We start from the raw sequence: 110,814 nt of genomic DNA on the forward strand, positions 1-110,814 counted from the left end.
CTCCGCGCCGAGAAAGGCGAGAGCGGCGAGCGCCACCATGAAGCCTGCAAAGAAACTGCGCATCTCACGCTCCCGCGCCTGGCCGGTTCGTCCGGTCGATCACCGGGATCGACGGTGGCGGCGCCTTCCGGCTCCGCGCCGAGGGTTCATCGTGCCGCAGCACATGACGCGAACCGGCGCGGCGTTCAAGCCGCTCGTTTGAGAGCCCATGTTAGCGTGGCTTCCGGCGCGGCAAAAGCCGCCGTGCCACGCCGGGGCGAGAAACCGCCATGACACCCGGCCGTAAGAAAGGCGGCGATCCCGCCTCAGGCGGCGCGCATGGCGGCGCGGGCCTCCCAGGCGAGCGCGTGTTCCAGGATCGTTTCGAGATTGGAGAAGCGCGGCTGCCAGGCGAGCGTCTTCAGGATGCGGCGCGGATCGGCGACGAGGCTGACGATATCGTCGGCCCGGCGGGCGCGGGCGCGCACATCGAGCACTTTGCCGGCGATCCTCTGCACCGCGTCGATCACTTCGAGCACGCTGTGGCCCTGGCCGTAGCCGCAATTGACGGTGAGGCTGTCGCCGCCGGCCCGGAGATGAGCGAGGGCGGCGAGATGCGCATCGGCGGCGTCGGCGACATGCACGTAATCGCGAATGCCGGTGCCGTCGGGCGTGTCGTAATCGGTGCCGAAGACGGGCACGTATTCGCGCCGGCCGAGGGCCGCTTCGAGCACGATCTTGACGAGATCGGTGGCGCCGACGATCGCATGGCCGACGCGGCCCGACGGATCGGCGCCGGCGATGTGGCCGGTGCGCAGGCTGACGCTCTTGAGGCCGTAGGAGGCGCCGGCCTCAGCGAGCATGCGCTCCGCCGAGGCCTTGAAGACCGCATAGGGCGTCAGCGGCTCGAGCGGCGCGGTCTCCGGGACCGGATTGTCGGCCGGGTGGCCGTAGACGGCGGTCGAGGAGGACAGGACGATGTGCTCGACGCCGTTCGCGACCGCGGCGGCGATCAATTCGCGCGTCTTGATCGAGTGGTTCAGATAATAGCCGAGCGGGTCGGCGACGGAATCGACGACGACGAGGGCGCCGGCGAGATGCAGGACGGCATCGACGCGGCGGGTGCGCATGAGGTGGTTGAGGAGAAGCCGGTCGCCGACATCGCCGATGACGAGTTCGGCGCCTCGGGGTACGGCCCATTCATAGCCTGTGGACAGGTTGTCGAGGACGACGACATTCTCGCCCTCGTCGCGAAGCGCGAGCACGAGCTGGCTGCCCAGATAACCGGCGCCCCCCGTTACCAGAACGCTCATGCGCGCCCGTCCCCTTTCTTCTGGCCTTCACTTTTTGCGGGCGTCGCCTAGGTTTTGAGCCAACGCGCGCCGCCCCGACCCGCCTGGACTCGTGCGGGACGCTTACTCTAAACGGGTGTCGCGCTTGTCCGTACCTCAAGAGGTTCCCGTGGTTAACCGGATCAGAAAAGCCGTCCTGCCTGTCGCAGGCCTCGGCACACGATTTCTTCCCGCTACCAAAGCCGTGCCGAAGGAGATGCTGACGATCGTCGACCGGCCGGTGCTGCAATATGTGGTCGACGAGGCGAAGGCCGCCGGCATCGAGCATTTCGTCTTCGTCACCGGGCGAGGCAAGGGCGTCATCGAAGACCATTTCGACATTCAGCCGGAGCTCGAAGACACGCTGAAGGCGCGCGGCAAGACCGCCGAGCTCGACGTGTTGAAGGCCGAACTGCCGCCGGCGGGCGGGACGAGCTTTACCCGCCAGCAGGCCCCGCTCGGCCTCGGCCATGCGATCTGGTGCGCGCGCGAGATCGTCGGCGACGAGCCGTTTGCCGTGCTTCTGCCCGACATGCTGATGCGCTCCGAGCCCGGCTGTCTGGCACAGATGATGACGGCCTACGAGAAACACGGCGGCAACGTCATCGCGCTCGAAGAGACGGTGCCGGAACAGGTGCACAAATACGGCATCGTGGCGCTCGGCGAGGACGACGATGTCGGCGTCGAAATCACCGGCATGGTGGAGAAGCCGAAGAAGGAAGAGGCGCCTTCGACCTTCTACATTTCCGGCCGCTACATCCTGCAGCCGGAGATCTTCAAGCTTCTGGAGACGACGAAGCCCGGCGCCGGCGGCGAGATCCAGTTGACCGACGGCATGAAAGCCTTGTCCGAGAAGCAGCGTTTCACCGGCGTGCGCTTCCGCGGCGTGACCTTCGATTGCGGCGCGAAATCCGGCTTCCTTGCCGCCAATGTCGCCTATGCGCTCGACCGCGAGGACATCGCGGACGATTTCAAGGCGGAGCTGAAGAAGCTCGGCAAGGATTGGCTGAAGGGCCTCGTCGGCTAGTTTCGCCGATCAAGGCGGCGCCGTCCTATGGCGCCGACGTATAAGGGGGGCCGTCCAAGGGATGCGGAAAGGTCGGAGGCGATCGCGTCTCCGATCCGACCTCGCGCCCGTCGCGCCACGCTTCATCAGCGCGAGGGACCTCTCGCCCTGGGAGAGGACGGGTGCTTCAAGCCGGGGGACAAACGAGGGGCGGGGACCGGACGGGCGCGATGCGGATTCCCAGAACCACGATGGAGCAATGGGCCGTCCTGCAGGCCGTCGTCGAGAGCGGCGGCTTCGCCCAGGCCGCGGAACGGCTCAACCGCAGCCAGTCCTCGGTCAGCTATGCCGTCAGCCGCCTGCAGGAGCGCCTCGGCGTCGCGCTCTTTGAGATCGAAGGCCGCAAGGCCCGGCTGACACCGGCCGGGCGAAGCCTGTTGGCGGAGGCCAATCCGCTGATCGACGATCTCACCCGGCTGGAGGATCGCGCCCGGTCGCTCGGCAGCGAGGAGAGCCAAGTGCGGCTTCGCGTGGACAGCATCTTTCCCCGTCAGAGGTTGTTCGGCGCGCTGCAGGTGTTTGCCGAGCACCATCCGCATGTGGAGGTGGCGCTGCGCGAGAGTGTGCGCGTGCCCGAGCCGGATCGGGCCTCCGACGATTTCGATCTCGCCATCTCGCTCTGGCAGCCGGGACGAGCCGATCAGCATCCGCTCATCGACATCCCGATGCTGGCCGTGGCCGATCCCGGGCATCCGCTGGTGCAAAGGGCGGGCGGTGCGATCACGCCGGCGACGCTGGCGCGCCATCTGCGTGTGGCCATCAGCGGTGACGGTGCGGTCATGGCGAGCGAGGGGCTGTCGCCCTCCGATGGCCGCACCTGGGACGTGAACAGCCTGGAAGCCGGTGTGGAGGCAGTTCTCAGCGGTTTGTGCTGGGGCTGGCTGCCCGAACATCTCGTTGTCGCGCATCTGGCGGCGCGACGCCTGGTGGAGCTCGATCTCGTCAGCGGCAGCCGGAGGGTCATCCCGCTCGCGCTGAGCTGGGCCGACGAGACGCGGGCCGGCAAGGCGGCCCGGGCACTGGGCCGCCTGTTGCTCGACGGGCCGGATCAGGTCCGGCTGGCATAGCCTTCGGGCAATTCCTCAGGCGCCACCGCGACGACGGTTTCGTCGTCGACCGCGCAGGTCTCCAGGAACGTCACTTTGGCGAATTCGTCGATGACGAGCTTCGGATAGGTCGGGCCGGCGTCGCGGAAGGCGCGCATCTCGTCGAGATGCTCGTTCTGGAAGCACACCGTCTTCTTCGGATCCTGGGCGATCCATTGGGGGAAGAAGATGACGCCATGGAGCTGGCGCTCGGCAAAGTTCACCGACACGCTGACGGAGGTGCCGGTCGGCTCGTCCCAGGACACCTTGATCACGTCGTCGGAGAGACGCGCCAGATGCACCTTCTGATCGCGCACCCAGCGACCGCCGACCATGCCGCTGTGGATGCGGTAGTCGATGGTGTCGGCGTTCTTGATGTACATCTCGTACTGCCAGCCATTGTCATAGGTGTAGATGAAATGGCGGCCGAGGAACGGCTTCAGTTCCTCGGGTCTGGTGGAGGAGTAGTCTTCGCTCATAGCTGAAATCCCGTTGCTGTTACGGGAGGGAGGTAGGTCCGTGAAATCCGAATAAAAAGTTCGAAATTCGCGGCGATATGATCGGAAAATCCGATGGGTCGGGTTTTGCTAGGTCGTGGGGCGGGATAGGCGCGGATGCCGGGCATGAAGGGGTGGTGCGTTTCAAGGTCAGAGCCGCTGCCCGCCCGGCCATCGAAGACACCCCTCCCCTGGCCCCTCCCCGCAAGGGGGAGGGGAAGAGGCCGTGTCATGGGCTTCTTCCGTCAATCCTTAGAGTCTGACGCTCAATTCTGGCCCTAAATTCTGGCCCCGGAGTCGGGTGCGAGATTCTGGGGCGCCTTGGACCCTAGCGCTTCAGACGGAGGCGGACGGAGACGGTGTTGGTTTCGACCGTGTCGCCGGGATCGAGGATCTTGCGCTCGTAGGTGTAGCGGCCGACGAGGGCGGCGTAGCGGTTGAGGTCGTAGACGAGGCCGCCGAATGCGGTCCAGGTCGTCTCCGTGAGGTCGACACCGTGGTAATCGCGGTAATCGAGGCCGAGGCCAGCCTCCGCGAAGAGATTGTGGCGCATGCGCCGTTCGAGCGTCAGATCGGCGGAATGGATGACGGAGCCAGACGCGCCCTCGATCGTCGTTCCCTCCGTCGTCGTGGCGATGTCGAGGCGGACATTGGTGAGGCGGCGGGGCGACCATAAGAGTGCGGCCGTCGCGAGCGGCGCGTTAAGATCCTCAAAACGCGGGTCGTCGTAGTTTTCGTGGCGATAGCCGACGCCGATCTCGCCGGCGAGTTTCGGCGACAGATTGACGATGACGCCGCCGGTCAGTTCGCCCCAGCGGCTGTCGCGGCGATAGCCGGCGGCATCCGTGCTCTCGTCGTAGCGGGTGGTGCCGAGACGCGCCTCCACGAAGGGCTCGAGCGCCGGCGAGATGAGATAGCTCGCGCGCCCGGTCAGCGCATAATCGTTGTTGTTGCGGTCTTCCTGGCTGATCGTGGCGCCGGAGGCCGTGGTGACGTCTTCGTAGGTTTCGCGCTCGAAGGAGCCGCGCAACGACATGCCGAGACGGTTGAAGCGCTGGGTGACGCCGAGAGCGGCGTTGTAATTCTGTTCGGCCGGACGTTCGACGGCGGCTGACGGCGTGTCGGGATCGGTGAAGGATTCCAGCGTGTAGAGGTAGCCCGCCTCGACGTTCACTTCCGTGTCGGAGCTGATGTCGTAGCGGCCGGTGAATTTCGCCTCCGCCTCGCGGTCGTCGTTGGCATGGTCGTCGTAGAAGCTCGCCGTGCCGCGGAGATCGAGTTCGACGGCGTGACGGTCCCAGTCGGATTGCAGATTGAGGGTGGGGGCGACGAGGCCGCCCGCCTCCCAGGATTGCTGTTCGTCGCCGTCCGGATTGTCGGAGGCGATGGCGCCCAGATCGAGCGTCGGGCGCAGGACGAAGGTGCCGAGGCGCACGCCGACCTGCGCATAGGGATCTTCCGCCTCTTCCTCCTCCACGACGCGGCGGATGAGACGGCGGCCGTCGAGCTGCGGTTTTGGCGTGGCGCGGCGCTGGCGCGGTTCCGGCTGAGGCGGGGACGGGGGCCCGGCCAGCGGAGGGCCTATCGGTTCGTCCGGCCTCGGCCCGAATGGGGGCGGGCCGATGGGCGCGTCGGGCGTGGGATAGGGCTGGCCGGGCGGCGGCGGGGGTGCGGCTCTCGCTCTCCGTCCGGTCGCGTCGTCCGTGTCGCCGTTATTTGCTTCGCCGCTATCCTGAAACAGCGTGTCCTCGTCGGCCGCATCGCTGCCGCGCAAGGTGAAGTCGGTGGGGGCTGAGGTTTCCTGGGCGCGCGCGGAGTTCGCCTGCACGATGAGAAGTGCGGGAACCAGGACGCCGATCCGTGCGGCGGAAGCAATGATGGCCGGCAGGCGCACGCGCATAGGCTTTCCCGTCCCGCGACGCGCGAGACATGCCTGCCAAGCGGTAAACGCTTATAGTTAACGCAAGGTTTGCGCGGGCCAGCCGCGGGTCAGCCGGGAGGCCAGCCGGAGGTCGCGCCGGGGGCTAGTCGTGGTTGAGCGGGGCTTCGGGTTCGACCAGCAGAAGCGCGCCGTCGGCGCCGACGATGCGGATGCGCGCGCCTGCCGGGGTGTCGGGGCCGCTCACCCGCCAGACGCTGTCGTCGATGCGGATGCGGCCGGAGCCTTCCGCGATCGGCTCGGTGAGCGTGAAGGTGCGGCCGTGGAGACGGGCGGTGCGCAGGTTGAGATGCGGATCGCTCGACGGCGCGTCGCGATAGCCGAAGAAGCGGCGGCCGGCGAGCGCGGCGACCACCGACAGAACGGCAAAGCCCAGGATCTGCATCTGCCACGGCCAGGAGACGGTGACGGCGCTCACCCCGATGATGAGCGCGGCGACGCCGAACCACAGGAAGAAGAAGCCGGGGGCGAGAACCTCCACACCGAGAAGCACGAGCCCGAGGATCCACCAGGTCCAGCCGCCGAGGCTTTCAATCGCGGCTTGGATCATGAGATGTCACCGGACGGCTCCGGCCGCTGGCCGGTGAAGGGCACGCTGCCGCTGCTGCTGGTGCTGGCGCCGCTGCGGCCCGCCCGCACCGGACGCTCGTCCTTGTCGGCAAAGGCTTCGCGGGCGATTTCGGTGATGCCGCCGAGCGCCCCGATGACGGAAGAGGCCTCGACCGGCATCAGGAACGTCTTCTGGTTGGGCGAGGTGGCGAATGCCTTCAGCGCGCCGACATATTCCTGGGCGACGAAATAGTTGATCGCCTGCACGTCGCCCTTGGAGATGGCTTCCGAAACATAGGCGGTCGCCTTCGCCTCGGCCTCCGCCTCGCGCTCGCGCGCTTCGGAATCGCGGAAGGCGGCTTCGCGCCGGCCCTCGGCCTGGAGAATGAGCGACTGCTTTTCGCCCTCCGCCTTCAGAATGGCGGCCTCGCGCAGCCCCTGTGCCGTCAGGATCGAGGCGCGCTTTTCGCGCTCCGCCATCATCTGACGGTTCATGGAATCGATGAGATTGCGCGGCGGATCGATGTCCTTGATCTCGATGCGGGTGATTTTCACGCCCCAGGGGCCGGCGGCCGCATCGACCACCTTCAGAAGCTTTTCGTTGATCTCGTCGCGGTTGGAGAGGAGCTGATCGAGATCCATCGAACCCATGACGGAGCGGATGTTGGTCATCGTCAGATTGACGATGGCGTTTTCCAGGAAGTTCACCTCATAGGCGGCGCGCGGCGCATCCATGACCTGGAAGAAGGTGATGCCGTTGACCGTCACCGTGGCGTTGTCGCGGGTGATGACCTCCTGGCTCGGCACGTCGAGCACCGTCTCCATCATGTTCATCTTGGCGCCGACGCGGTCGATGAAGGGCACGATGATGTTGAGGCCGGGCGACAGCGTCCGGGTGTAACGGCCGAAGCGCTCGATCGTGTAATTGTGGCCCTGCGGGACCGTCTTGACGCTCGCGAAGAGAACGAGCGCGATCAAGACGACAAGGCCGATGACGACGATATCAAATCCACCGAGCATGGGTGTTACTTCTCCTTGGGCCTGCCGCGAGGCCGTCTTCCTCTACATGGGAATCGCGTGCCTGCAGCGCCAATCTTTGTGGGCAATCTTGCCGGCCAAGGGCGGTAGCAGATTTCCGTTAATCGAACACGTCGGGGATGATCACATCGCCGAGATGCGGCCGAACAGGCAAGGTCGCGCTCTTCCGGTGCGCTCTTCGATGGGGGTGGGCAGGACGATGGCTGCGATCGTCTCGGAGGTTGCGGCCGGGGCGCGGTGGTTCAGCCGATCGCGGGCTTGAGTTCGGCAATATGCCGGCATATATACGGCACATTGCCGCTTGCTGAAAGAGGTGCCGCATGTCGATCGTCGTGGAGGAAGTCGCGCGCAAGCTTGGCGGCTCGTCCGTTCTCGGCAGTGCCGTGCGCACGCAAGCGGAATTGGCGGTGGCGGTGCGAAACCGGCTCCCCCTGGCGGCCTTGAAGGGCCTGGCAGAGGCGGGCCTGAGCGAGCAGGAAATCGAGCGATTCGTTCTTCCGCAGCGCACGAGACGCCATCGCAGCGAGAAGCGGCAGCCTTTGACCGTGGAGGAATCCGACCGCGCCGTGCGGCTTCTCCGTATTCAGACCGTCGCCGAAGACACGTTTGGGGACAAGGAAAAGGCCAATCTCTGGCTCCGGCGTCCCCTGGCCGAGCTCCATGGCGACATGCCGCTCGTCGTCGCGCAGACGGAGGCCGGCGCGCGGGTGATCGAAACGATCCTTGGCAAGATCGCATGGGGTGCGGCCGCGTAATGCTGCTGTGGCGCCTGTCGGGCGAGCGGTACGCAGAAACCTTCGACGGCGGATACGGTCTCTTCTTCGACGGCCGCTGGAACACGGTCGGACACGCGGTGACCTATTGCGCCACGTCTCCGTCGCTCTGCGTCCTGGAAAAGCTCGTCCATATCGAAGATCCGGCGCTCCTGCCGAACCTGGTGATGGTTCGCTACGAGGCGCCCGATGACATGGCGGTGGAGACGGTGGAGCTCCCCGAGATGCCGCCCGACTGGCGCCGGCAGGAGAGCTTTACGCAGCAACGCGGCAATGCCTGGCACAATTCCGCCTCGGCCCCGCTCCTGAAAGTGCCCTCAGCGATCGTGCCGATCGAGGGCTCGCCGGACGTGAACATTCTCGTCAACCATCGGCATCCCGAGGCCGCGGAGATCAGGGTGATCGGCTTTGAGCCGTTCGTGCTCGACGTGCGGCTGTTCTGAAGCCGCGATGGGCGCTGCGTCGGACTGGCCGCGCGCTTGCGGAAACGCCGCTTGTTCGCGCGTCCCCGAACGCGTGACGTGATCGTGCTGCCCACTCTCTGGTCGCCCGAGCGGCGCGGGATTTTCTAAAGCCAGCCCTGCAGTTCGCGCATCACGACGGTCTTGATGACGTGCATGCCGTGCTTGGAATCGTTGAGGCAGGGGATGTGGCTGAAGTTTTCGCCGCCATGCTCCTCGAACGTCTCGCCGACGCCGATGGCGATCTCTTCGAGCGTCTCCAGGCAGTCGGAGACGAAGCCCGGATTCATGATGGCGAGCGATTTCACGCCTTCGCTCGCAAGCCTGGCCGTCGTCTCGTCGGTGTAGGGCTGCAGCCATTCCTCCGGGCCGAAGCGCGACTGGAAGGTGGTCAGAAGCCGGTCTTTCGGCCAGCCGAGACGGTCCGCCAGGAGCCGCGTCGTCTTGTGGCAATGGCAGTGATAGGGATCGCCCTTCTCGAAATAGGATTTCGGCAGGCCGTGATAGGAGGCGATGACGACCTCCGGCGTGAAGTCGAGCCCGGCGATGTGCTCTTCGACCGACTGGGCGAGGGCGTCGATATAAGCGGGCTCGTCATGCCAGGGCGGCGCCGTGCGGATCGCCGGCTGCCAGCGCATCTCCTTCAAGGCATCGAAGGTCTTGTCGTTCACCGTCGCCGTCGTCGTGGCGCTGTATTGCGGGTAGAGAGGAACGATCAGAACCTTCTCGCAGCCCTTTTCCTGCAGCGCGTTCAGCTTTTCGGCGATCGTCGGATTGCCGTAGCGCATCGCCCAATCGACCTCGATGCGCTCTTCGGCGGCGAAATCGGCGGCGAGTTTTTCGCCCTGGCTGCGGGTGAAGGTGCGCAGCGGCGATTCATTGCGCTCCTTGTTCCAGATCGTGGCATAGGCCTCGCCGCTCTTTTGCGGGCGGGTCGACAGAACCATACCGTTGAGGATCGGCCACCACAAAAGACGCGGCGTTTCGATGACGCGGCGATCGGACAGGAATTCCTTCAGATAACGGCGCATCGGCCAGTAATCCGTGCCGTCGGGCGTGCCGAGATTGACGAGCAGGACACCAATGCGCCCGGCCCGCACGGGCGGATGATCCGACGGAAGGACCATGTCCTTCATGTCATTGCGTCTGGAATCGGAAAAACTGGAAAAAATGGGCCGGTCCAGCACTACGGCTTCCCTCGTTCTGGCATCAGGGCCAAGATAAGACTCTACGGCGCACCTTCCACCTGTCTGCGCATGGCGTCACCGAGTTGTGCAAGATAGGTCGTAGCACAAGCGGAGCCAATGGAGCATTGGGTCGAAGCACGCATAATCCTGGAAACTCTGTAAAGTGATTGTCCGAACAGAGGAATGAAGCCATGGCTTCAACGCTGCGGTGGTTTGCCGCGTTCGTCATTGCGGTCTCGCTCGCGCCCTCTTTTGCGGCGGCCGAGGACGTCTCCGTCACCTTTCTTCTCGTCAACGATGCCGACCAGATGGCCGGTTCCGATGATGTGCGCGGCGGCTATGCCCGCATCGGCGCCGTGGTGGCGCGCGAACGTGCCGAACGCGATCACGTCATCTTCGCGCATGCAGGCGATGCGATTTCGCCCTCGCTGATGGCGGGCTTCGACGAGGGGGCGCATATCATCACGCTCCTCAACATCATCAAGCCGGACGTCTTCGTGCCGGGAAACCACGAATACGATTTCGGACCTGCGGTCTTTGCGCGGCGCATGGGCGAGGCGGAGTTTCCCGTGCTCGCCGCCAATCTCCGCGATCAGGACGGCAAGAGGATCGGCGCGATCGCCGATACGCGCATGATCGAGGCGGAGGGCGTGAAGATCGGCATCGTCGGCCTCACGGCGGAGGATTCCTATCAGAAGTCGAGCCCCGGCACGCTGAAAATCGCCCCGGCGCTTGCGACCGGCGAAGACGCTGCCGAGGCTTTGCGCGCCAAGGGGGCGGATTTCCTCGTCGCCGTCGCGCATGCCGGCCGCGAGGTCGACCGCGCGCTCATCCAAAGCCGCGCCTTCGATCTCATCCTCTCCGGCGACGATCATGATCTGATGATCTTCTTCGACGGCAAGACCGCGATGGCGGAATCGAAGGAGCAGGGCGAGTACGTCATCGCCGTCGATGTGCGCATGGGGATCGAGGAGAAAGGCGGCGCGCGCAGGCTTTCGTGGTGGCCGGAATTTCGTCCGATCGATACGGCGGGCGTCATCGGCGACAGCGCCGTGCAGGCGAAGATCGACGAGTTTCAGGCCGATCTTTCCAAGGAGCTCGATGTCGGGGTCGGGACCACCAAGACCACGCTCGACAGCCGCCGCGCCACCTTGCGCACCGGAGAGGCCGCGATCGGCAATCTCGTCGCCGATGCGATGCGGGCCGGCACCGCGGCCGATGTCGCGATCACCAATGGCGGCGGCATTCGTGGCAACCGGATCTATGAGCCGGGTGCCACGATCACGCGGCGCGATATCCTGACGGAGCTGCCTTTCGGCAATGTCACGGTGAAGCTCGAGATCTCCGGCGCGGCGATCCGGGAGGCGCTCGAACACGGATTTGGCGATGTGGAAAATGCGAGCGGCCGCTTCCCGCAGATTTCCGGCATGCGCGTGACGGTCGATCTCAAAAAGCCCGCGGGTGAACGCGTCGAGGCCGTGGAGATCGACGGCAAGCCGCTCGATCCGGGCGCGGTCTATACGCTCGCCACCAACGATTTCATGGCGGACGGCGGCGACGGCTATGTGGCGCTGACGAAGGGGCACGCCCTGATCAACGGGCGCGACGGCCGGCTGATCGCCAACGACGTCATGGCCTTCGTGCGGTCCGCGCGCGAGGTGGCACCTCGGCCGGAGGGCCGGATCACGTTCCTGGAACACGATGCGGCCCGGGAAGGCGATGCGGCTCTCGAAGACGATGCGGGGCGTGCGGTCAAAGATTAGGGCACCGAACGGCCCGCCATGCGGAAGTCCGCTTGACACCCTCCGGGGGCACACCCTAAATGCGCGTCGCTTGCGACCGTTTTCGGTTCGCGGCGGGGCCGTAGCTCAGATGGGAGAGCGCTGCAATCGCACTGCAGAGGTCAGGGGTTCGATTCCCCTCGGCTCCACCAATTTTCTTCCCATGTTTTCGTCGTTTTTCGCCTCCTGGCGCGGGTCTTTCGCAAGACCTTTTGCGTGCCGTTTCGCACAGTTGGCGCCGGCCGTGAGGGTGGGGTGAGGAAGAAGCCCACCAGCATGAAAGCGCTCGAAGAGCTCGGGCGGGTGCGGTTGTCGGCGAATTTCTTCCTGCGCGACTTTCTCTATTCGGAAATCTCCGGCTTCTACGGCCTGCCGAACGTGCCCGACGATCCCGATCTGATGATCGCGGCGGGGCGGCGGCTCTGCGAGGAGCTTCTCGAACCGATCGAGGCGACGTTCGGGCGGATCGCCATCCGCTCGGCCTATCGGGCGCCGGAGCTCAACGCCTTCGGCAACGAGAACAAGCTCAATTGCGCGCGCAACGAGACGAGTTATGCCGGGCATATCTGGGACCGGCGCGGGCCTCAAGGCGAGATGGGGGCGACGGCCTGCATCGTCATCCCGTGGTTTGCCGACCTTTATGCCGACGGGGCCGACTGGCGCGCCATGGCGTGGTGGGTGCACGACCATCTGCCCTATTCGGCGATGGAATTCTTTCCGAAACTCGCGGCCTTCAACCTGACCTGGTCTGAGCGGCCGGCGCGCACGATCTCGAGCTACATTCCGCCGAGAGGCTATCTGACGCGGCCCGGCATGGACAATCACGAAGGCCGTCACGGGGAATGGTACGAGGGGTTTCCGCCGCTGAAGATGCCGGGATAGGGCCCGCTTGCGGCGGAGGGCATGTGCGAACATGCCTGCATGTCTGAAAACGAATGCGCCCGGGGCCATGCCCCGGGCGGTGCTTTTTGGAGGCGCTGAGGCCTATTGCTGCTGCGGTAGGGCGTAGGCGACGAGGGCGTCGCCGATCGGCGTTTCCATGAAGTGGTGGCCGCCCGCCATGATGACGAGATATTGCCGGCCGTTCGCCTCATAGGTCATCGGCGTCGCCTGGCCGCCTGCCGGCAGCACGTCGCTCCACAAGGTCTCGCCCGTCTCCATATCGATGGCGCGGATGAGATTGTCGGTCGCCGCGGCGACGAAGATGACGCCGCCGGCGGTCACCACCGAGCCGCCATTGTTGGGCGTGCCGATGGTGATCGGCAGCATGGAGGGGATGCCGAAAGGCCCGTTGGTGCGCGCTTCGCCGAACGGGCGGTCCCAGAGGGTCTTGCCCGTCTCCATGTCGATGGCGCGGATGCCGCCATAGGGCGGCTCCTTGCACAGGAGGCCGGTGAAGGGCAGGCGCCAGCCGGCATTGACGTTGATGGCGTAGGGCGTGCCGGCCTGCGGATCGCCGGCGCCTTCCGCACCGCCGATGGCGCCGCGCTGCTGGCCGCGGGGCGCCCAGCCTTTGCGCTCGGCCTCGGCACGCGGCACGAGGCGGTTGTAGTTCGGCATGTCGTTGTAATTGGCGACGATGACGCCACGCGAGGGATCGACGGCGATGCCGCCCCAATCGGTGCCGCCATTGTAGCCCGGATATTCGATCCAGTGCTGGTCGGAGGTCGGCGCCGTGTAGAAGCCCTCATAGGAGGAGCGGCGGAACTGGATCCGGCACACCATCTGGTCGATCGGCGACATGCCCCACATGGAGGCTTCCGTCAGCTCCGGCTTGCGGAGCGTGTGATAGAGCGAGAAGGGCTGGGTCGGCGAGCGCTGGTCCGGCTCGACGCCGCCGGTCGGCACGGGGCGCTCTTCGACGCCGGTGATCGGCTCGCCTGTCTCGCGGTTGAGGACGTACATGTCGCCCTGTTTGGAGGGGAGAATGAGCGCCGGCACGGTGCCCTCGCCGACGGGGAAATCGACGAGCGTCGCCTGCGCGCCGAGATCGTAATCCCACACATCCTTATGCACGGTCTGGAAATGCCAGGCCGGCTTGCCGGTCTCGACATCGATGGCGACGAGGGAGGTCGAATATTCGTTCTCCGCATCGGAGCGGGCGCCCGACCAGTAATCGACGGCGGAATTGCCCATCGGCAGATAGACGAGGCCGAGCTCTTCGTCGCCGCTCGCCGTCGTCCACATATTCGGCGTGCCGCGGGTGTAGGTCTCGCCCTCCGGCGGCTGGCCGGTGATCTCCGGCTGCGTCATGTCCCAGGCCCAGCGCTGCTCGCCGGTGACGGCATCGAAGCCCTGGATGACGCCCGAGGGGGCGGAGCGTTTCTGGCCGTCGAGCACCTGGTGGCCGGTGACGATGACCCCGCGCACGATGGTGGGGGCGGAGGTCATGGAGACCATGCCGGGGACGACCTCGCCCATGCCGCGCTTGAAATCGACGGAGCCGTTGTCGCCGAAATCGGAGCAGGGCTCGCCGGTCTCGGCATCGACGGCGACGAGGCGGCCGTCGAGCGTGCCTTCGATGACGCGCGTCGGGCAGACCTGATCGGGCGTGGCGTCAGGCACCTCGAAATAGGTCACGCCGCGGCAGGCCGCGGTGTAGGGGATCCAATCGTCGGACACCTTCGGATCGTAGCGCCAGCGCTCCTTGCCGGTTTCCGGATCGACGGCGATCATGATGTTCATCGCCGAGCAGAGATAGAGCGTGTCGCCGACCTTGAGCGGCGTCGTCTCGGCGCCGTATTTGCCTTTGGCGAGCTCGCTGTCGGGGAGATCGCCCGTGTGGTAGACCCAGGCGCGCTTCAGTTTGCCGACATTGTCGCGGGTGATTTCGGCAAGCGGGGAATAGCGTCGCGCCGAATAGGTGCCGCCATAGGCCGGCCAGTCGCTGCCGACCTCCTTGAGCGAAGGGTCGCTCATGGCGAGATGCCCGGCCGCCGGCAGCGGGCCCTCGACCTTCGGGGCGTTGACGGTGGCGATATAGACACCGCCGCCCACCATCAGGACGAGGACCGCGGCGATGCCGGCGAAGGCCGAGCGCCAGGAATAATCCCACGGCGCGAGCGGCGGCATCGCGGCAATGACGAGGACGAGAAGCACGGTCGGCGCCACGACGCGGGGCACGAGCGCCCAGCCGTGGAGGCCGACTTCCCAATAGGCCCAGAGAAGCGTGGCGAAAAACACGAGGATGTAGAGCCAGGCACCGCTGGCGCGGCCCGCCATGATCAAGATGCCGGACGCCAGGAGGCCGAGGCCGGCGAGAACGTAATAGAACGAGCCGCCGAGGCTTGCGAGCCAGCCGCCGCCGCCGACCAGAACGAGCCCGATGAGAGCCAGAACGAGGCCGAGTAGCCGGGCGAGCCAAAGGCCCACCGTGTTTCTGTTTTCGGATTGTGTGTTCAACGCACGCCCCCTTTTTGTCTTGCTGCCGACAGGGTGCCGGCTCCGTTCGGCCGGGTGCCGAGCTTTGCGCTTCTGGCGCCGGCCGTGCGAGCGATGTGGCGAATGGTAGCGCGGGACGGGCCCTTCGCCAGGGTCGCGTGTGCATCATTGATGTGAAAGGCCGATGAGGCCCGGCTCTGGATGGGGGCTTTCGAGAGGCGGCCCTCGACACGGGGCTCGACAAGTGGCTCTCGACACGGGGCCTCGACACGGGGGCCTCGACAAGGGGCTGGCGGTCGGGCAAGGGCGGCGGCATCGGATTTCAGGAGCGCGGCGTGACGAACGAGGGGATGGAGCGGGTGGCGAGCAGCGCCGGGACAGGTGGTGATGCGCCGAGCCGCGCGGATTTGGCCCGACACGTCACGCTCGTCACCGTCGCCTACAATTCGGCCGAGGCGCTGCGCTGGCAGGGCGCGCATTCGGCACGGCTTCCGGGCCTCGTCGTCGACAACGGCAGCTCGGACGCCACACAGGCGGCGGCCAGGGAGCGGGGCCTCGGCATTCTGGCGTTCGAGGTGAATTGCGGTTTCGGCCGCGGCGTGATGGCCGGGCTTGCCGCCGTCACGACCGAATTCGCGCTCGTCATCAATCCGGATGCGGCGATGTCGGAGGATGCCGTCGCGGCGCTTCTTGCCGCGGCGGAGCGCTATCCGGACTGCGCGCTCTTCGTGCCGCGCATCGTCAACGAGACGGGCAAGGTGTTCTTTCGGGTCGATTCGGCGCTGGAACGGCGCCAGAAGCACCGCCGTCCGCCCGACGGCGACGCCTGCATCGCGATGCTGTCGGGGGCGGTGATGCTCGTCCGGGTGGCGCCGTTCCTCGCCTTCGGCGGTTTCGATCCGGCGATCTTTCTCTATTTCGAAGACGACGAGCTCGCCTTCCGCTACCGGGCGGCGCGGCGCCCGATCATCTATGTGGCCGAGGCGGAGGCGGTGCATCTCGGCAACCGGTCGTCCGGGCCTTCCGCCCGCCCGGCCGCGAAATCGAACCGCGTCAAAGACATCTCTTTCGGCTGGTCGCACGCCTATGTGATGGAGAAAATCGGGCAAGGTGCGGGGCGGGGGAGCCGGGCGCTCGCCGTTCTGCGGCTGGCAGGCAGCATGGCGGTGTGCCTCGTCAGCGGGCGCTTCGGAAAACTGCGGCGGGAGGCCTACCGGCTCGAAGGTTTCGTGAGGCGGCTGCAGGGGCGGCCGGCGCCGTTTCTGCCGCCGGGCGAGCCGGGATGCGTGGCGCTCGACCTTCCTCACGCAATGGTGTCGGAAGAAAGTTAGACGGCAAACCGGATCTCCGCGCACTGTCGCAGAAATTGTGAGGTCCGTGCCCCGATCGCCTCGGCGCGGGTGCGACCCCATTGCGTCTTATTTTAGCTTATTTGTACAGATTAAAGACAAGCGGCGAAGATATGCGCTCTTTGCTGGCATCGGCGTAGCGCCCAGAGCGTCACTGTTTATCCCCCAAGCATTTTCAACCGTCGGTGATTTCTTATTGCTGGAATTCCCCGGCAAGTTTTATGATTGAGTCGGCAATGGACGAAATGCACATATTGGTGCAATGTGATGCGGTGTTTGCGGGGGTCGGCACAGATCGCGGTGCGCAATGACGCGGCCGCGAGAATACTGGGTGAGGGCGACAGATCTGTCGCGATTAGATGAGACTTACGTGCCGGTTACTGCGTCCAACGGGGAATTGCCGTCGGACGCCGAAGCGTTTACCCAAATCTATCGAAGCAGAGGCCACAGGGGGAGTCGAATGCGCGCCAGACGAGAGGAAACCAACGGGCAACGCGGTTCCAGGAGCCAATATGCTCTGGCCAATCAGATTCTGGACATCGTGCGAGATCGGCGGCTCGAAGAAGGCGATCGCCTGGCGGAGGTGGCGCTGGCAACCCAGCTCGGCGTGTCGCGCACGCCGGTGCGGGCGGCGCTCTCTCTCCTCGCCCAGGAAGAGATCGTGCGGGCGCGCCCGAACCAGGGATATGTCCTCCTCAAGGGCTGGACGGCCCTGAAGAGCACGATCCTGGCGGCGCCGAGCAGCAGCGACGACGAGCTCTATCTCGACCTCATTCGCGAGCGTCTGCAGGGGGATATTCCCAACACCGTCACCCAGACGATGCTGCTCGACCGCTTCAAGACGAGCCGGGCCGTGCTGTTGCGCACGCTGTCGCGCATGGCCGAAGAAGGCATCGTGACCAAGAACAAGGGGCGCGGCTGGACGTTTCAGCCGGCGATCGACACCTCGGTGGCGATGCGCAACAGCTACGATTTCCGCATCATGGTGGAGCCCGCCGCTTTGATGCTGGAGACGTTCGAGATCGACATGGTGGCGCTCGACCGCGCCCGCGCCCGGCATCTTTGGCTCCTGGAACAGGGCGAGATGCTGGCGCCGAGCAGCCTGGAATTGTTCGCCATCGACGCGCAGTTCCACGAGATGATGGCGGGCTTCTCCAACAACAGCTTCTTCGTGCAGGCGATCCAGCACCAGAACCGGATGCGGCGGCTTCTGGAATATCAAGGCATTCAGCCGGTTCAACGAATCGTGACCTGGGTGAAGGAGCACATGGAGATCATGGATGCGCTGTGCGCCAACGACCGGGAGCTCGCGGCGCAGCGGATGCGGGCGCATCTGGAAAACGCCTATGTGTCGACGATGAAACTGACCGCGGAGGCCCAGAAAGCCGCCGCTGCGCGCTCCAAGGCGAAGGCCCGCGAGCGGCAGAACGCCCCGAGGCGGCGCGAGCGGAACGACGTCTCGGCGGAGAGCGATATCGCCGGATAAGGGGCGCGCGCTCGCCGTCCGGCGCCCTTTTCACTGACCCTGCGGAACGCGCGACAAAAGCGCGTTTCGAGCAGCCTGGAGCGGAACCAGCCTCCGACTGCCGTGTTTCCTGCCACCGAATGCACTGACGCGCTTGAAGAAATCGGCGCGTCACCGAGGAGGAAGGATACGGTGTTGGTCCAAGACACACTGCTTTACAAACTCTCGCAGGCCGGCAAGGCCCAGCGCGTTTTCGTGGCGGCGAAATTGCGCGAGATCGATCTGCATCCGGGCCAGGACGGCGTCCTGATGCTGCTCAAGGAAAAGGGCGCCATGTGCCTCTCCGATGTCGGGCTGCTGCTCGCCATCCAGCCGCCGACGGTGACGAAGATGACGGTGCGGCTGGAACGCAACGGCTATATCCGCCGGCGGACTGCCCCGCAGGATCAGCGCAAATGCATGATCGAACTCACCGAGAAGGGTGAGGAGAAGGTCGCCGAGATCGAGGCGCTGTGGCAGCGCGCCGACGCGGATGTGATGCAGTCGGTGTCGCCGATGATGCGGGCGTTCCTCGACGAAGCGCTTGCCGATCTGGAGGCGAGCCTCTACCGCAAGGCCGGGCGCTGGAAGGCGCCGAGCAATCCGGTCCGCAAGACCGCCGCTTCGGCGTCCGGGGCTGCGGTCAACGGCGGCGCAGAGGCGGTTTCCGCACGGTAGGCGGCCGTTTGACAGCGGACCGGCGGTCGAGCAACATCGCGCGACGAAGCGCTGGTTCAAGGCAGTTGAGATGATCAGACCGCGAACTCAATTCGGCGGCAAACCCATGGTATCTTCGCCCCCCGTCGCGCAGGACGACACCAATCTGCAAAGGCAGCTCGCGAAGCTCGGCGAGGAAGTCCTGGCGGAGGACGTGCCGGAGCGCCTGCTTCAGGCGCTTACGGGGGGCAGCGCAGACGCCGGAAGAGGTATCTGTCGCGGCCGCTGGCGACGGGGCGGGGACTTCTGCCGACTATTCTCCGTTCAGAACGACGAAACGCGAGGATTGAGCCGAGCGGCTTTCAGGGGCGCGTGAACCGGTTCGGCGGCCGGTTTCTGCGGCCGGTTCGGCATTTGAGGGCTCGCCTTGCGGCCGCGCCCCGCGAGAGCGGCACGGGAATCTGTCCGCAGCTCAGCATCTGACATCGGCGAGCGAGGGCGGCGCGCGGCCGCTCTTTCACGCCACCCAGAGACCCTGCTTTCCCCACCAGAGGGCCTGCGGCTCACGCGCGTTGAGCCCTATCCGTCTTTGTTGTGCGTTCCGGTTTCGGCGCTGCGGGGCTCCCCGGCGGCGGTCCCGTCCTCACTGCCTTGCCCCAGGAACTCGGTGAGGCGGGCGCGGGCGCGCGAGACGCGCGAGCGCACCGTGCCGATCGGAATATCGAGCATCTCGCCCGCTTCCTCGTAGCCGACGCCTTCGACCGCCGTCAAAAGCAGGATCTCGCGATGCTCCGGCGAGAGGTGGGCAAAGGCATGGCGCACCTCCTGGAGAGCCACGGCGGATTCCTGGCCGGGCTTGCTGTGAGTGCTCGCCTCATGCGTCAGGTCCTCTTCGACCCGTCGCCGATTGGCGCTCTTGCGCAGATCGTTCTTGTAGATGTTGCGCAGGATGGTGAAGAGCCAGGCTTTCAGATTGGTGCCGTCTTCATAGCGCCCCAAAGAGGCGACCGCGCGCACCAGGCACTCCTGCACGAGGTCGTCCGCCCATTCCGGATTTTGGACGAGATACCTCGCAAAGCGGCGCAGATGCGGGATCAGCTCGGCGATCTCGCGACGGACTTTGTCTTTCCGGTCGTCACCGGTCGTCATGGCACCGTTTGCCTGCTCTCTTCCCCAATGCCCGGTTTCGCGCAAGAATCACCCGCGGCGGCGAAGCCTGCCATATTTTGTCGGGGTTTCACGTCTAAGGTAATTAGGCGGCTACGCGCTTTTGGCGCCTCGAGGCGCGTTTGGATACTAAGTTCGCTCAGGTTAATGTGGTCGCGCCAGCATTCGTCTAGGTTGATCCTTCGGGTTTCGGCCGGATTGGGCGGCTTTCATCCGGATCGGGGGAGATTATGAACACGCAGGTTTCCGACGACGTGAAACAAGCGGTGGCTCGTCTTCGCCGCTACGCCTTCTGCCTGTTCGGCTCGCTGCCGCAGGCCGACGAGGTGATCGAACGCTGTCTGCGCCGGTTCGATCCGGCGCGCCTCGACGGGCACGGCGATCCGCTCATCATCCTTTTCCGCCATTTCCATGAGGTCGGCGCGTCCGAGATCTCGCCGATGTGGGTCAGCAACGGCCGTGCCATCGGACAGGAAGTGCTGCATGGCGGTCTTTTGCGTCTGCCGCAGAAAGAACGCGAAGCCGTTGCCCTGAAAGCCGTGTGCGGCTTTCGGGCGGAGGACGTGGCGACGATCCTCGGCATCAGCCCGGACCGGGCGCGGCATCTCGTCGACGACGGCTACCGGATGCTCGCTTCGCCGACCTTGTCGGCGCTGATCATCGAGGACGAGCCGCTTCTTGCCAACGACATCTCCGGCATCGTTTCGGGCATGGGCATCGAGGTCATCGGCACGGCCAGCAAAGAGAGCGAGGCTGTTTTCAAGGCGGCGGAAAAGCGGCCGCATCTCATCCTCGCCGATGTCCGCCTCGCCGAGGGCAACGGGCTCAACGCCGTCAGCACCATCCGCCGCTTCCATGAAGCGCGGGTCATGTATCTGACGGCCTTTCCGAGCGAAGTGCTGCGCTCCGTCGGGGAGCGGGATGCCCTGATCGTGCGCAAGCCGTTCGAGCGGGTCGCCGTCGAAGCCGCCGTGCGCCAGCTCGCCGGCTTTGAGATGGTGTCCTGACTCCGCGCTCATAGAGCGGCGCTTTCATAGAGGGGGCGCTTCCATAGAGGGGGGCGCGGGCGTTCGGCTCGGTCGCCCGCCATCTGGTTCCGGGCTCCGGTCGATCCGGTCGATGCATCGCGGCCTCTCACATCGACGGCCTCTCACATGGATGCGAAGCTCTCGAGCGGGCTCGACATCAACAGGCGCACGATTTCGACGAGCGCTCTCTGGTCGATCGGTTTCGGCAGATAGGGGGCATCGGCCAAGTCCGGCTCCAGAAGATCCTGCGGGCGATAGGCGCTGGCGATGACATAGGGCACGCCCTTGCGGCGGAGGTCGCGCGCCACTTCGGTCGAAATCTCGTCCTGCAGATTGAGGTCGAGGAGGGCGAGCGAGAAACTGCGCTCCGCCACCATGCGGCGCGCCTCCGCGACATCGGCGGCGAGGCCCACGACCGGCCAGCCCGCCGCTTCCACCGCCTCCTGCATGACGGAGGCGAGGAGGGGGGAATCCTCCACGATCAGGATCGAGCCTTTCGGCAAAGCGGGTTCGGCGCCGTTCCTGCCGTTTTGACGGCCGCGTGCGGCCGCCGGCAAATCGTGCCGCGGCGCCTCCTTCATCTGCGGAATGCGGAAGGTGCACAGAACACCCTGGGGACGAAATTCCAGACGCACCTTTTCGCGCAGCTCCGTCTCCATCATGGAGCGGATGACGAAAGTGCCGAAGCCCTCGTTGGCGGGCGGCTGCAGGGCCTCCGGGGCGGTCTCGTCCCATGAGAACAGATGGCCGTTGCGCAGGTCGTCGCGTTCCCAGCTGATCTTGAGATGGCCTCCCGGCGCCGAGAGCGCTCCGAAGCGGGCGGCATTGGCGGCGAGTTCGTGCAGGCTCAAGGCGAGGCTCTGTGTCAGCCGCGGCGGCAGCATCACATCCGGACCGTCGATTTCGAGGCGGACATTGGCGCGGCCGCCGGCGGCTCTCAAGGCGCCTTCGACGAGGTCGCGCAACAGCGCGCCGTTCCAGCCGGAGCGGCTCAGGAGTTCATGCGCATCCGCGAGCGCCTGAATGCGGCCCCGCAGGGAGCGGATGAAGGAATCGATGGAATGCGTCTCGCTGCGGCTTTGCGTGGCGATGGCGCTGATATTGGCGAGCATGTTCTTCACGCGGTGGTCGAGCTCGGCGAGAAGCACCGTCTGGCGCCGCTGCACCTCGAGGAGCTCGCTCACATCGGAGGCGAAGCCGAAGAGGCGGCTCGGACGCCCTTCCTTGTCGAAGACGAGATAGGCGCGGTCCCAGACGTCGATCCAACGGCCGTCCGCGTGGCGGACGCGATAGGTCGCCTCAAAACTGTCGCGCTCGCCTTTTTGCAGCTCGGCGTCGAGGGCACGCAGCCTGTCGCGGTCGTCGGGATGGACGCGTTCGATCCACCAGGGCAGGAAGGAGGTGCCGCCATGGCTTTCTCCGACAAGCCTTTCCAGGCCTTCGCTCGCCGTTACCTGGCCCGTCGTCATGTCGCGCTGGTAGACGACGCCCGCCACGGCGCGCAGCGAAAGGCGGTACCGGGCGGCGTTGTCGGCAAGCTCGGCCTGCGCCTTCTTGGTGGCGCTGATGTCGTAATTGACGCCATAGGCGCGCGTGCCCTGGTCGCTGCGATGGCATTCGGCGGCCGAGGCGAGCCACCGGATTTCGCCGTCGGAGCGGGTGATGCGGAACTCGATCGATAACGGCCGGCCCTCCTCGATGAGAGCTTTCAGCTCGCGCGAGACGCGCTCGCGATCGGCGGGATGGACGAAGGCGAGGGCCTCCTCATGGGTGAGCGGGCCGCTTCGTTCCTGAACGCCGAAGATGTCGAAGGTGGTCTCGTCCCAATAGGAGAGGCCCTCTTCCTTGTGCCAGACCCAGGTGCCGATATGGGCGCTGTCGAGCGCCAGACGCAGGCGCCGTTCCTGCGCCTGCAATTTGGTTTCGGCGCGCTGCCGCTCGATCGCCACAGCGAGAATGTTTGCGACGGCCTGCACGAAGCCGATGTCCTCGGCGACGAAGCGCTCGGTCTCGCAGGCATGCACGCCGAGCGCGCCCCAGGGGTTGTCCTTCTTGCCGATGAGGACGGTCACGCCGCTCTTGACGCCGTGTTCGAGAAAAATGTCGCTCTGGTCGAAGCGGGATTCGTGGCCGATGTCGCTGGTGACGACGGGCTGTCCGGAGCTGAGAGCGAAGGAGGCCTTGGAGCCCGTGCGCGCGCTGACGAGATGCGTTCCGACGAGGCCCGTCCGCCAGCCCGAGCCGGCGGTCAGAAGGAAGTTCTCGCCATCGGGAAGAAGCCGCAGAATGGCGGTGTAGTCGCAGCCGAGCGCCTTGCCGACACCGGAGACCGCCTCGCCCAACAGATCGTCGAGCGGAGCGCCGGCGAGCGCGCGATTGCCGAGCGCGGCGACGATCGCCTGCTGCTCTTCGCGGCGCAACAGGCGGGCCCGGGCATTGTCTTCCTCTGCGGCGGAGGCACTCCCGCCCGCGCCCAAAGCCGCGAGCTGCGCCTTCAGTTCGGCGTTCTCCCGCTTCAGCTCTTCAAGACGATCCGCCGCCGGCGATCTCAGGTTTTTTTTGTGCATTCCCAACCGCTTCTGACGGCGGAGCATCCGCTGTCTTCTTGCGGTGAACGGCTGATCCCCGTCCTGGGTTGCGGTGGGCCGGCGGAGATCTTCGCCGGCCCGGAATTTTTGGCTGTTTGCCGGGGCCTCAGCCTCCGAGGCTTTCCTTGACCACCGGCAGGCCATCCTCGCCGGAGAAGGTTTTTACGCCCTCAAGCCATGTGTCGAGGGTGTCGGGATGGGCTTCGAGCCATTCCTTGGCGGCCGTCCGGCCTTCCTTGTTGTCGTTGAGGATCGCGCCCATGATTTCGTTTTCCATCGGCAGCGTGAACTTCAGGTTCTTCAGGAACTGGCCGACATTCGGGCATTCGTCGAGATAGCCTTCGCGGACATTCGTATAGATCGTGGCGCCGCCGTAATCGGGGCCGAAGACATCATCGCCGCCGGAGAGATATTTCATCTCGTAATTGGCGTTCATCGGATGCGGCTCCCAGCCGAGGAAGACGATGGGCTCGTCGCGTTTCACCGCGCGGCCGACCTGGGCGAGCATGCCCTGCTCGGAGGATTCCACGAGCTCGAAATCGCCAAGGCCGAACTGATCGTCCTCGATCATGCCGAGGATGAGACGGTTGCCGTCATTGCCGGGTTCGATGCCATAGATCTTGCCGTCGAGCTCGTCCTTGAACCTGGCGATGTCGTCGAAGCTCTTCAGGCCTTTGTCGTAGGTGTAGGCGGGCACGGCGAGCGTGTATTTGGCGCCGGTGAGGTTGGCGGGCTCCAAAGTCTCCACCGAACCGTCCTCGCGATAGGGGGCGATGTCGGCCTCCATCGTCGGCATCCAATTGCCGAGGAACACGTCGATGTCCTTGTTCTTCAGCGACGCATAGGTGACCGGCACGGACAGGACTTTCACGTCCGGCTCGTAGCCGAGGCTTTCCAGCACCACAGAGGCCAGCGCCGTTGTCGCCGTGATGTCGGTCCAGCCGACATCGGAAAAGCGCACCGTCTTGCAGGCATCGGGGGCGCTTTGGGACAGCGCCGGACCCGCGAGCGACAGGGCAAAGACGCCGCCGGATAGGGCGGCAAGAAGCTGTCGGGCGATGGGCGTCATTCGGTGTCTCCGTCTTGGTTATTCAATTGCGTGCCGCGCGGCTCAAGGCGCCAGGCCCGCCGGTGCGGCGGGGTCGTCAGGCGGCCTCCGACGCGGCGGCGGCATCGAAACACCATCGCTGCGGAATGGCAATGTTTGCTTGATTGACTGATCAATCAAAAAAAAGCAGAAGAGCGGCAGGAGACGACAATGCCACGCATCGGAATGGAACCCGTGCGCCGCAAGGCGCTCATCGACGCCGCCATCGAGGCCATCCATCAGGAGGGCATGGCGCATATCACCATGGGCACGATCGCCAAGCGGGCCGGCGTGTCGGCCGGGCTCGCGCATCATTATTTCGGCGGCAAGGACAAGCTCCTGCTCGCCACCATGCGCCATCTCCTTTCTGAGCTCGGCGAAGAGATGCAGCGATGCCTGAAAACCGCGGCGACGCCGCGGGCCCGCATCAGCGCCATCATCGCCGGGAATTTTTCGGAAGCCCAGTTTCGTCCCGCCGTCATCTCCGCCTGGCTCGCCTTCTACGAGGCGGCGCAGACGGAGCCCGAAGCGCGCCGGCTCTTGCGCGTCTATACGCGGCGCTTGGAAAGCAATCTCCTGCACGCGCTGCAGGATCTGGTGGCGCGCGAGGAGGCGGTGCGGATCGCGGAAACGCTCGCCGCGCTCATCGACGGCGTGTGGATCCGCCGTTCGCTCGCGGAGCCCGCCGATCCCGACGGCGCGGCCGCGCTCCTCGAACATGCCGTCGATGCTCTCCTCAATCGGAAACAAGCTCATGCGTGACGTCGATTTCATCATCATCGGCGCCGGCTCCGCCGGCTGCGTGCTCGCCAACCGGCTGTCCGAGGACGGGCAGAACAGCGTGCTCGTCGTGGAATATGGCGGCAGCGACGTCTCGCCGTTCATCCAGATGCCGGCGGCCTTCTCGATCCCGATGAATACGAGCCGCTACGATTGGGGCTATCGCAGCGAGGCGGAGCCGCATCTCGGCGGCCGCTCGCTCGCCTGCCCGCGCGGCAAGGTGATCGGCGGTTCCTCGTCGATCAACGGCATGGTCTATGTGCGCGGCCATCCGCAGGATTTCGACACCTGGCAGGAGATGGGCGCCGAAGGCTGGGGCTATGCCGACGTCGCGCCGTATTTCCAACGGCTGGAGACGAGCCATGGCGGCGAGGACGGCTGGCGCGGCAGCGACGGCCCGATGCATGTGACGCGCGGCATGATGCGCAATCCGCTCTATTCGGCCTTCATCCGGGCGGGCGCGGAGGCGGGTTATCCGCTCACCTTCGATTACAACGGCTCGGCCCAGGAAGGTTTCGGGCCGATGGAGATGACGGTGTGGCGCGGCCAGCGCTGGTCTTCGGCCCAGGCCTATCTGCGCCCGGCGTTGAAGCGGGCGAATGTCGAGCTCATGAGCAATACGCTGGCGGAGCGCATCCTGTTTGAGGATCGCCGCGCCGTCGGGCTCGTCGTCTCCCGCGGCGGCGCCCGCGAGACGATCCGCGCACGACGGGAAATCATCGTCGCCGCCTCGTCGATCAATTCGCCAAAGCTTCTGATGCTTTCGGGGATCGGTCCGGCGGAGCATTTGCGCGAAGAGGGCATCGACGTCGTCGCCGACCGGCCGGGTGTCGGCGGCAATCTGCAGGATCATCTCGAAGTCTATGTGCAGCAGGAATGCCGCAAGCCGGTCACGCTCAACCCGCATCTCGGGCTCGTCGGCCGCGGGCGGATCGGTACGCGCTGGCTTTTGACGCGCACGGGTTTCGGCGCCACCAACCATTTCGAGGCCTGCGCCTTCATCCGCTCCGCGCCGGGCGTCGCATATCCGGACCTGCAGATGCATTTCCTGCCGGCGGCGGTGCGCTATGACGGCAGCGCGGCGGCGAGCGCGCATGGCTACCAGATCCATATCGGACCGATGCGTTCCCCCTCGCGCGGCTCTGTGCGGCTGAATGGGCCGGATGCGGCGACGGCGCCCGCGATCCGCTTCAACTATATGAGCCACGAGCAGGACTGGCGCGATTTTCGGGCGGCGATCCGGCTGGCGCGCGAGATTTTTGCGCAGCCGGCCTTCGGAGAATTCTCCGGCGCCGAGCTCGCGCCCGGGCCGGGGGCGATGAGCGATGCGGCACTCGACGATTTCGTGCGGAGTGAAGTCGAAAGCGCCTATCACCCGTGCGGCACCTGTCGCATGGGGGCGGCCGACGATGTCGGCGCCGTCGTCGATCCGCAATGCCGGGTGATCGGGGTCGACGGGCTCAGAGTGGCCGATTCCTCCATCTTCCCGCAGATCACCAACGGCAATCTCAACGCCCCCTCGCTGATGGTGGGCGAGAAGGCGGCCGATCATATTCTGGGGCGCAGCCTTCTGCCGCGCTTCGAGCGCGAGCCGGTCGTCGTCTCCGGCTGGGCCGTGAGCCAGCGCAGCAAGCTGCCGCATCACGATCTCGCCGCCTGACGGGCGCGGTGCGGCGGCCGCCAGCCCTGCCTGCGCAAGCCCCGTCTGCGCACGGAGATGGCTCGTCCGCGTTTGGAGGTACGGCCGGCGCAAGCCTCAGCTGCTAGAAGGGACCTTGGGCGCTTTCCACAGGGGGGAAGAGGCTCATTGCGCGGGGGCGTAACCAACGGTTAAGCATAACGCGCACTTACTGTCGCGGAGTTGAAACGCTTTTGAATCAAAGGGCGTTGTCATCTGCGAAGGAGGGACTTTGCCATGGGCGAAGATGCCAAGATCATACTCCTGATGCAGGAAGTCTATCAGCCGGGTGATCCGGCACGCAGCTGCGCCGCCAATGCCCTCATCCGCGCCCTGCGCGCCAAGCGCGACCTGTGCCGCGAGGAAGACCGGATCGCCCGCGAAGTGGCCCTCAGCTCCGGTGCCCATGGGGCCGAAGAGGTGCGGCGGCTCTGCCGGCTCGTCGCGTAAGATCGACGCCTGTGTGTTGAAGGGCGCGCTTCGACGGCCGGGGCGCGGCGGGATCACGCCTTGTAAGGCGCCGGCTTGGCAGCTACATGGGCGAGCGTCCTGCCACCACAGACACCTCGGACCTCCATGCGCGCCATTCTCGACGTTATCCTTCTGATCCTCAATCTTTATACCTGGGTGATCATCGCCAGCGCGATCTTCTCGTGGCTTTACGCCTTCAACGTCGTCAATCCGCGCAATCAGGTGGTCTCGACGATCGGGCGCATGCTGTATCAGCTGACGGAGCCGGTGCTGCGGCCGATCCGGCGCTTCGTGCCGGCCTTCGGCGGTCTCGACATCTCGCCGATCATCGCGATCCTTCTCATCTTTCTGCTGCAGCGGATCATCGTCTATTACATCTATCCCGTCGTCTTTTGAGCGAGCCGTTTAGGGCGACCTCCGAGGGGCTCCTGCTTTCGGTGCGTCTGACGCCGAAGGCCGCCAAGGATGCGCTCGAAGGGGTGGAAGAGCTTGCCGACGGGCGCGCCGTCTTAAAGGCGCGCGTGCGGGCCGTGCCGGAAAAGGGCGCGGCCAACAAGGCGCTCGAAAATCTGGTGGCGAAGGCGCTCGGTATTCCGAAGAGTTCGGTGTCGCTTGCAACAGGCGGGACGAGCCGCGTGAAGGTGCTGCTTCTCGCCGGCGATGCGGACGAACTCACGAAGAAGCTTCAGAGGGTCGTCTGAGCGTTCCAGTGGGCGTTCTGGGGAGCGTTCTGGCAGTTTTCAGAGCTTGAACGAAAAAACCGCGACGGGCATGCGCCGCTCGCCGAAAAGCGTCTGCGCCATGGAGCGGATTTCGCCGCCGCGGTGCTCGTAGAATTCGAGGGCGCGGGCGTTTTCCGTCAAGGCGCGGACGATGAGGCGGGTGAAGCCGCGCTCTTTCAGTGTTCGGCAGGTCTCTTCGAAGAGCAGGTGTCCGCCGCCGATGCCCTGATATTCCGGCAGGAGATAGAGCTCGTAGATCTCGGCCGTGCGGGCATGGGAGCGCTGTCTGGCGACGCCGAAGGTGGCATAGCCGGCGATCACGCCGCCCACTTCCAGAACGAGGACATTGCGCCTGCGGCCGATCACCTCCACCCAATGGCGGGGTCCGTGGCGGGCGACCATCTGGCGAAGCGCGACGGCCGGAAGGATGCCGGCATAGGCCTCGCTCCAGGAACGCTCATGCACATCCGCGATGGCGGTTGCATCGGAATGTTCCGCATAGCGGATATCGATAACGACAGCGCTCATGGGCGAAGCGTAAGCCGCTTCGCCCCTTTCGAGCAATCACTGTCGATACGTCAAGCGGCATCTTTTTTGCTGCGCTCGGCCCGTTTGCGATCGTTCGGGTCGAGGATCGCCTTGCGCAGACGGATGGATTGCGGCGTGATTTCAACGAGTTCGTCTTCGGCGATGTAGGACAGCGCCTGCTCCAGGCTGAGCTTCAAAGGCGGCGTCAAAAGCACGGCATCGTCCTTGCCCGCGGAGCGGATATTGGTGAGCTGCTTGCCTTTGAGGACGTTCACCTCGAGATCGTTGCCGCGCGAATGTTCGCCGACGATCATGCCCGGATAGACGGCTTCGCCCGGCCCGATCATCATCGAGCCGCGATCCTGGAGATTGAACAGCGCGTAAGGCACGGCCGCGCCGGTGCCGTTGGAGATCAGGACGCCGCGCTGGCGGCTCGGAATCTCGCCGCGCCAGGGCTGCCATTCGTGGAAGACGCGGTTCATGATCGCCGTGCCGCGCGTGTCGGAGAGAAGCTCCGGCTGATAGCCGATGAGGCCGCGGGTCGGGACATAGAAGACGATGCGCGTGCGTCCGCCGCCCGAGGGCTGCATCTGCACCATCTCGCCGCGACGGGTGGACAATTTGTCGATGACGACGCCGGAGAACTCGTCGTCGACGTCGACCGTGACCTCTTCGATCGGTTCCAGCGCCTCGCCGTTCTCGTCCGTCCTGTTGACGACGCGCGGCTTGCCGATGGTCAATTCGAAGCCTTCGCGGCGCATGGTCTCGATCAGGATGGCGAGCTGCAATTCGCCGCGACCGGCGACCTCGAAGGCGTCCTTGTCGGTCGATTCCGTGATCTTCAGCGCGACGTTGCCTTCCGCTTCACGCAAAAGGCGCTCGCGGATCACGCGGCTCTGCACCTTGGAGCCCTCGCGCCCGGCAAGCGGCCCGTCATTGATGCGAAACGACATGGAGAGCGTCGGCGGATCGATCGGATGGGCGGCGATCGGCGTCGTCACCTCCGGATCGGCGAGCGTATCGGCGACGGTCGCATCGCTCATGCCGGCGAGAGCGACGATGTCACCGGCTTCGCCCTTGTCGATCGGCTGACGCTCCAGGCCGCGGAAGGCAAGAACCTTCGAGACGCGGAAATTTTCGACCACGTCGCCCTTGCGCGACAGCGCCTTCACCGTCTGGCCGGGCTTTATCTCGCCGGAGCGCACGCGGCCCGTAAGGATGCGGCCGAGGAAGGGATCGGCTTCGAGCGTCGTCGCCAGCATGCGGAACGGGCCTTCCTCGGTGGTCGGCGCGTTGACGTGGCGCACGACGAGATCGAGGAGCGCATCGATGCCCTGATGCTGGCCTTGCGGCGTCTCCGCCATCCAGCCCTGCTTGGCAGAGCCGTAAAGCACGGGGAAGTCGAGCTGCTCTTCGGAGGCGCCGAGAGCGGCGAAGAGATCGAAGACTTCGTTGAGCACATAGTCGGGGCGCGCATCGCCCTTGTCGACCTTGTTGATGACGACGATCGGCTTCAGCCCGGCGGCGAGCGCCTTGGTGAGCACGAACTTCGTCTGCGGCATCGGGCCTTCGGCCGCGTCCACCAGGAGGAGGGCGCCGTCGACCATATTGAGGATGCGCTCCACCTCGCCGCCGAAATCGGCATGGCCTGGCGTATCCACAATGTTGATGCGCGCGTCGTGCCAGACGAGCGACGTCACCTTGGCGAGAATGGTGATGCCACGCTCGCGCTCCAGCGCGTTGGAATCCATGGCGCGCTCGGCGACACGCAGCCCCTCGCGAAAGGAGCCCGAGCTCTTGAGGAGCACGTCGATGAGCGTCGTCTTGCCATGATCGACATGCGCGATGATGGCGATGTTACGTAGAGTCTTTGTCATGAGGGCCTTTATATGTGCGCCGCCCATACTCCATTCCAGTCATGGAAGACAGGGGTTGTGGCGCAAACATCGTCCGAAGCGCGGAAAAGGCGCCTCAGAAGCGCCCTTTGACACATTTCTCCGGATTTTTCACGCGCCCCTTAACGCCTCATTGAGGCTTCTTGCAGGTTTCCCGCCAAATGCAGCGCATTTTAATCGCTTCGTGCTTTTTTGGGTCGAAGATGCAAGCCACATGACGGCTCGAAGAGACAAAAGAAAACGTCATCGTAAGGCGTTAACTATGCTCGGACGATATCGAACAAGATGTTCGCGGTGGCGTCGCGACGAAGACGGCGCGACGGCGGTGGAATTCGCGCTGATTTCGCCCCTCCTGATCTTCATGATGATGGGGGTCGTCGAGCTCGGGCTTTATCTCTCCGCCGAAAGCGTGCTGGAGCATGCGAGCTACACCGCAACCCGGCTCGGGCGCACGGGCTACACTGATAAGGAGAACAAGCTCTCCCGCGAGCAGACGATCCGCGCGGCCCTCGAAGCGGATGCGAGCGTTCTGATCGACCCGGCCAGGGTCAAGATCAGCAGCCGCTCCTTTACCGATTTCGACGAAATGACCGCAGGCCCCGAGCCGTTCATCGACGCCAACGGCAATGGCGTGCGCGACGATGGCGAGAACTACACCGACCTCAACGGCAACGGCAAATACGACGACAATTCCGGCACGGCCGGCTATGGCGGGAAGAAAGAGGTCGTCGTCTACACCATCACCTATCCCTGGAAGTTCATCACGCCGATGATCGGCTCAATCCTCGGCGGCAGCGACAACACTCTCGATATCACCGTGCATGCGGTGGTGAAGAACGAGCCTTTCTGATGCGACCGATCCTGAACCTGGCCTGTGGGATATCACGGCGCGTAGCACGCCGGGTATCTGCGCGACTGCGCGCCTTGCGGCGCAACGAGGCGGGTGTGGCCGCGCTCGAATTCGCGCTTTCGGCGCCCTTCCTCGTGATCCTGACGCTCGGCGGCTTTGAAATGAGCCGCTATATCCTGGTGCAGCAGAAGGCCGACAAGATGGCCTTCACCGTCGCCGACGCCGTGGCCCGCGACAAGACCCTCACCTATTCGATGGCCGACCAGCTGTTCCAGGCGTCGACCGAGTTGATGAAGCCGCTCGATTTCAGCGACCACGGCCTCGTCATCCTGAGCGCCGTCGCCCGAGACAGCGATGAGACCAAGATCCGGGTCAAATGGCAGTGCAAGGGCGGCGGGATACTCGATGTGGCGAGCCGCATCGGCGATATCGGCGACATCGCCGACGTGCCGGGCGACCTCACGCTCGATCCCAAGGATTATCTCATCATCACCGAGGTGTTCTACGAGTGGACGCCGACATTCGGCAGCTACTTCTTCGGTGACCACGGTATCTACAAATACGCCATGTTCCGCCCCCGTCTGGGGCAGCTGACGACGACAGCGGGATGTTCGTGATGTTGTGTTCTCTCCGTCGCCTCTTTCATCGCTATCTGCGCCGGGAAGACGGTTCCGTTGCGCCGCTGATCGCTTTCTCGGCGCTCGGGCTGATCGTCCTGATGGGCTTTGCCGTCGATGTCGGGCGCGCGCAGTTCGTTCAGGCGAAGCTCCTGAATGCCGCCGATGCCGGCGGGCTTGCGGCCGGATCGCGGATCAACTCGACCAATGTGCAGGAAGAGGTGGAGCAGTTCGTCCGGGCGAACTTTCCCGACGGCTATGCGGATGCCCATATCACCGACGTCAAGGCCACGGTGAATGCGGCGCAGACCACGATCACCGTGAATGCCTCGGCGAAGGTGCCGACCACGTTCATGCGCCTCCTCGGCTTCAAGTCGCTGACGGTGAGCGCCCATTCGGAGGTCACGCGCGAGATGGGTGGGCTCGAAGTCGTGATGGTGCTCGACAATACGGGGTCGATGAGATCGAGCCTGGGGTCGTTGAAAACCGCGGCCAAGACGCTGGTCGATATCCTGTTCGGAGACGATGCGGTCGCTGAGAACCTCTATGTGGGCCTGGTGCCGTTCTCGCAGGGCGTAAATATCGGGGGAGCAAACACGGGCTGGATCATAGAGAATGTCACAGATCCAAGTGACCCCAATTACGCCGATTACGGTCAGTCAGCCGGCGGAGCGTGGGGCGGCTGCGTGGAGGCGCGCATCGGTGGCCAGGACGTGACAGATACACCGCCCATGCACGACGACACGGTCAAGCCGCCTGTCGAGACCCGTTTTCATGTGTATCTCTGGCCGGACACTTCGGGTAACGACTGGAGCAATGAGCTCTACTGCGATGGAGTTGAATGGTTTGGTACCTGCTGGGGATCCTGGAAACGCCGTGAGCCGACGCGTTACTATACTCCCTATTCCAGTGAAGACAGTCCAAACAAATATTGCCTTGAAGCCGTGACGCCAATGACCCCCGTTAAAGCCACGATCGAGGCCGCCATCAATAGTATGACGACAAATGGTAATACCCATATCAATCTCGGTGCGGTGTGGGGCTGGCGGATGTTATCACCACGTTGGCGGGGATACTGGGGTGGAGATATGGCCAAAAACAGTCTGCCGCTCGACTACAACAACGATCTGATGGACAAGGCCGCCATCATTATGACGGACGGCGATAACACTTGGGGAACTGAGTATTCTGCTTATGGAGATCAGTCTGAGTATCGTCTTGGATACAGCAATCCCGCGGGCGAGCTGAACAAGCGGCTCGAGCAAGTCTGTACGTCCATGAAGAATGCGGGAATTCTAGTCTACACAATTGCCTTTAATAATCCGAGCTATACGACCGAGCAGATGATGCGGCGCTGTGCGTCGCAGGACAGCTTCTATTTCGATTCCCCGGATACTTCGGCGCTGCAGACAGCCTTCAAACAGATCGGCGATTCGCTTTCCAATCTGCGCGTCAGTCGCTGATCGGGGTTTGTTCGGCTCCGCCCGCGGGATTGCGGAGCGCTGCTGCCGGGGCGGTTGGGCGCGCCCGGTGACCGGGTTCGCAACGACCTATTGCGGCACGACGGGGCCGGTGCCGCGGCCTGGTGGTGAGGCGGGTCCGGTGGCGCCGCGGATCATCATCAGCTCGTCGATGTTGTCGACGGTGATATAGCCGATGAAGCGGCCGCCTTCGGTGCGGCCGGCCAGGCTGATGCCGCCCTCTACGACGCCGACCGCCGGCGCCATGCCGGCCTGGAGGCGCTTCAGCGCATCGCTCAGGCGGGCGCGCGCGGCAATCACCGGAATATCGGCCGTCATGACATGCAGGACGGGGGCGTCCGGCCCCTCGGCTGCGAGCTTTTCGATCAGCGTCGCGCGGGTGAGGATGCCGCGCAGGCGACCGCTGCCATCGACGACCGGAAATTCATGCTGTGTGGTGCGCAGAAGGAGCTCGGCGGCCTCGCCCAGGGTCGCGGAGGGGGCGAGGGATTCGAACTCGCTGATCATGGCATCGCGCACCCTGAGCCCGCGCGCGGCATCTTCGAGGCCGACGGAGCGTGCCTCCGCATTGCCGGCGAGGAAGATGAAGGCGGCGATGAGGAGAAGGATCGGATTGCCGTAAAGGGCGAGAAAGCCGAAGCCGACCGCAACGCCCTGGCCGATGCGTGCGGCCATCGTGGTCGCGGCCGGGCGGCTCAGCTTGAAGGAGAGGGCCGCGCGCAGGACGCGCCCGCCATCCATCGGAAAGGCCGGGATGAGATTGAAGAGGGCGAGGAAGAGATTGACGCCGGCAAGGCGGGCCAGAAAGCTCACCTGCGGATTGTCGAGCGAGGCGAGCGAGGCCGTATCGACGGCGCCGCCGAGGGCGAGGATCAAGACGGCGGCGATGACGATGTTGACGGCCGGGCCGGCGAGCGCGACGAGGATTTCCTCGCGCGGATTTTCCGGCATGCGTTCGAGACGGGCGAGCCCGCCGATCGGCAGAAGCGTGATGTCGGGCGTCTTGATGCCGAAGCGGCGTGCCGTCAGCGCGTGACCGAATTCATGCGCGACGACGCAGGCGAAGATCGCCAGGATGAAGAGAACGCCGTCGATGGCGGCCGCGGCCCCGCCCATCTGGTAATGCGCGAACCCGATCCACGCCAGGAGAAGAAAGAAGGTGGCGTGGATGCGGATTTCCGAGCCGAAGAGCCGGCCGATGGGAAAGGACCAGGACATCTGAAATAAATGGTCCTGGTCCTCTCAAATTGCAAAGACATGCGGACTTGCCGTCAGCCTTTCGTCAGCTTTTCAGCCGGTCGCGCATGCCGAGTGTCCGAAGGCGCAGGGCGTTCAGGCGGATGAAGCCGGCCGCATCGCGCTGGTCGTAGGCGCCGCGATCGTCCTCGAAGGTGACGAGTTCGTCATTGTAGAGCGATTGCGCGCTCGCCCGGCCGATGACGATGACATTGCCCTTGTAGAGTTTCAGGCGGACGGTGCCTTCGACCTTCTCCTGGCTCTTGTCGGCGAGCGCCTGGATCATCTCGCGCTCCGGTGCGTACCAGAAGCCGTTGTAGACGAGCTCGGCGTATTTCGGCATCAGCTCGTCCTTGAGATGGGCCGCGCCGCGGTCGAGCGTGATCGATTCCATCGCCCGGTGAGCCTGCAGCAGGATGGTGCCGCCCGGCGTCTCATAGATGCCGCGGCTCTTCATGCCGACGAAGCGGTTTTCGACGAGATCGACGCGGCCGATGCCGTTGTCGCGGCCGAGATCGTTGAGGGCCGCCAGAAGCTCATGCGGCTTCATCGCCTTGCCGTCGATCGACACGGGGTCGCCGTTCCTGAAGGCGATCTCGATGATCGTCGCCTTGTCGGGTGCCTCTTCCGGCGAGACGGAGCGCTGGAAGACGTAGGCCGGCGGCTCTTCGTTCGGGTCTTCCAGGACTTTGCCTTCCGAGGAGGAATGCAGGAGGTTCGCATCGACGGAGAAGGGCGCCTCGCCGCGCTTGTCTTTCGGCACCGGGATCTGGTTCTTTTCGGCGAAATCGATCAAGTCGGTGCGCGACTTGAAGTCCCATTCGCGCCAGGGGGCGATCACCTTGATGTCGGGATCGAGCGCATAGGCGCTGAGCTCGAAGCGGACCTGGTCGTTGCCCTTGCCGGTGGCGCCATGGGCGATCGCATCGGCGCCGGTCTCGTGGGCGATCTCGACGAGGCGCTTGGAGATGAGCGGGCGGGCGATCGAGGTGCCGAGAAGATAGACGCCTTCATAGACGGCGTTCATGCGGAACATCGGGAAGACGAAGTCGCGGACGAATTCTTCGCGCAGATCCTCGATGTAGATTTCCTTGATGCCGAGCATCTCCGCCTTCTTGCGGGCCGGCTCGAGCTCGTCGCCCTGACCGAGATCGGCGGTGAAGGTCACCACCTCGCAGTCATAGGTGACTTTCAGCCATTTCAGGATGATGGAGGTGTCGAGGCCGCCGGAATAGGCGAGCACCACTTTCTTGACGTCGGAAGCCATGGAAATCCGCTTGTTGCGCAGGGTTATAATCGGCCGCGCACTATAGGCCGGGTGCGGTGCGGTGCAAGACGTGAGGCCCGGCTTGATGGCGACGAACGGGGGCCTGTGGCCTTATGCGCGGGTCGAGAAGACAAACCGCCCGGCCGCGCGCAGCCGGCGCCCGAGAATGGTGAGGGCGGCGGTGACGCCGCGATCGATCTCGGGCTGGAACCGGTAGAGCACCGGCAGGCGCAGAACGATCATGACGAGGAAGGTGACGAGCCAGGCGACGAGAACGTCGCTCAAAAAATGCCCGCCCATGGCGAGGCGCGTCCACGAGACGATGAGGAGGAGCCCGAAGGTCGCGAGAAAGACGGGCAGACGCCAGGCCCTCGGCACGACGAAGACGAGCGCGATCAGCCAGAAGGCGGAGGCCGCTTCGCCGGAGGCGAACGAGCAGTTGGAATGACAGGTGCCGGAGAGATCGCCGACGCGGGCGAAGACCTCTTCGCCGCCGAATTCGAAGAGATGACGGGGGCGCGGGCGCGCCGAGAACGTCTTGAGAAGGCCGTTGATGAGAAGCCCCGGCCCGATCGCCAGAACGAGATAGAGGAAGACCGGCTTGTGCGGGCGCACGAGCATCGGCCTGTCCGGCCATAGGAGTCTTGCGACGAAGGGCAGGCCGATGGCGATGGCGATAAAGATTTCGAGGCCGCGGCCGACATTGCGCCAGAAGGGCGGCGCGCCCGTCACCGTGAACCCATGGCTGCTATCGAAGAAGAGCCTGGCGACGGCGAGATCGATGGCGGGAAAGGCGGCGAAGACGAGGAGGATCGCAAGAAGTGCGGAGAGCGCCGTCATCGTCGGGCGCCGCTTCACGAAGTCCATGGCGTCGGCCACACGGCGACCGCGGCGCGCGGGCGGTGGCAGAAGCACGGGAAGATCCGCCAAAGGCCGCGATCCGGCCGTGCGGACCGCGGGCATCAGCCGCAAAACCGGCGCAAAAAACGGGTGGCGCGTGACATCGGCAAGAGGCATGAATGCGGTCCTCAGGAGGCGCGTATGGACTTTCTTCCTTCGCTGGCGGTCATCGCCACCTTCACCTTCGCGGCCGGCGTGCTCATCATTACGCCCGGGCCCGATATGACGCTGTTTCTCAGCCGCACGCTGACGCAGGGACGTGCGGCCGGACTTGCCGCCATGCTGGGCGCGACCTCGGGCCTCGTGGTGCACACGATGCTCGCGGCCTTCGGGCTGTCGGCGCTCCTCGCCGCCTCGCCAAAGGCTTTCCTCGCGGTGAAGATTGTCGGAGCGCTCTATCTTCTCTACCTCGCGTTCCAGGCGATCCGCCGTGGTTCGGCTTTGACACTCGATACGAGCCTGCGCTCCAGACAGCCGCTCGTGAAGAGCTGGCTTGCAGGTTTCGGCATCAATCTCCTCAATCCGAAGATCGTTCTGTTCTTCGTGACCTTCCTGCCGCAGTTCATTTCGGTAAACGACCCGCACGCCTCTGCCAAGCTGGCGTTTCTCGGATCTTATTTTATCTGTCTCGGCGTCCCCTCCTGCGCAGCAATGGTGCTCGCGGCGGACCGCGTTTCTGCCACTTTGCGCCGTTCGCGCAAGATCTCGCGCGCGATCGACTGGCTTTGTGCCAGCATTTTCGGCGGCTTCGCCTTCCGCATCCTGTTGGCGCGCGGGCAGTAAGGTGGTCGGGTCTGCGGCCATGCAAAAAATTCCGGAGATCTCGACGCCGCGCCTAACCTTGCGACCATTGCGGATCGATGACGCTGCCGCCATTCAGCGCAGGTTTCCGCAGTTTGAGATCGTCCGCTATCTGAATGCGGTGGTGCCGTGGCCCTATCCGGAGGATGGGGCGCTCACCTATATCCGCGACGTGGCGCTGCCGGCGATCGAGGCCGGGCGCGAGTGGCACTGGACGCTTCGCCCGAAAGCGGGGCCCGACGAGGCGATCGGCGTGATCAGCCTGAGGCGGGACAGCGACGACGACCAGCGCGGCTTCTGGCTGACGCCCGAATGGCAGGGGCAGGGCCTGGTGGGCGAGGCGACCGAGGCCGTCGGCGCATTCTGGTTCGAGACGCTCGGCGAGCCTTTGCTGCGTGTTTCCAAGGCGGTCGCGAACGCCCGCTCCAGGCGTGTCTCCGAGCGCGGCGGCATGCGCCTCGTCGCGGTGACGGAGCGCAGCTTCGTCAGCGGCCGCCTGCCCTCGGAGATCTGGGAAATCACGCGCGAGGAATGGCGTGCGCAGCGCCAGAGGGCGATACGCGAAGAAGGTCGAGAGAGAGGCTAGTCCTTTCTGCCGGCATCCTTTGCCGCGAGCGCGCCCATCGCCGACCAGTCGAGATTTTCGCCGCCATGGGCGAGAAGCCGCAGGAAGCGGTCGTGCAAGAGGCTTGCGATCGGCAGCGGGACGTTCAGGGCATCGCCCGCCTGCAAGGCGAGATCGACGTCTTTCTTGCCGAGGGGTGCCGGGAAGCCGGCCGGCTCGAAGTTCTCTTCCACGATGAGGCCGCCATAGGTCTTGTAGACGGGCGCGCCGAAAATCGTCGAGGTGAGAAGCTCCAGATAGGCGTTCTTGTCGATGCCGCCTTTGTCGACGAGGGCGATCGCCTCGCCGAGGGATTCGATCACCGAGGCGATGAGGAAATTGCCGGAGAGTTTGACGAGGCTCGCGCCCTTCGGCTCTGCGGAGATGGCGAAGGTGCGCTGGCCGATCGCGTCAAAGAGCGGTTTCGCCGTCTCGATGGCGGTCTCGGCGCCGCCGGCGACGACGAAGAGCTTGCCGGCGGCGGCCATGTCCGGACGCCCGAAGACGGGGGCTGAAAGAAACGCCTGGCCTTTTCCGGCATGGGACGCGGCGAGCCGCTCCGCCATCGCGACGCTGATCGTGCTCGAGGAGATGTGGAGCGCGCCCTTGGGCAGGTGTTCCAGGATGCCGTCGGGGCCGTCGACGATTCCTGCGAGCGCCTTGTCGTCCGGCAGCATGGTGATGACCGCCTCGCCGCGGCAGGCGTCGGCGACCGTCTCAGCGACGGTTGCGCCGTCTCCGGCAAGGGCCTCCGCCTTGGAACGCGTGCGGTTGTAGAGCGTGACCTGGTGACCGGCGGCGATGAGGTTCTTCGCCATGCCGGTGCCCATCTGGCCCAATCCGATGAAGCCGATTTTCATGTTCGAGCCTTCCGTGCGTCACTGATGCTGGGATGATGCCGAGACGTCCGTCCGTATACTTTTGTCCGGCCTTGCGCCTTTATCTGGAGCGGAGGGGCGAGCTGCCAACGCTGCTAATGACTGGCGCCGCCTGGCCGCATCGCCGCCTTAGCTCGTGCGGGGATCAGGTGCCTCTCTCGCCGCTGCGTCCGGGCGGAGCGCGGCCTCTTCCTGCAGACGGCTCATGATCCAATCGCGAAAGACGCGCACCTTGCGGGTCGGACGGCGGGTCTCGGGATAGACGAGGTAATAGGCCCAGTTGGAAGAGGCGGCGAGGGAGAAAGGCTGAACGAGGTGCCCCGCCGCGACCTCTTCGGCGAAGAAGGCCGGCTCCAGGATGGCGACGCCCTGGCCCGCGAGGGCCGCGCGGGCGGCGAGATGCTGGGACAAAAGATGCAGGCCCGAGCGTTCCTCAATGTCGCCGGCCTCGATGCCGGCGAGGCGGAACCAGTCCGTCCACCAGGAATCCGACGGATCGATCAAGGGGAGGTCGAGAAGGTCGGCGGGTTTCGGCGTGGGGCCGAGGCGCGCGGCAAGCGCCGGGCTCAGCATCGGCGAGAAGGCGATGTCGCGCAGCTTGTGGATCGCAAGGCCCGACCAGTCGCCGCGGCCTGCCCGCAGCCCGAGATCGACGGAATCGCGCGCGAAATCCGTCAATTGGTTGCTGGTGTCGAGACGCACGGCGATTTCCGGATGGGCGAGCTGGAAGAAGCCGAGCCTTGGAACGAGCCAGGTGGTCGCGAAGGTGGCGACGGCGCTCACCGACAGAATGTGTTCGCTGGTGACGGCCAAGGCGGCGAAGCTCTCCCGCAACCCTTCAAAGGCGCGCAGCACGGCCGGGGCAAGGCGGGCGCCCGCCTCCGTCAGCTCGACGCCGCGCGCCCGGCGCACGAAGAGGCGCGTGCCGAGGCGCTCTTCCAGAAGCTTGATCTGATAGCTGACGGCCGCCTGCGTCATGGCGAGCTCTTCGGCGGCGGCCGTGAAGTTCAGATGCCGCGCGGCGGCCTCGAAAACGCGGATCGCGGTCACGGGAGGAAGGGAAAAAGGCATAAGCACACCTTATTGCAGGGCGCGGATTATTGGTTGGATTGGTGCCCGCTGCAAGGCTTAGGAACGAGCATCACTTAGAAGAGACCTGTTCAGGAGATGGGCGATGTTCGCAGAAACATGCGCGTCCGGACGCCCGGTCCGGCGCATCCAATGGTTTGCGGCTCTCATGGCGCAATTTATGGCTTGGCGGGCGAGGCCGCGACGGCTCGATCTCGACGAGATGCCCGAAGCGCGGTTGCGCGATATCGGCTTTCTCGACGGGCGGCCGCATGCGCCGCGCGATGCGATGCGCGATTGAGGGGGATGATTGGGGGTGGGGTCCGCCCCGTCCGTTCGGGCGGTGTCAGGCCGCGAGCGGGTAGGCCTCTTCCATGATGTAGGGGCCGCCGCCTCTGGAATCGCGCGAGGAGAGAAGCACGAAGCGCCCGACCTCGAAGGGCGGCGTGCGGAAATCGCCGCGGAGCGCCAGATAGGCGGCGACATCGCCCTGGCTCGCCGTCTTGAGGCGGGCGAGCGTCACATGCGGGCTGAATTTGCGCCGGTCGGGATCGAGGCCGAGACGCTGCAGGCGGCGTTCCAGATCGGCCTGCAATTCGCGCAGCTTGTCGCCGGCGGAGACGCCGGCCCAGACCGAATGGGGTTTGCGTCCGCCAAAGGTGCCGAGGCCCGATAAGGAGAGTTCGAAACCCTGCCGGCTCACCTGCGCCAGCGTGCCGGCGACCTCGTTCGCCGTGCGGTGGTCGACATCACCGATGAAGCGGAGGGTGATGTGATAGTTCTCCGGGTCGATCCAGCGCGCTCCGGGCAGGCCGCCGCGCAACAGGGACAGAGAGAAGGCGATGTCGGAGGGAAGCTCGAGCGCCGTGAAGAGGCGGGGCATGACGGTCTCCCATGCGGGGCCTTCGGGCCGGTTCGGCTGTGCCTTGCGAATCACGCATGGGCACCGCGACTGCTCCCTATTCTAGGGCCAGATGGGGAAAGGAAAGAAGGGGACCGAAAAGACCCCACCTGACGCCATGCCCGATCCGGCGGCGAACACGATGAGGGTCCGTAGAAGAAAAGGGCCGGACAAGAAAAAGGCCGGACTGACCGGCCTTTAAGGTGTTACCTCTGGGGGATTGAACCTACTCGGAACAATATTCGGCGGAACCGGAGTTCGGGGGCTGGGGGCGAACCGTCGCCCCGGCTCCGACGAATTATATGAGGCAGTCTCAATCTCGCTTTCCAGAGTGGCGTGCGAAGGGCTGAATTCCGGCGACAATATGAAATTTCTTTCCCGCGACGGGACGTTCAACCAATCTAGCCTTGCCTGCCTGCCGCGATTGCCGCTTTAATGAACGGCCATCAGGAGGCTTGCTTGAGCGAGACAGAAGACGGGTCTAGGGCCGCGCTGCGGACGGGTTTCGCAGCGCATTCGAGCGAGAAAACGAGCGGGCATTCGCCGATGCATGCCGGGGGGCATTCGTCGACGCATTCTGGGGCGCAGTCTGGGACGCATTCCGGTGGGAAGTCCGGCGCCAACAAGGCGCTGGTCGCCTTCCACCGCACCGAACTCGACGTCATCCTCAGAGTTTACGGGCGGCGCGTGGCGGAAGGCGAATGGCGCGATTACGCCATCGACCATCTGGCGGATCGGGCGATTTTCTCGATCTTCCGGCGCGCCAGCGAAATGCCGCTCTACAAGGTGGAGAAGGTGCCCGCTCTCGCGCGCAAACAGGGCGCCTACCGGGTGGTGGCGACCGGCGGCACGATCCTGAAACGCGGCCACGATCTGGCGCAGGTTTTGAAGATTCTCGACAAGCCGAAGCTGAAGCTCGTGTCGGGCTGAGCTGCCGGCGCTGCCTGGCGGCCGATCCTAAGACGCCGGAAGCCCGGGATCGCGATCGGGCAGGGTGCTGCCGCCTTCGCCGAGTTCTTTTTGCATCCACACCGTGTCGAGCCAGCGGCCGAACTTGAAGCCCGAGGCGGTGATGGTGCCGGCATTGCGGAAGCCCAAGGCCGCGTGCAGGCCGACGGAGGCGACATGGCGGCTGCCGTCGCCGATGACGGCGACCATCTGGCGAAAGCCGCGCCGTTCCGATTCCTGAATGAGCGCTTCGAGCAGGCGCCGGCCGATCCCCTGGCGGTGCGCTTCTGGATGAATGTAGATCGCGTCCTCGACCATGTAGCGATAGGCGCGGCGGGCGCGAAAGGCGCCGGCATAGGCGTAGCCCAGGATCTCATCGCCACGAAGCGCCACGAGGTAGGGATGGCCGCCCGCCAGGATCGTCTCGAAACGCGACAGCATCTCGGCTTCGTCGGGCGCATCGAGCTCGTAGCTCGCCGTGCCGTGAAGGACGGCATGGGCATAGATCTTGGTGATGGCCGGGATATCGGCCGCTTCGGCGGCACGAATGGTGAGGGAGGCGGGTGTGTCCATGGCTTTCGCCATAGCGCTTTGCGCGATCAGCGTCGATGGGAGAAAGCGCACACAAAAACGGCGCCCGAAGGCGCCGTTCGAAGCTTTTTCAAAAACCTCTTTCCGCTCAGTTGCGGTTGCCCATGAACTGAAGCAGGAACATGAAGAGGTTGATGAAGTCGAGGTAGAGCTGCAGGGCGCCCATGATGGAGGCGCGGCCCGCGGCCACCGTGTCGCCGGACACGTAATCATACGTGTTCTTCAGCCGCTGTGTGTCGTAGGCGGTGAGGCCTGCGAAGAGCAGGACACCGATCGCCGAGACGGCAAACTGCAGCGCCGACGAGGCGAGGAAGATGTTCACGATCGAGGCGATGATGATGCCGATCAGGCCCATCACCAGGAATGAACCCCAGCCCGACAGATCCTTCTTCGTAGTGTAGCCCCACAGAGAGAGGCCACCGAAGGCCGCCGCCGTGACGAAGAACGTCTGCACGATCGACTGGCCGGTGAAGACCAGGAAGATCGTCGACAGGGACAGACCCATCACCGCCGCGAAGGCGAGGAACACCATCCGCGCCGTTCCCGGCTGCATGCGGTTGATGCCGGCCGAAAAGCCGAACACGAAGAGAAGCGGGGCGAACATGATCACCCACTTCAGCGGGCTCGCATAAACGGCCTGGCCGAAGGGCGTCAGCATCGCGCCACCCGCCGTCTGCTCGACGGCGAAATAGAACGTGGCGAAGGCGGCAACGCCGGTGACGGCAAGGCCCATCGCCATGTTGTTGTAGATGCCGAGCATGAAGGCACGCAGGCCCTCGTCGATGCCAGCGCGGGCGCCGGCCCGGGATACTGTGCTCGAGCGATCGACAGTCTGGTACTGCCGGTCGAATTCAGCCATCGAATTCCTCCTGTTGGGGTGCTCCGCCTAAGCTAAAAACGGGCGTCGCTCCGCATATGGCAATGGGACAAGTCCATCACAAGACCTGTCCGTCCTGGAAGAAATTAACATCACGCAAGGTTAAGCGAAACATTATCCCCGATCACAGATTGCGGAGGAAGGGCGCGGGGCGCACCGAGAGGATGCGCCAGGTGCCGGCAAGGCCGAGCCCGATCGTCACGACGAGGGCGATGACGGCCGCTGCCGCCGCGACCCAGGGGAAGAGCGTGAAGCGGAAATCCATGAGGGCGGAGACGACGAGCCAGGCGGCGCCGGCGCCCGCCAGAAGCGCGAAAAATCCCGTGGCGAGGCCGAGAAGCCCGTATTCGACGGCAAACGCCGTCATCAGCTGACGCCTGGTCGCCCCGAGCGCCTTCAGGATGACGGCATCCTGGCGGCGCTGGCGATGACCGGCGGCGAGCGCGCCGGCGAGAACGAGCATGGAGACGACGAGCGCCAAGGAGGCCGCGATGCGGACGGCGAGTGCCAATTGCCGCACCACGGAATTGACCGCCTCGATCGCGTCCTTCACCCGCACCGAGGTGACGCCCGGAAAGGCGTTGGTGACCTCGCGCAGGACGTTTCCGGAGACTTTCTCCGGGCTTCCTTCGGGCAGAGCGAGGGTCGCGAGATGGGTGTGCGGTGCGCCCGCAAACGTGTTCGGCGAAAACACCATGACGAAGTTGATGGCGAGCGATTCCCACTCCACGGAGCGGAAATTGGCGATTTTCGCGGTGATGGAGCGGCCGAGCACGTTGACGGTGATGGTGTCGCCGAGCTTGAGGCCGAGGCCGCGGGCAAGCTCGCCATCGAAGGAGACGAGGGGCTCTCCCGCATAATCTTCAGGCCACCATTCGCCCTCTTCGATGCGCGAGTTTTCGGGAAGGTCGCTCGAATAGGTGATGCCGCGGTCGCCGCGCAGCACCCAGCCGGAGCCTTCTTCCGGCTCGATCTCCGAAGCCGGGGTGCCGTGAAGCTCGGTGATGCGGCCGCGCAGCATCGGCACGGTCTGGATGGTGCCGTCGGGCGCCGCCTGGCGCAGGAGGGCGATGAACGGCTCGCGCTCGGCGTTCTGGATGTCGACGAAGAAAAAGTCCGGCGCCTCGTCGGCGATGCGCCCGGTCAGTTGGGCGCGCATATTGGTGTCGATGAGGGCGAGCGTGACGAGGAGCGTCAGGCCGAGACCGAGAGAGAGAACGACACTGCCGGTCAAGGCGCCCGGGCGCTGGATGTTGCGAATGGCGAGACGCAAGGTGGTGTTGCGGATGGTGCCGGCATGCGCGGCCGCCCAGACGATGGCGAAGGCGATGAGGCGCAGGACGAAAAAGACGACGATGACGCCCGCCACGAACCAGGCGGCGATATGCCAGTCGGCCGACAGGAGAATGGCGATCGCGGCGAGGCCGGCGAGAAGGCCGAGCTGCAGGAGGCGGATCGACAGAGCCGGTTTTGCGGCAAAATGCGCGGAACGGTCGGCAAACAGGCTGGACGCTTTGAGATCGCGGGCCCGGCCGAGCGGCCAGAGCGAGAAGGAGAGAGCGACGAGAAGCCCGTAGAGAGCGGCGAGCGCCAGTTCGCGCGGATAGAGCGCGGGGACGGCCGAGAGCGGCAGAATGTTGGAGAGGGCGGCAAGGGCCACGAAGGGAAGGATGGCGCCGACCGCGAGGCCGATCGCGATGCCGAGGGCGGCGAGGATGAGGATCTGCGTCAGATAGGTGCGGAAGACGAAGCTGCGCGAGGCGCCGAGGCATTTGAGCGTGGCGATCGATGGCCGCTTCAGATCGACGAAGCTTGCGACCGCATTGCCGACGCCGACACCGCCGACGACGAGGGCCGTGAGGCCGACGAGGGTCAGAAACTGGGCGAACCGGTCGATGTTGTCGGAAAGCCGCGGCGAGGCGTTGTCGCGCGAGCGCATGCGCCAGCCGGCTTCGGGGAAGCGCTCGTCGGCCGTGTCGCGGATCGCGGCGAGGCGTTCATCCGAGGCGCCGGGCAGGATGAGGCGGTATTCGTAGGTGATCAGGCTGCCCGGGCGCACGAGGCCTGTCGCTTCGAGTGTTGTCTCGGAGACGAGAAGGCGGGGGCCGAAGCCGATGCCGTCGGAAAGGCGGTCGGGCTCGGTCTCGGCGACGCCGCGGATCGCGACTTTCGTGGCGCCGAGCGCCACCTCGTCGCCCACGCTGAGGTTGAGCCGCTCCATCAGCTCCGGCGCGGCAACGGCGCCCGAAACCCCGTTCTGGGAGCTGAGCGCCTCCTGGACATCGCCGCCACCGGCAAGCGCAAAGGTGCCGAGCTGCGGATAGCCCGGCCCGACCGCTTTCAGCTCGACGAGCGTCTGGTCGGAGCCGTCGAGACGGCGGGCCATCGCCCGCATATTCGAGACGAGCGCGAGCGCGCCGCCGGCATCGTCGGCCGTCTTCGTGAGGAAGGCATATTCGTCCGGGTTCGCCTGACGGTGGATGAGCGAGAAGGAGATGTCGCCGCCGAGGATGGTGCGGCCCTCATGGGCGATGCCTTCCGTCAGGGCGCGCGAGACGGAATTGACGCCGGCAATCGCCGCCACGCCGAGTGCGATGCAGGCGAGGAAGACGTAGAAGCCGGCAAGGCCGCCTCTCAGCTCGCGCAGCGCAAAGCGCAGCGAGGTGGTTGCGGGGGCGCGGCGAGGGGCGGGGGAGGAAGAGGCTGTCATCGGCCGCTCAGGCCGGGCTCGCTACGGCGCGTTCGCGCGCCGGCACTGCCTTGTCGCCGCTCACCGGCTCAATATGGCCGCTCGCGATCCTGACGGTCCGGTCGCAGCGCTCGGCGAGCGCCCGGTCATGGGTGACGAGGAGAAGGGTGGTGGCGTGCTCGCGCACCGTCTCGAAGAGGAGATCGGCGATCTCGCGGCCGGTGTCTTCGTCGAGATTGCCGGTCGGCTCGTCGGCGATCAGGATCGCAGGCTCGGTGACGAGGGCGCGGGCGATCGCCACGCGCTGCTGCTCGCCGCCCGACAGCGCCGCCGGATAATGCGAGAGGCGCTCGCCGAGGCCGACGCGCGCCAGCATCTTTTCGGCGCGGGCGAAGGCATCTGCCTTGCCTGCGAGTTCGAGCGGCACGGCGACGTTTTCCAGCGCCGTCATCGTCTGCATCAGATGGAAAGCCTGAAAGACGAAGCCGATCTTGTCGCCGCGGAAGGCGGCGAGCGCGTCTTCGTCCATCTCCGAATAATCGCGCCCGGCGACGGCGACACGGCCGCGGTCGACGCGCTCGAGCCCCGCGACCACCATCAGAAGCGTCGATTTGCCGGAGCCCGACGGGCCGATGAGGCCGATCATCTCGCCAGGGGCGGCGACGAGGCTCGCCTGCCTCAGAACATGGACTTGGGAGCGGCCGGTGCCGAGCGTCAGCTCTGCACCGTCGATCAGAATGGCCGGTTCACGCACGCTTATGAAAACCTATATCCGCCTTCGGGCACGGCTGCGCATATGGGGCTTCGCATATGACATTCAAAGTTTCTGGGGGCGTTTATGGGGGGCAGGGTGCTCCGGGTCACGTTCCTTTGAGCAAAGGCGGTGTGAGGACAGGTGGTGCGGGCCGGATCTGGCCGGCGCTCGGGCTCGGGCTCGCTCTCATCATGGGAGGGATCATGGGCGGCGGACTTGTGGGCACGCGGGCGCAGGCGGCCGAGCCCGTGGAGATCGTCGCCTTCGGTGACAGCCTGACGGCGGGCTATGGCCTTGCCTCCGGCGCGGGCTTTGCCGATCAGCTGCAGGCGCGCCTCGACGACGAGGGGATCGCGGCCAAGGTGATCAATGCCGGCGTTTCCGGCGATACGGCGACCGGCGGGCAGCAGCGTCTCGAATGGTCGGTGCCGGAGACGGCCGATGCCGTTATCGTCGAACTCGGCGCTAATGATGCGCTCCGGGGCGTCGACCCGAAGGTGACGCGCGCGGCGCTGACCAAGATCGTCACGCGCTTGCAAGAGCGCGGCCAGAAGGTGCTTCTCGCCGGCATGTACGCGCCGCCCAATCTCGGCGACGAATATGGCGAGGCTTTCAACGCGATCTATCCCGATCTCGCGAAAGAGACGGGCGTTCTCTTCTATCCGTTCTTCCTCGACGGCGTGGCGCTCGACGACAGCCTGAAACAGCCGGACGGGCTGCATCCGACGAAAGAGGGCGTGACGGTCATCGTCGACAACATTTTGCCGAAGGTGAAGGAGCTGATCGAAGAGGTGCGGGAGGAGAAGGCGCCGGAGTGAGGGCGGGCGCCATCACGCGCCTCTCTTTTCGCGGTTCTTCGTAAACCTCAGCCCTGTGCCTCGGCGTGCAGCGTGCCGGCGCCGAGGATGCGGCCTGGGCCTTTGTCGCTTTCGATCTGCAGGATGATGGCGCAGCCTTTGCCGGGCCCTTCCATGACGGCTTCCGTCGGAAGAACGAGCTTCATTGCCTTGCCGTCCCACATGCCGATCGGCTCGTTGTCGAGGACGACATTGCGGTAGGTGAGGGTGCGGCCGCGGTTTTCGCCGGAGCGGATCGGCACATCGACCTTTTTCAGGAAGGTGACGAGGCGCACGGTCACCATGCCGTCTTGCGGAGGCGTGCCGGCGCCGATGTCGACGTTGAGGCGCTTGTGGCTGCGGGAGAGAGAGACCGAGACCGGGAGATGGGCCGTGGCGAGCAGCGAGGTGATCTTGTGGCGGTTGCTGCCGACATAATGGCCGTGGCCGTTGACCACCATCTGCGGGGTATAGACCTTGCCGTCACCACGCACCGCCGCATAGGCGCGCTGACGGGCGGTGTTTTCGGGCTGGGCGAGCGTGTCCTTCCAGCCGAGATAGTCCCAGTAATCGACCGGCAGCGACAGGATGATGAGATCGTCGTGGGTCGACAATTCGTTGAGAAAGGCGTCGGCCGGCGGACAGGCGGAACAGCCCTGGCTCGTGAAGAGCTCGATGACGGCCTTCGTCCCTGATCCGGGTGTGGCGGCTTGCGCGCTTTCGGCCTTGGCCGGCGCGGCTGCGATCGCAACGCCGAGCATGACAGCGAGCGTGGCGGGCAGGGCGAAAGGAAGCAGGCGGAAATAGCGATGCATGACGCGGCGCACTATGCCTGCTCCTCCCCCAAAAGAGTGTCACAAGGGGGTGAGCGCACACCCTTGTGACATGTCTTGAACCGTCGAGATCAGAAGATCCCTATGCGGCTTCTTTGTCGCTCACGAGGTTGCGCAGCACATAGTGCAGAATTCCCCCGTGGCGGTAGTAGTCGAGCTCGTCTTCCGTGTCGATGCGCACCATGAGCGGCACCTCCTCGGTGCGGCCGTCGGCGAAGGTGATCTTGGCCGTCACCTCGCTGCGCGGACGGATATCCGTGAGGCCCGCGATCGACACTTCCTCGTCGCCCTTGATGCCGAGCGACTGCCAGGACGTGTCGTCCTTGAAGACGAGCGGCAGGACGCCCATGCCGATCAGGTTCGAGCGGTGGATGCGCTCGAAGCTCTCCGCGATCACGGCGCGCACGCCGAGAAGACGGGTGCCCTTCGCCGCCCAGTCGCGCGACGAGCCGGTGCCGTATTCCTTGCCGGCGAAGATGACGAGCGGCACGCCCTCTTCCTCGTAGCGCATCGCGGCCGTGTAGATCGGCAGCTCCTCGCCGGAGGGGTAGTGACGGGTGTAGCCGCCTTCGACGCCCGACAGGATCTGGTTCTTGATGCGGATGTTGGCGAAGGTGCCGCGCATCATCACTTCATGATTGCCGCGCCGCGAGCCATAGGAGTTGAACTCGATCGGCCGCACCTGATGTGACACCAGATAGTCGCCGGCGGGGCTGTCGCGCTTGATGGCGCCCGCGGGCGAGATGTGGTCGGTGGTGATGGAATCGAGGAAGAGGCCCAGAATGCGCGCCTTTTCCACGTCCTCCACCGGCTTCGGCGTCTTGTCCATGCCTTCGAAGAAGGGCGGGTTCTGGACGTAGGTCGACGACGACGGCCAGGTGTAGGTCATGCCGCCTTCGACCTTGATCCCCTGCCAGCGCTTGTCGCCGCGGAAGACGTCGCCGTAGCGGGTGCGGAACATCTCCTCCGAGATCACCTGGCGAACGATCTCGGCGACCTCCTTCGAGCTCGGCCAGATGTCCTTCAGGTAGACGGGGTTGCCTTCTCTGTCCTCGCCGAGCGGCTCCTCGGTGACGTTGAGGCGGAGCGAGCCGGCCAGCGCATAGGCGACGACGAGCGGCGGCGAGGCGAGATAGTTCGCCCGCACATCCGGATTGACGCGACCTTCGAAGTTGCGGTTGCCCGAGAGAACGGAGCAGGCGACGAGGTCGTTTTCGGCAATGGTTGCGGAAATCGCCTCCGGCAGCGGTCCGGAATTGCCGATGCAGGTGGTGCAGCCATAGCCGACGAGGTCGAAGCCGAGCGCGTCGAGATCTTCCTGCAGACCCGATTTCGCCAGATAGTCGGTGACGACCTGCGAACCCGGGGCGAGCGAGGTTTTCACCCACGGCTTCACCTCCAGGCCCTTCTCGCGTGCCTTGCGGGCGAGAAGTCCGGCGGCGATCAGAACGCTCGGATTGGAGGTGTTGGTGCACGAGGTGATCGCGGCAATGACCACGTCGCCGTCGCGCAGATGATATTCCATCCCCTCGACCGGATAGGACGGCACGTCCATGACGCCTTCGGCGCCTTCGTCCATGTAACGGGCCTCGCCGGTGCTTTCCGGCGGCTCCTGCGAGCTCTTCTTGCCGCCGCGCAATTCGCCGAGAGCGCTTTCGAAGGCGCCTGCGGCGTCCGTCAGAGGCACCCGGTCCTGCGGGCGCTTCGGACCGGCCAGCGAGGGAACCACCGTGGAGAGGTCGAGCGTCAAGGTGTCGGTGAAATGCGGATCGGGCGTGTCGTCGAAGCGGAACATGCCCTGCGCCTTGGCATAGGCCTCCACCAGCTCGACGCGATGCGGATCGCGCCCGGTCGCCTTCAGATATTTGAGGGTGTCGTTGTCGATCGGGAAGAAGCCGCAGGTGGCGCCATATTCCGGCGCCATATTGCTGATCGTGGCCTGATCTTCGAGTGAGAGGTTGGACAGGCCCTCACCGAAGAATTCCACGAACTTGCCGACGACGCCCTTCTTTCTGAGCATCTGGGTGACGGTCAGAACGAGGTCGGTCGCGGTCGTGCCCTCCGGCAGGCGGCCGGTGAGGCCGAAGCCGATGACTTCCGGGATGAGCATGGAGATCGGCTGGCCGAGCATGGCGGCCTCCGCCTCGATGCCGCCGACGCCCCAGCCGAGAACGGAGAGGCCGTTGACCATCGTCGTATGGGAATCGGTGCCGACGAGGGTGTCCGGGAAGGCAAACGTTTCGCCGTCTTCCTCACGCGTCCACACCGTCTGGGCGAGATATTCGAGGTTCACCTGGTGGCAGATGCCGGTGCCCGGAGGAACGACGCGGAAATTTTCAAACGCGCCCTGGCCCCAGCGCAGGAACTGATAGCGCTCGCCGTTGCGCTCGTATTCCATCTCGACGTTTTTCTCGAAGGATTCCGGCGTGCCGAAATAATCGACCATCACGGAATGGTCGATGACGAGGTCGACCGGGACGAGCGGGTTGATGACGTTCGGATCGCCGCCGAGATGCGTCGTGGCGTCGCGCATGGCAGCGAGATCGACGACGGCGGGCACGCCGGTGAAGTCCTGCATGAGGACGCGCGCCGGACGATAGGCGATCTCACGCGAGGAGCGGCGCTCCTTCAGCCATTCGGCGACGGCCTTGATGTCGTCGGCGGTGACGCTGCGCCCGTCTTCGAAGCGCAGGAGGTTTTCCAAGAGGACTTTGAGCGAGAAGGGCAGGCGGGAAACGCCGTCGAGCCCGTTCTTTTCCGCTTCAGTCAGAGAGAAATAGGTATAGGTCCGCCCATCGACTTCGAGCTGTTTTCGGGCCTTGAAACTGTCGAGAGATTTGGTCACGCGAGGCTCCTTTGATCGCACAATGAGGCCGGCCGCTCTTGGGCCAATGCCTCTCCTCCGGTGCGGTTCCGGCTGATTTTTTGGAGGCCGGCGGAGAGGAGCGCCTGCCGCCGCCGGTTGCCGGGCATATAGAATATTCTTAAAGCGGAGACCAGCCGCGCAAACGGCCGATGCCGCAGAGAACGACACTTGGTCCAAAATTCCTTTCCCAGTCCGATTTCCGTGAATGCCGAAGATCTCGCCTGCGAACGCGGGGGACGGCCGATTTTCGAAGGCGTCAGCTTTTCGCTGTCAGGCGGCGAAGTGCTCGCCATCGTCGGTCCGAACGGCACCGGCAAATCGAGCCTGTTGCGCATGATCGCGGGGCTTCTGTTTCCGGTCGCCGGTTCCGTGACGATCAAGGCCGGCACGCTGGAGGAGGGGTTTTTGCACTTCCTCGCCTATGGCGACGGGCTCAGAAGCGTCTTCACGGTGGAAGAAAACCTGAAGCTCTGGTCGCGCATCTATGGGGGCGAGACGGGCGGCGAGGCGATCTACGACGCGCTCGAAAAGGTGGGCCTCGCGCATGCCATGCATCTGCCGGCGCGGGCGCTTTCGACCGGGCAGCGGCGACGCGCCGGGCTTGCGCGACTCGTCTTGTCGAAGCGGCCGGTCTGGCTTCTCGACGAGCCGACCTCGGGCCTCGACCGCGACGGCGAGGCGGTGCTCGGCGGGCTGATGCGGACGCATCTCGATGCCGGCGGCGCCATCATCGCGGCCACCCATCTCACCCTTCCCGTGCCGCCGACCCGCACGCTCGAGCTGCAATGAGAAAGCCTTCATGAGCGCCTTTTCCGCCATCATCGGACAGACGGTCAAAGCGAGCTTCCGCGCCGGCGGCGGTGCGCTCACCGGCCTCCTCTTCTTTCTGACCGTCGTCACCGTGTTTCCGTTCGGCGTCGGCCCGGATCTCAATCTTCTCGCCCGCATCGGGCCGGCGGTTCTGTGGATCGGGGTGCTGCTGTCGCTGCTTCTCGGGCTCGACCGGCTCTTCGGCCAGGACCGCGAGGACGGAGCGCTCGAACTCATCATGGTGTCGGGCGAGCCCCTGGCGCTCTTCGTCTTCGCGCGCGCGGCCGGCTACTGGCTGGCGCACGGGCTGCCGATCGTGGTCGTGGCGCCGATCCTCGGCCTCATCCTCAATCTCGACGCGCTGTCGCTTGCCGCCGTCACGGCGACGCTCGTCGTCGGCTCGCCGGCCCTTGCGATGATCGGCGCGGTGGGCGGGGCGCTGACGGCGGGGCTGGCGCGGGGCGGCATGCTTGCGGCGATCCTCGTCCTGCCGCTCTCGATCCCGGTGCTGATCTTCGGGGTCGCGGCCGTCAACGGGGCGATCGCCGATCCGGACCCGTTCCTCGCGCCCTTTCTGATTTTGTGCGCGTTCACGATGTTTTCAGCGGTTCTGGCGCCGATTGCGGGCGCAGCGGCACTTCGTCTCGGTCTCGATTGATCTAGCTCATGGCTGGTTGAGCCTGGACGTGAAAGCAAGTGGTGTTTGCTGTCACTCTAGAATGGTCCTAAAGTCTTCTCATGGGTACCATCTCCAGCCTCGCCAATCCGACACGCTTCCTGTCGTGGTCGGCACGTATCCTGCCCTTCGTCACCGTTCTCGCGGTGGTGACGCTGGCCATCGGCCTCTACCTGTCGCTGGTGGCTTCGCCGCCGGATTATCAGCAGGGCGACAGCGTGCGCATCATGTATGTGCATGTGCCGGCCTCCTGGCTTGCGATGTTCTGTTACCTGGTGATGGCGGGCGCGGCTCTCGGCACGCTCGTCTGGCGCCATCCGCTCGCCGACGTGTCGGCGCGGGCGGCAGCCCCGATCGGGGCGGCGTTCACCTTCCTCGCGCTCTTTACCGGCTCCGTCTGGGGCAAGCCGATGTGGGGCACCTGGTGGGTCTGGGACGCACGGCTCACCTCGGTTCTCGTGCTCTTCATCATGTATCTCGGGCTCTTGGCCCTGTGGCGCGCCTTCGATGACCCGACGCGGGCGGCGAAGGTCGCGGCCGTCCTCATCCTCGTCGGTTTCGTCAACATCCCGATCATCAAGTTCTCGGTCGATTGGTGGAACACGCTGCATCAATCGGCGAGCGTCATCCGCCTCGACGGGCCGTCGATCGCGCCGTCGATGCTGTGGCCGCTCGTGGTGATGGCCGTCGCCTACACACTTATTTTTGTCGCCCTGCATCTTGCGGCGATGCGTGCGGAGATCTATCGGCGCAGGGCGCGCACGACGGAGATCCTGATCGCGGCCCGCCGCCCGAGCACGGCCGTCAGACCCGCCGCCGCGCATTAGAGGTCGCCATGACGCATCTGCCTTTTATCCTCGCAGCCTATGGTGCGAGCGCGCTCGTTCTCATCGGCCTCGTCGTGTGGGTCGTGGCCGATACGCGCATTCAGAAGCGTCGGCTCAACGAATTGGAAAAGGCCGGCCCCAGGCGCCGCCGCTCGACGACACAAGGCCTATGAAACCTCCCATCAAGACGACGAGCAAACGGCGCAATTCGCCCGCGATGAAACGCGTCTGGCTCGTTTTACTGCTCGTTCTGTTCATGGCTCTCGTGGCCATCTTCTGGAAACAGCTCGGCGAGGACGCCTCGCAGGTTCCCTCCGCTCTCATCGGCAAGGAAGTGCCCGATTTCGATCTTCCGCCGCTTTACGAAGACGGCAAGGGTCTCAAGACCGCCGATCTCGAAGAGGGCGTGCATCTCGTCAATATCTGGGCGTCCTGGTGCGGCCCGTGCCGCGGCGAGCACCCTGTGCTGATGCAATTGTCGGAAGACGACCGCTTCGACGTCACCAGCATCAATTACAAGGACGAGGGCGAAAACGCCCGCCGCTTCCTCGGGACGCTCGGCAATCCCTTCGATCGCATCGCGACGGATTCGACCGGGCGCACGGCGATCGATTGGGGCGTCTACGGCGTGCCGGAGACGTTCATCGTGCGCGACGGCATCATCGTCTACAAGAATGTCGGCCCGCTCAATACCAAGGCGTTCGAGACGGATTTCATGCCGGCTCTGGAGAAGGCGATTGCCGAGGAAGAGGCCGAAAAAAGCGGCGGTCAGCAGCCGACGAGCTGAGCGCTCCTGAGCCGAGTTGGCCTGCGCTGAGTTGGCTCGCGCTGAGCGGACGACAAGCTGAGCGGATGCGTGGAACCGAAGCCGGGGCTCAACCCCGGCTTTTGTGTTTTATGCCTGCGGGCCGCTTATGCCGGCACTCCGTCTTCCTGCACCTCGTCGGTGGCGCGGCGGACTTCGTGGGTCAGCGCCTCGGGCAGGCCGAGCCTTGCCGCCAGCATGTCGAGATAGGCTCTCTCCGCCGGATGGTCGGGATCGATGGCGAGCAACGAGGCGGCGTAGACTTCCGTCGCCACTTCCTGGTTCGGCGTTCGCTCGACGAGGTCGTCGATGGAGAGCGGGCGGCGCATCTCGTCGAAGAGAAGGCCCTTGTCCTCGCTGTCGAGATCGAGCGCCTCGATGCGCTCGTAGATCGCTTCCTGCTCCTCCTGGTCGATATAGCCGTCGGCCTTCGCCGCGGCGATCATGGCGGAGAGGATGAGGCGGGCGCGGTCTTCCGCCTCGTGGCCGTCCGGCTCAAAGGCGGTGCCTTCGGGGGAGGGCAGTTCCTGGGCCGGCTGATGGGCGATCTGCGGCTGATGATGGGGCTGCTGCTGGGGAGGTAGCTCTCCGGCGTTTTTCGCCTGATGGTTCTGCCAGGCCTTGTAGGCGAGGCCCGCGACGAGGGCCATGCCGCCATATTTCACGGCCTTGCCGCCGAGTTTCCGGCCGCGCTTGGAGCCGAGAAGGTAGGTGGCGAGACCGCCGGCGAGCGCACCCTTCAGAGCCGAATTGCCCTGGCCGCCGAGAAACCCGCCGATCTGATCCTGGATCGAACCACCGGACGTCTGCCGCGGGTTCGCCGGCGTGCCGGCGCCCTGCTGTGCGCCTCCGCCCGTGCCGAGAAACTGGTCGAGAAGCTTCTGCGCGTCGATCATCAACGGTCCCTTTCGTTCTTGTGTCGGCGAAGGCCGACCGGGACCGATATCGTCATCGCCTTTCCGCGTCGCAACGGCGATGACGTATGCGTGATCTCGAGGCTTGCTACAGCCGCGCGAGGGGCGGCCTACTTGTCGCCGCCGAGCGGCTCCAGCGAGTGCCGGGTGATGAGCGGCATCTGCGTCAGCGTGAAGACGATGGTGAGCGGCATGATGCCGAAGACCTTGAAGCTCACCCAGAAGTCGGTGGAGAAATTGCGCCACACCACCTCGTTCAGGATGGCGAGGGCGAAGAAGAAGAGGCCCCAGCGGAAGGTCAATTTGCGCCAGCCCTCGGCATCGAGCCGAAAGACGCTGTCGAAGACATAGCCCAGGAAGGAGCGGCCGAAGGCGAGGCCGCCCAAAAGGATGGCGCCGAAGAGGGCGTTGACGATCGTCGGCTTCATTTTGATGAAGACTTCGTCATGCAGAATGAGCGTCAATGTGCCGAAGACGAGGACGACGATGCCGGTGACGAGCGGCATGATCGCGAGCTTCTTCGTCAGCCAATAGGAGACGCCGAGCGAGATCGCGATCGCCACCATGAAGGAGGCGGTGGCGACGAAAATGTCGAAGCGGGCATTGGCGAAAAAGAAGACGACCAGCGGGCCGAGCTCCAACAGGAGCTTGACGAGCGGCGGCAGGTGATCGCGGCCGGGATCGCCCGGTTCGCGCTCGAAGATCGACATGGCGGTCCTTCGTCAGCGTTGCGCTTCTATGTGCGGAGGGCGCCGCTTTGTGTCAATCGCGCCCTCCTTGCGGCGTTTACATGCCGGCAATGGCACGGGCGAAATCTTCCGCCTTGAAGGGCTGCAGATCGTCGATGCCTTCACCGACGCCGATGAAATGCACCGGCAGAGCGTGTTTTGCGGCGATCGCGACGAGGATGCCGCCGCGGGCGGTGCCGTCGAGCTTGGTCATGACGAGGCCGGTGACGCCGGCGCGCTGGCCGAAAATCTCCACCTGGGAGAGGGCGTTCTGCCCGGTCGTCGCATCGAGCGTCAAAAGCGTCGTGTGCGGTGCGCTCGGATCGTGCTTCTTGATGACGCGCACGACCTTTTCGAGCTCGTCCATCAATTCGGCGCGGTTCTGAAGACGCCCGGCCGTGTCGATGATGAGGACGTCGCTTCCCTCTTTCTTCGCCGCCTGCATGGCGTCGAAAACGAGGCCGGCCGCATCGGCGCCCTGGTCGCGGGCCACGACCGTGCTCTTGGTGCGCTCGCCCCAGATCTTCAGCTGCTCGATGGCGGCGGCGCGAAACGTGTCGCCGGCGGCGAGCATGACGCTCCGCCCCTCGGCGCGGAGCTTCGCCGCGAGCTTGCCGATCGTCGTCGTCTTGCCGGAGCCGTTGACGCCCACGACGAGGATGACGAAGGGCTTTTTGGCGGCATCGATGGCAAGCGGCTCGGTGACAGGGCCCAGGACTTTCGCCACTTCCTCGGCGAGGATGTTGCGGATCTCGTCTTCGCCGACCGTCTTGTCGTAGCGCTCGCGGGCGAGGCGCTCGGTGATGGCGGTCGCGGTCGCCACGCCGAGATCGGCCTGGATCAGGATGTCTTCCAGATCCTCCAGGGTCTCGTCGTCGAGCCGGCGCTTGGTGAAGGTGCCGGTGATGCGCGAGGTGATGGTGCTCGAGGATTTCGACAGGCCGGCGCGCAGGCGCTGCAGCCAGTTCTGGCGCGGCAGCTCGGTGGCGACGGGGAGGGTTTCGGCCGGTAAGGTTTCGGCGGATTCTTCGGCCGGTTCGATCTCGGCGGCCGCGTCGTCCGGCGCAAGGTCGGTCGCAGGTTTTGCCGTCTCAGGGGCCGTCTCAGGGGCCGTCTCTGGGGACGCCTCTTGGGCGGCCTCTGCGGTCGTCTCGGTTGCTGCCGGGCTTTCCGGGGGCACGAGAATGTCCGCGGCGCGCTCTTCGTCCGGCTCGGGCGCGTCTTCTGACGGCTCCGAAGCGGCCGGGGCCTCTTCGATCGCGGCTTCCTCTGCCGGCTCCGCCGGGCGCGGGGGCGCTTCGGGTTCCGGGGCGGGTGCACGGGCCGCGAGATCTTCGCCCGCCTCTTCTTCTTCCGGCTCCGGCTCTGGCACCTTGACGGGATGCTCGGCGAACGAGGCCGCTTCCGCGTCGGCATCGGCTGGCGCGGCCGCGGGGCGGTGGAGGTCGGCGTCCGGCGCCCCTGCCTCTTCGACGACGCCGATATCGGTCTCGGTCGTCTGGGCGCCGCGCTCCTCCGTCTCGAGCTGGTGGCCGGCGAGGGGCTCTTCTTCGTCTGTTTCTTCTGGAGGGGTGTCTTCGGAAGCGGCCTCTTCGAGGGTGGTTTCTTCAGAGGTGGTTTCTGCGGCGGCCTTCTCTTCCGAGGCGGCTTCGCTTTCTTCCGCGGCCTTGTCTTCTTCCGCCTGCGTCTCGTCGAGCGGCGCCTCTTTCTCGGCGACATCGTTGCCTTCGCCGAAAAGGATGCGCTTGAAGAAGCCACGCTTCTCTTTTGCCATTATGCGGCCTCCGCCAGCTGCTGGCCCTGCAACATGCCGGCCTCGATGCCGGCGATGCGCACGTTCAAAATGTCTCCGGCCGTGCCTGCGGACCCGAGGCGCACCGGCGCGAATTGTTCGGTTCGGGCGGAGCCCTCCTTCTCCACCAGCACGCGGCGCTCATGGCCGAGCTCGCTTTCGAGGAACCGCCGCTCGGCGACTTCGCCCGCTTCCCGGAGGCGGCGTGCGCGCTCCTTGATCTCCTGGCGCTCGAGCATCGGCATGCGTGCGGCCGGCGTGCCCTTGCGCGGCGAGAAGGGGAAGACGTGCAGGAAGGTGAGGCCGCAATCCTCGATGAGGCGGAGAGAGTTCTGGAACATCTCCTCCGTCTCTGTCGGGAAGCCCGCGATGAGATCGGCGCCGAAGACGATGTCGGGACGCAGCCGGCGCGCTTCCTCGCAGAAGCGGATCGCATCGTCGCGCAGATGCCGGCGCTTCATGCGCTTCAGGATCATGTCGTCGCCGGCCTGCAGCGACAGATGCAGATGCGGCATCAGCCGCTCTTCCTCGGCGATCGCCCGCATGAGGTCGGGATCGGCCTCGATGGAATCGATGGAGGAGAGGCGCAGGCGCGCCAGTTCCGGCACGTGGCGCAGGATGGTGCGCACGAGACGGCCGAGACGCGGCGCGCCCGGCAGATCGGCGCCCCAGGAGGTGAGGTCGACGCCGGTCAGAACGATTTCGGGATAGCCCGCGGCGACGAGACGGCGGACTTCCTCCACGACCGGGCCCATGGCGACAGAGCGGGAATTGCCGCGGCCATAGGGGATGATGCAGAAGGTGCAGCGATGGTCGCAGCCGTTTTGCACCTGCACGAAGGCGCGGGTGCGGCCCTCGAAGGCGTCGACGAATTGCGGCGCGGTTTCGCGGATCGCCATGATGTCGGAGACGACGATCTTTTCCGGCGGTGGCAGATCCATGGGCGAGCGGGCGACGCGGGCCCAGGCGGAGCGCTCGGTCTTTTCGGCATTGCCGAGAACGAGATCGACCTCGGCCATCTCGGCGAACATTTCCGGATCGGTCTGCGCGGCGCAGCCGGTGACGACGATGCGGCGGCCGGGATTTTCGCGCCGTGCCTTGCGGATCGCCTGGCGCGCCTGGCGCACCGCCTCCGCCGTGACGGCGCAGGTGTTGACGATGATGGCGTCGGAGAGCTCTTCGCCCGCCTCGCGGCGCATGACTTCCGATTCATAGGTGTTGAGCCGGCAGCCGAAGGTGAGGATGTCGAGGCTCATTCGGCCGCCTCCTCGGCGCGCTGCCAGGCGCCCGTCTCAGGATCGAACGTGCCGGCAAATTCCGTCTCGGCCGGGCCGGTCATCCAGATGTGGTCGCGCTCGTCCCAGCGGATCGTGAGTTCGCCGCCCGGCATGGCGATCACCGCCTCGCGGGCCGAACGGCCGGTGCGGGCGGCGGTGACGAGCGTGGCGCAGGCGCCGGTGCCGCAGGCGCGCGTCAGGCCGGCGCCGCGCTCCCAGGTGCGAATGCGGATGCGGTTCGGGGTTTCCACATGCGCCACGGTGATGTTGGCGCGTTCCGGAAAGATCGGATGGTTTTCCAGAAGCGGGCCGAAACGCTCGATCTGATGCGCGTCGACGTCGTCGACGAAAAAGACGGCGTGCGGGTTGCCGACATTGACGACGGAGGGCGAATGCAGAACCGGCGCATCGACCGGGCCGATCTGCAGTTCGATCGCACGGGTGTCGTGGAATTCCTCGGCGAGCGGGATCGATTGCCAGTCGAATTTCGGCACGCCCATATCGACGGAAATCGTCTCGCCGGAGATCTGGCCGAGGAGAAGGCCGGCGCGCGTCTCGATCGAGGCATGGGGCTTGCCCGTCTCCGCCATGACGAGGGAGGCGACGCAGCGCGTGGCGTTGCCGCAGGCCGCAACCTCGCCGCCATCGGCATTGTCGATGCGCATGAAGATATCGGCGCCCGAGGGCGAACGCTCCAAGGTGATGAACTGGTCGAAGCCGACGCCCGTTTTTCGGTCGGCGAGCTTCCTGATGATTTCAGGCGCCGGACGCACGCCTCCCGCACGCGTGTCGACGACCATGAAGTCGTTGGCGAGACCGTTCATTTTCAAAAAGGGCGTGTTCATGGGCGCCTATATGGGCGAAACCAGGACAGAACGCCAGATGAGGCGAAAACTGGCAAAGCGCCATTTTGTCTTGGGTCTTTGTGGGGGTGCCGGCGCGTCCGCCGATTTGCGGCGCCGATTTGCGGCGCCGAGATGGACCCAGCGGCGCATCCTGCGGCCCATTGGGCGGAACCAACGCCCCGGCCGCCGATTATTCGGCCAAGGGATTCATGAACAACGACAGACCACACAGCCAGCATGCCCGCGATCCGCGCGGCCGCGATGCCCGCCAGCCGACGCAGATCCCGTTTCTGGGCTGGAAAGACATTTTCTGGCGCGTGAGCCAGGAGATCGGCGAGGACCGCGTTTCGCTCGTGGCGGGCGGCGTCACCTTCTATCTGCTTCTCGCCGCCTTTCCGGCGCTCGGTGCGCTCGTTTCCATCTACGGGCTCTACAACGATCCGGCCAACCTCGCCTCACAGCTGCAGTCGCTGCAGGCGGTGATGCCGCAGGCGGGCATGGACATTCTGCAGCAGGAGCTCGAACGGCTCGTCACGGCGAAATCCTCCTCGCTCAGCTTCGCCTTCCTGACGACGCTCGCGCTGTCGCTGTGGAGTGCCAACAAGGGCGTGAAGTCGCTGTTTCAGGCGCTCAACGTCGCCTACGAGGAGAAGGAGAAGAGGAATTTCTTCGTACTCAACGTCGTGTCGCTCGCCTTCACGCTCGGCTTTCTGATCCTCATCATCCTGTTCTTGAGTGCCACGATCGTGGTGCCGGCCGTGCTCGCCTATCTCGGCCTCCATCAGGGATGGCTGGTCGCCTCGATCCGGTGGCCGATCCTGCTTCTGGTCGCGGCCTTTTCGATCGGCATCCTCTATCGCTACGGGCCGAGCCGGCGGCCGTCGCGCTGGCGCTGGGTGACCTGGGGCGGGACGATCACCGCCGTGGTGTGGATCGCAGCCTCGATCCTGTTCTCCTGGTACATTGCGAATTTCGCCGATTACAACGCCACCTACGGATCGCTCGGGGCGGTGATCGGCATCATGATGTGGATCTGGGTGTCGGTCTTCGTGCTTCTTGCAGGCGCCGAGCTCAACGCCGAGATGGAGCATCAGACCGCCCGCGACACGACCTTGTCGCCGGAAAAGCCGATCGGGCTCCGCGGCGCGCATATGGCCGATACGGTCGGCAAGGGGCTCGACGGGTCGGGCGGCGGTGCCGGCATCGACCTCTTCGGCACGCGTCAGCCGCTCGGACGCGACCGCCCGTTCAGCTTCGGCGAGCTGATCACGCTCGGGATCCCGTTCGTTCTGATCGCCATCCTTCTCACGCCACCGAAGCGACGGTCAGCGAAAAGCGGACGGCATTCGTCGAAGCGGGACGCGCGTGAGACGAGCGAGGATGGGAAGCGGAGCCGGAGCGAGAAAAAGGCCGGCACGAGCGCCAAAGATGCCAAAAGCGGGCGGCGATCGGCGTCCGGGAGCGTTCTCGCCTCGGTTCTGCGTCTGGCTGCGGCGCAGGCCGCCAAGCGCTGAGCGAAGACGGATTTCTCGGAGGAAGGGAGCGGCGGCTGAGCCGCTCGGGGTTCCCGCCGGGGGAAGGCGAGAACCCGTTGCAGGGCGTGGCGCCGGGCGATGCGTGGTACGGGCCGCCGGCGACACGCGTCGTCAGATTTGGACTTACTTCGCCGCGGAGACGACGACCTCGATCAGCGTGCCCTTGCCGAGTTCGGCGACGCCGATCGTGGCGCGGGTCGGCAGATGCTCGGCCGGCAGCCAGGCGAGCCAGGCCTCGTTCATGCCGTCCTTCTGGGAGAAGTCGGAAATGTAGATCATCGCCGTCAGGAGCTTCTCCTTGGAGGAGCCGACCTTGGCCAGAAGATCGTCGATCTTCTTGCAGATCTCTTCCGTCTGCCCCTTCATGTCCTTGCTCATATCGTCGGCGACGAGGCCGCCGAAATAGAGAACGCCGTTATGCTCCACGACGCGATGGTTGATCTTCGTCTGGATGTGACGCTGGATCATTGTTTGTCCTTGCTTGGTTTTGGAGGGGGTGAGGCCCGCTTCAGGAATTGGCGAAGCGGGTGATGGAAAACGGTGCGATCGGGGCGTTGGTATGACCGGTCGCGATCAATTCCGCCATGAGCTCGCCGACGGCCGGGCCCAGCTGGAAGCCGTGGGCGGAAAAGCCGAAAGCATGGAAGGCGTTTTCGTGGGTCGATGAGGGGCCGATGACCGGAATGTCGTCGGGCATGCGGCCTTCGATGCCGGCCCAGGAGCGGACGATGGTGGCGCTCTTCATGATCGGAAAGATGCCGATCGCCGTCTCCGCCGAATAGCGCAGCTGCGAGAAGCGCATCTCGGATTTGTTGGTCTTCGGATCGGGATAGCCGCGGCGTCCGCCGCCGATGATGACGGTGCCGTTTTCCGCCTGCTTGAACGACAGCGGGCGGCCACAGCCGCCGACGACGGCATCGCAGAAGCGCTTCATGCGCGCCGTCACGATCATCATCGGCGCAATCGCCTCGATGGGGGCATGCTCGCCGAGCTGTCTGGCGATCTCGCCCGCCCAGGCGCCGGCGCAGTTGAGGAGATTGCGCCCCGTAAAGGTGCCGGCCGAGGTGTCGACGTGCCAGTCCTTCCCGTCGCGACGCACGGTCTCGACGCGCGTCTTCTCGAAGAACTGGACGCCGAGCGCGCGCGCCTTGCGCTGAAAGGCGAAGGTCGTGTTGTAAGGGATGGCGAAGCCGTCATCGAGGCTTGCGAGCCCGCCGACGCAATGCGGGGCGACGGCGGGGAGGAGACGCCGCAATTCCTGCTGATCGACGATGACCTCGTGGGTGAAGCCGAGTTCCCGAAGATCGGCGGCCCGCTTTTCGAGCGTTTCGAGCTCCGCTTCGGTCTCCGCCACCTTGATCTGCGGGCAGCGCTGAAAGCCGCAATCGTCGTCGACGAGATCCCCGATCCGGTGCCAGATCTCCATCGCGCGCACCGAGATCGGCACCTCGGCATAATTCCGGCCGAGGCGGCGCACGCCGCCGGCATTCACGCCGGAGGCATGGCGGCCGGCATTGTCCTTTTCGATGACGATCACCGACAGGCCGCGTTTGGCGGCGTGCAGTGCGGCCGAGCAGCCGTGCAGGCCGCCGCCGACGACGATGAGATCCGCCATAGGCGTGCCGGTCACGGTCGTGTCCTCAGTGTACGGCTGCGGATTCGTCGGCGAGATCGGCCGGAACGGCTTCCTCGCTTTCGAGGGCTGCGAGCTCCGACAGGAGGAGCGGCTTCAGGGGCGGACGGATGCGGTAATAGCCGATCTCCGAGATCGGTTCGCCGCGCCGGCTGGCGATGATCTCGCTGACGGCGAGGCCGCACATGCGGCCCTGACAGGGGCCCATGCCGCTGCGCAGGAAGGATTTCACCTGGTTGGGGCCTGGCGCTCCGAGATCGACGGCCTTGCGGATGTCGCCGGCCGTCACCTCCTCGCAGCGGCAGACGAGCGTCTCGTCGGCGGGGGCGAGGATTTCCGGCGAGGGCGCATAAAGGGTTTCCAGAAGCGGCCGGATCTTCGCTTCGCGCATGAGCGCATCGGTGACGGAGCGGCGCTCCTGGGCGTTGCCGCGACCGGCCTTTTCCGCAATCCTGAGGCCCGCGAGACGCCCGCGCAGCCTGGCGGCAACCGCGCCGCCGATGCCCGCACCGTCGCCTGCCACATAGACGTCGGCCATGGTCGTCTCGAAATACTCGTCGACCTTCGGCACGAAGCAGTGCTGGCTCTTGTTCCATTCGTGCTCGCAGCGTAGGAGGCGCGTGACCTGCTGGTTCGGCACGATGCCCTGGTGGAGCGCGACGGAGGTGGTCTCGAGACGGTGGGATTTGCCGCCGCTCGTGAAGGTCACGGCCTCCGCCTTGCCATTGCCCTCGATGCGGATCCCGGTTGCATCGCGGTAGATCGGCACGCCGGCACGGCGCAGCGACAGCATCATCGCCATGCCCTTCACGAGATAGGATGCGGCGCCGAGGGCTGCCGGAAGATGCTTGAGCGCGGCCACGTAGCGGCTCTGCGGCACGGTTTCGACAATGGCGCGCGGCTTGACGCCGGCCTTCAGCATCTGCGCGGCAATCAGCGACAGGAGCGGACCGGAGCCGACGAAGACGACATCGTCGGAGACGACGCCGTTCGCCTTCAGGAGGATCTGCAGAGCGCCGGCCGTGGTGACGCCCGGAAGCGTCCAGCCCGGCATCGGCGTCGGCCGTTCGATGGCGCCCGTCGCCACCACGATGGCGCCGGCCTGGATGTGTTTGGAGCCTTGGCCGAGCGACACGTCGATGCCGAGGGCACTGTCGATGTTCCAGACGGTGGCGCCGGGGAGATATTCGGCGCTGCACGCGCGGAAGGCTTTGGCGATGTCGCGGCCGGCGGCATAATCGGGCCCAAGGACCTTTGTGCGCTTCTCGTCGCTCGTCTCGATGCCGCGATAGATCTGTCCGCCGGGTGCCGGCTGTTCGTCGAGAACGATCGCGGAAAGCCCGGCCCTGGTGACTTCCACCGCGGCGGCCATGCCGGCCGGACCGGCGCCGATGATGGCGACGTCGTAGCGGGTTTGGGTCGTCGCGCTCATCAGGAGATCACCTCCGCGCTGCCCGACTGGCGGCGCACCTGCATGCCCTCTTCGACCTGCACCATGCAGGCCTGGCGGTTCGGCACGCCGTCGATCTCGACGAGGCAGTCGAAGCAGACGCCCATCAGGCAGAAGGGGCCGCGCGGCGTCTCGGTGACCGGCGTGGTGCGGAAAATGCGTTCGTCGGCCGCGAGAAGAGCCGCCGCGATCGTGTCGCCGGTGCGGGCCTTCAGGGCCTTGCCTTCGAAAGTGAAGGAGAGGGAGGGAGCGCCCGTCTCCTCAGCGCGCTTGAACATTGAATCTCCTTGCTGAAAAGGCGGCCATCTCGTCGTCGAGCCGGCCGCGGGCGATCATCGGCGCGAGCGCCATCGCATGGGCGCCGGCGAGCGTGACGCCGGAATGGCAATTGACGCTGAAGGCGCCGGGATGGGTTTCGGATTGCTGATAGATCGGATGGCCGTCGGGGCTCATCACCCGCAGCGCCGCCCATGAGCGCACGACGCGCAGATCTTTCAGAAACGGGAAGGCGCGCAGGGCGCGGGCGGCGATGTCCGCCATGATGCGCGGCTTTGAAGTGGTGTCGAAGCCTTCATCCTCATGGCTGTCGCCGATCATGATGGAGCCTTCGTCGGTCTGGCGCACGACATGCGTCGGCATGGTGAAGAGAGGCGCGGTGCGCTCCGTCACCAGGATCTGGCCCTTGAGCGGTTCGACGGGAATGTCGAGGCCGACCATTTCGCCCAGATCGCGATTGCCGAGGCCGGCGGCGAGCACGACCTTGGCACCGGTGAAGATGCCGGCAGGGGTGCGCACGGCAAAGTGGCCGCCCTCTCTCTCGATCTCGATGCCGCGGGCGTTCGGATGATAGCGGCCGCCATGCTTCAGGAGGCCCGCATGCAGAGCGCGCATCAGATAGAGCGGGCTCGCGTGGCCGTCATGCGGCGAATAGGTGCCGCCGACGACATCGGGGCCGAGGCCCGGTAGCATGTCGTCGAGCTCGGCGCGGCTCAAAACCCGGGCGCCGTAGTATTCCGCGCCATGCTCCTGGTTCATGCGGTTGAGGATCGTGACCTGTTCCTCAAGCTCCTCCTCGCCGACGCAGACATGCACGCCGCCCGGCTTGTGATAGGCGGTGGAGACGCCCGTCTCCTCCAGGAGGGTGTCGGAAAATTCCGGCCACACATCCGCCGAACGGCGCGTCCAGCGCGCATATTCGGGCATTTTGAGGCCCTTCGTCTGCACCCAGACGAGGCCGAAATTGCCGCGGGAGGCCCGAAAGGCGACGTCGCCCTCGTCGAGGAGATCGACCTTTTCGCCCTCGCGGGCGAGGCCATAGGCGATGGCGGCGCCGACGAGGCCGCCGCCGATGACGATGGTGTCCGCCTTCATCGTGCGCCCTCGCCGATGAGGAGGCGATCGAGGCCGTAGATGCGGTCGACGAGGAACATGAGACCCACGGTAAACAGGATGGCGACCGTGGAGATGGAGGCGACGAGAGGATCCGTCGTCTGCGTGATGTGGGAGAAGAGACGCACTGGCAATGTCGTTGTGGTGGGGCTGACGATGAACACCGTCACGGTGAGTTCGTCGAAGCTGGTGATGAAAGCAAGGACCCAGCCGCCGATGACGCCCGGCATGATGGCCGGCAGCGTGACGCGGCGAAAGACGGTCCAGTCGGAGGCACCGAGCGACACCGCTGCCTGTTCCTGCGACCGGTCGAGGCCGGTCACCGAGGCGAGAACGAGACGCAGGATGAAGGGCATGATGATGATCGCATGGCAGAGCATCAGCCCGACGAAGGTGCCGTTGGCGTTGAGGAAGCTGAGAAAGCGCAGGAAGGCGATGCCGAGAACCACGGTCGGCACGGTCAAAGGCGACAGGAAGAAGGCCTGAAGCACGTCACGGCCCGGAAAGCGGCCGCGGCCGATGGCGAGCGCCGCCGGGACGGCGAAGATGGAGGAGACGGTCGCGGAGGCGACACCGAGCTGCAGGCTGATCCAGGCCGCTTCGATGAAATCGGGATTGTCGAGGATCGCCCGGAACCAGCGCAGCGACAGGCCGCTCGGCGGAAATTCCAGAAAGCCTTCCGGCGTGAAGGAGACGCCGATGACGACGACGAGCGGCGCCAGCATGAAGGTCGCGAAAAGAACGCTGAAACCTTTGGCGAAGAGGCCGTTGTGTCTCATTCGAAGACCCCCGCGAAACGACGTTCGACGAGCCGGTTCCAGCCGACCATGATGGCGAGCACCGAGACCAGAAGCAGGATCGCGATCGCTGCGCCGAGCGGCCAGTTCAAGGTGTTCAGGAACTCGTCATAGACGGTGGTGGAAACGACCTTGACGCGGCGGCCGCCAAGGATGGCCGGCGTGGCGAAGGCGCTCGCCGACAGCGAAAAGACGATGAGGGAGCCCGACAGGATGCCCGGCATCGCCTGCGGCAGGACGATCCTGCGGAAGATGGTCCAGGGCCGGGCGCCGAGCGATTCCGCGGCACTTTCCGTCGCCGGATCCGTGCGCTGGAGCGCCGCCCAGATGGCGAGGATCATGAACGGCACCATGACATGGACGAGGGCGAGGACGATGCCGCCCGAGGTGTACATCATGCGGATCGGCGAGGTGATGAGGCCGAGGTCACGCAGCGCGTCGTTGATGACGCCCTTGTTGCCGAGAAGGATCGCCCAGCCCAGCGTCCTCACCACGACGGAGATGAGAAGCGGACCGAGCACGACGAGGAGCATCACGGAGCGCCAGAACGGGTGCATGCGCGACAGGAAATAGGCCTGCGGCAGACCGATCGCGGCACAGATGAGCGTGGTGGCGAGCGCGATCGCGAAGGTGCGCCCGAAAATCTCGTAGAAATAGCCGTCGCTCAGGACCTCGACGTAATTCTCCAGCGAGAAGGTCGGGGTGATGCCGCCATAAAAGGAGAAGCTGTGAAAGCTGAGGATGAAGGTCATCACCAGCGGCACCAGCAGCAAAACGAGAAAGAGCAGGAGCGCGGGGGCGCTCAGGATCCAGGGTCTGGATTTCGCTTGACGTGTCATGCCGCGCCATCCTCCTTCGGCAGGAGGCGCAGATGATGGGGCGTCCAGGCGAGATGCACGGTCTCGCCGTGTTCCGGCTCGCGCTGGCCGCGGTTGCGGCGCACGACGAGGAGAGGTCCGAGCGGCGTCTCGATGCGGAAGAGCCACTGGTCGCCGAGGAAAATGCGCTCGATCACCGGGCCGGAGACGACGGCTTCGCCCTCTGCGACGATCTCGATGCGTTCAGGACGCAGGGAGACGGTGATCGGGCCGGGCCGCAGATGGGCGGGCGGACCGGCAAGCTCCATGCCGTTGCAGTCGAGAGCGGAGCCTTCGTCATTCGTCGTCTTCAGCGTGGCGGCAAGGCTGTTGGTCTTGCCGAGGAAGGTCGAGATGAAGGAGGATTTCGGGTTTTCGTAGACGTGGAAGGGCGTCTCTTCCTGCATCAGGCGGCCGTGATGCATGACCGCGACACGGTCGGAGAGCGCCATTGCCTCGTTCTGGTCGTGGGTGACGAGAAGCGTCGTCACGCCCGCTTCCTGCTGGATGCGGCGGAGTTCGAGCTGCATTTCCTCGCGCAGCTTGGCGTCGAGATTGGAGAGCGGCTCGTCGAGGAGAAGGAGCTCCGGCTCGATGACGAGGGCACGGGCGAGCGCCACGCGCTGGCGCTGGCCGCCGGACATCGCCCGGGGATAGCGTTTGGCGAGATGGGCAAGCTGCACGAGCTCCAGCGCTCCGGCGACCTTGCGCGCACGCTCCTTCTTGTCGATGCCGCGCATCTCCAGGCCGAAGGCGACGTTCTCTTCCACCGTCATATGCGGGAAGAGCGCATAGGTCTGGAAGACGATGCCGAGACCGCGGTTGCGCGCCGGCACCTCTTCCAGATGGCGGCCGTTGAGCATGATGTGTCCGGAGGTCGGCTGCTCGAAGCCGGCGATCATCTGCAGCGTCGTGGTCTTGCCGCAGCCGGAGGGACCGAGGAGGGAGACGAACTCGCCTTTCTCGACGGCGAGCGAAAAATCTTCGACGGCCACGACATCGCCGAAGCGCTTGGTCAGGCCGCTAAGCTGAAGGAAAGGCATCTGTGAACTCGCAAAGCCGGCAGGTGGGGGCGAAGGCGGGAGTGCCGAGCACTCCCGCAATGCCGTTCAACTCAGCGCTCGACCTCGCGCGCCCAGCGCTTGGTCCACTCTTCGCGGTTCGGGTTGATCGTATCCCAGTCGACGGCGACGAGGCTCTCGATCTGCTCAGGACCATAAGGCAGGAAGGAGGCCTGCTCTTCGGTCAGCTCCGCTTTGCGGTTGACCGGGCCGGAGCCCATGACGTCGGCGAGCTTCACCTGGATCTCCGGCGTCAGGAGATATTGGATGAACTCGTTGGCGACCTCGGAGACATTGCTGTCGACGACCGGGCAGGCGGCGAGCATGAGGGCGACTGCGCCTTCCTTCGGGTAGGCGAATTTCGCCGGGAAGCCCGTATCGGCGAGCGACTTGGTGCGGCCCGAACCCCAGATCGACAGAGCGATTTCCTGCGACTGGAAGAGCTCCGACATCTTGCCTGAGGACGGCTCGAAGACGAGCACGTTCGGCGCGACGTCGTCGGCCATCGCCTCAAAGCCCGGATCGATGTCCTTCTCGCCGCCGCCGTTGAGGCGCGCCATCATGATGAGGGTGTGCAGGCCATAGGTGTTGGTGATCGGCGGGATCGACAGGATGCCTTCGTATTTCGGATCCTTCAGGTCTTCCCAGCTGGCGGGGGGATCCCAGCCTTCGCGCTCGAACCATTCGGTGTTGTAGGTGAAGCCGGTGGCGACGAAGCCGACGCCGATGGAGTTGGGGCCGAGCTTGGCGAGATCGTAGACGTCGTCGAAGACCGCCGCCTTGCTCATCGGGGCGCAGAAGCCGAGGGCGTCCGCCTGATACATCGGGCCGTCGTCGAGAATGACGACGTCGAGCTCCTGATTGCCCTTCTGCGCCTGCAGGCGTGCGAGGTTTTCGGTGGAATTGCCGGCGACGAACTGGATCGTCACGTCATGCGTCTTCTCAAATTCGGGGAAGACGACTTCCTTCATCAAGGTTTCGAAAGAGCCGCCATAGCCGCCGACGACGAGGGTATCCTTCGCCTGGGCGGTCTGAACGGCTAGGAGGGAGCTTGCGGCCGCAAGCGCCATGATGACCGGTTTCATTGAGAACCCCTCTGTATTCTTTTGAGACATGATCATTGAATGGGCGTTTTCCGGGTGTTTCAAATGAGATTATATGTACACCTCATTCCCAAAGGTTATGAGGTGCGCCTTGGCGAAGCCCAATATCCGGCAGGTCGAAGCCTTCAACGCCGTCATGAAGGCCGGGTCCGTGACCAAAGCGGCGGAAGGATTGTTCGTCAGCCAGCCGGCCGTGAGCAAGTTGCTGCACGCCTTCGAAGTGGCCTGCGATCTGCCGCTCTTCACCCGCACCAAGGGCCGTGTCGTGCCGACGCCGGAGGCCCGGCAATTGTTCGTCGAGACCTCCAAGCTGGAGCAGGGGCTGACGCGCGTGCACGAGGCGGCGCGCGCCATCCGCGAATTGCAGCGCGGCGAGATCTCCATCGTCGCCTTTCCGGCAATGAGCATGCGGCTCATTCCGCGCAAGGTGGGCGAGCTCTTGTGCGACCGCCCCGACGTGCTTCTCTCCCTCTTCACGCGCACGTCGCGCAGCGTCGAGAATTCGATGATCACGCGTGCGGCGGATTTCGGCATCTCGCTCGTGCCGACGAGCAATCCGGCGCTGCATTGCGAGCCGTTCACCAACATCTCGATGATCTGCGCGCTGCGCCGCGAGCATCCTCTGGCGCGCAAGGCGGCGATCTCGCTTGAAAGCATCGCCGGGGAGCGTCTCGTGGCGCTCGGGCGGGACGATCTTTCCTATCCGCTCATCGACGAGGCGTTTCAGCGTGCGGGGCTGGCGATGCGGCCGGCAGCGGAAGTGCAGATGGCGGATGCGGCCTGCAGCATGGTGGCGGCCGGATGCGGGGTGGCGATCGTGCCCTCGCTCGTGTCTTTCGAGGCGAGCTTTCCGGAGGTCGTGTTCCGCCCGCTCACCGAGCCGATCGCCATGACGACCTGGCTTTTGACCTCGACCTATCAGGAGCTGTCGCAGCTGGCGCTCGAGCTGATGGACGAGATCCGGAGCGCGGTGGAGGAGCTGGAGGCGGAACTGCACGGCACGCTCGGCCGCGACCGGGGCGCCGATTCGCGGTTTGCGGGCGCGGCGCATCCTTGACTTGTGGCGCGCTGCCGCTTAGGTGAGCGACACTCTATAAAAGAGCCAGATTTACGACCCGCCGACCGGAACGGGATTCCGGAGGTCACCATCCGCCAGCGAAGGTTCGCCCGCGGATGCAATTTGCATTGAACGCTCGAGACGCGCCATGTTCGATACCCTATCAGATCGCCTTTCAGGCATCTTCGACAAGATCACCGGCCGCGGAGCACTTTCCGAGAAGGACGTCTCGGAAGCGCTGCGGGAAGTGCGGCGTGCGCTTCTGGAAGCGGACGTCGCGCTCGAAGTGGTGCGTGCCTTCATCGAGAAGGTGCGCGAGCGTGCCGTCGGCGCCGAAGTCGTGCGCTCCGTCAAGCCGGGGCAGATGGTCGTCAAGATCGTCCACGACCAGCTCGTCGAGATGCTGGGCGAGGAAGCCTCGGAGATCAATCTTCACGCCGCGCCGCCCGTCGCCATCATGATGGTCGGCCTGCAGGGCTCGGGTAAGACGACCTCGACGGCGAAGATCGCCAAGCGCCTGTCGGAGCGGGAGAAGAAGAAGGTCTTGATGGCCTCGCTCGACACCCGCCGGCCGGCGGCGCAGGAGCAGCTCAAGGTGCTGGGCGAACAGATCGGCGTCGCGACCTTGCCGATTATCGAAGGGCAGGGGCCGGTCGACATCGCCAAGCGGGCGCAGAATGCGGCTCGCCTCGGCGGCTACGACGTGCTCATGCTCGATACGGCGGGCCGCACGCATATCGACGAGCCCTTGATGATCGAGATGGAGGAGGTGAAGCGGGCTTCCAATCCGCATGAAATCCTCCTCGTCGCCGACGCGCTCACCGGTCAGGACGCCGTCAATGTGGCGCGCTCCTTCAACGAGCGCTGCGCGGTCACGGGCATCGTCCTCACCCGTATCGACGGCGACGGACGCGGCGGTGCGGCGCTTTCCATGCGCGCCGTCACCGGCAAGCCGATCAAGCTCATCGGCACCGGCGAAAAGATCGACGCGATCGAGGCCTTCCATCCCTCGCGCATCGCCGACCGCATCCTCGGCATGGGCGACATCGTCTCGCTCGTCGAGCGGGCGTCGGAGCAGATCGACCAGGAGAAGGCCCTCAAGACCGCCCAGAAGATGAAGAAGGGCGAGTTCGACCTCGAGGATTTCGCCGAACAGCTTCGTCAGATGGAAAAGATCGGCGGCATGTCGGGCATCATGAGCATGATGCCGGGCATCGGCAAAATGAAGAAGCAGGTGGCTGCGGCCGGCATCGACGACAGCGTCGTGAAACGCCAGCTCGCCATCATCTCGTCGATGACGCGCCAGGAGCGGCAGAAGCCGGCGGTGATGAATGCGAGCCGCAAGAAGCGCGTGGCGGCGGGCTCCGGCGTCGAGGTGCAGGACGTCAACAAGCTCCTCAAGATGCACCGGCAGATGTCGGACATGATGAAGAAGCTCGGCCGCAACAAGAAGATGGCCGGTCTCTTCGGGGGCGCGCAGCCCGATCCGGCGATGCTGGAAGAGATGCAGAAGGGCGGTTTGCCGGGCGGCATGCCTGGCGGGCTCCCGGGCGGTCTCGGCGGTATGCCGGGCGGCCTGCCCAAAGGATTGCCGGGCCTTCCAGGAATGGGAGGCGGGATGGGCGGTCTGCCGGGGCTTCCCGGTCTTGGCCGCGGCAAGAAGAAATAAGGTTCAAACGCAAGGAAGACTGAAATGACTGTGAAACTGAGATTGTCCCGCGGCGGCAGCAAGAAGCGCCCGTTCTACCGGGTCGTGGCCGCTGACGAGCGCTCCCCGCGCGACGGCCGCTACATCGAGCGTGTCGGCACCTACAATCCGCTTCTGCCGAAGGATCATGCCGAGCGCGTCGTGCTCAACACCGAGCGCGTCGAATACTGGCTGTCGCAGGGTGCCCAGCCGACCGACCGCGTGCTGCGCTTCCTCGACGCGGCCGGCCTTGCCAAGCGTCCGGCGCGCAACAACCCGAAGAAGGCCGAGCTCGGCGCCAAGGCCAAGGAGCGCCTCGAGCTGCGCCGCCAGGCCGAAGAAGAGGCGAAGGCTGCCGCCGAGGCGCCGGCCGAGGAAGCGGCGGAGTAATCCGCCGCTTTGCCGGTGCGGCAGGACGGGCCGATGGCGGTTTCGCAAGATCGTGCGGCGGGAGACCGCCTCATCGTCGCAAAGATCGGCCGGGCGCATGGCGTCAGAGGCGAGGTGCGGGTGAAAACCTTCACCGCCGATCCCCTGGCGCTCGCCGATTATTCGCCGCTTTTTGCGTCGGACGGGCGGAGCTTTTCCGTCAAGGAGCTGCGTGCCGACAAGGGCGACATGGTCGTCGCCCGCTTCAAGGGCGTGTCGGACCGCAATGCGGCCGAGGCGCTCAACGGCACGACGCTCTTCGTCGCGCGCGCGGCGCTGCCCGCGCCTGACGAAGACGAGTTCTATCACGCCGATCTCATCGGCCTTGCGGCCGAGGCGCCCGACGGTTCGCCGCTCGGGCGGGTCGTCGCCGTGCACGATTTCGGCGGCGGCGATATCCTCGAGGTGAAGCCCGAGCGGGGCGAGAGCCTGCTCGTCTCCTTCACGCGCGAGGTGGTTCCCTCCATCGATCTTGTCGGCGGGCGCATCGTCGTCGACCTGCCTGCCGAGATCGAAGTGCGGGAAGACGATGCGGCGCGCGAAGATGCGCAGGACGAAGCCCCGCAGACAGAGAACGCAGGCGAAAGCCCGGCGGAAGAGGACAGAGCATGATCATCGTTGCCGGCGAATTTCGCATTCCCGAGGACCAGCGCGACGCCTTTCTGCCGGCGGCGCAGAAGGTGATGGCCGCGACGCGGCAGGAGGCTGGCTGCCTCCTCTACACCTTCGCTTTCGATCTCGACGTGGCGGGGCTCGTGCGCGTCTTCGAGAAATGGGAAAGCCGCGAGGCGCTCGCGGCGCATTTCAAGACCGCGCATATGGCGGAATGGCGCCAGGCGCTGTCGGCGATCGGTGTCTCCGGGCGAAGCGTCAAAGCCTATGCCGCCGATGACGGCGAGCCGGTCTAGGACCGGTCCGGAATGAGCTTCAAGGCGAGCGTTCTGACGCTCTTTCCCGAAATGTTTCCGGGGCCGCTCGGCATCTCGCTGGCCGGGCGGGCGCTCGAGGCGGGACGTTTTGCGCTGGAGGCGCGGCAGATCCGCGAGCACGGCATCGGCACGCACCGCATGGTCGACGATACGCCGGCCGGCGGCGGGCCGGGCATGGTGATGCGCGCCGACGTGATGGCGGCGGCGATCGATGCCGCCGCACCGGACGGCGACCCGCGCCCGCGCCTTCTGATGAGCCCGCGCGGACGCCCCCTGACACAGAGAATGGTGAAGGATTGGGCCCAAGGCCCCGGCCTCGTCATCGTCTGCGGGCGGTTCGAGGGGATCGACGAGCGCGTGATCGAGGCGCGGGGCCTCGAAGAGGTGTCGATCGGCGATTTCGTCCTCTCGGGCGGCGAGATTGCAGCACTTGCCCTTCTCGACGCCGTCGTGCGGCTTCTGCCCGGCGTCATGGGCAAGGCGGAATCGGCCTCTGAAGAGAGTTTTGAAAACGGGCTTCTGGAATATCCGCAATATACGCGGCCGCAGGAATTCGAGGGGCGCGAGATCCCGGAGGTTCTGACCTCGGGCCATCACGGCAAGGTCGCCGAATGGCGGCGCGCGGAGGCGCTCAGGCTGACGCGCGAGAGACGGCCGGATCTCCTGGAGAGACCCGCTCAGCCCGTCACGAAATAATAGACGGTGAGGACGAGGCCGACCGCGATGACGAAGCCGCGGACATAGGTCTGCGGGAATTTGCGTGCCGCGGCGACGCCGAGATAGCCACCGAGCGCGACGGCGACGAGCATCACCGAGCCGGCCTTCCAATCGACGATGCCGCCCTGGACGAAGACGGCGATGGCGATGACGGCGATCACCACCGACAAAAGCGTCTTGATGGCATTGATGCGGTGAAAATCGTCGCCCTCGGTGAGGCCGAGCGAGGCGAGCATCATGATGCCCATGCCGGCGCCGAAGAAGCCGCCATAGATCGCCACGACGAACTGGATCAGCCAGGCGAGCCAGGGCGGGGAATGGAGATCGCGCGCCCGCAAGGCGCGTGTGACGCGGGGACCGGCGGCAAAGAGCGAAGTCGCGGCGATCAAAAGCCAGGGCACCATGGCGCGAAATTGCGGATTGTCGAGCGCCAGAAGCACCAGCGCGCCGATGAGCCCGCCGAAGACGGAGACGATGAGGTAGGGAAAGGAGGCGCGGCCGATTTTTCGCAGTTCGCGCCGATAGGCGAGCGTCGAGGTCACATAGCCCGGGAACTGCGTGATGGAGGTCGTGGCGTTCGCGGTGATCGGCGGGACGCCGACGAGGGTGAGCGCGCCGAAGGCGATGAAGGTACCGCCACCGGCAACCGCATTGATGGCGCCGGAGACGAAACCGGCGAGGACGAGCAGAAGAATGTCGAGAAGGGACATGGCGCAGGTTTCGTCGTGACGGTTCGAAGGCGTTTCGGGGCGATGGATGGCCGTTTGTCGGCGGCGGACGTCCTAAACCTGTCTGCGCCGGAGCGCAAAAGGCAAGTCCGCCATTGTGACGAGAGATGAAACGTATCAGCAGGGCGTGCCGGCGCCGCAGAGTCTCGCCGCAGCGTCGTTTTTGCATGCCGGGGGCGTCGACATGAGGCGCGAGAGCGTGTATATGGCCGCCAACTTCCGATCCGATGTGCGAAACAAAGCCGCGCAACGGTCGTTTCGTCGTGAAACGACACGTCGAGACAAACCAGTGCGCGACGAAGAGGTTTGAGAAATGAACGCGATCCAAGAGATCGAGCAGGCGGAGATGGCGACGATCGTCGATCGGCGTGTCATTCCGGAGTTCGAGGCGGGCGACACGGTCCGCGTACATGTGCGTGTGACGGACGGCAACCGCACCCGTCTGCAGGCCTATGAGGGCGTCGTTATCGCGCGCTCCGGCGGCGGTCTTCACGAGAGCTTCACGGTGCGGAAGATCTCGTACGGCGAGGGCGTGGAGCGCGTCTTTCCGGTCTATTCTCCGCTGATCGAAAAGCTCGAAGTTGTGCGGCGCGGCAAGGTCCGGCGCGCGAAGCTCTATTATCTGCGCGGCCGTCGCGGCAAGTCGGCACGTATCGCCGAAGATGCGCGCGTGCGCGCCAAGCGCTTGAACGACGAGGCGCGAGAAATCGCAGCCGCCGAGCGCGCAGCCGTCAAGGAAGCGAAGGAAGCCGCCAAGGCAGAAAACGCCGAAGGCTGACTCTGAGCTTTATTCCCGCCCATTCGGGCGGGCCGAAACGTTTTAAAGGCGCCCTGCGGGGCGCCTTTTTATTTGCGCGATCGAACGTTTGTCCTTCAGAAATTTTTGCGGCAGTGCAACCGAGCCTTGTTGGAGCGGCGCGGACCATCGAAAGTAGTATTGCGATGGGTGCATGGGACCTATACCGAAACGCATGGCGAACCAGCGTCGCCCGAATGCGGTCCGCCGCCAACGAATTGAAAAATATACTGGAGGAATGAACGCTCATGAGCACCAACGATAGGACGAGTCTGTCTCGCCGCAGCCTCCTCAAGGCCTCCGCTGCAGGCGCGACCGTACTCGCCGCCCCGCATTTCTTCATCAAGGGTGCGTATGCGGCCGAATACTGCAACATGCCGACGGGCGACACAGTCACGCTCGGTTTCAACGTGCCGCAGACCGGCCCTTATGCCGATGAAGGCCTCGATGAACTCAAGGCCTTCCAGCTCGCCGTCAAGCATTTGAACGGTGAAGGCGACGGTGGCGCGCTCAACACTTTCAAGCCGTCGAACCTCAAGGGCAACGGCATTCTCGGCAAGAAGGTCGCCTATGTATCGGGCGACACGCAGACGAAATCGGATGCCGCCCGTGCGTCGGCCAAGCGCATGATCGAGAAGGACGGCGCCCTGATGATCTCCGGCGGTTCCTCGTCGGGCGTCGCGGTCGCGGTGCAGTCGCTGTGCCAGGAAACCGGCGTCATCTTCATGGCCGGCCTCACGCATTCCAACGACACGACCGGCAAGGACAAGCGCCGCTACGGCTTCCGCCACTTCTTCAACGCCTACATGTCCGGCCAGGCGCTCGGCCCGATTCTCGCCCAGGAATACGGCAAGGACCGCAAGGCCTATCACCTGACCGCCGATTACACCTGGGGCTGGACGCAGGAAGAATCGATCAAGGACGCCACCGAGAAGCTCGGCTGGGAGACGGTGCAGACCGTGCGCACGCCGCTCGGTGCCGGCGATTTCTCGCAGTATCTGACGCCGGTCCTGAATTCCGGCGCCGACGTGTTGATCCTCAACCATTACGGCTCCGACATGGTGAACTCGCTGCGCCAGGCGGTGCAGTTCGGCATGCGCGAGAAGCAGGTGAACGGCAAAGACTTCCAGATCGTCGTGCCGCTCTATTCCGAGCTGATGGCGATGGGCGCCGGCGAGGCGGTGAAGGGCATTCTCGGCACCGCCAACTGGAACTGGCAGCTCGACAACGAGGGCACCAAGGCCTTTGCCAAGTCGTTCGGCCAGGAATACGGCCAGCCGCCGTCGCAGGCGGCGCAGACCTGCTACGCCCAGACGATCCTCTACGCCAATGCCTGCGAGACGGCGGGCGAGTTCACGCCGCCGGCGGTGATCAAGGCGCTGGAAGGCTTCGAATTCGAGGGCCTCGGCAACGGCAAGACGCTCTATCGCGCCGAAGACCACCAGTGCTTCAAGCCGGTGCTCGTCGTGAAGGGCAAGGAAAACCCCTCCAACCAGTTCGACATCCTGGAAGTCGTCGAAGTGGTGCCGACCGAACAGGTGACCTACGACCCGTCGATCTTCGGCGGCGAGCTCGGCCCCTACGAGGTCCAGGGCTGCTAAGGCCCAAGCAACCGGTGCCGACCGCCGTCGTGCGGTCGGCTTCCTCCCCCCGTTGATGCCTGATCGACCCGCTTTGCGAGCGGGTTGGAGGGGATATGGACGCGCTTATTCTTCAAATTTTGAACGGTCTCGACAAAGGCGCCGCCTATGCGCTCATCGCGCTCGGCCTGACGCTCGTCTTCGGGACGCTCGGTGTCGTCAACTTCGCCCATGGGGCGCTTTTCATGCTCGGCGCCTTTTGCGCCGTGACCATGCAGAAGCTTCTGACCCTGTCGACGCGGGTTCGCGACGAGAGCATCACCTTCTTCGAAGCCTATAAGGAAGTCCCGTATCTGGAGAGCTGGCTCGGCGATACGGGGCGGATCATCATCGATTATTCGGTGCCGCTTTCGATCCTCCTGACGATCCCGCTGATGCTTCTCGTCGGCGTCGTCATGGAGCGCGGCCTCATCCGGCATTTCTACAAGCGCAGCCATGCCGAGCAGATCCTCGTCACCTTCGGCCTCGCGATCGTGCTGCAGGAGATCATCAAGGCGATCTTCGGCGCCAATCCGGTGCCGGTGCCGGCGCCGCCCGCCGTGGCCGGCTCCGCCTCCATCGGCGAATGGTTCGGCCTCGGCCCGGCGATCTCCTATCCCTGGTGGCGCCTCGTCTATCTCGGCTTCTCTCTCGTCATTCTTGCCGCCGTCTTCGCCTTCCTGCAGCTCACCACCTTCGGCATGACGGTCCGGGCGGGCATGCGCGACCGCGAGACGGTCGGACTTCTCGGCATCGACATCGAAAAGCGCTTCATCATCGTCTTCGCGCTGGCGGCGATCGTCGCAGGCCTCGCCGGTGCGATGTACGCGCCGATTCTCGCACCCAACTACCATCTCGGCATGGACTTTCTGGTGATCTCCTTCGTCGTCGTCGTGGTCGGCGGCATGGGCTCGCTCGGCGGCGCGGTCGCGGCAGGCTTCCTTCTCGGCATCCTGCAATCCTTCGCCTCCATGACGGAGGTGAAATCGATCCTGCCGGGCATCGATCAGATCATCATCTATCTCGTCGCCGTCGTGATCCTCTTGGTGCGCCCGCGCGGTTTGATGGGCCGCTCCGGGATCATGGAGACCTAAGCATGGTCAAGAAAGTCATCCAAAAAATCCGCAAGGCCGCGATTTCCGATCCGGATTTCGAAGTCTCCACCCGGCAATTGCCGCCGCGGGGGCCGGAAACGAAGCCGATGACGCCGGTCGACAAGGACTGGATCGCCATCGTCGCCTTCACGCTCGTCGTTCTCACCATGCCCTGGTGGCTGCAGCCGCTCGGCGCCGCCTATCCGGACCTCATGCAGAAGTTCGCGATCTACGGCATCTTCGCGCTCGGCTTCAATCTGCTCTTCGGCCTGACGGGCTACCTCTCCTTCGGGCATGCCGCCTTTCTCGGCGTCGGCTCCTATGCGGCGGTGTGGTCGTTCAAGCTCTTCACCATGAACATCATTCCGGCGGTCCTCTTCGCGATGCTGATCGCCGGTGTGCTCGCCGTCGTCATCGGCTTCATCAGCCTCAGGCGGTCGGGCATCTACTTCTCGATCCTGACGCTGGCGCTCGCCCAGATGTGCTACAATCTCGCCTATTCGGTCCTGACGCCGATCACCAATGGCGAGACCGGCCTGCGCGTCTTGCGCGACGATCCGCGCTATCTCGACGCCGCCTTCGGGGCCGAGCACCAGGGCGTGCTTCTCGGCACGCTCTTCGGCGAGCGGATGGTCGGCTATCCGGGCTTCTATCTGTGCGCGGTGCTTCTCATCATCGCGTTCTACATCGCGCTTCGGATCATGCGCTCGCCCTATGGCATGATGCTGCGGGCCATCAAATCGAACCAGAACCGCATGATCTATACGGGCTTCAACCCGCGTCCCTACATGCTGACGATCTTCATCATCTCCGGCATGTATGCGGGGCTTGCCGGCGCGCTTCTCGCCATCACCGATCCGCTGGCCGGGGCGGAGCGCATGCAGTGGACGGCCTCGGGCGAGGTCGTGCTGATGACCATTCTCGGCGGTGCCGGTACCATTTCCGGACCGATCCTCGGGGCGGCCATCATTAAATATTTCGAGAACATCTTCTCGGCCCTGAACGACAGCGCGCTCGCCTCGGCCTTCTCCTTCCTGCCGCACAGCGTCCAGGAATTCGTCGTCACTATTCTGAGCCCCTTCGTCGGCGAGGGATGGCATCTGACGCTCGGTCTCCTCTTCATGGTGATCGTCATCTTCCTGCCCGGCGGCATCATGGAAGGCATCCGGCGGACCTACCGCTTCCTGCGCGGGCATGGTCGCGGATCGAAGACGCAGACCGATCTGCAGGCTGCAGAGTGAAAGGCTGACAGATGAACAATGCAGTCCTGCATGTGTCGGAAGTGCAAAAGAGCTTTGGGGGCCTCCGCGCCCTCACCGACATCGAGCTCCAGGTGGAGAAGGGCAAAACCCACGCCATCATCGGGCCGAACGGTGCCGGCAAATCGACGCTTCTCAATGTGTGCATCGGGCGGCTGCCGCCCGATTCCGGCACCGTCACCTTCGATGGGCATCTCATCACCGGGCGGCCACCCTACGAGATCAACCAGCTCGGCGTGGCGCGCGTCTTTCAGACGCCGGAGATCTTTCCCGATCTCTCGCTTTTGCAGAACGTCATGGTGCCGGCCTTCGCCAAGCGCGACGGCACGTTCCGGATGAGCGCGCTCTCCTCGCTCGAAAAGGAGACGGATCTGCGCGACGAGGCGGAAAAACTTCTGGAAGATGTCGGGCTTCTGCAGTTCTACGCCAAGCTCGCCTCCAGCCTGTCGCGCGGCGACAAACGCCGGCTGGAACTCGCCATGTGCCTCATCCAGCATCCGAAGCTTCTGCTTCTCGACGAGCCGACGGCGGGCATGTCGCGGCACGACACCAACCGCACCATCGATCTTCTCAAGCAGATCAAGGAGCGCGGCATGACCAAGGTGATCATCGAGCACGACATGCATGTCGTGTTCTCGCTCGCCGACCGCATCTCGGTTCTGGCGCAGGGCAAGATCATCGCCGAGGGAACGCCCGACGAAGTGCGCGGCAGCCCGCGCGTGCAGGAAGCCTATCTGGGAGGAGCGCATTGATGAACGCCATGATGACCGGAACAGGCGAGGCGACCCCGATCGATCCGCAGGCGTCGACGGCTGCGAACCCGCAGGCGCCGGGCACCGCCCAGACGAAGATGATCGACAGGACCGGCTACGAAGAGGGCGCCTTCTTCTCCTGCCGCGATCTGCATGCCTATTACGGCGAGAGCTATATCGTGCAGGGCGTCAGCTTCTCCATCCAGGAGAGGGAAGTCCTCGCCCTTCTCGGGCGCAACGGCGCCGGCAAGACCTCGACCCTGCGCACCATCGCGCGCGCCGGCAATCCGGAACTCAGGCAGGGCGAGATCTGGCTCAAGGATCAGGCGCTGCACAAGATGGTCGACTATCAGGCGGCGCGGGCCGGCGTCGTGCTGGTGCCGGAGGACCGGCGCATCATTCCGGGGCTGACGGTGGAAGAAAACCTCGTCCTCGCCCGCATCGAGGAGCCGCGCGGCTGGGAGATCGAAGAGGTTTACGAGCGTTTTCCGCGGCTTGCCGAGCGGCGCAACCAGGAAGCCACGACGATGTCGGGCGGCGAACAGCAGATGCTGGCGGTCGCCCGCGCGCTGGTGCGCGATCTGAAGCTCCTGCTCCTCGACGAGCCCTATGAGGGGCTCGCGCCGGTGATCGTGCGGGAGATCGAAAAGATCGTCGCCGAGATCAAGGAGATCGGCATCACCACGGTGATCGTGGAACAGAACGCCGTCGCCGCCCTCCAGCTCGCCGACCGGGCGATGATCCTCGACATGGGCGAGGTGGTCTATGAGGGGACGGCGAAGGAAGTCCTCGAGAACGAGGATCTCAGGCACGAATATCTGGCCGTGTGACCGGTCCGGCGATCCGGGCGGCCGCGGTTTGTCATCGGCGGCCGCCTGTTTTTTCCGCTATTTTTCGGCCGTCTACTTCTCTGCCGTCACGGCGATGATCGGGCCGAGGGGGAAGAAACCGTCGGCGCGGCGCAGCTCGGGGGCGTAGAGGCTCGAAATCGAGCCGTCGAGAAAGAGGGCGTTGTCGCAGCCGATCCTGTCCTTGAAGAAGCCGGCGAAATCCCAGAACGTCACCGGGCCTTCGGAGACCGCGAAAACGATCTCGCCCTTTTTGGTGACGCAGACACCGTTCCGTTTCTTGGCACTGTCGCTGTCCTTCAGGAAACGCGGATGGCGCTTGCCGTCGATCAAGAGCATCGGGCCGGACTGGGTGGCGAAATCCGCCGGCGGCTTGCGGCGCAGATAGGCCTCCGTCTCCAGAACCCCCGCTTTGCCGCCGCCGATCCAGAAGATGCCGTTCGGCAGCATGTGGAAATTGCCGGGGCCCTTGTTGGTGTTGGCGCTCTTCACCGTGCGGCCGTCTTCGACATAAAGGCCGACCGGCGAGAAATCCTCGTGATACATGCCGCCGTTCATGGCGAAGACGAGACGCTTTCCTTCGCTCTCGAGCGCCGATTTCAGCGCCCGGAACGAGCCATAGGGCTTGCCCGCCGCGTCGTTGAGATAAAGCCGGACATCGTCGGTTGCGGGATCGAAGCGGCAGACGGCATAGGAGCGTTCGCCGTCGCGCGTCACCTCGCAATTCTGGCCGGCGGCAAAGGCCGGGCCGAGAAGGGCGGAAGGAATGGTGAAGCCCGCAAGAAGCAGGGAAAGAAATCTGCGCATGTCTCCGGTTAGCCCGGACGGGCGGCGAAGTCATCCCGACACGTTGCGAAGACGGGCCGGCACGGCGCGAAGAGCCCAGACGATGCGAAGGGGCGGCACGAGGCGAAGGGCGGTCTGCCCCTCACGCGCAAGGCGATGAGCAAACTTACGCAATTGTGCGGGATGAAAGAATTGAGAGGAGCGGGCCAAGTTGCTATATGCAGCGCCATGTCGTCGAACGAAACGCCCAAGGCCGGGTCGCGCGGAGCGGTCGGGGCCATCTTCCATTCCACGCACGCTTTTGCGGCGATCGACGACCATGCGCGTCTGCCCTGGCGGTTTTTTGCGCGTCTCTTCGCCTCCGACGGATCGCTTACGAGCGCCTGACGGCGCCCTTTCCCCTTTTTGCGATCACAACCGAGTAGACCCATGAAACCGAGAACGCTTTACGACAAAATCTGGGACGACCATCTGGTCGACCGCCAACCCGACGGCACCTGCCTCCTCTATATCGACCGTCATCTCGTGCACGAAGTGACGAGCCCGCAGGCCTTCGAGGGCCTCAGGATCGCCGGGCGCAAGGTGCATGCGCCGGACAAGACGCTCGCCGTCGTCGATCACAACGTGCCGACGACCGACCGCTCGAAAGGCATCGACGATCCGGAATCGGCGCTGCAGGTCGACACGCTCGCCACGAACGCCGCCGATTTCGGCATCGAATATTACAACGAACTCGATATGCGGCAGGGCATCGTCCACATCATCGGGCCGGAGCAGGGTTTTACGCTGCCCGGCATGACGATCGTGTGCGGCGACAGCCATACCTCGACGCATGGCGCCTTCGGCGCGCTGGCGCACGGCATCGGCACGTCCGAAGTGGAACATGTGCTCGCCACCCAGACGCTCATCCAGTCGAAGGCGAAGAACATGCGCGTCACCGTCGACGGCAAGCTGCCGGACGGCGTGACGGCGAAGGACATCATCCTCGCGATCATCGGCGAGATCGGCACGGCCGGCGGCACCGGCCATGTCATCGAATATGCCGGCGAGGCGATCCGCTCGCTGTCGATGGAAGGCCGCATGACGGTGTGCAACATGTCGATCGAGGGCGGTGCCCGCGCCGGCATGATCGCCCCCGACGAGATCACCTATGCCTATATCGCCGACCGGCCGCGGGCCCCGAAGGGTTCGGCCTGGGACATGGCGAAGGCCTATTGGGAGAGCCTGCCTTCCGACGAGGGGGCGCATTTCGATCGGGAAGTCCGGCTCGACGCGGCCAATCTTCCGCCGATCGTGACCTGGGGTTCATCGCCCGAAGATGTCATCTCGGTTCTCGGCGCGGTGCCGAACCCCGACGACATCGCCGACGAGAACAAGCGCGCCTCTAAGTGGCGGGCGCTCAAATATATGGGCCTGACGCCGGGCACGAAGATGACCGACATCGCGCTCGACCGCGTCTTCATCGGCTCGTGCACCAATGGCCGCATCGAGGATCTCAGGGCTGCCGCCAAGGTCGCGGAAGGCCGCAAGGTCGCCGAGAGCGTCAATGCCATGGTGGTGCCGGGATCGGGCCTCGTGAAGGCGCAGGCGGAAGCGGAAGGCCTCGACAAGATCTTCCTCGCCGCGGGCTTCGAATGGCGCGAGCCGGGCTGTTCCATGTGCCTTGCCATGAATGCCGACAAGCTCGCCCCGGAAGAGCGCTGCGCCTCCACCTCGAACCGCAATTTCGAGGGGCGCCAGGGTTTCAAGGGCCGCACCCATCTCGTGTCGCCGGCGATGGCGGCCGCGGCGGCGATCGCCGGGCGCTTCGTCGACGTGCGCGATTGGGGCCACTGAGAACTGCTCACCCTGAACTCTCAGGGATCCGAATGCGGAAAGGGCCGTCCCTCGGGCGGCCCTTTTTCGTTGGGAATTTTTCGGTTCACTGAGATTTTCGGGTGGTGCGTCGCGTTCAGCGATGCACGATCTTGTTGAAGCGGCTGGTGCGGCCGCCGGCCGTCTCGTTCTGGACGAGAAGCGCCAGATTGCCGCCCTCGAAGGTTTCGAACCAGGTCTCCCAGGTGATCGGCTCCAGGCCCTCTTCAGGTTCGCCGAAATCGATCCGGAGCACGCCGACGCCGTCGCCCTCCGTGGCTGTCGCCGACACCATCGCAGGTTTGCCGCCGCGCTCTTCGACCCACTTCTTGATGTCTTCGTGGCGCGTCAATTTGTGCGCTTCGCTCATCTCTGTCTCCTCTGGGTTCTTGAGAAAACAGGTGCGATTGGCTCCGGTTCCCCGGGAATTGGGGGGTGTCCCGCGGAAGCAGACGGGTGGGCGGTCCTCTCCGGGTGAGCCGCTTTTCGCAAGCGCTCACGCAAAAAACAGGCGGGGCCGCAGCCCCGCCTGCCGTCACCCGCAAATTGCGGGAAGGCTCTTAAAGCTCTGCCGACGAGAGCTTAGTTGTTGGTGCCTTCGGTGCCCGGAGCATACGGCTCCAGCGGTTCGTCCTGGCTTTCCTTGCTGGCCATGTTGCCGTCCGAAGAGGTCGAATGCATGGCAGAGGAATACATCGTCTTGTCGTCATCGCAGGACACGTAGACCTCGCGGTCGTTGTCCATCATCGTGTAGTAATTGCCGGTCTCGCAGGTTTCCGGACGTTCGCCGGAGGTCTCGCCCGGGCCATAGATGCGGGCTTCCTGCTCGGTGTCGGTGTTGACGATCACCTTGTTGTCCTGAGCGTCCTTGCGCAGGATCATTTCGGCGTTGGCGGCGCTCACGCCCACCATCATGGCGGTCATGGAAACAGCGGTGAGTTTCGCAAAGGTCATAGGATATCTCCTTGAATTGCCTCTCGTGGGAGTTCCCCGCCGCTCGATCGCATGAAGGATCAGACGGCGCGGGAGAGGCGATGTTGGCGTTGCCTCGGCGAAACAACGTCGAGCTCGGGCGACGGTTCGCTGAAATAATTGTGATCGGTGAGTCGGCTAAGTGTTTGGAACTTAAGGGCTAAATGCAAGTTCGGGCGCGCCTCGAGCGGGCGCGAGGAAGAAGTGCGGGGCTTGCAGGGGGCGGGGGTATTCGGGTTTCTCCCGTGCGGGGATGGCGCCGGAATTCTGCCGGGCATTTGGAGGTGATCGGTGAGTGAGGATCGCGAGGCGAAGAGAAGCCGCGAGGCGCGCGAGGCGCTCGAACGGGTGCACCGCGACAGCGAGGCTGTCGGCACGTCGTCGTTCGCCCGCGCCGCCGGCCGCGCGAAGGACCATCTGGCGGGCGCCGACGCGCCGGCGCACGACCGCGTCGAGGTGTGGGGCCGCCGGGTCGGGCGCGGGCTCTCGATCGTCTTCGTGATGTGGCTTTTATGGTATCTCGTCAGCACCTATCTGACGCGCTGACATCCATTTCGCCGGTGCCGCGCCATGTCCGCCTTTTCATCGATCCCCGACCTTGAAGAGTTCGAGCGCATCGCGCTTGCCGCCTATGACGGATTGCCGGAGGAGTTCCGGGCGCTGACGGGCGACATCCAGATCCGGGTCGCCGAGCGCGCCGACCGGGAATCGCTCTCAGCCGTCGGGCTCACGCATCCCCTGGAACTGCTCGGGCTCTTCGAAGGCATCGGCCTCGCACATGCGCCGGCCACGCCCTATTCCGGGCTGATGCCGAACCGGGTGTGGCTCTACCGCCAGGCGATCCTCGCCTATTGGCAGGACCACGACGAGCGGCTCGACGACATCATCGCCCATGTCCTCGTGCACGAGATCGGCCATCATTTCGGCCTGTCCGACGACGATATGGAAGAGATCGAGGCGGCCGATTGAGGACGGCCCGCAAGGGCGCGGCCAAGATCGGACCCGTAAGATCTTGACCGGAACGCGCCGGCGAAGCATTGAAGGGGACTTCGAAAGGAACCTGCGAATGGAAAAGTTCACGAGCCTCACTGGCGTCGCCGCGCCGCTGCCGATCATCAATATCGACACCGACATGATCATTCCGAAGCAGTTTCTGAAGACGATCAAGCGGACCGGGCTCGGCGCGTCGCTCTTCTACGAGATGCGCTTCAACGACGACGGCTCGGAAAACGAGGATTTCGTCCTCAACAAGCCGGCCTATCGCAACGCCAAGATTCTGGTCGCGGGCGACAATTTCGGCTGTGGCTCGTCGCGCGAGCATGCGCCCTGGGCGCTCAAGGATTTCGGCATCACCTGCGTGATCTCGACCTCGTTCGCCGATATTTTCTACAACAATTGCTTCAAGAACGGCATTCTGCCGATCATCGTCTCGCCGGACGATCTCGACAAGCTTCTCGACGACGCCTCGCGCGGCGCCAATGCGACCTTGACCGTGGATTTGGAGAAGCAGGAAGTGCGCGGCCCGGATGGCGGCAAGATCGAGTTCGAAATCGACGCCTTCCGCAAGCACTGCCTGCTCAACGGCCTCGACGATATCGGCCTGACGCTGGAGAAATCGGAAAAGATCTCCGGTTTCGAAGGCCAGATGACGGAAGACCGTCCCTGGGTCTGACGCCCGCTGACGGGCCGATGACGCGTTTCGGGGCGTCCGGGGGACGTCCCTGAGACACCTCTGGAGGGGCGGCGCTTCTGCGCCGCCGGAAGGGCGTCCGTTTCTCTCAAGTTGCCGTGATAACGACGATTTCGCCGGCAATTTTGATTTCGTTAACCAATTTCAAACTGCGGTGAGCGAGGCTCCCGGGACGTGCACGCGGATTCTCATCCGCGCTGAGACCGCGTACAATTTTTCTGCGACCACTGAGGAGTGCAGATGCGGACCGCAATCCCCGGCCTGGCTGCGCGCGCTCTTGTCGGAGCGACGCTCGCTTTCGGTCTTTCCTTCGCCCCGATGCCTGCATCGGCCGCGAGCTTTTCTTCCTGCGTTCAGAGCCTGAAGCAGGCGGCGGTTGCCGCCGGCGTCAGCCCGCGGCTTGCCGCACGGGCGCTCGACGGGGCTCGCGTCGACGACGAAGTCTTGCGCAAATCGCGGGCGCAACCGGAATTCAAGACGCCGATCTGGGATTATCTCGGCTTCCTTGTCGACGAGGAGCGTATCGCCGACGGCAAGACGATGATGCGGCGCTACGATCGCGTGCTGCGCGCGGCCGAGGAACGCTACGGCGTCAACCGCTATGTCATTGCCGCGATCTGGGGCGTGGAGAGCAATTTCGGCCAGGATGCGGGCAAAGATTTCCTGCCGCATGCGCTCGCCAACGTCGCCTGCCACGGCAGCCGGACGAAATTCTTCCGCGGCGAGCTCATCGCCGCCTTGAAGCTCGTGCAGCGGGGCGATCTCGACCTCGACGAGCTTTATGGGTCCTGGGCTGGCGCCTTCGGGCAGACGCAGTTCATTCCTTCGACCTATGAGCGGCTCGCCGTCGATTTCGATGGCGACGGGCGGCGCGACCTCGTGAAGTCGGTGCCCGACGCTCTGGGCTCGACGGCGAATTACCTGCGCCGCGCCGGCTGGCGGCCGGGCGAGGCCTATATGATCGAGGTGAAGGTGCCGGCGAGCTATAAGGGGCCGACGGGCCGCAGCCGCAAGGCGCCCCTGTCGACCTGGGCGAAACGCGGTGTGGTGCGGGCCGATGGCGCGCATCTTTCGGGCGGCAGCCAGGCGGGCCTGCTTCTGCCGTCGGGGCCGCGCGGGCCGGGCTTTCTCGTCTTCCGCAACTTCGATGCGATCTATTCCTACAACCAGGCGGAATCCTACGCGCTCGCCATCTCCCATCTCGCCGACCGCATGGCCGGCTATCCGGGGCTGCGCACGGCCTGGCCGACGGACGATCCGCCGCTGTCGCGTGCCGAACGCTTCGAGTTGCAGCGGATGCTGCTCGCGCAGGGCTACGATGTCGGCGAGGTCGACGGGAAGGTCGGGCCGATGACGCGCGATGCGATCAAGAAGGCGGAGCAGCGTTTCGGCATGGAGCCGACCGGGCGGCCGGGCGGCAAGATCTACCGCAAGCTCGGGGGACGCTGAGGGCGTTTTGCGCTCTCAGGCCCACGCGCCTTCTCCCCGATGAGGTCGGGCAGTTACCGTCGGGTGACCTCCGGAATTGTCACTGCGCCTCTTCGATGCTAGGCGGATAGCCCGGCCAAGGGGAGAGGCCATGGTTTCCATCCGCAGTGTTCTGGCGCTGTCGCTTGCGGGGCTGCAGTTTGTTGCAGTCGTCGCCGTCCTCTTTCTTTCCTACGTCACCTCCGAGCGGGTTCTGCTGCAGCATGCGCGCGATCTCATGGGCGATGTCGCGCGCAGCACCATCAATCACACGGTCGCCTTTCTCGCGCCTGCCGAGGCGGCCGCCGACCTGTCGCAGCGGCTTGCGCGCCAGGAGGTCGTCAGCAGCGAAAACGAAGGCGCCATGGAGCGCTACTTTTTCGAGCAGCTGCGATCGCACAGCCAGTTCGCCGGCATCTTCTACGGCAACACCAACGGCGATTTCGTCTTTGTGAACCGCGACGCGAGCGTCGCGGGTGCGCCGTTTCGCATCAAGACCATCGCCAACCGGGCGCAGCGCCGCGACGTGGAGCTCTATTGGCGCGACGGGGATTATGCCGTCGCCGCCCATCGCAGCGATCCGACCGACGGGTATGATCCGCGCACGCGGCCCTGGTACGGCCGCGCGGTCGAGGCTGGTGGGGTCACCTGGACCGACCCCTATATCTTCTTTTCCTCGCAGGAGCCCGGCATCACGGTGGCGACGCCGGTGATCGGGGCGGCGGGCGAACTCCAGGGCGTCGTCGGCATCGACATCGAGATTTCGGCCCTGTCGACCTTTCTCGCCGATCTTCAGATCGGCCAGCATGGCAGCGCCTTCATCCTCAGCGACAGTGGCGACGTGATCGCCCATCCGGAGCCTGCAAAGATCAAGACGCGCGGCACGTCTGGCGACACGTTGCGCTTCACCCGCATCGACGAACTCGACGACCCGCTGGCGAAGGCGGCCGCCGCCTCGTTCAACACCGCGCAGACGGGAAGAGACGGCCTGAAGGAACGCGCGGCGAGCTTCACCTTCGGCGGGGAGACCTATCATACTGTCGCATCGTCTCTGCCGGGCACGCGCTGGCCCTGGACGGTGATCACCTATGTGCCGGAGAACGACTTTCTCGGGGCGATCAAGGACAGCCGCCGCAACGGCGTCCTGCTTGCGGCGCTCGTCGCCGCGGTGACGGCGATGATCGGTCTTGTCATCGCCCGCTCCATCACGCGGCCCGTCGGTGCGCTGGCGCGGCAGGCGGATCTGATCAGCGGCGGCGACATTTCGCCGATGCCGCCGTTGCGCACGCATTATCGCGAGCTGCAGCGAACCGGATTCGCCTTCGGGCGCATGACGGAATGGCTGAACCGGCGCAATGCGGAAAACCTGGCGCTGACCGATGAACTGCGCGCGGCCTCGCGCGAGCTCGAGGTGCGGGTGGACGAACGCACCCGGGAGCTCAACCATGCCAATGCGCAATTGCGCGAGGAGGCGGAGCTCAGGGCTCAGCAGGCGGAGAAGCTCGAACGCGCGAACCAGCAGGCGGAGCTTCTGACGCGGGAGCTCAATCACCGGGTCAAGAACGTCTTCGCCGTCGTCTCCGCCGTCCTGTCGCTCGGTGCCCGCTCGGCGCGGTCGGTGGAGGATCTCGCGAGCACGACGCGCCGCCGCATCGACGCCCTGTCGAAGGCGCATTCGGCGACGCAGGGGCATCCGGGCCGGGCCGGCAGCATTGCCGATCTCACGCGTCTCGCCGAACTCGTCCTCGCGCCTTATGCGGGCGACGGTGCGGGCCGGATCGACGTCTCGGGCGTCCGGGTGCGGTTGGGCGGCGAGGTCGCCACCGCGCTCGGTCTCATCCTCCACGAACTCGCCACCAATGCTGCCAAATACGGCGCGCTCAGCGCGGAGGCCGGGCGCGTCGAGCTGAGCTGGACGCTCGACGAGGAGGGGCCAAAAGTGCTGCACCTCGTCTGGCGGGAAACCGGCGGGCCGGTGCCGCAGAAGCCGGCGGAGGACAAGCGTGGCTTCGGCACCAAGATGGTGGAACAGATCATCGCCCAGTATCATGCGACCTATCACATCGACTGGCGCACCGAGGGTGTGGTGGTGACGCTCAACATGGTCCTTCCCGCCGACGAGCCGGCAGATGACGTTGCGTGAGCCGGCATGGCTTGCGCCGCGGCCGGTGAGCGGCTAGCTGACAGACCTCATCACGACGGATCTTCAAATGACGCACAAGCTCCTGCTTCTCGCCGGTGACGGCATCGGCCCGGAAATCATGGCCGAGGTGAAAGCTCTCATCGATTGGATGAACGCCGAAGGCATCGGCTCTTTCGAATGCGAGGATGGCCTGGTGGGCGGTGCAGCCTACGACGCCGAAGGCGTGGCGGTCAGCGACGCCACCATGGAGAAGGCGCTCGCCAGCGACGCGGTTCTCTTCGGCGCGGTCGGCGGGCCGAAATGGGACGGGGTTCCCTATGAGGTGCGGCCGGAAGCGGGACTTCTGCGCCTGCGCAAGGATCTCGGCCTCTTCGCCAATCTGCGCCCGGCCATCTGCTATCCGGCGCTCGCCGACGCTTCCTCGCTGAAGCGCGAGGTGGTGGAGGGCCTCGACGTCCTTATCGTGCGCGAGCTCACCGGCGGCGTCTATTTCGGCGAGCCGAAAGAGATCAAGGATCTCGGCAACGGCCAGAAGCGGGCGATCGATACGCAGATCTACGACACCTACGAGATCGAGCGCATCGTGCGCGTCGCCTGCGACCTCGCCCGCACGCGGCAGAAGCGCGTCACCTCGATGGAAAAGCGCAACGTCATGAAGTCCGGCCTGTTGTGGAACGAGGTCGCGACCCGGATCGCCGGCGAATATCCGGATATCACTCTGGATCATGTGCTCGCCGATGCCGGCGGCATGCAGCTCGTGCGCTGGCCGAAGCAGTTCGACGTGATCGTCACCGACAATCTCTTCGGCGACATGCTGTCGGATGTCGCCGCCATGCTGACCGGCTCGCTCGGGATGCTGCCGTCGGCTTCGCTCGGCGCGCCCGATCAGGAGACCGGACGCCGCAAGGCCATGTACGAGCCGGTGCACGGCTCCGCCCCGGACATCGCCGGCGGCGAGGTCGCCAATCCGATCGCCATGTTCGCATCTTTCGGCATGGCGCTTCGGTATTCCTTCGGCATGATCAGCGAGGCCGACAAGCTCGATCAGGCGATCGCCGACGTGCTCGACGAAGGCTTGAGGACGCGGGATATCCTGCCGCGCGGCGGCGGCAACGGGCTGACCGAGGTCGGCACCAAGGGCATGGGCCAGGCGATCCGCGAGCGTTTCCTGAAGCTGATGCACGGCGCCTGAGCGATAAAGCTTCGCTAGAAGTCTTTTTGGGTTACCCCTCAGTTAACTGCAATCGGACGGGGAAATTGCATCGGCTTTTCCCGTCCGACACTGTAAGTCTGGCTAAGCTGGGGGATAAGATGCCGATCGGTCAGATAATCCGACGCAAAGGTGATTGCCCGTGGGGTCGCGCGGCATGAGCAGCGCCGAAATGTCTTCCCGCGGGCCGACCGCGGAACTGGCCGGGCCGGACACATTGCAGATGTTTACTGCCGAAAGTGCTTCCGCGGCCGTCGAGGTTGTGGGCGACGTCCGCCAGGCGGTGACGGCGGAGTTCCGCCGCGATTGGCGGAAACTCGCCGCCAAGGCCGGGACGCCCAACGCCTTCGCGGAGCCTTTTTTCGTCGAAGCAGCGCTTCAGCGCCTCGTCCGACCGGGCAGGGTCAAGCTCGTCGCGTTTGCCGACGATCAGGGGCTCATCGGTCTTCTGCCCCTGACCGTTTCGCCGCCGATCCCGGGCATCGGCCGTGTGGCCAATCGCTTTATGCACATTCACGATTTCGACGGCACGCCGCTGGTGCGCCGTGGCAGCGAAGCTTTGTTTCGCGCGAAACTCGGGGCCTGGCTGACGCGTGAAGGGATCGCCTTTCTGCGTTTTCGCGATGTGGAGGAGGCGAGCCCCGCCATCGATGGGCTTCTCAACGGAGAGGACGAGACGCTTGAGGCTGCCGTCGTCGCCCGGCTGGTGCGCGCGGCTCGCGATCTCGGAGACGGGCTGGAGGCTCAGCAATCGGGCAAGAAGCGGCGCAGCATGCAGCGGCGCAGACGCCGGCTCGAGGAACTCGGAGAGCTTGCCTTCGTCGATTTGAGCGCGCAGCCGCCTTCCTCCTGGGCGGACGATTTTCTGGGGCTCGAAGCGAGCGGCTGGAAAGGCCAGATGGGAACGGCGATCGCCTGCCGGCCGCAGGAGCGCGCCTTCTTCGACAAGATGGTGAAAGCGGGAAGCGCCAACGGCAACCTGATCGTCCATGCCCTGGAGCTCGACGGGCGGCGCATTTCGATGACGCTTTATCTGCGGGCCGGCGACGTCGCCTGGGGTTTCAAGAAAGCCTATGCCGGCGATCTCGCCCGCTGTTCTCCCGGTTTCGTTCTGGAGGCCGAGAGCGTCGCAGCCCTTCAGGCACAGGGCGAAGTTGCCTTTGTCGACACGTGCAGCATCGATGCCGCGACGCTCGTTCCGGGTCTTTGGCCGCAAGAGCGGGTGATGAGCGACATCGTCGTCGCCGCCGGCCCCGCGCGCAAATGGCTGAAGAATGCGGTGTGGCTGGAGAAGACGTATCGGGCGAGGCGGCGCGATCTGCGCAGTCTTTATGTGCGGCTGAAACGCCTGCCGGCCCAGGCGCGCCGGGACCGGCCGGCTGCGACACACAATTGACATTGTGCGCACCTGCGATAAAACCTCCGCCACCATGATGAGCACAGCCAAGACGAAGACGACCGGCTAATCGCTCCGCCCCGATCTCTCCCCGGGGCGGGGGAGAGATGCTTTGTTTTCGGGGAGAGAGGAGCTAGACATGGGTTACAGGATCGCTGTCGTAGGTGCGACCGGCAATGTCGGGCGGGAAATGCTCGACATTCTCGATGAACGCGGTTTCCCCGCAGACGAAGTCGTGGCGCTCGCCTCCCGGCGCAGCCAGGGCACGGAAGTCTCCTTCGGCGACAAGACGCTGAAGGTGCAGGCGCTCGAACATTTCGATTTCGCCAATGCCGATATCGCGCTGATGTCGGCGGGCGGCTCGGTGTCCCTGGAATGGGCGCCCAAGATCGCGGCCAAGGGCTGCGTCGTCATCGACAATTCCTCGGCCTGGCGCACCGATCCGGACGTGCCGCTGATCGTGCCGGAAGTGAATGCCGATGCCGTTGCCGGCTTCGCCAAGAAAAACATCATCGCCAATCCGAACTGCTCCACCATCCAGCTCGTCGTGGCGCTGAAGCCGTTGCATGAGCGCGCCAAGATCAAGCGCGTCGTCGTTGCCACCTATCAATCGGTGTCGGGCGCCGGCAAGGACGCGATGGACGAGCTCTTCGACCAGACGCGCGCCGTCTTCGTCGCCGATCCGATCGAGGCGAAGAAATTCCCGAAGCGCATCGCCTTCAACTGCATTCCCCATATCGACGTCTTCATGGAAGACGGCACGACCAAGGAGGAATGGAAGATGGTGGCGGAGACGAAGAAGATCCTCGATCCGAAGATCAAGCTTTCGGCCACCTGCGTGCGCGTGCCGGTCTTCGTCAGCCATTCTGAAGCCGTCAACATCGAGTTCGAGGAAGAGTTGTCCGCCGACGAGGCGCGCGAGATCCTGCGCGAGGCGCCGGGCTGCCTCGTCATCGATAAGCACGAGCCGGGCGGCTACATCACGCCCTATGAGAGCGCCGGCGAGGACGCCACCTACATCTCCCGCATCCGCGAGGATCCGACGGTCGATTCCGGTCTTTCCATGTGGGTCGTGGCCGACAATCTTCGCAAAGGCGCGGCGCTCAACACGGTGCAGATCGCCGAGCTTCTGGTGAACCGCAAGCTCCTGGAGAACCGCAAGGCCGCCTGATGTCGGGCGCGACGGGGCGAGAGGCGAGCGGCGGCGACAAAGCCGGCCGGCCGCGTCTTCTGGTGACGGGCTTCGGCCCGTTTCCGGGCGTTGCGGTCAATCCGAGCGCCTGGGTGGTGGAGCGGCTCGCCGAAGAGGCGGGCGGGTTCGCTTCTCACGCCGATGTGCGGACCGCCATTCTCGCGACCGACTGGCAGGAGGGGCCGAACACACTCGACCTCCTCTGGCAGGCGCATCGTCCGGATGTCGCCGTGCATTTCGGTGTGGCGTCGGCGGCGCGGGGCTTTCGGCTCGAACGTGTCGCCCGCAACAGGCGGCTCGCGCGTCCCGACGTGCAGGGCGCCCTGCCGCCATCGGCGGAGCTGGAAGAGGCGGGGCCGGCCTCGTGGCGCGGCTCGCTGCCGTTGCGCCGCATGCATGCGGCGCTGTCGGGCGCCGGCATTCCCGCGGATTTCTCCGACGATGCGGGCGATTATCTCTGCAATGCCATCTTCTATCGCTCCGGCCGCTATGCAGCCGAAGCCGGCCGCCTCGTCATGGCGGGTTTCATCCATCTGCCGTTCTGCACCTCGGCGCCGGCTTCGGCGCTGCCTGGCGGCTTCGAAGGCGACGGCGAGGCTGGTCCAGCCTGCCTTGCCGACGAGGTGATGCTCGGCGGCGCGCGCCTCGTTCTTCTCAGCGCCATTGCGGCGTGGCGAGAGCGCGCCGGCACAAGCTTCGATCGCGACTAGCGCCGCTGCCAGTTCTGCGTCTTGCAGAAGATGCCGAGCGCGCAGCCCTTGAGTTTCAGGCTGTTCGCCGAGGTGAGGGTGGCGGAGCCGGAATAGGTCTTGTCGTCTTCCGGATTGACGACCGTTCCCTTGTATTTGCCGTCCGAGCCCTGCATGCGGCCGATCTCCTTGCCCTTGTTGGGGCCGCTCGTCACCTTCATGCAAAAGGCGTTGCCGCAGGAGCTGATGCGCACCGTGTTGCCGGTGGCGGCGACCCAATTGCCTTCCAGAGGATCGGCTGCGGCGAGGGCCGGCCATGCGACAAGGGCCGCGATGAGTGCGATGGTTTTGGTGTTCATGAGGTCTCCTCCCAAGTTTTTTGCCACTATGGGGAGGAGTTGAGACAAAGAAAACCGCGATTTTCGCGTCCGGCAGAGCTGCCGTTGCGGAAGTCTTCGCAGTTATGAACAGGTTTTACGTCAGGCTTATTGGGCCTTTCGCTTCGGCGATGCGCCGCAACGCGATGCGGCCGAGATTTGGCCGGAGCATCACGTCCTGTCCTTCGGCAAAGGCAAGTTCATCGCGGCCGAGCTGTTCGGTGACGACGAAGAGGTCGGCCGTGCCGGCCGCCGCGAAGGCGAGCGCTTCCTCCGACGAGGCGCCGAGCATCTTGCGGCCGAGATAAAGGGCCGAAAAAAGATCGCCCGCGCCCTTCGCAGGATTTTCGACGACGGGATGCTCGGCGAGGATCGTCTCGTTCGGCTTGACGAGCACGGCCGCCATGCGCCCGCGCATCAGGGCCGGGGCCGAGGTGACGATGACTTCGGCCGGGCCGAGGCGGCGTGCGTCGACGACGAGCGCGGTCGGGTCGGGCTCAGGCTTCGTCCCCGTCAGCCAGCCGAATTCGAAGACGTTCGGGGTGGCGATGTCGGCGAGCGGCAGGAGATGGTCGCGGATCGCCTCCGCCACGGGCTCCGGTACGTAGAGGCGGTCGGAATCGCCCATCACCGGATCGCAGAGATAGACGAGCCCGGGAAAGCGCTCTTTCAAGCCGGCGATGAAGCGGGCCGTCTCGGCCACGTGTTCGGCGCGGCCGAAATAGCCGGTGGCGACGGCGAGCGGCGGGCGCTCGGAAAAGCGCGTGGCCACACCGGCGAGAAGAGCTGCGAAATCGGCGGCGCTCGCCAGGATCGGCCGGCCGAGGCCGAAGCCCGGGTGGTGCGGCAGAAGCACGGTCGGGATGTCGACCGTCTCCATGCCGAGCCGCTCCAACGTGAAACCCATGATGCGGTTGCCGACGGCGCCGGCAGCGACATGGCTGGAAATCAAAATAATCCGGCCGGAGGAAGCCATTGCATTCCTTCAAAATGAGGCAGGGAGAATCCGGTCCATCTGAACCAAGGCGGCCTCAAGAGCAAGGAGCCCGCCGCAATGCGACGGGCTCCTAGAGATCAAACGGGGCTTTTTGCGGTTGAGGCGAGCGCCTCAGGTCAGCGCGTACGAACACCGCGGCGACGCTGGCTTGCAATCCGATCGGCGCGACGGCGAACCAATTCCGCGTTCGGATCAGAAGTCAGCGGCATGGCGAGCGCGCTCTCGACCTCGAAACGCGTCAGGCCGATATCCTGCAGCATCTGATCGTCGAGGGTGGCAAGCCGGTAGGCGGCGCGGCGTCCCTTGATGGCACGCGCGAGGCGCAGGAGCGTGTTGGCGACCGGCTGCAGGAAGGCGCCGGCGCGGGCGGCGAGATCGCCTGATCCGGCGGTTCGGACCGCTGGATTGTGGGAAAGATTGTCGAGCATTGCTGCCTCCAAACGAAAAATCGGGTCTTCCGAAACCCGGTTCAGGGAATGGCGGCGGGACACCGTGTCGTACCGTCCATGAGCCTCATTTCGTCTTTCCCTATTGATCAATCAAACGAAAAGGTTTTACATTTCGGTTCAGTTTCATTGAATCATGAGGCGCGTCATGCAGCCGATCCTCGATGCCGATCTCCTGCGTACATTTGTCGCGATTGCCGACACCGGAAGTTTCTCTGTCGCCGCCGAACGGGCGGGGCGTACGCCCTCGGCCGTCTCCATGCAGGTGAAGAAGCTCGAAGACCTCGTCGGACGGCGGCTTTTCGACCGCGATTCCCGGCGCGTCGCGCTCACCGCCTTCGGGGAATCGATGCTGCCGGATGCGCGCCGGATCCTGCAGATGCATGCCGAGCTCTGGGGCCGCCTGAAGCAGCCCGATCTCGAAGGCTCGATCACGGTCGGCACGCCGGACGAATATGCGAGCGCCTTCCTGCCGCGCGTTCTCAGAAGTTTCGCCCGCACGCATCCACGCGTGCAGGTCAACGTCATCTGCGACATCTCGGCGAAGGTGCGCGTCTATCTGGAACGCGGCGACATCGACAGCGGGCTCGTCACCAATGCGGACATTTCGGACGCGCAGTTCCTCCGCCGACAGGTGCATGAGGAACAGCTCGTCTGGCTCGGGGCGCGCGGAGGCACCGCCTATCGGCGCGAGCCCCTGCCGGTCGCCGTCGCCAATCCCGATTGCTGCTGGCGCAAACGCTCCGTAGCGGCCTTGAACAAGGCGGGCTTCCGGCATCGTGTCGCCTATCAAAGCGCTTCGGCTGCCGGTCAGATCGCAGCCGTTGCCGGCGACCTCGCCATTGCGCCGCTGCCGGCGTCGCTGGCGCGCGGCGATCTCGTGCTTCTCGGCGCCGATACGGGGCTGCCGGATCTCGGCACCTATGCGATCTCCTTCATCGCGCGCGATGAAAGCGATCCCCTCGTCATGGCGCTGTCCGACCATGTGGCGGAGAGTTTCGCACCGGCGAGCGTCCCCGCCACCGGCATGAGCCTCGGCAAGGCGGCGTAGGGTTTTCGCCGCCTGGCGCTGAGGAAAAGGTCAGGGAGCCCGCGAGGAGCTCGGACGAGGTTCAGGAACCTGCGGGAGCTGCCGCCGAAGGCGCTTCGCGGGTCGTCTGGGCTGTGCCGTCGAGCGCCGCCTTGATGAGCCTGGTGCCATCGGCTGAATTCCATTCCGCCGGGCCGTTCATATGGCCGACGAGGCAGCCATTGCCGTCGACGAGCGCCGTCACGGGCAGGCCGACGGCGAGCCCCATCGCCTTCATCTTGTTGAAGATGTCCATGGATTTGTCGGTGAGAAGCGGCAGATGCTCGACGCCGATCTCATCGAGGAACTGGCGCGGTCGCTCCGGCCCTGAGGTATCGATGTTGATCGGCACGACGGAGAAGTCGTCGCTGCCGAGATCGCCCTCGAGCGCGTCGAGTGCCGGCATTTCCTCACGGCAGGGTGCGCACCAGGTGGCCCAGAGATTGACGAGCTTCAGACGGCCGGAGAGATCGGCGAGGCTCTGCTCGCTTCCGTCCGCGCCGGTGAAGGTGAGGGCGCTCAGATCCTGCGGTGTGTTTGCCGGGATGAAGGCCGCCACTTCGCCGCCGATCACCGGGTCGAGGCGGGCGCCTGCCTCAACGGCCGCCTGGCAATTGGCGCCCAGTTCGCCGGCCGCATCATTGCCATCGCCGGGAATCCCGTATAGGGCGAGTCCAAAGCCGAGGACGATCACTGCGAACGTACCGAAGGCCAGATAAGTGCGTTTCACCGTAATCTGCTCCGAATCTTCATCTTCAAAGACTGCGATCAGCTGATGTCCAACCGCATGTGGGGCGGCCGCTTTTCCGAAAGCCCGGACGCCATCATGGAAGAGATCAACGCTTCCATCGATTTCGACCGGGCTCTGGCGAGCCAGGATATTGCCGGCTCCAAAGCCCATGCCGAGATGCTGGCGAAAGCCGGCATTATTTCGACGGAGGATGCCCGCAAGATCATCGACGGTCTCGACCAGATCGCGGCCGAGATCGAGGAAGGCCGCTTCACCTTCTCGCGGAACCTGGAAGACATTCATATGAATGTCGAGGCACGTCTCGCGGAATTGATCGGCGATGCGGCAGGGCGCCTGCATACGGCGCGCTCGCGCAACGATCAGGTGGCGACCGATTTCCGGCTTTGGGTGCGCGATGCGCTCGACGATCTCGATCGCCAGATCCTCGCCTTGATGAACGCACTGGTGACGAAGGCCGCAAAGCATGCCGGCACCGTGATGCCGGGCTTCACACATCTGCAAAGTGCGCAGCCGGTCACCTTCGGCCATCACATGCTCGCCTATGTGGAGATGTTCGCGCGCGACCGGAGCCGCTTCCGCGATTGCCGGGCGCGCCTCAACGAATGTCCGCTCGGTGCCGCAGCCCTTGCCGGCACCGCCTTTCCGATCGATCGGAAGATGACGGCGGCCGCGCTCGGCTTCGACCGGCCGGCGGCCAATTCGCTCGATGCCGTCTCCGATCGCGATTTCGCCATGGAGGCGCTTGCAGCCGCCTCGATCTGCGCGGTGCATCTGTCGCGCTTTGCCGAAGAGATCGTCATCTGGTCGTCGGCGCAGTTCCGCTTCGTCAAGCTCTCCGACAAGTTCACCACCGGCTCCTCGATCATGCCGCAGAAGCGCAATCCGGACGCGGCGGAGCTGGTGCGGGCCAAGGCCGGGCGCATCATCGGGGCGATGAATGCGCTGATGGTGGTGATGAAGGGTCTGCCGCTCGCCTATTCCAAGGACATGCAGGAAGACAAAGAGCAGGTCTTTGACGCCCTGCCGTCGCTGTCCCTGTCGCTTGCGGCGATGGCCGGCATGGTCGCCGATCTTCAGCCGAACGAAGCCCGTTTGCGCGAGGCTGCCGGCATCGGCTTTTCGACGGCGACCGATCTCGCCGATTGGCTGGTGCGCGAGGCGGGGCTGCCGTTCCGCGAGGCGCATCACATCACCGGCCGGATCGTCGCCGAGGCGGAAGCGCTCGAGGTCGATCTCGGCGAGATGCCGATCGAGGCCCTGCGCAAGGTCTATCCGAAGCTCGATGCGAGCGTGTTCGACGTCTTGTCCGTCGATGCCTCGGTCGCGAGCCGCGTGAGCGAAGGCGGCACCGCCCCCGACAATGTGCGCCAGCGCGCCAAAGAATGGCAGGCCCGGCTCGCCGAGGAGGAGGCTCTTGCAAAAGCCACTCCGCTTTCGCCCGAGGCCTCGCTATAGTCCGCCCAAGGAAGAGGTTCGCGATGGCCTGGCTGCGCTTAGCTGTGGTTTTGATGATGACGGCGACGGTGGTTGCCGGTTGCGGGCGCCGCGGCGCGCTGCAGCCGCCTCCCGGTGCGCCCGAAGCGGTGACGCCGCGCGGCGACATCGGCAATCCGGGCTCGACCGACCGCAATTTCGACGATCTCACCAGGCTGGACGAGCCGGCGGCGAACGACGAGGACGGCGACATCGCCACGCGTCGTGCCGAGGAAGCGGAGAAGACCCATGGCGGGCGCCGTTTCATCCTCGATCCGCTGATCTAAGCAGGGCGCCAGGGAAGGGCGAAGCTTTGCATCATTTTTCCTATCGCGGCGGCGTGCTCCACGCCGAAGACGTGCCGATCCCGGAAATCGCCGCGGCGGTCGGCACGCCGTTCTATTGCTATTCGACGGCGACGCTGACGCGGCATTATCAGGTCTTCGAGGAAGCGTTTGCGGACCTGCCGCACCGCGTCTGTTACGCCCTCAAGGCGAATTCCAATCAGGCGGTGATCGCGACTTTGGCGCGGCTCGGCGCCGGGGCCGACGTGGTCTCGGAAGGCGAATTGCGGCGGGCGCTCGCGGCCGGTGTCCCGGCTGAAAAGATCATGTTCTCCGGCGTCGGCAAGACCGCCCACGAGCTGCGTTTCGCGCTTGAGGCGGGCATCCATTGCTTCAACGTGGAATCGGAGCCGGAGCTTGCCCTCCTCTCCCGGCTTGCCGTCGAAGCCGGGCAGGTGGCGCCGGTCAGCCTGCGCATCAATCCCGACGTCGATGCCGGCACGCACGACAAGATCGCGACCGGGCGCAAGGAGAACAAGTTCGGCATTCCGGCGGACCGGGCGCGGGCCGTCTATGCGGAAGCGGCCAAGATGCCGGGGCTCAAGATCATCGGCATCGACATGCATATCGGCAGCCAGATCACCGAGCTTCAGCCTTTCGACGCGGCCTTCCGGCGGCTCGCCGAACTCGTCGTGATGCTCCGCGAGGACGGTCACGAGATCGAGCATGTCGATCTCGGTGGCGGGCTCGGCATTCCCTATGACGAGGACAAGGCGGCTCCGCCGCTGCCGTCGAACTATGCCGAGATCGTGCGCCGCCATATGAATGCGCTCGGCGCCACCGTCATCTTCGAGCCCGGCCGCCTCATCGCCGGCAATGCTGGAATTCTGGTGAGCGAAGTCATTTACGTGAAGGAGGGAGAGGGGAAGAATTTCGTCATCGTCGATGCGGCGATGAACGATCTCATCCGCCCGACCCTCTACGAGGCCTATCATCGGATCGCGCCGGTGCGCGAAAGCGATGCCGAGACGATCGTCTGCGACGTCGTCGGTCCGGTCTGCGAAACCGGCGATTTCCTCGGCAAGAATGTGCGCATGCCGCGGCCGGAAGCGGGCGATCTCGTCGCCGTCTTCTCCGCCGGCGCCTATGGCGCGGTGCAGGCCGGCACCTACAATACGCGCCGCCTGGTGCCGGAAGTGCTGGTGCATGGACATGAATATGCGCTGGTGCGGGCGCGGCACAGCTACGAGGAGCTCATCGGTCTCGACCGTGTGCCGTCGTGGCTCATGCCGGACGACGCCTGAGCGAGATCACGAAGACGTCAAATCTCGCGCAAGGCCTTGATGTGGCCATGCTTCGCCCTTGTCCTTTCCGCTCATTCGTTGTCCGCTATACTTGTGACGATCGGACGCAATCTGTCCTTGCGAGGCGGCCTCTGAGCCCGGTCGGATGCGCGGCGGGCGAGGTTGCCGCCGAGGCCGGCAAAATGACGAGGCCGGCAAGATAAGGAACTGGCCGTGAGCGATGCGCCGAAGACGATGCCAGGCAGAGATTTCACGGGGCCAGGCGAGGATGTCCCTGGCGACGACCTGAGCGCCCGCGAGAGGACGCCCGACGAGGCGCGGGCGCAAGTCGCCGAAGAGCGCCTTGCCCGCCTCACACGCCGCGCCCGGCTCGCGCTCTTCTGGGAGGCGGCCTGGCCGCGGCTCGTTCCGCTTCTGTCGATCGTCGCCCTGTTTTTCGCGCTCTCGTGGCTCGGCGTCTGGAGCTTTGTCGGCGATTGGGTGCGCGGCGGCATCCTCCTCGGCCTGGGCCTTGCCGCGATCGTCGCGGCCGTCTGGATCCTGCGCACGCCCTTTCCGAGCCAGGCCGCCGCCCTGAAGCGGGTGGAGCGGAATTCGCCCGTCTCCCATCGCCCGGCAAGCGGCTTGCGGGACACGCTCTCCACCGTTTCCGAAGGGCCGGCGGCGGAGGCTCTGTGGGCGGCGCATCGCCGGCGATTGATGGCGTCTCTGGCCGCGATGCGCGCCGGGCCGCCGCGTCCCGACATGGTGCGGCGCGATCCGAATGCGCTGCGCTTTGTCGTCCCCGTTTTGCTCTTCGTGGCGTTTCTCGTCGGCTGGGGCGAGCATGGGCCGCGGCTTGCCGATGCCTTCCGGCCCGTCTCGGCGCATCTTTCGACCGGCGTGCCGGCCCGCATCGACGCCTGGGTCGATCCGCCGACCTATACCGGCGCGGCGCCCGTCTATCTGTCGCGCCGTGGTGAAAGACAGGGCGAGAACGCCGGGGAGGTGACGGAGGTGCGGGTGCCGCAGGGAAGCCGCCTCACCGTGCGCGTCGCCTCGAGCGAACCGGCCGTCGTCACGCTCGACGGACCCGGCGGCCCGACGGCGCTCGCTGCCGACGAGGACGGCGCGACGTCGAAATCCGGTGCGGAGCCTCAAGCGGCCAATGATGCGGCGAAGACGGCGGCTCCGGCACCGGCTGTAAACAAGGCACCCGACGCGGCCAAGGCATCCGGCGCAAACAAAGCGGGCTCGCGCGACGACCAGACGATCCGCAGTTACACGACGACGCTCGAAAGCGACGGCTCCGTCTCGGTCGAGGCCGGGCGGGCCAGCGAACATTACGCCTTCCGCATCATTCCAGACCGGCCGCCGACGATCCGGCGCGGCGAGGTGACGGTCAATCGGTCCGGCTCCTTCACCATGGCCTTCACGGTGGAGGACGATTACGGCGTGACCGACGGCAACGTCACGTTCCGGCCGCAGACGCCGCCCGAAAAAGGTGCGCATCCTCTGGTCGAGGCGCCGTCGATCGCGATCCGCACGGGTCGCGGGCGCAAGGAGGAGAACGGTGCCAAGGCGTCGGGGCGCCTGGAAGAGCATCCTTATGCCGGCATGCCGGTCGTCGCCGACGCCGTGGTGCGCGATGCCGCCGGCCAGGAAGGCCGGCCGGCCGATGACGGCGCCATGACGCTTCCGGCCCGGCCGTTCCGCAACCCGATCGCCAAGGCGCTCATCGAGCAGAGGCGTGCGCTCGCTCTCGATGCCCGCAGCAAGGACCGCGTCGTGCAGGTGCTCGATGCGATGACCATCCGGCCGGGCGATTTCGTCAAGGATTCCGGCATCTATCTCGGCCTCACCGTCGCCTATCAGAGAATGCGGGCGGCCGAGAGCGACGACGAGCTGCGCGGGATGCTCGATTATCTCTGGGAGATGGCGGTTCTCATCGAGGACGGAGAATTGTCGGAGGCGCAGGAGCGGCTCGCGGAGGCGCGCGAGGCGCTCGAACAGGCGCTCGCCGAGGGCGCCTCGGAGGAAGAGATTTCGCGGCTCACCGAAGAGCTGCGGCAGGCCATGAACGACGTCATGCGCAGCATGGCCGAACAGATGGCACGCTCCGATCCGCAGAAATTGATGCCGATCGATCCGAACGCGCAGGTTCTGTCGCAGCAGGATCTCGAACGCATGCTCGACCGCATCGAAGATCTGGCGCGGCTCGGCGACAAGGAGGCGGCGCAGGAGCTCTTGAGCCAGCTTCAGGAGATGCTCGACAACATGCAGATGGCCCAGCGCATGCAGCAGCAGATGCAGAGCGGCGAAATGGGCCAGATGATGCAGCAGATGGAGGAACTCGGCCGGCTGATGCGCGAGCAGCAACGGTTGATGGACGATACGTTCAGCCTCGATCAGGGGCAGCGGCCGGGGCAGAGACCCGGCGACGGCGAGATGTCGCCTTCGGAAATGGCGGAAATGATGCGCCAGCTGCAACAGAACCAGGGCAATCTGCAGGAGCAGCTGCAGGCGCTCCTCGACAAGCTGCGCCAGCAGCAGGGCCAGGGTCAGCAGCCGGGCGAGCAACCCGGCGGCGAGCCGGGGCAGGGCGGCGAAGGCCAGATGGGGCAGGGCGAGCGCGCCCTCGACCGCGCCGGACGGGCGATGGGAGAGGCGACGGGTTCACTCGGAGACGGCGAACCCGGTCAGGCCATCGGCCCGCAGGGCGAGGCGCTGCAGGCGATGCGCGAAGGCATGCAGCAGATGATGAGCGAGATGATGGGCCAGCAGGGTCAGGGCGGGCAGCAGCGGGTCGGCCGCGGCGGCAATCCGCAGGGCCAGACGGACCCGCTCGGCCGGCCGCAGCGGGCGCAAGGGCCGCAGCTCGGCGAGGACGTGCGCATTCCCGACGAATTCGACGTGGAGCGCGCGAGGCGCATTCTCAACGCCATCCGCGAACGCCTCGGCGAGCGCTTTCGGCCGAGCTACGAACTCGATTACCTGGAGCGGCTCCTGCAGCGCGATTGAGCGCGCCGGCTGAGAAAGTCCAGCTGAGAAAGTCCAGCTGAGAAAGCCCGGCTGAGAACGCGCGGCCTCTTGAATCGAAGCCGGGAGCGAACCGGAAAAGCCGCGCGTCGTCGGGGAATGAAGGAAGGTCGGCGGTCTTCGCCGTGGCAGATCAGGCGACCTGCTGCTTTTCTGCACCCGCGACGCTGACCGCGGTGCGGATTTCCTGAAGCGTGAAGGGCTTGGTGAGGACGTCGCGAATGACCTTCTGCAGGTCATCGGCACGCTCCCGCTGATCGGCGAAGCCGGTCATCAGAAGGATCGGGAGGCCCGGCCATTTGCGCGCGGCGCTGTGGGCGAGATCGATGCCGTCCATGAGCGGCATCTTCACGTCGCTGACGAGCAGATCGAATTCGCCATCGCTGGCGAGCAGTCGGTCCATGGCTTCCAGGCCATCGCACGCCGTCTCGACGCTGTGGCCATCCAGTTCCAGCGCGCGGCTGACGAAAGCTCGGACGGAATCATCGTCTTCCGTCAGGAGAATACGCATTACCCTTCCCCGCTAATTGGCTCCCTCCTCGTCGCTTTCGACCACGCCGACAAAAGGGAGTTCGCGATGGGCATGGCCTGCATCCATGCCGTAACCGACTACAAAATAGTCGGGACAGGTAAACCCAACGTAATCAGCTTCGATTTCTGCCTTCCGGCCTTCGGGTTTGTCGATCATGACCGCCACCTGGACGCGGCGGGCGCCGCGTGTCGCCATCAATTCGCGCGCAAAACGCACGGTGAGGCCGGAATCGAGAACGTCGTCGATGATGAGGACGTCGCGTCCGGCAACCGGGCAGCCGATGTCACGCAGGATGCGCACTTCGCCGCTCGTCTTCAGGCTGGCGCCATAGGAAGAGAGCGAAATGAACTCGATCTCCATCGTCACGCCGCGGCGCGACATGGCGCGGACGAGATCGGCGCCGAAGACGAAGCCGCCTTTCAAGACGACGATGGCGAGAAGCTCTTCCGGCTTCGTCGTGCAGATCGCTTCGGCGAGCTCGTTGATGCGGCGGTCGATCTCTTCGGCGGAAAAGAGCGGGCGGATATGCGCCGTCGTCACTTTCGTCATGAACCGGCAACGGCGGTCTGAATGAAGGGGTCGGCGAAGCGAAGCTCGATCCTCGCGGCATTGGGCGGGGTATCGGTCAGGGTGTAGGCGAAGGACAGCCGCTCGCGCGGTGCGATTTCCGGGGCGGGGGCTTCCATGGCGCGATTTGCCAGTTTCTCGCCTGAGGCGCTGTAGATCTCCATGGAGACCGGTTGCAACGGCTGCGGGCGGTGGTCAAGACTGACGAGCCGGCCGGTGACGAGAAGGGCGTTTTGTCCCGCCATTTCTGCGCGATAGACGTTGACCGCCTCAAAGGCGACGGGATCGGCGCTCACCTGCAGCCCGGCGAGGCCGTAGAGGCTGGCGAGATCGGGCGCCGCCTTGACGATTGCAGGTCGTGCAAGGACGAAGAGGACGAGGAAGGCGAGCGACAGGGCGCTGAGAACGGGAAGGGCCACGCCTTTCCATTCGGACTTCTGCACCGGCGTCTCGTCGTCGACGAAGCGCGAACGGCCCGGTGAGGGCTGCGGCTCTTCTTGCCAGATCTTCGCGGTTCCGGCCGACGGCAGCGGGGAGGCCGCGATCGGTTGTCCGGCGAAGGCCGGGAAGGTGGCCGGGAAGGCGGGAAGGAGGGCCCGATGCAGGTCGGTGTGCGCCTTCCAAGTCTCGCCGCAATGGCCGCAGACGATGAGCTTCGTTTCGGCATCGAGCGATGCCGTCTGCAGGTGCTCGCGCGCGCCGCAGCCAGGGCATTCCATTTCGAGTTCCCCGGCGGGTCGCTTGTCGCCCGCGTGGCATTCGGGCATGCAGAACTCCGTTTACCATGCCCGACGAGTTGTTGCCGAACATCGTTAACGTCGGCTTAACGGGCGGCGAGGCAGATGGGACGACGAGGGTGGTGTGCTTCGGCGGCCACAGCCTGACTTGTGAAAGGACGCATGGAAGAACGATCGGCGCACGGGTATCAGCCCCTGATTCGCTTCGACAATGTCGGGCTGCGCTACGGGCTCGGCCCGGAGATCCTGCGCGACGTGACCTTTGCGATCGAGCCCGGCTCTTTCCAATATGTCACCGGGCCGTCGGGTGCCGGCAAGAGCTCGCTTCTGCGGCTTCTCTTCCTGTCCTTGAAGCCGACGCGCGGGATGGTGGAGATTTTTGGCCAGGACGCGGCGACGGCGAGCCGGACGACCGTGCCGGTGCTGCGGCGCCGTATCGGGATCGTCTTCCAGGATTTCCGGCTTCTGGAACATCTCACCACCTATGAGAACGTCGCTCTGCCCTTGCGGGTGCTCGGACATCCGGATTCGAGCTATCGCCACGACGTCACCGAGCTTCTCGAATGGGTGGGGCTCGGCGACAAGATGTGGGTGCATCCGCCGGTTCTTTCGGGCGGCGAGAAGCAACGCGCCGCGATTGCCCGCGCCGTCATCACGCGGCCCGAAATCCTTCTCGCCGACGAGCCGACCGGCAATGTCGATCCGCCGCTGGCGCGGCGCCTGTTGCGGCTCTTCATCGAGCTCAACCGGCTCGGAACGTCGATCGTGATCGCCACCCACGATCTCGCTTTGATGGACCAGTACGATGCGCGCCGGCTCATCCTCAATTCAGGCTTGATGGAAATTCACGATGTCGTCTGAGCCCGGCCGGCAGAAACGCCGCTTGAAGCGGCCACGGCTTTCGCGCCGGCGGGCGCCGCAGGCGGCCGCGCCTGTCGACGATATCGATGCGAATCTTCGTCGTCCGGGCGTTTCGGTCAGCTCCGGCCCGATCGAGCAGCCGCGCGAAGAAAACCCGATCGTGCCGCCGCGCTCCGTCGCCGGGCGTGCGCTTCTGGTGCTCGTGGCGATCATGAGCTTTCTGTCGTGCCTGTCGGTCGCCTCCGTCTCCGTCGTCTCCGACCGGGCGCGCGGCTGGCAGCGCCAGATCGCCGCCGAAGTCACCATCCAGGTGAGCGTCACGGGCGGTCACGACGTGGCGCAATCGATGGCGCGCGCGGAGGAGATCGCCGAGGCGACGCCGGGCGTCCTCTCGGCCGAGCCGGTCAGCGAAAACGATTCGAAGGCGCTTCTGGAGCCGTGGCTCGGCAGCGATTTCGATCCGGTGGAACTGCCGGTGCCGCGGCTCATCGCGGTGCGGCTCGACGGCAATGTCGATCTTTCGAGCCTGGCGCGGCAATTGCGCGACGAAGTGCCGGGGGCGAGCCTCGACGATCACGGTGTCTGGCTCAAACGTCTGGCGCGCATGGCGCAGGCGATCACCTTCGCCGGGCTCGGCATCGTCGCGCTGGTGATGACCGCGACGGCGCTCTGCGTCGTCTTCGCGACGCGCGGCGCCATGGCCGGCAACAAAGATGTGATCGAGGTCCTGCATTTCGTCGGCGCTGAGGATTCCTATGTGGCGGGTGAGTTCCAGCGGCATTTTCTGGTGCTCGGACTGAAAGGGGCCGGTCTCGGCGGTATCGCCGCCATCGCGCTCTTTGCGCTGCTGTCGCTGATCGGCGGCGTCGAAGGGCCGACGCCGGAAGAGGCGCAGCTCAGAAGCCTTCTCGGCGGGCTCACGATCGGGCCGCCGGCCTATATCGGCTCCGTGATCACGGTGGTGGCGATCGCCGTGATCATCGCAGCCACCGCACGCTCGACCGTGCGGCGAACGCTGTCACAGATCGGATAGACGTTGCCAATGCGCGCGAAGCAGATCAGGAAGCCCCGATCACGTTCCGGCAGCAAAGGTCGTTGATGTCCCGCGAGACGCTGGCTGAGAAAGTCGAGGCGAAATCTTCCCGCCCGCGCCCCTCGATCGGGCGGCGGCTGGTGCGCGTCGTCGTCTTTGCGGTGTTCCTGATCGGCCTGTTCTTCGTCGGCGGCTTCCTCATCTTCGCGCAGCAGGTCGCCTCCGCGCGCCCGCCGGCCGCGCCCCAGGCCGACGCGATCGTGGCGCTCACCGGCGGTTCGGCGCGCGTGGAGGGGGGCGTAGAGCTTCTGCGCGCCGGCGCCGGCCAGCGGCTTCTGATTTCAGGCGTCTATGCGGACAACAGCAAGCAATCGATCGCCAATGCCGTGGCGTCCGAAAGCTCCGATCTCTTTCGCTGCTGCGTCGATCTCGGCAAGGCGGCCCGCGACACGCGCGGCAATGCGGAGGAGACGCGCGAATGGGTGCGCCATCACGGCTATCATTCGCTGATCGTCGTCACCAGCGCCTACCACATGCCGCGTTCGATCGCGGAATTGCGGCGCGAAATCCCGGATGTGCGGCTCATTCCCTATCCGGTGCGCCGGCCGGGCCTCGATCTCGGCGACTGGGCGCAGCGCAAGGAGATCTTCGTCATCCTGTTTCGCGAATATCTCAAATATATCGTCGTGAAGCTGCGCTGAGCGGGCGTTGCGGCGAGGTCGGCAACGGCTCCGGGACGACGGTGCAAATTGTCACAGCAGCTTAGAAGCGATTGATCCAGCAGAGCTCTGCGGCGACTTTTGCCGGGGTCGGGACTGAGGTCATCACTTCCAATGCCGCGGGGGTGGCATTCGATGAGCGATATCTCTTTGCCTGAGCATTCGAGGCTCGGCCAGTTTCCGATCAGTTTCTTTGCCATCGTGATGGGGCTCTCAGGCCTCACACTGACGTTGCGCGCCTGCGAGCATGCGCTTGCCCTCGACGGGCGGATCTCCTCATGGGCGCTTTATGGGACGGTCGCGGTGTTTGCCGTGATCGCGCTGCAATACGCGCTGAAACTCAGCTTTCATCCGCGTGACGTGGTGGAGGAATGGGCGCATCCGGTGCGCATCGCCTTCTTTCCGACGATCTCGATCTCGCTCCTCTTGATGGCGACGGCCGCCGCGCCGGTCTGGCCTGAGGTCGCAAGGCCGGTGTGGATCGCGGGGGCCGCGGCACAGGCCGTCCTGTCGCTCAGCGTCATCGCCAATTGGATCGGCCACCGCCCGTTCGAGCATGTGCATCTCAATCCGGCCTGGTTCATTCCGGCCGTCGGCAACATCATCGTGCCGTTGGCCGGGGTCGAGTTCGGCTTCGTGGAGGTGAGCTGGCTCTTCTTTTCCGCCGGGCTGATCTTCTGGCTCGTGCTTCTGACCCTGGTCGTCAACCGGCTGATCTTCCACGATCCGCTGCCGGGGCGGCTGGTGCCGACGCTCGTCATCCTGATCGCGCCGCCGGCCGTCGCCTTCATCGCCTATCTTCGGCTCGAGGGTGAGGTCGACGCCTTCGCGCGCATCCTGATCAATGTCGGCTATGTCTTCGCGCTCGTCGTGGTGACGCAGGTGCCGAAGCTCGCGCGACTTCCCTTCGCGCTGTCCTGGTGGGCGCTGTCGTTTCCGGTCGCGGCTCTGGCGGTCGCCTCGCTCCTCTTCGCGGAGACGGCGGGCTCGGCCTTCCATCTGTGGGTCGGATTTCTGCTCGCAGGCCTTCTTTGTGCGATCGTCGCCGTGCTGGCGCTGCGCACGGCCGTGGCGATCCAGGGAAAGGAAATCTGCCGGCCGGAATAAGTGTAGGTGCGATTTCGGGGGCGTCGGCGCTTCGGCCGCGGGTTTTACGACATGGCGCCCCGACGTGACGCCCCGACTTGACGCCCCGACTTGACGTGGAGGCCAGGGCGCGCCACTCCGGTTGCGCCCCGCTTGGGCGAGGCTTCAGAGGCTGGCCATGTACGCGCGCTCCATCCTGTTCAACGTTGTTTTCTATGTGAATTTCGCC

The 110,814-nt window shown here is 65.2% G+C and carries 112 protein-coding genes and 1 tRNA gene (2 of these 113 only partly in view); 63 read left to right on the forward strand and 50 right to left on the reverse strand.

The window, feature by feature from the left end; all coding sequences use genetic code 11:
- Together L0F51_RS16320 and galE are read right to left on the reverse strand one after the other, a co-directional pair.
- On the reverse strand, positions 1-63 hold the 5' end (the start) of the coding sequence (locus tag L0F51_RS16320; protein ID WP_234630208.1) for an SGNH family hydrolase. It extends 1,359 nt beyond the left edge of the window; only the first 63 of its 1,422 coding nucleotides appear in the window; the start codon lies at positions 61-63; the stop codon falls past the left edge of the window.
- A gap of 242 nt (positions 64-305) precedes the next feature.
- The gene (gene galE, locus L0F51_RS16325) at positions 306-1,292 is read right to left on the reverse strand and encodes a UDP-glucose 4-epimerase GalE (RefSeq protein WP_234630209.1); all 987 of its coding nucleotides are present in this window, start codon (positions 1,290-1,292) and stop codon (positions 306-308) included.
- 148 nt (positions 1,293-1,440) lie between these two features.
- Between galE and galU the strand changes: the two genes are divergently transcribed.
- The gene (galU, locus tag L0F51_RS16330; RefSeq protein ID WP_128290626.1) at positions 1,441-2,337 is read left to right on the forward strand and encodes a UTP--glucose-1-phosphate uridylyltransferase GalU; all 897 of its coding nucleotides are present in this window, start codon (positions 1,441-1,443) and stop codon (positions 2,335-2,337) included.
- Positions 2,338-2,546: 209 nt separating this feature from the next.
- Positions 2,547-3,443: a LysR family transcriptional regulator gene (locus L0F51_RS16335; protein WP_234630210.1), complete on the forward strand. Its 897-nt coding sequence runs from the start codon at positions 2,547-2,549 to the stop codon at positions 3,441-3,443.
- Here L0F51_RS16335 and L0F51_RS16340 read toward each other — a convergent pair.
- From L0F51_RS16340 to L0F51_RS16355, 4 genes are all read right to left on the reverse strand, one after another.
- A complete protein-coding gene (locus L0F51_RS16340) occupies positions 3,425-3,940 on the reverse strand; it encodes a phenolic acid decarboxylase (protein WP_234630211.1) in 516 nt (171 codons plus the stop codon). The genes L0F51_RS16335 and L0F51_RS16340 overlap by 19 nt on opposite strands.
- A gap of 346 nt (positions 3,941-4,286) precedes the next feature.
- A complete protein-coding gene (locus tag L0F51_RS16345) occupies positions 4,287-5,858 on the reverse strand; it encodes an outer membrane beta-barrel protein (protein WP_234630212.1) in 1,572 nt (523 codons plus the stop codon).
- A 124-nt stretch (positions 5,859-5,982) separates the two neighbouring features.
- Positions 5,983-6,447 carry an NfeD family protein gene (locus L0F51_RS16350; protein ID WP_234630213.1) on the reverse strand — a complete coding sequence of 155 codons (465 nt, stop codon included), beginning with the start codon at positions 6,445-6,447 and terminating at the stop codon, positions 5,983-5,985.
- Positions 6,444-7,466, reverse strand: a complete 1,023-nt coding sequence (locus tag L0F51_RS16355) for an SPFH domain-containing protein (RefSeq protein ID WP_234630214.1) — start codon at positions 7,464-7,466, stop codon at positions 6,444-6,446. The genes L0F51_RS16350 and L0F51_RS16355 overlap by 4 nt, the downstream gene beginning before the upstream one ends.
- A gap of 338 nt (positions 7,467-7,804) precedes the next feature.
- On the opposite strand from L0F51_RS16355, the gene L0F51_RS16360 reads away from it, so the two are divergent.
- Both L0F51_RS16360 and L0F51_RS16365 read left to right on the forward strand, forming a co-directional pair.
- Entirely contained in the window at positions 7,805-8,239 is a 435-nt protein-coding gene (locus L0F51_RS16360; RefSeq protein WP_234630215.1) for an antitoxin Xre/MbcA/ParS toxin-binding domain-containing protein, read from the forward strand.
- Positions 8,239-8,700 carry an RES family NAD+ phosphorylase gene (locus L0F51_RS16365; RefSeq protein ID WP_234630216.1) on the forward strand — a complete coding sequence of 154 codons (462 nt, stop codon included), beginning with the start codon at positions 8,239-8,241 and terminating at the stop codon, positions 8,698-8,700. Before L0F51_RS16360 ends, L0F51_RS16365 begins: the two co-directional genes overlap by 1 nt.
- Positions 8,701-8,825: 125 nt before the next feature.
- Here L0F51_RS16365 and hemH read toward each other — a convergent pair whose 3' ends face one another.
- Positions 8,826-9,854 (reverse strand): ferrochelatase, encoded by a 1,029-nt coding sequence (gene hemH / locus L0F51_RS16370; protein WP_234630217.1) that lies wholly within the window; start codon positions 9,852-9,854, stop codon positions 8,826-8,828.
- Positions 9,855-10,096: 242 nt separating this feature from the next.
- On the opposite strand from hemH, the gene L0F51_RS16375 reads away from it, so the two are divergent.
- From L0F51_RS16375 to L0F51_RS16385, 3 genes are all read left to right on the forward strand, one after another.
- Positions 10,097-11,668 carry a bifunctional UDP-sugar hydrolase/5'-nucleotidase gene (locus L0F51_RS16375; protein ID WP_234630218.1) on the forward strand — a complete coding sequence of 524 codons (1,572 nt, stop codon included), beginning with the start codon at positions 10,097-10,099 and terminating at the stop codon, positions 11,666-11,668.
- A gap of 94 nt (positions 11,669-11,762) precedes the next feature.
- Positions 11,763-11,838 (forward strand) — tRNA-Ala (locus tag L0F51_RS16380).
- Positions 11,839-11,962: 124 nt separating this feature from the next.
- Positions 11,963-12,568: a hypothetical protein gene (locus tag L0F51_RS16385; protein ID WP_234630219.1), complete on the forward strand. Its 606-nt coding sequence runs from the start codon at positions 11,963-11,965 to the stop codon at positions 12,566-12,568.
- A 102-nt stretch (positions 12,569-12,670) separates the two neighbouring features.
- On the opposite strand, the gene L0F51_RS16390 is transcribed toward L0F51_RS16385, so the two are convergent.
- Complete coding sequence (locus L0F51_RS16390) at positions 12,671-15,088, reverse strand: membrane-bound PQQ-dependent dehydrogenase, glucose/quinate/shikimate family (RefSeq protein ID WP_234630220.1); 2,418 nt, start codon at positions 15,086-15,088, stop codon at positions 12,671-12,673.
- A gap of 314 nt (positions 15,089-15,402) precedes the next feature.
- Between L0F51_RS16390 and L0F51_RS16395 the strand changes: the two genes are divergently transcribed.
- The 3 genes from L0F51_RS16395 to L0F51_RS16405 all read left to right on the forward strand — a co-directional run bounded on the left by L0F51_RS16395 (position 15,403) and on the right by L0F51_RS16405 (position 18,598).
- Positions 15,403-16,398 (forward strand): glycosyltransferase family 2 protein, encoded by a 996-nt coding sequence (locus L0F51_RS16395; protein WP_234630221.1) that lies wholly within the window; start codon positions 15,403-15,405, stop codon positions 16,396-16,398.
- Between the two features lie 478 nt (positions 16,399-16,876).
- Entirely contained in the window at positions 16,877-17,902 is a 1,026-nt protein-coding gene (locus L0F51_RS16400) for a GntR family transcriptional regulator (RefSeq protein WP_234630222.1), read from the forward strand.
- Between the two features lie 174 nt (positions 17,903-18,076).
- Positions 18,077-18,598 carry a MarR family winged helix-turn-helix transcriptional regulator gene (locus tag L0F51_RS16405; RefSeq protein ID WP_234630223.1) on the forward strand — a complete coding sequence of 174 codons (522 nt, stop codon included), beginning with the start codon at positions 18,077-18,079 and terminating at the stop codon, positions 18,596-18,598.
- Between the two features lie 558 nt (positions 18,599-19,156).
- On the opposite strand, the gene L0F51_RS16410 is transcribed toward L0F51_RS16405, so the two are convergent.
- Positions 19,157-19,726, reverse strand: coding sequence for a sigma-70 family RNA polymerase sigma factor (locus L0F51_RS16410; RefSeq protein ID WP_234630224.1), 570 nt, complete (start codon positions 19,724-19,726; stop codon positions 19,157-19,159).
- 248 nt (positions 19,727-19,974) lie between these two features.
- Between L0F51_RS16410 and L0F51_RS16415 the strand changes: the two genes are divergently transcribed.
- Positions 19,975-20,751, forward strand: a complete 777-nt coding sequence (locus L0F51_RS16415) for a response regulator (RefSeq protein ID WP_234630225.1) — start codon at positions 19,975-19,977, stop codon at positions 20,749-20,751.
- A gap of 143 nt (positions 20,752-20,894) precedes the next feature.
- On the opposite strand, the gene L0F51_RS16420 is transcribed toward L0F51_RS16415, so the two are convergent.
- Together L0F51_RS16420 and L0F51_RS16425 are read right to left on the reverse strand one after the other, a co-directional pair.
- Positions 20,895-23,339 carry a PAS domain-containing protein gene (locus L0F51_RS16420; protein WP_234630226.1) on the reverse strand — a complete coding sequence of 815 codons (2,445 nt, stop codon included), beginning with the start codon at positions 23,337-23,339 and terminating at the stop codon, positions 20,895-20,897.
- Between the two features lie 127 nt (positions 23,340-23,466).
- Positions 23,467-24,429, reverse strand: coding sequence for a choline ABC transporter substrate-binding protein (locus L0F51_RS16425; RefSeq protein ID WP_234630227.1), 963 nt, complete (start codon positions 24,427-24,429; stop codon positions 23,467-23,469).
- 189 nt (positions 24,430-24,618) lie between these two features.
- Between L0F51_RS16425 and betI the strand changes: the two genes are divergently transcribed.
- The 5 genes from betI to L0F51_RS16450 all read left to right on the forward strand — a co-directional run bounded on the left by betI (position 24,619) and on the right by L0F51_RS16450 (position 28,077).
- Positions 24,619-25,209 carry a transcriptional regulator BetI gene (gene betI / locus L0F51_RS16430; RefSeq protein ID WP_234630228.1) on the forward strand — a complete coding sequence of 197 codons (591 nt, stop codon included), beginning with the start codon at positions 24,619-24,621 and terminating at the stop codon, positions 25,207-25,209.
- Complete coding sequence (gene betA, locus L0F51_RS16435; protein ID WP_234630229.1) at positions 25,202-26,887, forward strand: choline dehydrogenase; 1,686 nt, start codon at positions 25,202-25,204, stop codon at positions 26,885-26,887. The genes betI and betA overlap by 8 nt, the downstream gene beginning before the upstream one ends.
- 255 nt (positions 26,888-27,142) lie before the next feature.
- A complete protein-coding gene (locus L0F51_RS16440; protein WP_092813303.1) occupies positions 27,143-27,355 on the forward strand; it encodes a hypothetical protein in 213 nt (70 codons plus the stop codon).
- 126 nt (positions 27,356-27,481) lie between these two features.
- Entirely contained in the window at positions 27,482-27,772 is a 291-nt protein-coding gene (locus L0F51_RS16445; RefSeq protein WP_092813306.1) for a YggT family protein, read from the forward strand.
- Positions 27,769-28,077 carry a DUF167 family protein gene (locus tag L0F51_RS16450; RefSeq protein ID WP_234630230.1) on the forward strand — a complete coding sequence of 103 codons (309 nt, stop codon included), beginning with the start codon at positions 27,769-27,771 and terminating at the stop codon, positions 28,075-28,077. Before L0F51_RS16445 ends, L0F51_RS16450 begins: the two co-directional genes overlap by 4 nt.
- A 39-nt stretch (positions 28,078-28,116) precedes the next feature.
- Here the strand turns inward: L0F51_RS16450 and L0F51_RS16455 are convergent, their stop codons facing one another.
- Together L0F51_RS16455 and typA are read right to left on the reverse strand one after the other, a co-directional pair.
- Complete coding sequence (locus L0F51_RS16455) at positions 28,117-28,626, reverse strand: GNAT family N-acetyltransferase (RefSeq protein ID WP_234630231.1); 510 nt, start codon at positions 28,624-28,626, stop codon at positions 28,117-28,119.
- A gap of 50 nt (positions 28,627-28,676) precedes the next feature.
- Positions 28,677-30,503 (reverse strand): translational GTPase TypA, encoded by a 1,827-nt coding sequence (gene typA, locus L0F51_RS16460; protein WP_234630232.1) that lies wholly within the window; start codon positions 30,501-30,503, stop codon positions 28,677-28,679.
- 280 nt (positions 30,504-30,783) lie between these two features.
- Here typA and L0F51_RS16465 point away from each other — a divergent pair, with 280 nt between their 5' ends.
- From L0F51_RS16465 to L0F51_RS16475, 3 genes are all read left to right on the forward strand, one after another.
- Entirely contained in the window at positions 30,784-31,371 is a 588-nt protein-coding gene (locus L0F51_RS16465) for a TadE/TadG family type IV pilus assembly protein (RefSeq protein ID WP_234630233.1), read from the forward strand.
- Positions 31,372-31,466: 95 nt separating this feature from the next.
- A complete protein-coding gene (locus L0F51_RS16470; protein WP_234630234.1) occupies positions 31,467-31,988 on the forward strand; it encodes a TadE family protein in 522 nt (173 codons plus the stop codon).
- Positions 31,979-33,451 (forward strand): pilus assembly protein TadG-related protein, encoded by a 1,473-nt coding sequence (locus L0F51_RS16475; RefSeq protein ID WP_234630235.1) that lies wholly within the window; start codon positions 31,979-31,981, stop codon positions 33,449-33,451. The genes L0F51_RS16470 and L0F51_RS16475 overlap by 10 nt, the downstream gene beginning before the upstream one ends.
- An 87-nt stretch (positions 33,452-33,538) precedes the next feature.
- Here L0F51_RS16475 and L0F51_RS16480 read toward each other — a convergent pair whose 3' ends face one another.
- The 3 genes from L0F51_RS16480 to L0F51_RS16490 all read right to left on the reverse strand — a co-directional run bounded on the left by L0F51_RS16480 (position 33,539) and on the right by L0F51_RS16490 (position 36,989).
- On the reverse strand, positions 33,539-34,687 hold the full coding sequence (locus L0F51_RS16480; protein ID WP_234630236.1) for a site-2 protease family protein: 1,149 nt from the start codon (positions 34,685-34,687) through the stop codon (positions 33,539-33,541).
- A 64-nt stretch (positions 34,688-34,751) separates the two neighbouring features.
- Entirely contained in the window at positions 34,752-35,972 is a 1,221-nt protein-coding gene (locus L0F51_RS16485) for an argininosuccinate synthase (protein ID WP_234630237.1), read from the reverse strand.
- Positions 35,973-36,083: 111 nt separating this feature from the next.
- Positions 36,084-36,989: a phosphatase PAP2 family protein gene (locus L0F51_RS16490; RefSeq protein WP_234630238.1), complete on the reverse strand. Its 906-nt coding sequence runs from the start codon at positions 36,987-36,989 to the stop codon at positions 36,084-36,086.
- Positions 36,990-37,013: 24 nt separating this feature from the next.
- Here L0F51_RS16490 and L0F51_RS16495 point away from each other — a divergent pair, with 24 nt between their 5' ends.
- Both L0F51_RS16495 and L0F51_RS16500 read left to right on the forward strand, forming a co-directional pair.
- Positions 37,014-37,655 (forward strand): LysE family translocator, encoded by a 642-nt coding sequence (locus tag L0F51_RS16495; protein ID WP_128290654.1) that lies wholly within the window; start codon positions 37,014-37,016, stop codon positions 37,653-37,655.
- Between the two features lie 19 nt (positions 37,656-37,674).
- Complete coding sequence (locus L0F51_RS16500; protein WP_234630239.1) at positions 37,675-38,259, forward strand: GNAT family N-acetyltransferase; 585 nt, start codon at positions 37,675-37,677, stop codon at positions 38,257-38,259.
- Here L0F51_RS16500 and L0F51_RS16505 read toward each other — a convergent pair.
- Both L0F51_RS16505 and gcvA read right to left on the reverse strand, forming a co-directional pair.
- The gene (locus L0F51_RS16505) at positions 38,256-39,137 is read right to left on the reverse strand and encodes an NAD(P)-dependent oxidoreductase (protein ID WP_234630240.1); all 882 of its coding nucleotides are present in this window, start codon (positions 39,135-39,137) and stop codon (positions 38,256-38,258) included. The genes L0F51_RS16500 and L0F51_RS16505 overlap by 4 nt on opposite strands.
- Positions 39,138-39,284: 147 nt before the next feature.
- Positions 39,285-40,226, reverse strand: a complete 942-nt coding sequence (gene gcvA / locus L0F51_RS16510; protein WP_234630241.1) for a transcriptional regulator GcvA — start codon at positions 40,224-40,226, stop codon at positions 39,285-39,287.
- A 103-nt stretch (positions 40,227-40,329) separates the two neighbouring features.
- Here gcvA and L0F51_RS16515 point away from each other — a divergent pair, with 103 nt between their 5' ends.
- Entirely contained in the window at positions 40,330-40,524 is a 195-nt protein-coding gene (locus L0F51_RS16515; RefSeq protein WP_234630242.1) for a hypothetical protein, read from the forward strand.
- A 45-nt stretch (positions 40,525-40,569) separates the two neighbouring features.
- Here the strand turns inward: L0F51_RS16515 and thpR are convergent, their stop codons facing one another.
- Positions 40,570-41,106, reverse strand: a complete 537-nt coding sequence (gene thpR, locus L0F51_RS16520) for an RNA 2',3'-cyclic phosphodiesterase (RefSeq protein ID WP_128290659.1) — start codon at positions 41,104-41,106, stop codon at positions 40,570-40,572.
- Positions 41,107-41,583: 477 nt separating this feature from the next.
- Here thpR and L0F51_RS16525 point away from each other — a divergent pair, with 477 nt between their 5' ends.
- On the forward strand, positions 41,584-42,054 hold the full coding sequence (locus L0F51_RS16525; RefSeq protein ID WP_234630243.1) for a DUF2794 domain-containing protein: 471 nt from the start codon (positions 41,584-41,586) through the stop codon (positions 42,052-42,054).
- A gap of 27 nt (positions 42,055-42,081) precedes the next feature.
- On the opposite strand, the gene L0F51_RS16530 is transcribed toward L0F51_RS16525, so the two are convergent.
- The 4 genes from L0F51_RS16530 to L0F51_RS16545 all read right to left on the reverse strand — a co-directional run bounded on the left by L0F51_RS16530 (position 42,082) and on the right by L0F51_RS16545 (position 46,983).
- A complete protein-coding gene (locus L0F51_RS16530; protein ID WP_234630244.1) occupies positions 42,082-42,657 on the reverse strand; it encodes a GNAT family N-acetyltransferase in 576 nt (191 codons plus the stop codon).
- Positions 42,658-42,751: 94 nt separating this feature from the next.
- Positions 42,752-43,522, reverse strand: a complete 771-nt coding sequence (locus L0F51_RS16535) for a Bax inhibitor-1/YccA family protein (RefSeq protein ID WP_234630245.1) — start codon at positions 43,520-43,522, stop codon at positions 42,752-42,754.
- Between the two features lie 142 nt (positions 43,523-43,664).
- Positions 43,665-46,250, reverse strand: coding sequence for an ABC transporter permease (locus tag L0F51_RS16540; protein WP_234630246.1), 2,586 nt, complete (start codon positions 46,248-46,250; stop codon positions 43,665-43,667).
- Between the two features lie 7 nt (positions 46,251-46,257).
- Positions 46,258-46,983 carry an ABC transporter ATP-binding protein gene (locus tag L0F51_RS16545; RefSeq protein WP_234630247.1) on the reverse strand — a complete coding sequence of 242 codons (726 nt, stop codon included), beginning with the start codon at positions 46,981-46,983 and terminating at the stop codon, positions 46,258-46,260.
- 191 nt (positions 46,984-47,174) lie between these two features.
- On the opposite strand from L0F51_RS16545, the gene L0F51_RS16550 reads away from it, so the two are divergent.
- Positions 47,175-47,801: an arylesterase gene (locus L0F51_RS16550; protein WP_234630390.1), complete on the forward strand. Its 627-nt coding sequence runs from the start codon at positions 47,175-47,177 to the stop codon at positions 47,799-47,801.
- A gap of 47 nt (positions 47,802-47,848) precedes the next feature.
- Here the strand turns inward: L0F51_RS16550 and L0F51_RS16555 are convergent, their stop codons facing one another.
- Both L0F51_RS16555 and acnA read right to left on the reverse strand, forming a co-directional pair.
- Complete coding sequence (locus L0F51_RS16555) at positions 47,849-48,646, reverse strand: DUF1223 domain-containing protein (RefSeq protein ID WP_234630248.1); 798 nt, start codon at positions 48,644-48,646, stop codon at positions 47,849-47,851.
- 88 nt (positions 48,647-48,734) lie between these two features.
- Complete coding sequence (gene acnA, locus L0F51_RS16560; protein WP_234630249.1) at positions 48,735-51,497, reverse strand: aconitate hydratase AcnA; 2,763 nt, start codon at positions 51,495-51,497, stop codon at positions 48,735-48,737.
- Between the two features lie 216 nt (positions 51,498-51,713).
- On the opposite strand from acnA, the gene ccmA reads away from it, so the two are divergent.
- From ccmA to L0F51_RS16585, 5 genes are all read left to right on the forward strand, one after another.
- On the forward strand, positions 51,714-52,307 hold the full coding sequence (gene ccmA, locus L0F51_RS16565) for a heme ABC exporter ATP-binding protein CcmA (RefSeq protein ID WP_234630391.1): 594 nt from the start codon (positions 51,714-51,716) through the stop codon (positions 52,305-52,307).
- A gap of 10 nt (positions 52,308-52,317) precedes the next feature.
- Complete coding sequence (ccmB, locus tag L0F51_RS16570; protein ID WP_234630250.1) at positions 52,318-52,986, forward strand: heme exporter protein CcmB; 669 nt, start codon at positions 52,318-52,320, stop codon at positions 52,984-52,986.
- An 80-nt stretch (positions 52,987-53,066) separates the two neighbouring features.
- Complete coding sequence (locus L0F51_RS16575; RefSeq protein ID WP_234630251.1) at positions 53,067-53,831, forward strand: heme ABC transporter permease; 765 nt, start codon at positions 53,067-53,069, stop codon at positions 53,829-53,831.
- 8 nt (positions 53,832-53,839) lie between these two features.
- Positions 53,840-54,004 (forward strand): heme exporter protein CcmD, encoded by a 165-nt coding sequence (ccmD, locus tag L0F51_RS16580; protein WP_234630252.1) that lies wholly within the window; start codon positions 53,840-53,842, stop codon positions 54,002-54,004.
- A complete protein-coding gene (locus tag L0F51_RS16585; RefSeq protein WP_234630253.1) occupies positions 54,001-54,618 on the forward strand; it encodes a DsbE family thiol:disulfide interchange protein in 618 nt (205 codons plus the stop codon). Before ccmD ends, L0F51_RS16585 begins: the two co-directional genes overlap by 4 nt.
- A 125-nt stretch (positions 54,619-54,743) precedes the next feature.
- On the opposite strand, the gene L0F51_RS16590 is transcribed toward L0F51_RS16585, so the two are convergent.
- The 5 genes from L0F51_RS16590 to dapF form a co-directional block, all read right to left on the reverse strand.
- Complete coding sequence (locus L0F51_RS16590) at positions 54,744-55,532, reverse strand: tellurite resistance TerB family protein (protein ID WP_234630254.1); 789 nt, start codon at positions 55,530-55,532, stop codon at positions 54,744-54,746.
- Positions 55,533-55,660: 128 nt separating this feature from the next.
- Positions 55,661-56,260, reverse strand: a complete 600-nt coding sequence (locus L0F51_RS16595) for a septation protein A (RefSeq protein WP_234630255.1) — start codon at positions 56,258-56,260, stop codon at positions 55,661-55,663.
- 76 nt (positions 56,261-56,336) lie between these two features.
- Positions 56,337-58,052 carry a signal recognition particle-docking protein FtsY gene (gene ftsY, locus L0F51_RS16600; RefSeq protein WP_234630256.1) on the reverse strand — a complete coding sequence of 572 codons (1,716 nt, stop codon included), beginning with the start codon at positions 58,050-58,052 and terminating at the stop codon, positions 56,337-56,339.
- Positions 58,052-59,326 carry a tRNA (N(6)-L-threonylcarbamoyladenosine(37)-C(2))-methylthiotransferase MtaB gene (mtaB, locus tag L0F51_RS16605; protein WP_234630257.1) on the reverse strand — a complete coding sequence of 425 codons (1,275 nt, stop codon included), beginning with the start codon at positions 59,324-59,326 and terminating at the stop codon, positions 58,052-58,054. The genes ftsY and mtaB overlap by 1 nt, the downstream gene beginning before the upstream one ends.
- Positions 59,323-60,192, reverse strand: a complete 870-nt coding sequence (gene dapF, locus L0F51_RS16610; protein WP_234630258.1) for a diaminopimelate epimerase — start codon at positions 60,190-60,192, stop codon at positions 59,323-59,325. The genes mtaB and dapF overlap by 4 nt, the downstream gene beginning before the upstream one ends.
- 209 nt (positions 60,193-60,401) lie before the next feature.
- Here dapF and L0F51_RS16615 point away from each other — a divergent pair, with 209 nt between their 5' ends.
- Positions 60,402-61,706: a YihY/virulence factor BrkB family protein gene (locus L0F51_RS16615; RefSeq protein ID WP_234630259.1), complete on the forward strand. Its 1,305-nt coding sequence runs from the start codon at positions 60,402-60,404 to the stop codon at positions 61,704-61,706.
- A gap of 144 nt (positions 61,707-61,850) precedes the next feature.
- On the opposite strand, the gene L0F51_RS16620 is transcribed toward L0F51_RS16615, so the two are convergent.
- The 9 genes from L0F51_RS16620 to L0F51_RS16660 form a co-directional block, all read right to left on the reverse strand.
- Positions 61,851-62,195 carry a RidA family protein gene (locus tag L0F51_RS16620; RefSeq protein ID WP_092813456.1) on the reverse strand — a complete coding sequence of 115 codons (345 nt, stop codon included), beginning with the start codon at positions 62,193-62,195 and terminating at the stop codon, positions 61,851-61,853.
- A 40-nt stretch (positions 62,196-62,235) separates the two neighbouring features.
- A complete protein-coding gene (locus L0F51_RS16625; protein ID WP_370642434.1) occupies positions 62,236-63,357 on the reverse strand; it encodes an NAD(P)/FAD-dependent oxidoreductase in 1,122 nt (373 codons plus the stop codon).
- A gap of 10 nt (positions 63,358-63,367) precedes the next feature.
- Positions 63,368-64,792 carry an NAD(P)/FAD-dependent oxidoreductase gene (locus tag L0F51_RS16630; protein ID WP_234630260.1) on the reverse strand — a complete coding sequence of 475 codons (1,425 nt, stop codon included), beginning with the start codon at positions 64,790-64,792 and terminating at the stop codon, positions 63,368-63,370.
- Positions 64,792-65,088 (reverse strand): (2Fe-2S)-binding protein, encoded by a 297-nt coding sequence (locus L0F51_RS16635; protein ID WP_128290676.1) that lies wholly within the window; start codon positions 65,086-65,088, stop codon positions 64,792-64,794. The genes L0F51_RS16630 and L0F51_RS16635 overlap by 1 nt, the downstream gene beginning before the upstream one ends.
- Positions 65,072-66,181, reverse strand: coding sequence for an FAD-binding oxidoreductase (locus L0F51_RS16640; protein ID WP_234630261.1), 1,110 nt, complete (start codon positions 66,179-66,181; stop codon positions 65,072-65,074). The genes L0F51_RS16635 and L0F51_RS16640 overlap by 17 nt, the downstream gene beginning before the upstream one ends.
- Positions 66,178-66,978, reverse strand: a complete 801-nt coding sequence (locus tag L0F51_RS16645; RefSeq protein ID WP_128290678.1) for an ABC transporter permease — start codon at positions 66,976-66,978, stop codon at positions 66,178-66,180. The genes L0F51_RS16640 and L0F51_RS16645 overlap by 4 nt, the downstream gene beginning before the upstream one ends.
- Positions 66,975-67,835 carry an ABC transporter permease gene (locus tag L0F51_RS16650; protein WP_234630262.1) on the reverse strand — a complete coding sequence of 287 codons (861 nt, stop codon included), beginning with the start codon at positions 67,833-67,835 and terminating at the stop codon, positions 66,975-66,977. The genes L0F51_RS16645 and L0F51_RS16650 overlap by 4 nt, the downstream gene beginning before the upstream one ends.
- Positions 67,832-68,896, reverse strand: a complete 1,065-nt coding sequence (locus tag L0F51_RS16655) for an ABC transporter ATP-binding protein (RefSeq protein WP_234630263.1) — start codon at positions 68,894-68,896, stop codon at positions 67,832-67,834. Before L0F51_RS16655 ends, L0F51_RS16650 begins: the two co-directional genes overlap by 4 nt.
- A gap of 71 nt (positions 68,897-68,967) precedes the next feature.
- Entirely contained in the window at positions 68,968-69,999 is a 1,032-nt protein-coding gene (locus L0F51_RS16660) for an ABC transporter substrate-binding protein (RefSeq protein WP_234630264.1), read from the reverse strand.
- 109 nt (positions 70,000-70,108) lie between these two features.
- On the opposite strand from L0F51_RS16660, the gene L0F51_RS16665 reads away from it, so the two are divergent.
- The 6 genes from L0F51_RS16665 (at position 70,109) to trmD (ending at position 74,815) form a co-directional block, all read left to right on the forward strand.
- Complete coding sequence (locus L0F51_RS16665) at positions 70,109-71,074, forward strand: LysR substrate-binding domain-containing protein (RefSeq protein ID WP_234630265.1); 966 nt, start codon at positions 70,109-70,111, stop codon at positions 71,072-71,074.
- A 148-nt stretch (positions 71,075-71,222) separates the two neighbouring features.
- A complete protein-coding gene (gene ffh / locus L0F51_RS16670) occupies positions 71,223-72,743 on the forward strand; it encodes a signal recognition particle protein (protein ID WP_234630266.1) in 1,521 nt (506 codons plus the stop codon).
- 24 nt (positions 72,744-72,767) lie between these two features.
- A complete protein-coding gene (rpsP, locus tag L0F51_RS16675) occupies positions 72,768-73,151 on the forward strand; it encodes a 30S ribosomal protein S16 (protein ID WP_128290684.1) in 384 nt (127 codons plus the stop codon).
- Positions 73,152-73,184: 33 nt separating this feature from the next.
- Positions 73,185-73,802, forward strand: a complete 618-nt coding sequence (gene rimM, locus L0F51_RS16680; protein WP_234630267.1) for a ribosome maturation factor RimM — start codon at positions 73,185-73,187, stop codon at positions 73,800-73,802.
- Positions 73,799-74,098, forward strand: a complete 300-nt coding sequence (locus L0F51_RS16685) for a putative quinol monooxygenase (RefSeq protein ID WP_234630268.1) — start codon at positions 73,799-73,801, stop codon at positions 74,096-74,098. Before rimM ends, L0F51_RS16685 begins: the two co-directional genes overlap by 4 nt.
- A 12-nt stretch (positions 74,099-74,110) precedes the next feature.
- Entirely contained in the window at positions 74,111-74,815 is a 705-nt protein-coding gene (trmD, locus tag L0F51_RS16690) for a tRNA (guanosine(37)-N1)-methyltransferase TrmD (RefSeq protein ID WP_234630269.1), read from the forward strand.
- Here the strand turns inward: trmD and L0F51_RS16695 are convergent.
- Complete coding sequence (locus L0F51_RS16695) at positions 74,797-75,546, reverse strand: sulfite exporter TauE/SafE family protein (RefSeq protein WP_234630270.1); 750 nt, start codon at positions 75,544-75,546, stop codon at positions 74,797-74,799. The genes trmD and L0F51_RS16695 overlap by 19 nt on opposite strands.
- A 331-nt stretch (positions 75,547-75,877) precedes the next feature.
- On the opposite strand from L0F51_RS16695, the gene rplS reads away from it, so the two are divergent.
- The 6 genes from rplS (at position 75,878) to L0F51_RS16725 (ending at position 81,914) form a co-directional block, all read left to right on the forward strand.
- Positions 75,878-76,342 (forward strand): 50S ribosomal protein L19, encoded by a 465-nt coding sequence (rplS, locus tag L0F51_RS16700; RefSeq protein WP_234630271.1) that lies wholly within the window; start codon positions 75,878-75,880, stop codon positions 76,340-76,342.
- A 266-nt stretch (positions 76,343-76,608) separates the two neighbouring features.
- Positions 76,609-77,961 carry a substrate-binding protein gene (locus L0F51_RS16705; protein ID WP_234630272.1) on the forward strand — a complete coding sequence of 451 codons (1,353 nt, stop codon included), beginning with the start codon at positions 76,609-76,611 and terminating at the stop codon, positions 77,959-77,961.
- Between the two features lie 95 nt (positions 77,962-78,056).
- Entirely contained in the window at positions 78,057-79,073 is a 1,017-nt protein-coding gene (locus L0F51_RS16710) for a branched-chain amino acid ABC transporter permease (RefSeq protein ID WP_234630273.1), read from the forward strand.
- Positions 79,074-79,180: 107 nt separating this feature from the next.
- On the forward strand, positions 79,181-80,314 hold the full coding sequence (locus tag L0F51_RS16715) for a branched-chain amino acid ABC transporter permease (RefSeq protein ID WP_370642440.1): 1,134 nt from the start codon (positions 79,181-79,183) through the stop codon (positions 80,312-80,314).
- Positions 80,315-80,325: 11 nt separating this feature from the next.
- Positions 80,326-81,084 carry an ABC transporter ATP-binding protein gene (locus tag L0F51_RS16720; RefSeq protein WP_092813511.1) on the forward strand — a complete coding sequence of 253 codons (759 nt, stop codon included), beginning with the start codon at positions 80,326-80,328 and terminating at the stop codon, positions 81,082-81,084.
- A gap of 98 nt (positions 81,085-81,182) precedes the next feature.
- Positions 81,183-81,914, forward strand: a complete 732-nt coding sequence (locus L0F51_RS16725) for an ABC transporter ATP-binding protein (protein ID WP_234630394.1) — start codon at positions 81,183-81,185, stop codon at positions 81,912-81,914.
- Positions 81,915-81,986: 72 nt separating this feature from the next.
- Here L0F51_RS16725 and L0F51_RS16730 read toward each other — a convergent pair whose 3' ends face one another.
- A complete protein-coding gene (locus tag L0F51_RS16730; RefSeq protein WP_234630274.1) occupies positions 81,987-82,739 on the reverse strand; it encodes a phosphodiester glycosidase family protein in 753 nt (250 codons plus the stop codon).
- A 207-nt stretch (positions 82,740-82,946) separates the two neighbouring features.
- Here L0F51_RS16730 and L0F51_RS16735 point away from each other — a divergent pair, with 207 nt between their 5' ends.
- Entirely contained in the window at positions 82,947-83,105 is a 159-nt protein-coding gene (locus L0F51_RS16735; RefSeq protein WP_234630275.1) for a hypothetical protein, read from the forward strand.
- Between the two features lie 42 nt (positions 83,106-83,147).
- The gene (gene leuC, locus L0F51_RS16740; RefSeq protein ID WP_234630276.1) at positions 83,148-84,554 is read left to right on the forward strand and encodes a 3-isopropylmalate dehydratase large subunit; all 1,407 of its coding nucleotides are present in this window, start codon (positions 83,148-83,150) and stop codon (positions 84,552-84,554) included.
- Between the two features lie 115 nt (positions 84,555-84,669).
- On the opposite strand, the gene L0F51_RS16745 is transcribed toward leuC, so the two are convergent.
- Positions 84,670-84,942 carry a hypothetical protein gene (locus tag L0F51_RS16745; RefSeq protein ID WP_234630277.1) on the reverse strand — a complete coding sequence of 91 codons (273 nt, stop codon included), beginning with the start codon at positions 84,940-84,942 and terminating at the stop codon, positions 84,670-84,672.
- Positions 84,943-85,154: 212 nt separating this feature from the next.
- Positions 85,155-85,526, reverse strand: a complete 372-nt coding sequence (locus tag L0F51_RS16750) for a hypothetical protein (RefSeq protein WP_234630278.1) — start codon at positions 85,524-85,526, stop codon at positions 85,155-85,157.
- A 309-nt stretch (positions 85,527-85,835) separates the two neighbouring features.
- Here L0F51_RS16750 and L0F51_RS16755 point away from each other — a divergent pair, with 309 nt between their 5' ends.
- The 9 genes from L0F51_RS16755 to L0F51_RS16795 all read left to right on the forward strand — a co-directional run bounded on the left by L0F51_RS16755 (position 85,836) and on the right by L0F51_RS16795 (position 95,352).
- On the forward strand, positions 85,836-86,090 hold the full coding sequence (locus L0F51_RS16755; RefSeq protein ID WP_234630279.1) for a hypothetical protein: 255 nt from the start codon (positions 85,836-85,838) through the stop codon (positions 86,088-86,090).
- A gap of 24 nt (positions 86,091-86,114) precedes the next feature.
- A complete protein-coding gene (locus L0F51_RS16760; RefSeq protein ID WP_234630280.1) occupies positions 86,115-86,513 on the forward strand; it encodes a metallopeptidase family protein in 399 nt (132 codons plus the stop codon).
- Between the two features lie 97 nt (positions 86,514-86,610).
- On the forward strand, positions 86,611-87,216 hold the full coding sequence (gene leuD / locus L0F51_RS16765) for a 3-isopropylmalate dehydratase small subunit (protein ID WP_234630281.1): 606 nt from the start codon (positions 86,611-86,613) through the stop codon (positions 87,214-87,216).
- 258 nt (positions 87,217-87,474) lie between these two features.
- Positions 87,475-88,683, forward strand: a complete 1,209-nt coding sequence (locus tag L0F51_RS16770; protein ID WP_234630282.1) for a lytic murein transglycosylase — start codon at positions 87,475-87,477, stop codon at positions 88,681-88,683.
- Between the two features lie 130 nt (positions 88,684-88,813).
- Positions 88,814-90,844: a sensor histidine kinase gene (locus L0F51_RS16775; RefSeq protein WP_234630283.1), complete on the forward strand. Its 2,031-nt coding sequence runs from the start codon at positions 88,814-88,816 to the stop codon at positions 90,842-90,844.
- Between the two features lie 67 nt (positions 90,845-90,911).
- The gene (gene leuB / locus L0F51_RS16780) at positions 90,912-92,036 is read left to right on the forward strand and encodes a 3-isopropylmalate dehydrogenase (RefSeq protein WP_234630284.1); all 1,125 of its coding nucleotides are present in this window, start codon (positions 90,912-90,914) and stop codon (positions 92,034-92,036) included.
- 241 nt (positions 92,037-92,277) lie between these two features.
- Positions 92,278-93,450 carry a GNAT family N-acetyltransferase gene (locus L0F51_RS16785; RefSeq protein WP_234630285.1) on the forward strand — a complete coding sequence of 391 codons (1,173 nt, stop codon included), beginning with the start codon at positions 92,278-92,280 and terminating at the stop codon, positions 93,448-93,450.
- A gap of 139 nt (positions 93,451-93,589) precedes the next feature.
- Complete coding sequence (locus tag L0F51_RS16790) at positions 93,590-94,621, forward strand: aspartate-semialdehyde dehydrogenase (protein WP_234630286.1); 1,032 nt, start codon at positions 93,590-93,592, stop codon at positions 94,619-94,621.
- On the forward strand, positions 94,621-95,352 hold the full coding sequence (locus L0F51_RS16795; RefSeq protein ID WP_234630287.1) for a pyroglutamyl-peptidase I: 732 nt from the start codon (positions 94,621-94,623) through the stop codon (positions 95,350-95,352). Before L0F51_RS16790 ends, L0F51_RS16795 begins: the two co-directional genes overlap by 1 nt.
- Here L0F51_RS16795 and L0F51_RS16800 read toward each other — a convergent pair.
- The 3 genes from L0F51_RS16800 to L0F51_RS16810 all read right to left on the reverse strand — a co-directional run bounded on the left by L0F51_RS16800 (position 95,349) and on the right by L0F51_RS16810 (position 97,133).
- Entirely contained in the window at positions 95,349-95,690 is a 342-nt protein-coding gene (locus L0F51_RS16800) for a DUF2147 domain-containing protein (RefSeq protein ID WP_234630288.1), read from the reverse strand. The two genes, L0F51_RS16795 and L0F51_RS16800, sit on opposite strands and share 4 nt — an antisense overlap.
- 115 nt (positions 95,691-95,805) lie before the next feature.
- Positions 95,806-96,684 carry a PfkB family carbohydrate kinase gene (locus tag L0F51_RS16805; protein WP_234630289.1) on the reverse strand — a complete coding sequence of 293 codons (879 nt, stop codon included), beginning with the start codon at positions 96,682-96,684 and terminating at the stop codon, positions 95,806-95,808.
- A gap of 137 nt (positions 96,685-96,821) precedes the next feature.
- Complete coding sequence (locus L0F51_RS16810) at positions 96,822-97,133, reverse strand: DUF1127 domain-containing protein (RefSeq protein ID WP_128290707.1); 312 nt, start codon at positions 97,131-97,133, stop codon at positions 96,822-96,824.
- A 166-nt stretch (positions 97,134-97,299) separates the two neighbouring features.
- Here L0F51_RS16810 and L0F51_RS16815 point away from each other — a divergent pair, with 166 nt between their 5' ends.
- Positions 97,300-98,202, forward strand: coding sequence for a LysR family transcriptional regulator (locus L0F51_RS16815; RefSeq protein ID WP_234630290.1), 903 nt, complete (start codon positions 97,300-97,302; stop codon positions 98,200-98,202).
- A gap of 61 nt (positions 98,203-98,263) precedes the next feature.
- Here the strand turns inward: L0F51_RS16815 and L0F51_RS16820 are convergent, their stop codons facing one another.
- A complete protein-coding gene (locus L0F51_RS16820; RefSeq protein ID WP_234630291.1) occupies positions 98,264-98,950 on the reverse strand; it encodes a TlpA disulfide reductase family protein in 687 nt (228 codons plus the stop codon).
- 45 nt (positions 98,951-98,995) lie between these two features.
- On the opposite strand from L0F51_RS16820, the gene argH reads away from it, so the two are divergent.
- The 4 genes from argH to L0F51_RS16840 all read left to right on the forward strand — a co-directional run bounded on the left by argH (position 98,996) and on the right by L0F51_RS16840 (position 105,032).
- Positions 98,996-100,426, forward strand: coding sequence for an argininosuccinate lyase (argH, locus tag L0F51_RS16825; protein ID WP_234630292.1), 1,431 nt, complete (start codon positions 98,996-98,998; stop codon positions 100,424-100,426).
- Positions 100,427-100,449: 23 nt separating this feature from the next.
- Positions 100,450-100,731 (forward strand): lipoprotein, encoded by a 282-nt coding sequence (locus tag L0F51_RS16830; RefSeq protein ID WP_234630293.1) that lies wholly within the window; start codon positions 100,450-100,452, stop codon positions 100,729-100,731.
- A gap of 26 nt (positions 100,732-100,757) precedes the next feature.
- The gene (gene lysA / locus L0F51_RS16835; protein ID WP_234630294.1) at positions 100,758-102,032 is read left to right on the forward strand and encodes a diaminopimelate decarboxylase; all 1,275 of its coding nucleotides are present in this window, start codon (positions 100,758-100,760) and stop codon (positions 102,030-102,032) included.
- A 213-nt stretch (positions 102,033-102,245) separates the two neighbouring features.
- Positions 102,246-105,032 (forward strand): TIGR02302 family protein, encoded by a 2,787-nt coding sequence (locus L0F51_RS16840; RefSeq protein ID WP_234630295.1) that lies wholly within the window; start codon positions 102,246-102,248, stop codon positions 105,030-105,032.
- Positions 105,033-105,183: 151 nt separating this feature from the next.
- Here the strand turns inward: L0F51_RS16840 and L0F51_RS16845 are convergent, their stop codons facing one another.
- From L0F51_RS16845 to L0F51_RS16855, 3 genes are read right to left on the reverse strand one after another with little or no spacing between them, the layout of a single operon-like run.
- On the reverse strand, positions 105,184-105,561 hold the full coding sequence (locus L0F51_RS16845) for a response regulator (RefSeq protein ID WP_092813577.1): 378 nt from the start codon (positions 105,559-105,561) through the stop codon (positions 105,184-105,186).
- Between the two features lie 12 nt (positions 105,562-105,573).
- A complete protein-coding gene (hpt, locus tag L0F51_RS16850; protein WP_128290713.1) occupies positions 105,574-106,131 on the reverse strand; it encodes a hypoxanthine phosphoribosyltransferase in 558 nt (185 codons plus the stop codon).
- On the reverse strand, positions 106,128-106,916 hold the full coding sequence (locus tag L0F51_RS16855) for a hypothetical protein (RefSeq protein ID WP_234630296.1): 789 nt from the start codon (positions 106,914-106,916) through the stop codon (positions 106,128-106,130). Before L0F51_RS16855 ends, hpt begins: the two co-directional genes overlap by 4 nt.
- A gap of 165 nt (positions 106,917-107,081) precedes the next feature.
- On the opposite strand from L0F51_RS16855, the gene ftsE reads away from it, so the two are divergent.
- The 5 genes from ftsE to L0F51_RS16880 all read left to right on the forward strand — a co-directional run.
- Positions 107,082-107,747, forward strand: coding sequence for a cell division ATP-binding protein FtsE (ftsE, locus tag L0F51_RS16860; RefSeq protein ID WP_092813800.1), 666 nt, complete (start codon positions 107,082-107,084; stop codon positions 107,745-107,747).
- A complete protein-coding gene (locus L0F51_RS16865) occupies positions 107,737-108,780 on the forward strand; it encodes an ABC transporter permease (RefSeq protein ID WP_234630297.1) in 1,044 nt (347 codons plus the stop codon). The genes ftsE and L0F51_RS16865 overlap by 11 nt, the downstream gene beginning before the upstream one ends.
- Before the next feature lie 65 nt (positions 108,781-108,845).
- Positions 108,846-109,481: a YdcF family protein gene (locus L0F51_RS16870; RefSeq protein WP_234630298.1), complete on the forward strand. Its 636-nt coding sequence runs from the start codon at positions 108,846-108,848 to the stop codon at positions 109,479-109,481.
- A gap of 153 nt (positions 109,482-109,634) precedes the next feature.
- Positions 109,635-110,606, forward strand: coding sequence for an SLAC1 anion channel family protein (locus tag L0F51_RS16875; RefSeq protein ID WP_234630299.1), 972 nt, complete (start codon positions 109,635-109,637; stop codon positions 110,604-110,606).
- Positions 110,607-110,763: 157 nt separating this feature from the next.
- Positions 110,764-110,814, forward strand: the start of a protein-coding gene (locus L0F51_RS16880; protein WP_234630300.1) for a 1-acyl-sn-glycerol-3-phosphate acyltransferase. It continues 717 nt past the right edge of the window; only the first 51 of its 768 coding nucleotides appear in the window; the start codon lies at positions 110,764-110,766; its stop codon lies off the right edge, out of view.

Source organism: Afifella sp. H1R, from assembly GCF_021462425.1.
GTDB classification, from domain to species: domain Bacteria; phylum Pseudomonadota; class Alphaproteobacteria; order Rhizobiales; family Afifellaceae; genus Afifella; species Afifella aestuarii.

Coding starts and splice junctions, on each gene's coding strand:
- gcvA (WP_234630241.1), bottom strand. CDS start 40,226: ATGCCTTTTTCCCTTCCTCCCGTGACCGCGATCCGCGTTTTCGAGGCC.
- L0F51_RS16845 (WP_092813577.1), bottom strand. CDS start 105,561: ATGCGTATTCTCCTGACGGAAGACGATGATTCCGTCCGAGCTTTCGTC.
- L0F51_RS16385 (WP_234630219.1), top strand. CDS start 11,963: ATGAAAGCGCTCGAAGAGCTCGGGCGGGTGCGGTTGTCGGCGAATTTC.
- L0F51_RS16345 (WP_234630212.1), bottom strand. CDS start 5,858: ATGCGCGTGCGCCTGCCGGCCATCATTGCTTCCGCCGCACGGATCGGC.
- L0F51_RS16715 (WP_370642440.1), top strand. CDS start 79,181: ATGACGCCGGTCGACAAGGACTGGATCGCCATCGTCGCCTTCACGCTC.
- L0F51_RS16590 (WP_234630254.1), bottom strand. CDS start 55,532: ATGATCGACGCGCAGAAGCTTCTCGACCAGTTTCTCGGCACGGGCGGA.
- L0F51_RS16530 (WP_234630244.1), bottom strand. CDS start 42,657: ATGGCGAAAGCCATGGACACACCCGCCTCCCTCACCATTCGTGCCGCC.
- galE (WP_234630209.1), bottom strand. CDS start 1,292: ATGAGCGTTCTGGTAACGGGGGGCGCCGGTTATCTGGGCAGCCAGCTC.
- L0F51_RS16855 (WP_234630296.1), bottom strand. CDS start 106,916: ATGCCCGAATGCCACGCGGGCGACAAGCGACCCGCCGGGGAACTCGAA.
- ffh (WP_234630266.1), top strand. CDS start 71,223: ATGTTCGATACCCTATCAGATCGCCTTTCAGGCATCTTCGACAAGATC.
- L0F51_RS16485 (WP_234630237.1), bottom strand. CDS start 35,972: ATGGCTTCCGACGTCAAGAAAGTGGTGCTCGCCTATTCCGGCGGCCTC.
- betA (WP_234630229.1), top strand. CDS start 25,202: ATGCGTGACGTCGATTTCATCATCATCGGCGCCGGCTCCGCCGGCTGC.
- trmD (WP_234630269.1), top strand. CDS start 74,111: ATGAGCTTCAAGGCGAGCGTTCTGACGCTCTTTCCCGAAATGTTTCCG.
- hpt (WP_128290713.1), bottom strand. CDS start 106,131: ATGACGAAAGTGACGACGGCGCATATCCGCCCGCTCTTTTCCGCCGAA.
- ftsY (WP_234630256.1), bottom strand. CDS start 58,052: ATGGCAAAAGAGAAGCGTGGCTTCTTCAAGCGCATCCTTTTCGGCGAA.
- L0F51_RS16535 (WP_234630245.1), bottom strand. CDS start 43,522: ATGGCTGAATTCGACCGGCAGTACCAGACTGTCGATCGCTCGAGCACA.
- L0F51_RS16785 (WP_234630285.1), top strand. CDS start 92,278: ATGTTTACTGCCGAAAGTGCTTCCGCGGCCGTCGAGGTTGTGGGCGAC.
- L0F51_RS16810 (WP_128290707.1), bottom strand. CDS start 97,133: ATGCTCGACAATCTTTCCCACAATCCAGCGGTCCGAACCGCCGGATCA.
- L0F51_RS16725 (WP_234630394.1), top strand. CDS start 81,183: ATGATCGACAGGACCGGCTACGAAGAGGGCGCCTTCTTCTCCTGCCGC.
- L0F51_RS16875 (WP_234630299.1), top strand. CDS start 109,635: ATGAGCGATATCTCTTTGCCTGAGCATTCGAGGCTCGGCCAGTTTCCG.
- L0F51_RS16355 (WP_234630214.1), bottom strand. CDS start 7,466: ATGCTCGGTGGATTTGATATCGTCGTCATCGGCCTTGTCGTCTTGATC.
- L0F51_RS16730 (WP_234630274.1), bottom strand. CDS start 82,739: ATGCGCAGATTTCTTTCCCTGCTTCTTGCGGGCTTCACCATTCCTTCC.
- L0F51_RS16505 (WP_234630240.1), bottom strand. CDS start 39,137: ATGAAAATCGGCTTCATCGGATTGGGCCAGATGGGCACCGGCATGGCG.
- L0F51_RS16655 (WP_234630263.1), bottom strand. CDS start 68,896: ATGCCTTTCCTTCAGCTTAGCGGCCTGACCAAGCGCTTCGGCGATGTC.
- dapF (WP_234630258.1), bottom strand. CDS start 60,192: ATGAACACGCCCTTTTTGAAAATGAACGGTCTCGCCAACGACTTCATG.
- L0F51_RS16550 (WP_234630390.1), top strand. CDS start 47,175: ATGGGAGGGATCATGGGCGGCGGACTTGTGGGCACGCGGGCGCAGGCG.
- leuB (WP_234630284.1), top strand. CDS start 90,912: ATGACGCACAAGCTCCTGCTTCTCGCCGGTGACGGCATCGGCCCGGAA.
- rplS (WP_234630271.1), top strand. CDS start 75,878: ATGAACGCGATCCAAGAGATCGAGCAGGCGGAGATGGCGACGATCGTC.
- L0F51_RS16420 (WP_234630226.1), bottom strand. CDS start 23,339: ATGCACAAAAAAAACCTGAGATCGCCGGCGGCGGATCGTCTTGAAGAG.
- rimM (WP_234630267.1), top strand. CDS start 73,185: ATGGCGGTTTCGCAAGATCGTGCGGCGGGAGACCGCCTCATCGTCGCA.
- L0F51_RS16400 (WP_234630222.1), top strand. CDS start 16,877: ATGCGCGCCAGACGAGAGGAAACCAACGGGCAACGCGGTTCCAGGAGC.
- thpR (WP_128290659.1), bottom strand. CDS start 41,106: ATGCCCCGCCTCTTCACGGCGCTCGAGCTTCCCTCCGACATCGCCTTC.
- L0F51_RS16705 (WP_234630272.1), top strand. CDS start 76,609: ATGAGCACCAACGATAGGACGAGTCTGTCTCGCCGCAGCCTCCTCAAG.
- L0F51_RS16760 (WP_234630280.1), top strand. CDS start 86,115: ATGTCCGCCTTTTCATCGATCCCCGACCTTGAAGAGTTCGAGCGCATC.
- L0F51_RS16335 (WP_234630210.1), top strand. CDS start 2,547: ATGCGGATTCCCAGAACCACGATGGAGCAATGGGCCGTCCTGCAGGCC.
- L0F51_RS16815 (WP_234630290.1), top strand. CDS start 97,300: ATGCAGCCGATCCTCGATGCCGATCTCCTGCGTACATTTGTCGCGATT.
- L0F51_RS16870 (WP_234630298.1), top strand. CDS start 108,846: ATGTCCCGCGAGACGCTGGCTGAGAAAGTCGAGGCGAAATCTTCCCGC.
- ccmD (WP_234630252.1), top strand. CDS start 53,840: ATGACGCATCTGCCTTTTATCCTCGCAGCCTATGGTGCGAGCGCGCTC.
- leuD (WP_234630281.1), top strand. CDS start 86,611: ATGGAAAAGTTCACGAGCCTCACTGGCGTCGCCGCGCCGCTGCCGATC.
- L0F51_RS16340 (WP_234630211.1), bottom strand. CDS start 3,940: ATGAGCGAAGACTACTCCTCCACCAGACCCGAGGAACTGAAGCCGTTC.
- L0F51_RS16595 (WP_234630255.1), bottom strand. CDS start 56,260: ATGTCGATCTTCGAGCGCGAACCGGGCGATCCCGGCCGCGATCACCTG.
- L0F51_RS16365 (WP_234630216.1), top strand. CDS start 8,239: ATGCTGCTGTGGCGCCTGTCGGGCGAGCGGTACGCAGAAACCTTCGAC.
- betI (WP_234630228.1), top strand. CDS start 24,619: ATGCCACGCATCGGAATGGAACCCGTGCGCCGCAAGGCGCTCATCGAC.
- L0F51_RS16735 (WP_234630275.1), top strand. CDS start 82,947: ATGTCGTCGAACGAAACGCCCAAGGCCGGGTCGCGCGGAGCGGTCGGG.
- L0F51_RS16710 (WP_234630273.1), top strand. CDS start 78,057: ATGGACGCGCTTATTCTTCAAATTTTGAACGGTCTCGACAAAGGCGCC.
- L0F51_RS16805 (WP_234630289.1), bottom strand. CDS start 96,684: ATGGCTTCCTCCGGCCGGATTATTTTGATTTCCAGCCATGTCGCTGCC.
- L0F51_RS16425 (WP_234630227.1), bottom strand. CDS start 24,429: ATGACGCCCATCGCCCGACAGCTTCTTGCCGCCCTATCCGGCGGCGTC.
- L0F51_RS16695 (WP_234630270.1), bottom strand. CDS start 75,546: ATGTCCCTTCTCGACATTCTTCTGCTCGTCCTCGCCGGTTTCGTCTCC.
- L0F51_RS16650 (WP_234630262.1), bottom strand. CDS start 67,835: ATGACACGTCAAGCGAAATCCAGACCCTGGATCCTGAGCGCCCCCGCG.
- L0F51_RS16585 (WP_234630253.1), top strand. CDS start 54,001: ATGAAACCTCCCATCAAGACGACGAGCAAACGGCGCAATTCGCCCGCG.
- L0F51_RS16515 (WP_234630242.1), top strand. CDS start 40,330: ATGTTCGCAGAAACATGCGCGTCCGGACGCCCGGTCCGGCGCATCCAA.
- L0F51_RS16360 (WP_234630215.1), top strand. CDS start 7,805: ATGTCGATCGTCGTGGAGGAAGTCGCGCGCAAGCTTGGCGGCTCGTCC.
- L0F51_RS16620 (WP_092813456.1), bottom strand. CDS start 62,195: ATGATCCAGCGTCACATCCAGACGAAGATCAACCATCGCGTCGTGGAG.
- L0F51_RS16660 (WP_234630264.1), bottom strand. CDS start 69,999: ATGAAACCGGTCATCATGGCGCTTGCGGCCGCAAGCTCCCTCCTAGCC.
- L0F51_RS16480 (WP_234630236.1), bottom strand. CDS start 34,687: ATGTCCTGGTCCTTTCCCATCGGCCGGCTCTTCGGCTCGGAAATCCGC.
- L0F51_RS16575 (WP_234630251.1), top strand. CDS start 53,067: ATGGGTACCATCTCCAGCCTCGCCAATCCGACACGCTTCCTGTCGTGG.
- L0F51_RS16720 (WP_092813511.1), top strand. CDS start 80,326: ATGAACAATGCAGTCCTGCATGTGTCGGAAGTGCAAAAGAGCTTTGGG.
- L0F51_RS16775 (WP_234630283.1), top strand. CDS start 88,814: ATGGTTTCCATCCGCAGTGTTCTGGCGCTGTCGCTTGCGGGGCTGCAG.
- L0F51_RS16445 (WP_092813306.1), top strand. CDS start 27,482: ATGCGCGCCATTCTCGACGTTATCCTTCTGATCCTCAATCTTTATACC.
- L0F51_RS16685 (WP_234630268.1), top strand. CDS start 73,799: ATGATCATCGTTGCCGGCGAATTTCGCATTCCCGAGGACCAGCGCGAC.
- L0F51_RS16350 (WP_234630213.1), bottom strand. CDS start 6,447: ATGATCCAAGCCGCGATTGAAAGCCTCGGCGGCTGGACCTGGTGGATC.
- typA (WP_234630232.1), bottom strand. CDS start 30,503: ATGACAAAGACTCTACGTAACATCGCCATCATCGCGCATGTCGATCAT.
- argH (WP_234630292.1), top strand. CDS start 98,996: ATGTCCAACCGCATGTGGGGCGGCCGCTTTTCCGAAAGCCCGGACGCC.
- L0F51_RS16500 (WP_234630239.1), top strand. CDS start 37,675: ATGCAAAAAATTCCGGAGATCTCGACGCCGCGCCTAACCTTGCGACCA.
- L0F51_RS16795 (WP_234630287.1), top strand. CDS start 94,621: ATGTCGGGCGCGACGGGGCGAGAGGCGAGCGGCGGCGACAAAGCCGGC.
- L0F51_RS16475 (WP_234630235.1), top strand. CDS start 31,979: ATGTTCGTGATGTTGTGTTCTCTCCGTCGCCTCTTTCATCGCTATCTG.
- L0F51_RS16830 (WP_234630293.1), top strand. CDS start 100,450: ATGGCCTGGCTGCGCTTAGCTGTGGTTTTGATGATGACGGCGACGGTG.
- L0F51_RS16750 (WP_234630278.1), bottom strand. CDS start 85,526: ATGACCTTTGCGAAACTCACCGCTGTTTCCATGACCGCCATGATGGTG.
- mtaB (WP_234630257.1), bottom strand. CDS start 59,326: ATGAGCCTCGACATCCTCACCTTCGGCTGCCGGCTCAACACCTATGAA.
- L0F51_RS16455 (WP_234630231.1), bottom strand. CDS start 28,626: ATGAGCGCTGTCGTTATCGATATCCGCTATGCGGAACATTCCGATGCA.
- L0F51_RS16770 (WP_234630282.1), top strand. CDS start 87,475: ATGCGGACCGCAATCCCCGGCCTGGCTGCGCGCGCTCTTGTCGGAGCG.
- L0F51_RS16415 (WP_234630225.1), top strand. CDS start 19,975: ATGAACACGCAGGTTTCCGACGACGTGAAACAAGCGGTGGCTCGTCTT.
- L0F51_RS16465 (WP_234630233.1), top strand. CDS start 30,784: ATGCTCGGACGATATCGAACAAGATGTTCGCGGTGGCGTCGCGACGAA.
- L0F51_RS16440 (WP_092813303.1), top strand. CDS start 27,143: ATGGGCGAAGATGCCAAGATCATACTCCTGATGCAGGAAGTCTATCAG.
- L0F51_RS16645 (WP_128290678.1), bottom strand. CDS start 66,978: ATGAGACACAACGGCCTCTTCGCCAAAGGTTTCAGCGTTCTTTTCGCG.
- L0F51_RS16540 (WP_234630246.1), bottom strand. CDS start 46,250: ATGACAGCCTCTTCCTCCCCCGCCCCTCGCCGCGCCCCCGCAACCACC.
- L0F51_RS16375 (WP_234630218.1), top strand. CDS start 10,097: ATGGCTTCAACGCTGCGGTGGTTTGCCGCGTTCGTCATTGCGGTCTCG.
- L0F51_RS16410 (WP_234630224.1), bottom strand. CDS start 19,726: ATGACGACCGGTGACGACCGGAAAGACAAAGTCCGTCGCGAGATCGCC.
- L0F51_RS16640 (WP_234630261.1), bottom strand. CDS start 66,181: ATGAAGGCGGACACCATCGTCATCGGCGGCGGCCTCGTCGGCGCCGCC.
- L0F51_RS16615 (WP_234630259.1), top strand. CDS start 60,402: ATGAACAACGACAGACCACACAGCCAGCATGCCCGCGATCCGCGCGGC.
- L0F51_RS16800 (WP_234630288.1), bottom strand. CDS start 95,690: ATGAACACCAAAACCATCGCACTCATCGCGGCCCTTGTCGCATGGCCG.
- L0F51_RS16490 (WP_234630238.1), bottom strand. CDS start 36,989: ATGCCTCTTGCCGATGTCACGCGCCACCCGTTTTTTGCGCCGGTTTTG.
- leuC (WP_234630276.1), top strand. CDS start 83,148: ATGAAACCGAGAACGCTTTACGACAAAATCTGGGACGACCATCTGGTC.
- hemH (WP_234630217.1), bottom strand. CDS start 9,854: ATGAAGGACATGGTCCTTCCGTCGGATCATCCGCCCGTGCGGGCCGGG.
- L0F51_RS16745 (WP_234630277.1), bottom strand. CDS start 84,942: ATGAGCGAAGCGCACAAATTGACGCGCCACGAAGACATCAAGAAGTGG.
- L0F51_RS16865 (WP_234630297.1), top strand. CDS start 107,737: ATGTCGTCTGAGCCCGGCCGGCAGAAACGCCGCTTGAAGCGGCCACGG.
- ccmB (WP_234630250.1), top strand. CDS start 52,318: ATGAGCGCCTTTTCCGCCATCATCGGACAGACGGTCAAAGCGAGCTTC.
- L0F51_RS16790 (WP_234630286.1), top strand. CDS start 93,590: ATGGGTTACAGGATCGCTGTCGTAGGTGCGACCGGCAATGTCGGGCGG.
- L0F51_RS16495 (WP_128290654.1), top strand. CDS start 37,014: ATGGACTTTCTTCCTTCGCTGGCGGTCATCGCCACCTTCACCTTCGCG.
- rpsP (WP_128290684.1), top strand. CDS start 72,768: ATGACTGTGAAACTGAGATTGTCCCGCGGCGGCAGCAAGAAGCGCCCG.
- L0F51_RS16630 (WP_234630260.1), bottom strand. CDS start 64,792: ATGAGCGCGACGACCCAAACCCGCTACGACGTCGCCATCATCGGCGCC.
- L0F51_RS16635 (WP_128290676.1), bottom strand. CDS start 65,088: ATGTTCAAGCGCGCTGAGGAGACGGGCGCTCCCTCCCTCTCCTTCACT.